Source organism: Actinomadura sp. NBRC 104412, assembly GCF_030269515.1.
In the GTDB taxonomy this organism is placed as follows: domain Bacteria; phylum Actinomycetota; class Actinomycetes; order Streptosporangiales; family Streptosporangiaceae; genus Spirillospora.
Window position 1 is genome coordinate 282,691 of sequence record NZ_BSTM01000002.1, and the last position, 112,677, is coordinate 395,367.

The 112,677-nt window shown below is 73.9% G+C and carries 104 protein-coding genes and 2 pseudogenes (2 of these 106 cut by a window edge); 55 read left to right on the plus strand and 51 right to left on the minus strand.

Features of this window, described 5'->3' with window-relative positions; all coding sequences use genetic code 11:
- The 3 genes from QSK21_RS03715 to QSK21_RS03725 form a co-directional block, all read left to right on the plus strand.
- A protein-coding gene (locus tag QSK21_RS03715) for a glycoside hydrolase family 10-like protein (protein ID WP_285693739.1) crosses the window boundary here: on the plus strand, window positions 1-685 show its 3' portion. 905 nt of this gene lie to the left of the window's left edge; 685 of the gene's 1,590 nt are visible here — the last part of the coding sequence; its start codon lies beyond the left edge, outside the window; the stop codon is at window positions 683-685.
- Between the two features lie 53 nt (window positions 686-738).
- Window positions 739-966, plus strand: a complete 228-nt coding sequence (locus tag QSK21_RS03720; protein WP_285693741.1) for a DUF3040 domain-containing protein — start codon at window positions 739-741, stop codon at window positions 964-966.
- Between the two features lie 665 nt (window positions 967-1,631).
- Window positions 1,632-2,189: an ATP-binding protein gene (locus QSK21_RS03725; protein ID WP_285693742.1), complete on the plus strand. Its 558-nt coding sequence runs from the start codon at window positions 1,632-1,634 to the stop codon at window positions 2,187-2,189.
- Between the two features lie 443 nt (window positions 2,190-2,632).
- Here QSK21_RS03725 and QSK21_RS03730 read toward each other — a convergent pair whose 3' ends face one another.
- Both QSK21_RS03730 and QSK21_RS03735 read right to left on the minus strand, forming a co-directional pair.
- Entirely contained in the window at window positions 2,633-3,757 is a 1,125-nt protein-coding gene (locus QSK21_RS03730) for a helix-turn-helix transcriptional regulator (protein WP_285693743.1), read from the minus strand.
- A gap of 120 nt (window positions 3,758-3,877) precedes the next feature.
- A complete protein-coding gene (locus QSK21_RS03735; RefSeq protein ID WP_285693744.1) occupies window positions 3,878-6,823 on the minus strand; it encodes a hypothetical protein in 2,946 nt (981 codons plus the stop codon).
- A gap of 151 nt (window positions 6,824-6,974) precedes the next feature.
- On the opposite strand from QSK21_RS03735, the gene QSK21_RS03740 reads away from it, so the two are divergent.
- From QSK21_RS03740 to QSK21_RS03765, 6 genes are all read left to right on the plus strand, one after another.
- Window positions 6,975-7,952, plus strand: coding sequence for an EamA family transporter (locus QSK21_RS03740; RefSeq protein WP_285693745.1), 978 nt, complete (start codon window positions 6,975-6,977; stop codon window positions 7,950-7,952).
- Between the two features lie 252 nt (window positions 7,953-8,204).
- Window positions 8,205-9,560 (plus strand): hypothetical protein, encoded by a 1,356-nt coding sequence (locus QSK21_RS03745; RefSeq protein WP_285693746.1) that lies wholly within the window; start codon window positions 8,205-8,207, stop codon window positions 9,558-9,560.
- Between the two features lie 96 nt (window positions 9,561-9,656).
- A complete protein-coding gene (locus QSK21_RS03750; RefSeq protein ID WP_285693747.1) occupies window positions 9,657-10,643 on the plus strand; it encodes an ARPP-1 family domain-containing protein in 987 nt (328 codons plus the stop codon).
- A 437-nt stretch (window positions 10,644-11,080) separates the two neighbouring features.
- The gene (locus QSK21_RS03755) at window positions 11,081-12,307 is read left to right on the plus strand and encodes a cytochrome P450 (RefSeq protein ID WP_285693900.1); all 1,227 of its coding nucleotides are present in this window, start codon (window positions 11,081-11,083) and stop codon (window positions 12,305-12,307) included.
- Window positions 12,308-12,398: 91 nt separating this feature from the next.
- Complete coding sequence (locus QSK21_RS03760) at window positions 12,399-12,947, plus strand: ATP-binding protein (protein ID WP_285693748.1); 549 nt, start codon at window positions 12,399-12,401, stop codon at window positions 12,945-12,947.
- A complete protein-coding gene (locus tag QSK21_RS03765) occupies window positions 12,928-13,686 on the plus strand; it encodes a tRNA(His) guanylyltransferase Thg1 family protein (protein WP_285693749.1) in 759 nt (252 codons plus the stop codon). The genes QSK21_RS03760 and QSK21_RS03765 overlap by 20 nt, the downstream gene beginning before the upstream one ends.
- Before the next feature lie 7 nt (window positions 13,687-13,693).
- On the opposite strand, the gene QSK21_RS03770 is transcribed toward QSK21_RS03765, so the two are convergent.
- Window positions 13,694-14,482, minus strand: a complete 789-nt coding sequence (locus QSK21_RS03770) for an SDR family oxidoreductase (protein ID WP_285693750.1) — start codon at window positions 14,480-14,482, stop codon at window positions 13,694-13,696.
- Between the two features lie 71 nt (window positions 14,483-14,553).
- Here QSK21_RS03770 and QSK21_RS03775 point away from each other — a divergent pair, with 71 nt between their 5' ends.
- Both QSK21_RS03775 and QSK21_RS03780 read left to right on the plus strand, forming a co-directional pair.
- Complete coding sequence (locus QSK21_RS03775; protein WP_285693751.1) at window positions 14,554-15,513, plus strand: alpha/beta hydrolase; 960 nt, start codon at window positions 14,554-14,556, stop codon at window positions 15,511-15,513.
- 115 nt (window positions 15,514-15,628) lie between these two features.
- Window positions 15,629-16,423, plus strand: a complete 795-nt coding sequence (locus QSK21_RS03780; protein WP_285693752.1) for an alpha/beta fold hydrolase — start codon at window positions 15,629-15,631, stop codon at window positions 16,421-16,423.
- A gap of 14 nt (window positions 16,424-16,437) precedes the next feature.
- On the opposite strand, the gene QSK21_RS03785 is transcribed toward QSK21_RS03780, so the two are convergent.
- The 9 genes and pseudogenes from QSK21_RS03785 to QSK21_RS03825 all read right to left on the minus strand — a co-directional run bounded on the left by QSK21_RS03785 (window position 16,438) and on the right by QSK21_RS03825 (window position 25,350).
- Complete coding sequence (locus QSK21_RS03785) at window positions 16,438-17,562, minus strand: AAA family ATPase (RefSeq protein WP_285693753.1); 1,125 nt, start codon at window positions 17,560-17,562, stop codon at window positions 16,438-16,440.
- Window positions 17,549-18,334, minus strand: a complete 786-nt coding sequence (locus QSK21_RS03790; RefSeq protein ID WP_285693754.1) for an RNA ligase family protein — start codon at window positions 18,332-18,334, stop codon at window positions 17,549-17,551. The genes QSK21_RS03785 and QSK21_RS03790 overlap by 14 nt, the downstream gene beginning before the upstream one ends.
- Window positions 18,335-18,478: 144 nt before the next feature.
- A pseudogene (locus QSK21_RS03795) lies at window positions 18,479-18,919 on the minus strand (LuxR C-terminal-related transcriptional regulator); the annotation flags it as partial.
- Between the two features lie 693 nt (window positions 18,920-19,612).
- Window positions 19,613-20,104 carry a pyridoxamine 5'-phosphate oxidase family protein gene (locus tag QSK21_RS03800; RefSeq protein ID WP_285693755.1) on the minus strand — a complete coding sequence of 164 codons (492 nt, stop codon included), beginning with the start codon at window positions 20,102-20,104 and terminating at the stop codon, window positions 19,613-19,615.
- A gap of 56 nt (window positions 20,105-20,160) precedes the next feature.
- Window positions 20,161-21,279 carry a tyrosine-type recombinase/integrase gene (locus tag QSK21_RS03805; protein ID WP_285693756.1) on the minus strand — a complete coding sequence of 373 codons (1,119 nt, stop codon included), beginning with the start codon at window positions 21,277-21,279 and terminating at the stop codon, window positions 20,161-20,163.
- A 5-nt stretch (window positions 21,280-21,284) separates the two neighbouring features.
- Window positions 21,285-21,713 (minus strand): MerR family transcriptional regulator, encoded by a 429-nt coding sequence (locus QSK21_RS03810; protein WP_285693757.1) that lies wholly within the window; start codon window positions 21,711-21,713, stop codon window positions 21,285-21,287.
- Window positions 21,714-21,769: 56 nt separating this feature from the next.
- Window positions 21,770-23,317: a glycoside hydrolase family 13 protein gene (locus QSK21_RS03815; protein ID WP_285693758.1), complete on the minus strand. Its 1,548-nt coding sequence runs from the start codon at window positions 23,315-23,317 to the stop codon at window positions 21,770-21,772.
- A gap of 73 nt (window positions 23,318-23,390) precedes the next feature.
- Window positions 23,391-23,624 (minus strand): ABC transporter permease family protein, encoded by a 234-nt coding sequence (locus tag QSK21_RS03820; RefSeq protein ID WP_285693759.1) that lies wholly within the window; start codon window positions 23,622-23,624, stop codon window positions 23,391-23,393.
- 691 nt (window positions 23,625-24,315) lie between these two features.
- The gene (locus QSK21_RS03825; RefSeq protein WP_285693760.1) at window positions 24,316-25,350 is read right to left on the minus strand and encodes a LacI family DNA-binding transcriptional regulator; all 1,035 of its coding nucleotides are present in this window, start codon (window positions 25,348-25,350) and stop codon (window positions 24,316-24,318) included.
- A 149-nt stretch (window positions 25,351-25,499) separates the two neighbouring features.
- On the opposite strand from QSK21_RS03825, the gene QSK21_RS03830 reads away from it, so the two are divergent.
- The 7 genes from QSK21_RS03830 to paaE all read left to right on the plus strand — a co-directional run bounded on the left by QSK21_RS03830 (window position 25,500) and on the right by paaE (window position 30,372).
- Window positions 25,500-25,940 carry a hypothetical protein gene (locus QSK21_RS03830; RefSeq protein WP_285693761.1) on the plus strand — a complete coding sequence of 147 codons (441 nt, stop codon included), beginning with the start codon at window positions 25,500-25,502 and terminating at the stop codon, window positions 25,938-25,940.
- 33 nt (window positions 25,941-25,973) lie between these two features.
- Window positions 25,974-26,501, plus strand: a complete 528-nt coding sequence (locus tag QSK21_RS03835) for an NADPH-dependent FMN reductase (protein WP_285693762.1) — start codon at window positions 25,974-25,976, stop codon at window positions 26,499-26,501.
- A gap of 96 nt (window positions 26,502-26,597) precedes the next feature.
- Entirely contained in the window at window positions 26,598-27,557 is a 960-nt protein-coding gene (paaA, locus tag QSK21_RS03840; RefSeq protein WP_285693763.1) for a 1,2-phenylacetyl-CoA epoxidase subunit PaaA, read from the plus strand.
- Window positions 27,554-27,847 (plus strand): 1,2-phenylacetyl-CoA epoxidase subunit PaaB, encoded by a 294-nt coding sequence (gene paaB / locus QSK21_RS03845; protein WP_285693764.1) that lies wholly within the window; start codon window positions 27,554-27,556, stop codon window positions 27,845-27,847. The genes paaA and paaB overlap by 4 nt, the downstream gene beginning before the upstream one ends.
- A gap of 17 nt (window positions 27,848-27,864) precedes the next feature.
- Entirely contained in the window at window positions 27,865-28,782 is a 918-nt protein-coding gene (paaC, locus tag QSK21_RS03850; protein ID WP_285693766.1) for a 1,2-phenylacetyl-CoA epoxidase subunit PaaC, read from the plus strand.
- Window positions 28,779-29,282 (plus strand): 1,2-phenylacetyl-CoA epoxidase subunit PaaD, encoded by a 504-nt coding sequence (gene paaD, locus QSK21_RS03855; protein ID WP_285693767.1) that lies wholly within the window; start codon window positions 28,779-28,781, stop codon window positions 29,280-29,282. Before paaC ends, paaD begins: the two co-directional genes overlap by 4 nt.
- Before the next feature lies 1 nt (window position 29,283).
- Entirely contained in the window at window positions 29,284-30,372 is a 1,089-nt protein-coding gene (gene paaE / locus QSK21_RS03860) for a 1,2-phenylacetyl-CoA epoxidase subunit PaaE (protein WP_285693768.1), read from the plus strand.
- On the opposite strand, the gene QSK21_RS03865 is transcribed toward paaE, so the two are convergent.
- The gene (locus QSK21_RS03865) at window positions 30,360-31,001 is read right to left on the minus strand and encodes a TetR/AcrR family transcriptional regulator (RefSeq protein WP_285693769.1); all 642 of its coding nucleotides are present in this window, start codon (window positions 30,999-31,001) and stop codon (window positions 30,360-30,362) included. The two genes, paaE and QSK21_RS03865, sit on opposite strands and share 13 nt — an antisense overlap.
- A gap of 167 nt (window positions 31,002-31,168) precedes the next feature.
- Here QSK21_RS03865 and QSK21_RS03870 point away from each other — a divergent pair, with 167 nt between their 5' ends.
- The gene (locus QSK21_RS03870; RefSeq protein WP_285693770.1) at window positions 31,169-31,735 is read left to right on the plus strand and encodes a dihydrofolate reductase family protein; all 567 of its coding nucleotides are present in this window, start codon (window positions 31,169-31,171) and stop codon (window positions 31,733-31,735) included.
- Window positions 31,736-31,756: 21 nt separating this feature from the next.
- On the opposite strand, the gene QSK21_RS03875 is transcribed toward QSK21_RS03870, so the two are convergent.
- The 3 genes from QSK21_RS03875 to QSK21_RS03885 are packed head-to-tail and all read right to left on the minus strand — an operon-like array spanning window position 31,757 to window position 36,786.
- Complete coding sequence (locus QSK21_RS03875) at window positions 31,757-34,951, minus strand: ATP-binding protein (RefSeq protein ID WP_285693771.1); 3,195 nt, start codon at window positions 34,949-34,951, stop codon at window positions 31,757-31,759.
- Between the two features lie 9 nt (window positions 34,952-34,960).
- Entirely contained in the window at window positions 34,961-35,620 is a 660-nt protein-coding gene (locus QSK21_RS03880) for a response regulator (protein ID WP_285693772.1), read from the minus strand.
- Window positions 35,617-36,786, minus strand: coding sequence for a sensor histidine kinase (locus QSK21_RS03885; RefSeq protein ID WP_285693773.1), 1,170 nt, complete (start codon window positions 36,784-36,786; stop codon window positions 35,617-35,619). Before QSK21_RS03885 ends, QSK21_RS03880 begins: the two co-directional genes overlap by 4 nt.
- A 166-nt stretch (window positions 36,787-36,952) precedes the next feature.
- Here QSK21_RS03885 and QSK21_RS03890 point away from each other — a divergent pair, with 166 nt between their 5' ends.
- From QSK21_RS03890 to QSK21_RS03900, 3 genes are read left to right on the plus strand one after another with little or no spacing between them, the layout of a single operon-like run.
- Window positions 36,953-38,392 (plus strand): DHA2 family efflux MFS transporter permease subunit, encoded by a 1,440-nt coding sequence (locus QSK21_RS03890; protein WP_285693774.1) that lies wholly within the window; start codon window positions 36,953-36,955, stop codon window positions 38,390-38,392.
- On the plus strand, window positions 38,389-40,188 hold the full coding sequence (locus QSK21_RS03895; protein WP_285693775.1) for an ABC transporter ATP-binding protein: 1,800 nt from the start codon (window positions 38,389-38,391) through the stop codon (window positions 40,186-40,188). Before QSK21_RS03890 ends, QSK21_RS03895 begins: the two co-directional genes overlap by 4 nt.
- Window positions 40,185-41,933 (plus strand): ABC transporter ATP-binding protein, encoded by a 1,749-nt coding sequence (locus tag QSK21_RS03900; RefSeq protein ID WP_285693776.1) that lies wholly within the window; start codon window positions 40,185-40,187, stop codon window positions 41,931-41,933. Before QSK21_RS03895 ends, QSK21_RS03900 begins: the two co-directional genes overlap by 4 nt.
- 50 nt (window positions 41,934-41,983) lie before the next feature.
- On the opposite strand, the gene QSK21_RS03905 is transcribed toward QSK21_RS03900, so the two are convergent.
- The 5 genes from QSK21_RS03905 to QSK21_RS03925 form a co-directional block, all read right to left on the minus strand.
- The gene (locus QSK21_RS03905) at window positions 41,984-43,489 is read right to left on the minus strand and encodes an MFS transporter (protein WP_285693777.1); all 1,506 of its coding nucleotides are present in this window, start codon (window positions 43,487-43,489) and stop codon (window positions 41,984-41,986) included.
- A gap of 171 nt (window positions 43,490-43,660) precedes the next feature.
- Window positions 43,661-44,119, minus strand: coding sequence for a GNAT family N-acetyltransferase (locus QSK21_RS03910; RefSeq protein ID WP_285693778.1), 459 nt, complete (start codon window positions 44,117-44,119; stop codon window positions 43,661-43,663).
- A 219-nt stretch (window positions 44,120-44,338) separates the two neighbouring features.
- Window positions 44,339-45,070, minus strand: coding sequence for a VOC family protein (locus QSK21_RS03915; RefSeq protein ID WP_285693779.1), 732 nt, complete (start codon window positions 45,068-45,070; stop codon window positions 44,339-44,341).
- 105 nt (window positions 45,071-45,175) lie between these two features.
- Entirely contained in the window at window positions 45,176-45,967 is a 792-nt protein-coding gene (locus tag QSK21_RS03920; protein WP_285693780.1) for an SDR family NAD(P)-dependent oxidoreductase, read from the minus strand.
- Window positions 45,964-47,400, minus strand: a complete 1,437-nt coding sequence (locus tag QSK21_RS03925; protein ID WP_285693781.1) for a DHA2 family efflux MFS transporter permease subunit — start codon at window positions 47,398-47,400, stop codon at window positions 45,964-45,966. The genes QSK21_RS03920 and QSK21_RS03925 overlap by 4 nt, the downstream gene beginning before the upstream one ends.
- Before the next feature lie 79 nt (window positions 47,401-47,479).
- Here QSK21_RS03925 and QSK21_RS03930 point away from each other — a divergent pair, with 79 nt between their 5' ends.
- On the plus strand, window positions 47,480-48,103 hold the full coding sequence (locus tag QSK21_RS03930; protein WP_285693782.1) for a TetR/AcrR family transcriptional regulator: 624 nt from the start codon (window positions 47,480-47,482) through the stop codon (window positions 48,101-48,103).
- Between the two features lie 608 nt (window positions 48,104-48,711).
- Window positions 48,712-49,866 carry a coiled-coil domain-containing protein gene (locus tag QSK21_RS03935; RefSeq protein WP_285693783.1) on the plus strand — a complete coding sequence of 385 codons (1,155 nt, stop codon included), beginning with the start codon at window positions 48,712-48,714 and terminating at the stop codon, window positions 49,864-49,866.
- 511 nt (window positions 49,867-50,377) lie between these two features.
- Here the strand turns inward: QSK21_RS03935 and QSK21_RS03940 are convergent.
- Complete coding sequence (locus QSK21_RS03940; RefSeq protein ID WP_285693784.1) at window positions 50,378-51,754, minus strand: MFS transporter; 1,377 nt, start codon at window positions 51,752-51,754, stop codon at window positions 50,378-50,380.
- Window positions 51,755-51,818: 64 nt separating this feature from the next.
- Between QSK21_RS03940 and QSK21_RS03945 the strand changes: the two genes are divergently transcribed.
- Both QSK21_RS03945 and QSK21_RS03950 read left to right on the plus strand, forming a co-directional pair.
- Entirely contained in the window at window positions 51,819-52,739 is a 921-nt protein-coding gene (locus QSK21_RS03945; protein ID WP_285693785.1) for a LysR family transcriptional regulator, read from the plus strand.
- 323 nt (window positions 52,740-53,062) lie between these two features.
- Window positions 53,063-55,444 (plus strand): ATP-binding cassette domain-containing protein, encoded by a 2,382-nt coding sequence (locus QSK21_RS03950; protein WP_285693786.1) that lies wholly within the window; start codon window positions 53,063-53,065, stop codon window positions 55,442-55,444.
- Between the two features lie 20 nt (window positions 55,445-55,464).
- Here QSK21_RS03950 and QSK21_RS03955 read toward each other — a convergent pair whose 3' ends face one another.
- Complete coding sequence (locus QSK21_RS03955; RefSeq protein WP_285693901.1) at window positions 55,465-56,415, minus strand: helix-turn-helix transcriptional regulator; 951 nt, start codon at window positions 56,413-56,415, stop codon at window positions 55,465-55,467.
- 102 nt (window positions 56,416-56,517) lie between these two features.
- Between QSK21_RS03955 and QSK21_RS03960 the strand changes: the two genes are divergently transcribed.
- Entirely contained in the window at window positions 56,518-57,873 is a 1,356-nt protein-coding gene (locus tag QSK21_RS03960; protein ID WP_285693787.1) for an FAD-binding oxidoreductase, read from the plus strand.
- 16 nt (window positions 57,874-57,889) lie between these two features.
- Here the strand turns inward: QSK21_RS03960 and QSK21_RS03965 are convergent, their stop codons facing one another.
- Genes QSK21_RS03965 through QSK21_RS03975 form a run of 3 tightly spaced genes read right to left on the minus strand, consistent with a single transcriptional unit; the run spans window position 57,890 to window position 62,065 of the window.
- The gene (locus tag QSK21_RS03965) at window positions 57,890-60,217 is read right to left on the minus strand and encodes an ATP-binding cassette domain-containing protein (RefSeq protein ID WP_285693788.1); all 2,328 of its coding nucleotides are present in this window, start codon (window positions 60,215-60,217) and stop codon (window positions 57,890-57,892) included.
- A gap of 28 nt (window positions 60,218-60,245) precedes the next feature.
- Window positions 60,246-61,097: an ABC transporter permease gene (locus QSK21_RS03970; RefSeq protein WP_285693789.1), complete on the minus strand. Its 852-nt coding sequence runs from the start codon at window positions 61,095-61,097 to the stop codon at window positions 60,246-60,248.
- Window positions 61,094-62,065 (minus strand): ABC transporter ATP-binding protein, encoded by a 972-nt coding sequence (locus QSK21_RS03975; RefSeq protein ID WP_285693790.1) that lies wholly within the window; start codon window positions 62,063-62,065, stop codon window positions 61,094-61,096. Before QSK21_RS03975 ends, QSK21_RS03970 begins: the two co-directional genes overlap by 4 nt.
- Window positions 62,066-62,184: 119 nt before the next feature.
- Here QSK21_RS03975 and QSK21_RS03980 point away from each other — a divergent pair, with 119 nt between their 5' ends.
- The 4 genes from QSK21_RS03980 (at window position 62,185) to QSK21_RS03995 (ending at window position 66,179) form a co-directional block, all read left to right on the plus strand.
- Window positions 62,185-62,919: a MerR family transcriptional regulator gene (locus tag QSK21_RS03980; RefSeq protein WP_285693791.1), complete on the plus strand. Its 735-nt coding sequence runs from the start codon at window positions 62,185-62,187 to the stop codon at window positions 62,917-62,919.
- A 69-nt stretch (window positions 62,920-62,988) separates the two neighbouring features.
- Window positions 62,989-63,990: an NAD(P)/FAD-dependent oxidoreductase gene (locus QSK21_RS03985; RefSeq protein ID WP_285693792.1), complete on the plus strand. Its 1,002-nt coding sequence runs from the start codon at window positions 62,989-62,991 to the stop codon at window positions 63,988-63,990.
- Window positions 63,987-64,670, plus strand: a complete 684-nt coding sequence (locus tag QSK21_RS03990; protein ID WP_285693793.1) for a class I SAM-dependent methyltransferase — start codon at window positions 63,987-63,989, stop codon at window positions 64,668-64,670. Before QSK21_RS03985 ends, QSK21_RS03990 begins: the two co-directional genes overlap by 4 nt.
- A gap of 105 nt (window positions 64,671-64,775) precedes the next feature.
- Window positions 64,776-66,179 (plus strand): alpha/beta hydrolase domain-containing protein, encoded by a 1,404-nt coding sequence (locus tag QSK21_RS03995; protein ID WP_285693794.1) that lies wholly within the window; start codon window positions 64,776-64,778, stop codon window positions 66,177-66,179.
- A gap of 126 nt (window positions 66,180-66,305) precedes the next feature.
- Here QSK21_RS03995 and QSK21_RS04000 read toward each other — a convergent pair whose 3' ends face one another.
- Window positions 66,306-67,082, minus strand: a complete 777-nt coding sequence (locus tag QSK21_RS04000; RefSeq protein WP_285693795.1) for a TetR/AcrR family transcriptional regulator — start codon at window positions 67,080-67,082, stop codon at window positions 66,306-66,308.
- Between the two features lie 98 nt (window positions 67,083-67,180).
- Here QSK21_RS04000 and QSK21_RS04005 point away from each other — a divergent pair, with 98 nt between their 5' ends.
- Window positions 67,181-68,197 (plus strand): ATP-binding cassette domain-containing protein, encoded by a 1,017-nt coding sequence (locus QSK21_RS04005; protein WP_285693797.1) that lies wholly within the window; start codon window positions 67,181-67,183, stop codon window positions 68,195-68,197.
- Window positions 68,197-69,030, plus strand: coding sequence for an ABC transporter permease (locus tag QSK21_RS04010; protein WP_285693798.1), 834 nt, complete (start codon window positions 68,197-68,199; stop codon window positions 69,028-69,030). The genes QSK21_RS04005 and QSK21_RS04010 overlap by 1 nt, the downstream gene beginning before the upstream one ends.
- Before the next feature lie 86 nt (window positions 69,031-69,116).
- Here QSK21_RS04010 and QSK21_RS04015 read toward each other — a convergent pair whose 3' ends face one another.
- Together QSK21_RS04015 and rsgA are read right to left on the minus strand one after the other, a co-directional pair.
- Window positions 69,117-69,638, minus strand: a complete 522-nt coding sequence (locus QSK21_RS04015; protein ID WP_285693799.1) for a GNAT family N-acetyltransferase — start codon at window positions 69,636-69,638, stop codon at window positions 69,117-69,119.
- Window positions 69,635-70,714, minus strand: coding sequence for a ribosome small subunit-dependent GTPase A (gene rsgA, locus QSK21_RS04020; RefSeq protein WP_285693800.1), 1,080 nt, complete (start codon window positions 70,712-70,714; stop codon window positions 69,635-69,637). The genes QSK21_RS04015 and rsgA overlap by 4 nt, the downstream gene beginning before the upstream one ends.
- A 289-nt stretch (window positions 70,715-71,003) precedes the next feature.
- Between rsgA and QSK21_RS04025 the strand changes: the two genes are divergently transcribed.
- The 3 genes and pseudogenes from QSK21_RS04025 to QSK21_RS04035 form a co-directional block, all read left to right on the plus strand.
- Entirely contained in the window at window positions 71,004-72,269 is a 1,266-nt protein-coding gene (locus tag QSK21_RS04025) for a hypothetical protein (protein ID WP_285693801.1), read from the plus strand.
- 66 nt (window positions 72,270-72,335) lie between these two features.
- Window positions 72,336-72,635 (plus strand): 4a-hydroxytetrahydrobiopterin dehydratase, encoded by a 300-nt coding sequence (locus tag QSK21_RS04030; RefSeq protein ID WP_285693802.1) that lies wholly within the window; start codon window positions 72,336-72,338, stop codon window positions 72,633-72,635.
- Window positions 72,636-72,661: 26 nt separating this feature from the next.
- Window positions 72,662-73,024, plus strand: a pseudogene (locus QSK21_RS04035) (TIGR00725 family protein); the annotation flags it as partial.
- A 137-nt stretch (window positions 73,025-73,161) separates the two neighbouring features.
- On the opposite strand, the gene QSK21_RS04040 reads toward QSK21_RS04035, so the two are convergent.
- Entirely contained in the window at window positions 73,162-73,914 is a 753-nt protein-coding gene (locus QSK21_RS04040; RefSeq protein WP_285693803.1) for an ABC transporter permease, read from the minus strand.
- Window positions 73,907-74,914: an ATP-binding cassette domain-containing protein gene (locus QSK21_RS04045; RefSeq protein WP_502871499.1), complete on the minus strand. Its 1,008-nt coding sequence runs from the start codon at window positions 74,912-74,914 to the stop codon at window positions 73,907-73,909. The genes QSK21_RS04040 and QSK21_RS04045 overlap by 8 nt, the downstream gene beginning before the upstream one ends.
- A 90-nt stretch (window positions 74,915-75,004) precedes the next feature.
- On the opposite strand from QSK21_RS04045, the gene QSK21_RS04050 reads away from it, so the two are divergent.
- Window positions 75,005-75,769 (plus strand): TetR/AcrR family transcriptional regulator, encoded by a 765-nt coding sequence (locus tag QSK21_RS04050; protein ID WP_285693804.1) that lies wholly within the window; start codon window positions 75,005-75,007, stop codon window positions 75,767-75,769.
- 28 nt (window positions 75,770-75,797) lie between these two features.
- Here the strand turns inward: QSK21_RS04050 and QSK21_RS04055 are convergent, their stop codons facing one another.
- Window positions 75,798-76,568: a hypothetical protein gene (locus QSK21_RS04055; protein WP_285693805.1), complete on the minus strand. Its 771-nt coding sequence runs from the start codon at window positions 76,566-76,568 to the stop codon at window positions 75,798-75,800.
- A 281-nt stretch (window positions 76,569-76,849) separates the two neighbouring features.
- Here QSK21_RS04055 and QSK21_RS04060 point away from each other — a divergent pair, with 281 nt between their 5' ends.
- Entirely contained in the window at window positions 76,850-78,226 is a 1,377-nt protein-coding gene (locus tag QSK21_RS04060) for an alkaline phosphatase PhoX (protein ID WP_285693806.1), read from the plus strand.
- Here QSK21_RS04060 and QSK21_RS04065 read toward each other — a convergent pair.
- Entirely contained in the window at window positions 78,201-79,184 is a 984-nt protein-coding gene (locus QSK21_RS04065; RefSeq protein WP_285693807.1) for a LysR family transcriptional regulator, read from the minus strand. The genes QSK21_RS04060 and QSK21_RS04065 overlap by 26 nt on opposite strands.
- An 85-nt stretch (window positions 79,185-79,269) precedes the next feature.
- Here QSK21_RS04065 and QSK21_RS04070 point away from each other — a divergent pair, with 85 nt between their 5' ends.
- The 5 genes from QSK21_RS04070 to QSK21_RS04090 all read left to right on the plus strand — a co-directional run bounded on the left by QSK21_RS04070 (window position 79,270) and on the right by QSK21_RS04090 (window position 85,142).
- On the plus strand, window positions 79,270-80,364 hold the full coding sequence (locus tag QSK21_RS04070) for an aminotransferase class V-fold PLP-dependent enzyme (RefSeq protein ID WP_285693808.1): 1,095 nt from the start codon (window positions 79,270-79,272) through the stop codon (window positions 80,362-80,364).
- 108 nt (window positions 80,365-80,472) lie between these two features.
- Entirely contained in the window at window positions 80,473-81,126 is a 654-nt protein-coding gene (locus tag QSK21_RS04075) for a LysE family translocator (RefSeq protein WP_285693809.1), read from the plus strand.
- 203 nt (window positions 81,127-81,329) lie between these two features.
- Window positions 81,330-82,391 (plus strand): ACP S-malonyltransferase, encoded by a 1,062-nt coding sequence (locus tag QSK21_RS04080; RefSeq protein ID WP_285693810.1) that lies wholly within the window; start codon window positions 81,330-81,332, stop codon window positions 82,389-82,391.
- A 60-nt stretch (window positions 82,392-82,451) separates the two neighbouring features.
- Complete coding sequence (locus QSK21_RS04085; RefSeq protein ID WP_285693811.1) at window positions 82,452-84,365, plus strand: acyl-CoA dehydrogenase family protein; 1,914 nt, start codon at window positions 82,452-82,454, stop codon at window positions 84,363-84,365.
- A 201-nt stretch (window positions 84,366-84,566) separates the two neighbouring features.
- Window positions 84,567-85,142, plus strand: coding sequence for a TerD family protein (locus tag QSK21_RS04090; RefSeq protein WP_285693812.1), 576 nt, complete (start codon window positions 84,567-84,569; stop codon window positions 85,140-85,142).
- Window positions 85,143-85,357: 215 nt separating this feature from the next.
- Here the strand turns inward: QSK21_RS04090 and QSK21_RS04095 are convergent, their stop codons facing one another.
- Window positions 85,358-85,783, minus strand: a complete 426-nt coding sequence (locus QSK21_RS04095; RefSeq protein WP_285693813.1) for a RidA family protein — start codon at window positions 85,781-85,783, stop codon at window positions 85,358-85,360.
- 67 nt (window positions 85,784-85,850) lie between these two features.
- The gene (locus QSK21_RS04100) at window positions 85,851-87,548 is read right to left on the minus strand and encodes a class I adenylate-forming enzyme family protein (RefSeq protein ID WP_285693814.1); all 1,698 of its coding nucleotides are present in this window, start codon (window positions 87,546-87,548) and stop codon (window positions 85,851-85,853) included.
- Between the two features lie 240 nt (window positions 87,549-87,788).
- Here QSK21_RS04100 and QSK21_RS04105 point away from each other — a divergent pair, with 240 nt between their 5' ends.
- The 4 genes from QSK21_RS04105 to QSK21_RS36345 all read left to right on the plus strand — a co-directional run bounded on the left by QSK21_RS04105 (window position 87,789) and on the right by QSK21_RS36345 (window position 91,662).
- Window positions 87,789-88,610, plus strand: a complete 822-nt coding sequence (locus tag QSK21_RS04105; protein ID WP_285693815.1) for an HAD-IIA family hydrolase — start codon at window positions 87,789-87,791, stop codon at window positions 88,608-88,610.
- Window positions 88,611-88,997: 387 nt separating this feature from the next.
- Window positions 88,998-89,822, plus strand: a complete 825-nt coding sequence (locus tag QSK21_RS04110; protein WP_285693816.1) for a DUF3152 domain-containing protein — start codon at window positions 88,998-89,000, stop codon at window positions 89,820-89,822.
- Between the two features lie 73 nt (window positions 89,823-89,895).
- The gene (locus QSK21_RS04115) at window positions 89,896-90,519 is read left to right on the plus strand and encodes a YigZ family protein (RefSeq protein ID WP_285693817.1); all 624 of its coding nucleotides are present in this window, start codon (window positions 89,896-89,898) and stop codon (window positions 90,517-90,519) included.
- A 99-nt stretch (window positions 90,520-90,618) separates the two neighbouring features.
- Window positions 90,619-91,662 carry a histidine kinase gene (locus QSK21_RS36345; protein WP_285693818.1) on the plus strand — a complete coding sequence of 348 codons (1,044 nt, stop codon included), beginning with the start codon at window positions 90,619-90,621 and terminating at the stop codon, window positions 91,660-91,662.
- A 1,503-nt stretch (window positions 91,663-93,165) separates the two neighbouring features.
- On the opposite strand, the gene QSK21_RS04125 is transcribed toward QSK21_RS36345, so the two are convergent.
- The 10 genes from QSK21_RS04125 to QSK21_RS04165 form a co-directional block, all read right to left on the minus strand.
- Entirely contained in the window at window positions 93,166-93,525 is a 360-nt protein-coding gene (locus QSK21_RS04125) for a gas vesicle protein K (RefSeq protein ID WP_285693819.1), read from the minus strand.
- Window positions 93,522-93,746, minus strand: coding sequence for a gas vesicle protein (locus tag QSK21_RS04130; protein ID WP_285693820.1), 225 nt, complete (start codon window positions 93,744-93,746; stop codon window positions 93,522-93,524). The genes QSK21_RS04125 and QSK21_RS04130 overlap by 4 nt, the downstream gene beginning before the upstream one ends.
- Entirely contained in the window at window positions 93,743-94,531 is a 789-nt protein-coding gene (locus tag QSK21_RS04135) for a GvpL/GvpF family gas vesicle protein (protein WP_285693821.1), read from the minus strand. The genes QSK21_RS04130 and QSK21_RS04135 overlap by 4 nt, the downstream gene beginning before the upstream one ends.
- Window positions 94,528-94,893 carry a gas vesicle protein gene (locus tag QSK21_RS04140; RefSeq protein WP_285693822.1) on the minus strand — a complete coding sequence of 122 codons (366 nt, stop codon included), beginning with the start codon at window positions 94,891-94,893 and terminating at the stop codon, window positions 94,528-94,530. Before QSK21_RS04140 ends, QSK21_RS04135 begins: the two co-directional genes overlap by 4 nt.
- Before the next feature lie 42 nt (window positions 94,894-94,935).
- The gene (gene gvpO, locus QSK21_RS04145) at window positions 94,936-95,229 is read right to left on the minus strand and encodes a gas vesicle protein GvpO (protein WP_285693823.1); all 294 of its coding nucleotides are present in this window, start codon (window positions 95,227-95,229) and stop codon (window positions 94,936-94,938) included.
- Window positions 95,230-95,266: 37 nt separating this feature from the next.
- The gene (locus tag QSK21_RS04150; protein WP_285693825.1) at window positions 95,267-95,494 is read right to left on the minus strand and encodes a gas vesicle protein GvpG; all 228 of its coding nucleotides are present in this window, start codon (window positions 95,492-95,494) and stop codon (window positions 95,267-95,269) included.
- 3 nt (window positions 95,495-95,497) lie between these two features.
- Window positions 95,498-96,265: a GvpL/GvpF family gas vesicle protein gene (locus tag QSK21_RS04155; protein WP_285693827.1), complete on the minus strand. Its 768-nt coding sequence runs from the start codon at window positions 96,263-96,265 to the stop codon at window positions 95,498-95,500.
- On the minus strand, window positions 96,262-96,453 hold the full coding sequence (locus QSK21_RS36055; protein ID WP_352231247.1) for a hypothetical protein: 192 nt from the start codon (window positions 96,451-96,453) through the stop codon (window positions 96,262-96,264). Before QSK21_RS36055 ends, QSK21_RS04155 begins: the two co-directional genes overlap by 4 nt.
- Window positions 96,438-96,593 carry a hypothetical protein gene (locus QSK21_RS36060; protein WP_502871500.1) on the minus strand — a complete coding sequence of 52 codons (156 nt, stop codon included), beginning with the start codon at window positions 96,591-96,593 and terminating at the stop codon, window positions 96,438-96,440. The genes QSK21_RS36055 and QSK21_RS36060 overlap by 16 nt, the downstream gene beginning before the upstream one ends.
- A gap of 280 nt (window positions 96,594-96,873) precedes the next feature.
- Window positions 96,874-97,221 carry a hypothetical protein gene (locus QSK21_RS04165; protein WP_285693828.1) on the minus strand — a complete coding sequence of 116 codons (348 nt, stop codon included), beginning with the start codon at window positions 97,219-97,221 and terminating at the stop codon, window positions 96,874-96,876.
- A 262-nt stretch (window positions 97,222-97,483) separates the two neighbouring features.
- Between QSK21_RS04165 and QSK21_RS04170 the strand changes: the two genes are divergently transcribed.
- Window positions 97,484-98,704 (plus strand): DUF5005 domain-containing protein, encoded by a 1,221-nt coding sequence (locus QSK21_RS04170; protein WP_285693829.1) that lies wholly within the window; start codon window positions 97,484-97,486, stop codon window positions 98,702-98,704.
- A gap of 88 nt (window positions 98,705-98,792) precedes the next feature.
- Here QSK21_RS04170 and QSK21_RS04175 read toward each other — a convergent pair whose 3' ends face one another.
- From QSK21_RS04175 to QSK21_RS04185, 3 genes are all read right to left on the minus strand, one after another.
- Window positions 98,793-100,490 (minus strand): glycerol-3-phosphate dehydrogenase/oxidase, encoded by a 1,698-nt coding sequence (locus QSK21_RS04175; RefSeq protein ID WP_285693830.1) that lies wholly within the window; start codon window positions 100,488-100,490, stop codon window positions 98,793-98,795.
- Between the two features lie 120 nt (window positions 100,491-100,610).
- On the minus strand, window positions 100,611-102,152 hold the full coding sequence (glpK, locus tag QSK21_RS04180; protein WP_285693832.1) for a glycerol kinase GlpK: 1,542 nt from the start codon (window positions 102,150-102,152) through the stop codon (window positions 100,611-100,613).
- Window positions 102,153-102,219: 67 nt separating this feature from the next.
- The gene (locus QSK21_RS04185) at window positions 102,220-103,089 is read right to left on the minus strand and encodes an MIP/aquaporin family protein (protein WP_285693833.1); all 870 of its coding nucleotides are present in this window, start codon (window positions 103,087-103,089) and stop codon (window positions 102,220-102,222) included.
- Between the two features lie 284 nt (window positions 103,090-103,373).
- On the opposite strand from QSK21_RS04185, the gene QSK21_RS04190 reads away from it, so the two are divergent.
- A complete protein-coding gene (locus tag QSK21_RS04190; protein ID WP_285693834.1) occupies window positions 103,374-104,177 on the plus strand; it encodes an IclR family transcriptional regulator in 804 nt (267 codons plus the stop codon).
- A gap of 27 nt (window positions 104,178-104,204) precedes the next feature.
- Window positions 104,205-105,740: a glycerol kinase GlpK gene (gene glpK / locus QSK21_RS04195; RefSeq protein WP_285693835.1), complete on the plus strand. Its 1,536-nt coding sequence runs from the start codon at window positions 104,205-104,207 to the stop codon at window positions 105,738-105,740.
- Between the two features lie 61 nt (window positions 105,741-105,801).
- Here the strand turns inward: glpK (QSK21_RS04195) and QSK21_RS04200 are convergent, their stop codons facing one another.
- The 3 genes from QSK21_RS04200 to QSK21_RS04210 form a co-directional block, all read right to left on the minus strand.
- Window positions 105,802-106,563 (minus strand): hypothetical protein, encoded by a 762-nt coding sequence (locus QSK21_RS04200; protein ID WP_285693836.1) that lies wholly within the window; start codon window positions 106,561-106,563, stop codon window positions 105,802-105,804.
- A gap of 44 nt (window positions 106,564-106,607) precedes the next feature.
- The gene (locus tag QSK21_RS04205; protein WP_285693837.1) at window positions 106,608-107,267 is read right to left on the minus strand and encodes a LysE family translocator; all 660 of its coding nucleotides are present in this window, start codon (window positions 107,265-107,267) and stop codon (window positions 106,608-106,610) included.
- Window positions 107,268-107,338: 71 nt separating this feature from the next.
- A complete protein-coding gene (locus QSK21_RS04210) occupies window positions 107,339-108,115 on the minus strand; it encodes a hypothetical protein (protein ID WP_285693838.1) in 777 nt (258 codons plus the stop codon).
- A gap of 305 nt (window positions 108,116-108,420) precedes the next feature.
- On the opposite strand from QSK21_RS04210, the gene QSK21_RS04215 reads away from it, so the two are divergent.
- The 5 genes from QSK21_RS04215 to QSK21_RS04235 form a co-directional block, all read left to right on the plus strand.
- Complete coding sequence (locus QSK21_RS04215; RefSeq protein WP_285693839.1) at window positions 108,421-109,431, plus strand: AAA family ATPase; 1,011 nt, start codon at window positions 108,421-108,423, stop codon at window positions 109,429-109,431.
- Window positions 109,428-110,510, plus strand: coding sequence for a DUF58 domain-containing protein (locus tag QSK21_RS04220; RefSeq protein ID WP_502871501.1), 1,083 nt, complete (start codon window positions 109,428-109,430; stop codon window positions 110,508-110,510). Before QSK21_RS04215 ends, QSK21_RS04220 begins: the two co-directional genes overlap by 4 nt.
- Before the next feature lie 88 nt (window positions 110,511-110,598).
- The gene (locus QSK21_RS04225) at window positions 110,599-111,546 is read left to right on the plus strand and encodes a VWA domain-containing protein (RefSeq protein ID WP_285693840.1); all 948 of its coding nucleotides are present in this window, start codon (window positions 110,599-110,601) and stop codon (window positions 111,544-111,546) included.
- A 20-nt stretch (window positions 111,547-111,566) separates the two neighbouring features.
- Window positions 111,567-112,244 carry a class I SAM-dependent methyltransferase gene (locus QSK21_RS04230; protein WP_285693841.1) on the plus strand — a complete coding sequence of 226 codons (678 nt, stop codon included), beginning with the start codon at window positions 111,567-111,569 and terminating at the stop codon, window positions 112,242-112,244.
- Window positions 112,241-112,677: the 5' portion of a TrmH family RNA methyltransferase gene (locus QSK21_RS04235; protein ID WP_285693842.1), read on the plus strand. It continues 118 nt past the right edge of the window; 437 of the gene's 555 nt are visible here — the first part of the coding sequence; the start codon lies at window positions 112,241-112,243; its stop codon lies off the right edge, out of view. The genes QSK21_RS04230 and QSK21_RS04235 overlap by 4 nt, the downstream gene beginning before the upstream one ends.

The window sequence follows — 112,677 nt, forward strand, 5'->3', positions numbered from 1 at the left end:
AAGCTACGACGACCAGTACGCCGACACCCGCAAATGGGTCAAGGAGGGCTGGGTCGACTACATCACCCCGCAGCTGTACTGGTCGATGAACGACCCCCGCGCCTCCTACACCACCCTGGTCAGGTGGTGGTCCGACCAGGTCGAGGACACCGGCGTGCAACTGACCATCGGCCAGGCCGCCTACCGCGTGGGCACCGACGCCGCCTGGCGCGACCCCGCCGAGCTGTCGCGGCACCTGACCTTCAACAAGCGGTACCCGCAGGTGCGCGGCGACGTCTACTTCAGCGCCTCCAGCCTGGCCGCCAACACCCGCGGCTTCGCCCAGAAGCTGCGCGACGACCACTACCGGCGCCCCGCGATCCCGCCCGTGGCCAAAGGCGCCGACGGCCGCGCGCCCACACCCGTGGGGGACGTCAGCGCCACCGCCGAGGGCGGCGGCAAGGGCGTGCGGGTGCAGTGGCGCCCATCCCAGGGCAGCACCGCCTACGCCGTCTACCGGGTCGCCGGGCGCAAACCCGCCTGCGCCCCGGTCGACGCCGGCGCGCTCATCGCCACCGTGCGCGGCGGCGGCGTCATCGACCCGGGCGCCAGGCGCGGGCAGACCTACACCTATTACGTCACCGCGCTCGACCGCACCCACCGCGAGAGCGCGCCCGCGCGCGGCGCGACCGTCACCGGGGGATAATGATCTTGGTCCGGGGGGAGGAACCAGGCAGGTGACCCCCCGGAGGTACGAGCATGGCGCTGTCGATGGAGGAGCGGCGGATCCTCGCACAGATCGAGATCCACCTGAGCGAGGACGACCCGCGGCTGGCCCATCGTCTGGAGAAGTTCGGCCGCACGGCGACCCGCGCGCGGGACGCGAGGCCCCGCCCCCGCCGCCGCGTAAAGATCATCGCGGCGGCCGTCGTGGTGACCGCCGCCGCGGCGGGCATCGCCACCGCCGTCCTGAGCGCCTTCTCCTAGCGCCACCGGCGGCAACCCGGCCGCTGCCGGCTTGACCGCGACCCGGGGGCATGCGCGTGCCGCACGTGCCCCCGGTGCCTGAACGTGCCCTGCCGCGCCCGCACGGCACAGCAGAAAGAACGCCGATGCCCCGGCCCGATTCATTGAATCGGGCCGGGGCATCGGCGTTCAGGCCGGTGTGGTGGTCGCCTCACGGCGAAAGGCACAACGAGGTTCCAGCCACGGGCCGCCAGGCCCGGCGGTATTCCTCGAAGGCAAAGGGTAGAGCCCGGGGGACACATGCCACACCGACACCGTCCACCATAACGGCAACCACCCACTGCTCATTCCCGATCTAGCCATGTGTCACCGATCACCTAGCCCCGGGGTGACGGCGACCTGAGCCGGTGCTCCCGCTTCCACGCGGATGCGTCCACATTGGTACAGGGACGCGGGGAAATGCCACGACCCCGTCCCGGATCTGCACGGACGGCGCCCGCAAGGCACCGTCCCGGGCCGCGGGGAGAGCCGGAACGGCGGGGTCTGATCACCCTCACCGCCACCGGCACGGGGAACTCCCGGTCCGGCCAGATCTGCGGATGGGGCCCTATCGCGCGACGCAGGCCGGGAAACATGGCTGTAGACGCGCTGACCTGCGGGAACAGTAGAGATGAGGAGACGGGGCATTGAGTGCGAATGGGCTTGGAGCCGAGGGACGGGGGCGGCGGGAGGAACGCGTCGCCCTCTGGGACCTGCCCGCCGAGACCGCCAGCGCCGCCACCGCGCGCGCCCTGACCTGCGCCGCGCTGCGCGAATGGCGCGTGCCCGACCAGGGGGACGTGGACGACATCGTGCTGATGGTCGACGAACTGGTCACCAACGCGATCCTGCACGGCAGCGGCCGGGTGCGCCTGCGGCTGCGGCTGCTGCCCGACGAGGCCAGGCTCACCGCCGAGGTCGGCGACGACAACCCGGTCGCGCCCGCACCCCCCGGCCGCGGCCCCGGCGTCCTGGACTGGGCCGAGGACGGCCGCGGCCTCCTCCTCGTCGGCGCCCTCGCCTCCGCCTTCGGCAGCCGCCCCGAAGGCCACGGCAAAACCGTGTGGTTCTCCCGGGCCCTCCGCTCGGTGAACGGCCACGACCCCGCCCCACCCGCATCCACAGCCCCACCCGCATCCACAACGCCCACCGCGGCCGGATCCACAGCGGCATCGACCACAGGCCCCCAGACCCTCACCCCGTGAACCGTCCCCCTGAACCGCACCGCCCGAGCCGCCACAGAACGCCCCCGCCGAAGCCGCCCCTCCTAGCCCCAGCCGGCCCCGAGCCTGTCCCCGAACCCGCGCACGCGCACACCGCCTCGAGCCCGTCCCGCACGGCACCCGCCCACGGCCCCCACCCGCGAGACGACCCCAGCGGGCCCGCGCCCCCCGTCTAGACCTGCGCCCCCGTCTAGGGCCTGTTTCAACGTTGGTCGCAGTCCTTCGTCGATGGCGGCGATGTGGACGGTGGCCTGGTGACGGACGTCGAGCTTGGCGGACGCGGTGGCGGGTGCCCGGTGGCGTTCGAGCCGGTTGATGCGGCACTCGATGGCGTGGGGGTCTTCTTGGCCGATGAACGCTCTACCGGAGACCTCGCTGCCTTCGGCGCACGACACGCCACCGCTCATCTCACTTCGGAACAGGGCCTAGACCTGGAGGGGGCAGCGGTCCGTCAGCCAGATCTCCTCGTCGTCACCGTCCAGGACGGCGGTCATCGGCGGCTCGTCGGTCAGCCGGTCCAGATGCCATTCGATGTGCGCCAGCGGGCTGCGCCAGCCCGCCAGCAGGTCGGCCAGCGGGCGCGGCGGGCCGGGCGGCCCCGACGGGGACGGCTCGGGGTAGGCGCCCTCCCACAGCGCGTCGTCGGATCCGGCGCACCAGTGCCCGGCGGCCTCCAGCACCTCCTGTAGGTCGCGGGCCAGCTCGCCCAGCGAGCGCAGCGCCATCGCGTCCTGGATCATCCGTTCCCTGGCGCCGTAGGACGCCTCGCCCTCGAATGCCGCCGGCAGCTCGGGGCGGCGCCCGTCGTACACCGGCGGGTCGCCGGTCGCCTCCGCCCGCACCGCCGCGATCTGCCAGCGCGTCCACTCCGCCAGATGCCCCAGCACGCCGCGCAGCGCCGCCGCGCCCCCGCGCCCCGCCCGCACCTCCGCGGCGGCGTCCCGCAGCCGTGCGCGGACGTACTCCAGCCGGTCCAGCGTCCACGCCCGCGCGCGGGCCGCGCCCGCCGGGCCGCGCGGGCCCGGCTCGGGCGGGGGCTTGGGCACCGGCACCCGCAGCGCCGCCAGCAGGTCGTCCAGATCGCGCATGCCCGTCGCCCGCCCCGACAGGTAGGCCGCGCCCACCCGGTCCAGGCGGAACAGGCGCGGCCCGTCCCGCATCCGGCACCACCCCACCAGGTATTCGGCGTAGGGCGCGATGACCAGGCCGTGCGCCTCCACGTCACGGAAGCTGCGGCCGCCGGACCGGTCGGTGTAGGCCAGGCGGACGACCCGCCGCGTGCGCACCGCCTCGGCCAGGGTCTCGCGCACCGGCCCGACCAGCGACGCCGCCTCCGACAGCGGGGCGGGCGGCGCGTCCGGCGGCAGGACGTACCCGCGGCCCCGCTCCGCCGACACCGGCAGCCCGCCATGGGTCAGCAGCTCCAGGTCGCGGCGCACCGTGCGGGCGCTCACCCGCAGCCGCTCGGCCAGCTCCTCGGCGGTGAGCGGCTCGGGGGAGGACGAGCGCAGCTCGGCGACCAGCGCCAGCAACCGGTCCACGCGATTCATGCTCCCATGGTCGCGCGGCCCACCGACATTCCGCGGGCAACGACACAACTCCTCACTCACCGTGACAACCGATGCGCCGCAGGAGAACGCGGCGTCACCACCGCGTCGCCCGGGGGCGGATCAGGTCAGCTCGGCGGCGACGCCCTCGAAGTCGCCGGCGGTCAGCGCCAGCGTCTCGGCCGCGCCGATCGCCTGGGTGGCCTCCGCGCGTCCCAGCCGGCGGGTCGCGGCGCGGTCGAGGTACGCCTCCACCAGCCGCGCGCCGGTCAGGCGGCCGATCGGGTGCAGCACCGCCAGGTCCCGGTCGGCGACCCTCCACGCGCCGGCGTCCAGCGTCAGCCGCCGCTCCTCGGCCAGCAGCGCCAGCAGCGCGTGCCGCAGCCGCGCGTCGCCCAGGTCGGGCAGCCGGACGGCGCGCAGGTCGGTCACCAGCTCCGGTGAGGCCGCCGACAGCTCGCCCACCCGCTCCGGCTCGCAGGTGCCCAGCAGCGCGGTGTCGCTGACGCCCTCCAGCCGCGCCCGGTACAGCGCGGACGCGAACGCCGCGCCCTGCGGGTGGTCCAGGATGAGCGTGTCCAGCCCTTGCAGCAGCAGCACGTGACCTGCGTGCTCGTCCAGCGCCGCGCGCAGCCCGTCGGGGCCCGAGTCGCGCAGGTCGTCGGCGTGCATGCCGTGCACCTCGCCGCTGGACACCTCCACCTCGGCCAGGGCGCGCGCCACCATCCGCGCCACCCTGCGCTGCCCGCTGGAGGGCGCGCCGATCAGCAGCAGCGCCGGGACCGATGCGCTGGACACCTCGTGGCCGCGCAGCCGCTTGGCCCACTTGCCGCGGCGCCGCACCTCGGTGACCACCCGCTCGATGTCGTCGGCCCCGCACAGGAAGCGGATCCCGTACGACTCGACGATCTGCGGGCTGGGACCGGGATCGGGCGGGGGCGGCATCGGCGGCGGGGGCTCGGGCACCGGCGCGGGCGGCGGCGGCAGCGACGGCCCGTCCACCGCGCCGGGACCGGGCGGCACCGGCGGGCCGGGCTGGGGACGGCCGTGCCTTCCCCCGCGCTCGACCCTCGTGGCGGGCGCGTCGTCGCTGAACGGGTCGACGTCGTCCAGCGGGTCGGGGTCCATGTGGGTGACCGAGGGGTCGGCGGGCCAGGGCGGTGCCGTGCCCGAGCCCACGCCCCAGCCCGCCTGCGGGTCCGGCCGCGCCCCGGCCTGCGGCCCCTCGGGCGCGTCCGCCGACCACGCCGGGGCCGGGGGCGGCGGGGGAGGGGGCGGGACCGCCGCGCCGGCCGCGGCCTGCCGTGGCGGCTGCGCGAACGCGTCCGGGGACGCGGCCGCCGCCCCTCCCGCCGCGCCCTCCGGCGCCGCGGGCAGGCCCTCGGGCACCGCGCCCGGCACGCCCTCGGGAACGGCGCCGGGGATGCCCTGCGGCGGCGGCGCGGGCGCGCCCTGCGGCGCCCCCGGAGGCGGACCGGACGGGGACGGCGGCAGCTGTGCCCACGGCTGCGCGGCGGCGCCCTGCGGCTCGCCGGGGCTTCCCGGGGCGTCGCCGGGCGGGGACGGCGGCGGGACCGGGGCCACCGGCTGGTCCGGGGCGGCGCCCGGCGGCGACGGCTGCGCGTCCCGTCCGGAGGCGTCCCGCTCGGAGGCCAGGTGCTCGCGGGCCGCCTTGATGATGTCCCAGGCGCTCAGCTCGTCCGTGGACGGCGGGGTGTGCATCGCCGGCCCGGTCAGTTCCGCGGCGATCGCCTGCGGCAGCGCGAACCCCGTCGCGGGCGGCTGGACCTGCGCCAGCCGGCACCAGGTCAGGCCGACGGTGTAGGTGGTGGCCAGCAGCGCCGCCAGGGCGTCGGCGTCGTCGGTGCGCAGCGGGTCGGGCAGCCGGCCCTCCCGCGGCCACAGGTCCCGCAGCGGATGCGCCGCGTCGGTCAGCACGGTGTGCAGGGTGCGGGCGCTGTCGGGGTCCAGCCAGCGTTGCAGCGCCGGCAGCGCGCCCGGCGCGGCCTGCAGGTCGGCGGCCAGCACCGCCACCCCGGCGCGGCGCACCTCGTCGTGCGGGCGGCCGCCGGTGACCGTGCGCACCCCCGTCAGCGCCGCCACCTGCTGCTGAAGGTCGTACAGCGCCAGGCGCAGGTACTCGCCGGGCGCGGCGTCGCGCACCATCGGGGTGGCGTACTCGGCGGGGCAGCGGCGCCGCCATTCCTGGAGCACCGCGGCCGGGCCGTAGCGCGCCGTGGCGATGTCCTGCTGGATCAGCCGCAGCGAGGCCGCCGTCACCGCGGCCAGCGCGTCGGCGCCGGGACGGAACCGCGCGTCGGCCTGCAACCCCGCCGCGACCTCGTACATGACGCGGGCGATGTGGGCCGCGCCGCCGCCGTCGCCGGCCAGCAGCCGGTTGATGTAGTACCCGGCCAGCGTGCCGAAGTCGGGCGGCATCATCCAGTGCAGCCGCTCGGCCGGGGTGGTCAGGAACGGGATGAACGACTCGATCAGCGGATGCTCGATCAGGACGACGGGGGAGCCCGCGCACCACAGCAGCGCGCCCCACGCCGCGGCGACCGTGCTGGGCGTGCCCGGCTGGAACATCGGGTCCTGCTGGGCGAACTGCGCCGGGTTCACCGCCCACGCGGTCGTCAGCGCCTGCTGGATGCGCGCCACCACGGCGGTCTCGGGCACCGGGCCGAGGAACCCCAGCGACGCGACCCGTCCCGCCGCCAGGTCCGGCCCGGTCGGGAACAGCTGCGGAGGCACCGGCGGCGTGCCCGCGCCGCGCGGAGCCGGGACGACCGCGGCGCGGTCGGCCGCGGTGGTCGGCGGGGGACAGGGGTGCCAGTTGCCGTCCAGCCCGCACCGGTACCAGCGGCCCCACGCCCCGTACAGCCACCACTCGCTGGAGCCCCACAGCATCCGCGCCGCGACCTGCTCGGCGCGCTGCTGCGGCGCCGCGGTCCGCCACCAGGCGGAGGACACCAGCTCGCGGACGTTGCCCTCCACGGCGGTGAAGAGGTCACCGCCGGCCCCGCTTCCGGTTCCGCCGAGTCCCGCCCCGGCCGCCTGCCAGTTCACTAGGCGAATGGTAGTCCTTCGCGGCGTTCGGCCAGGCATCGATGGGCGCAACGCCGCGCAAGCCCGCGGAACGGCCGATATCCCCTCCATCGGTAATGAGTGTTATGGCATGATGCTCCTTATCTCGGTCCGTGTGGGCAAAGGGGGCGGCATGAACGACGCGGCACGCGTGAGGGCGGCCGGGCTGACCTTCGCGGTCGTCTCCTCGATCGCCTTCGGCGCCTCCGGGCCGTTCGGCAAGGCCCTCATCAACGCGGGCATGAGCCCCCTGCAGGCGTCCTGGCTGCGGGTGACCGGCGCCGCCTTGGTGCTGGTGCCGCTGGTGCTGCTGCTGCGCGGGCCCGCCGCGGGCGCCGCCCGGTTCCGCGCCGCGCGCCCCCACCTGCCGCGCCTGGCCTTGCTCGGGCTCACCGGCGTGGCCGGCTGCCAGGCGTTCTACTTCATCGCCGCCTCGCGGCTGCCGGTGGGCATCGCGATCCTGCTGGAGTTCACCGGGCCCGTCCTGGTGCTGGCCTGGATCGGGCTGGTGCGCCGCGCCCCGGTGCACCGCACCGCCGCGGTCGGCGTCGCCGTCGCCGTGGCGGGCCTGGCGATGGTCGTGCAGGTGTGGTCCGGGCTGCGGCTGGACGCGCTGGGCCTGGCCGCCGGGCTGGGCGCCGCCGCCTGCCAGGCCGGCTACTTCCTCATCGTCGACCGGCTGTCGGGGGCGGTCGAGCCGCTCGCGGTGACCGCCGTGGGCCTGGTCGTCGCCGCCCTGGCCCTCAGCCTCGTCGCCGCGCCCTGGGCGCTGCCCTGGGACGTGCTGCCCCGCATGGTGGACGTCGGCTCGCACACCGCGCCCGGCTGGGCGCTGGCCGCCTGGATCATCCTGGTCAGCACCGTGCTGGCCTACCTCACCGGCGTGGCCGGGGTGCAGCGCCTGTCGGCCCAGGTCGCCGGGGCCATCTGCTACACCGAGGCGGTCGCCGCCACCCTCCTCGCCTGGGCCGCGCTCGGCGAGCGCCTCACCCTCGTCCAGACCGTCGGCGGCGCCGTCGTGCTGGCCGGCGCCTACATCGCCCAGCGCGCCGTCATCGAACGCCCCGCCCCCGCGCCCCAGGAGATCCCCGCCACCGCCCTGGCCCGCTGAGCGCACCCCGGCCCGGTACGGGGCCTCAGGCGTTGTCACACCCTCGGCGAGATGCGCGAGACCGTCCACGCCGCCGCCGCACGCGTCGACGACCTGCTGGAACGCGGGCTCGGGGGCTACGCGGCCACAGACGGGCGGGCCAGAAGGGGACGCGCCGGGCGATCGGGATGACACGGGCGCGCCGAGCGGAAAATAAGTGTCGGGACGCTCGCGCGGATTCCTACACTCCATGATTGCGGAGGCGAGACAATCATGGACACCCCCACGCTCCTCACCCACCTCGAGACGCACGCCCGGCCCCTGACCCTGCCGCGCGGCGGCGCCCTGTGCTGGGACGACGCCGACTTCCACGGCGCCGCCCACACCGACGACCCCGAGGGGTACGCGCTGCTCGGACTGGCCCCCGGCGTGACGCCCTGGCAGCGTGCCCGGGTGCTGCTGCAGGTCCTGGCCGCCTCCCAGGCCGGGCTGGGCGACCACACCCGCGCCACCCTGGCCAAGGTCGCCCGTGTGCTCACCCTCGCGCTGCCACCCTCGCACGTCATCACCGTCCTGCTGGCCCTGCGGCGGCTGCGCGCCAACCACAAGCACACCACCCGCACCGCGCTGCGGTTCGTCCTGGAACACCCCCACGCCGACGCGCTCATCGCCGCGCGCCGCCCCGCGCTGCTGGACTGCTTCGAGCACGCGCTCGGCAAGGCCACCGCCCGCGGCTGCGCCCGCCGCATCGCCGACGGCGACACCGGCTCGGACTACCTGCAGCGCCGCCTGCTGCGCTTCCTCACCGCGCCCGCCCTCGCCCTGCCCCGCGTCACCGCCCTGTACGGGGCCGCGCCGCCCGACCGGACCGGCGGCACCGGCCCGCAGGCAGGGTCGCAGGCAGGGGCGCACGCAGGGCCGGCGCTGTGCCTGGACGCCGCGCGGGAACGCCCGCAGACCGTCACGCCGACCAACCGCGGCGACATCGCCGCCACCCTCGTCCACCTGTACCGGGGCGGGCCCGCCGAGGACCTGTACGTCGCGCTGGGCGGCTACGTCGGCGAGGCCGCCGCGGTCTTCCCCCGCTTCGAGGGCACCGTGGCCATGGTCCTGGACGCCTCGGCGTCCATGCGCGGCTACGGCGACCGCGAATGGGCCGTCCTGTCGCAGGCCGCGGCGCTGCGCATGGTGCTGTCGCAGGTGTGCGACCGGCTGGAGGTCATCGAGGTCGGCGGCGACGAGCGCACCCCGCGCGGCGCCACCGACCTGGCCACCGGCGTCCTGGACGCCCTGGCCACCGAACCCGACCTGGTCGCCGTGGTCTCCGACGGGTACGAGAACCTCTACCCGGGCGACCTGGCCCGCGTCGTGGCCACCCTGCCGCGCGCCGGGATCACCACGCCCGTGGTGTTCTGCCACGCCATGTTCACCGGCGGCGACGACCTGTCCCTGCGCCGCCCCGCACCCGCACTGCCGCAGCGCGGCTTCTGGCACCAGGACGACTTCGCCGAACTGCTTCCCTGGATGTTCGGGCACTGCGCCGCGGGCGGACCCTGGCTGCGCGACGCCATGCGCACCCGCCTGGAACTGCTGGACCAGGAGGCCGCGCAGCTCGCGGCCGCCGCATGACCCCCTGACTCCCGCACGACCCCCGGGGGCCGCCACCGGCCCCGGGGCACCCACCACACGGCCGCCGAAGGGCACGAAGGGGAGGAGACACACCCCATGAGCGACCTCACCACGCTCGACACGCTGGTGCCCGGCCCGCTCAGCCTCGCCGGGCACCGCCTGGGCACCCCGCAGCGCGCCGGCGCCCTCACCATGGTGCCGATCTCCGGACCCGCCTACCCCGGCATCGTCCCGCCCCGCACCGGCGTCAAGCTCACCCGCGTCCCCGGCTACGGCCGCGTCGAGCTGCGCAACGGCGCCGACCGCGGCGTGGCGATCGTCCCCCTGCACATGGGCTACGTCCAGGACCAGGCGCAGAACCACGCGCTGTGCCGCTCGGCGTTCCTGGCCGCCGGGCAGACGCTGATGTTCGAGGACGCCTGCTGCGTCCAGCAGAGCCAGGGCGGCTACCTCAGCGAACGCGACCAGTGGTTCTTCGTCCTGCCCCTGGAACTGCGCGCCCGCGCCCTGGAGCTGCGCGGCCTCAACGCCTACTCCAAGCTGTGGGACGACATCGCCGACCTCAACCACCGCTACGGCCTGCCGCGCCGCGGCCACCTGGAACAGATCCTGTCGCGGCACCGCGCCGTCCTCACCCAGTTCCAGAGCCGCCTGGAACTACAGCCCGGGCAGCTCGGCGCGCTGTTCTTCCTCGACGGGCGCTTCGCCGGCCTGGAACTGGCACCCGACCCGCTGTACTTCGCCGAGGTCTGGACGCCGCTGGTCGCCTTCGCCTACGGCGTGGCCGCCTGGCACGCCGAGCCGCCCGCGCCCGAACGGGACGCCGAGCCCTACGACGCCGGAGACCTGGGCGAGCTGCGGGCGGCGCTCGCCCGCGACCGCGCCGACCGGATCGCCGAGGTCGCCGACTGGCTCGCCGCCGCCCCCACCGGGCCCGTCACGGCCGTCGAAGAGGACCGCTACCTCGGCCTGACCCTGTCCACCCTCACCGGGCCGCACCTGGCCGGGCAGATCGTCACCGACGGCGACCGCCCCGTGTACGCGAGCCTGTTCAGCAGCGCCCCGGGCACCAAGCCCCGCTGAGGCCGCGGGAGCCCAGGCCGGTAGGGCTCCCGGGCCCGGAAAAAGGCTTGCCATAGGGGGTGCCGGACCACTTCACTAGGAGACCTACCGGGAACTGTGCCGGGCCGTCAGGTGGTGTCTGATTCCACATCAGGAGTTCAGTGTTCCGTGCGGAACACCATTCCACGCCTGACCCCGCGCCGGCCGCCTGTCCCGCTCCCTCCCCCGCACCGGCACCGCCGGCCCTTCGCGGCCGAGCCGCCATCGCCCGTCCATCACCCGTCCTGGAGGCGGGTCGCTGTGCAGTGGGTCACAGAGCATTGACCGTAACCGCGCACTTATCCAAGCTGGGGCTGAATGCGACGGAAGGCGACACGGCGGTGACGATCCAGCGAACGGGCGCGAAGCCGAGGTACGCGCCAGACGACGACATCAGGCTCAGCGAGCTCACCTTCTGGATGCGGCCCCTGGACGAGCGCGCCGAGGCGTTCGCCCGGCTGCGCGCCGAGGGGACGCCGCGCCTGTATCCCGACCCCCAGATCCCCTTCGCCAAACCCGGCGACGGCTACTGGGCGCTGGTGCGGCACGCCGACGTCCTAGAGGCCAGCCGCAAGCCGCACATCTTCAGCAGCGAGCCCAACGCCACCACGGTCATCGACCCCCCTGCCTTCGTGCAGCGCTACGTCAACTCGATGATCAACATGGACGATCCGCGGCACGCCAAGATCCGCCGGATCGTGTCCCGCGCGTTCAGCCCCCGGATGCTCGCCAAGGCCGAGGACGACGTGCAGGCCCGCGCCACGCGGATCGTGGACGAGCTGATCGCCACCGGCCCCGGCGACTTCGTCGAGAAGGTCGCCGCGCGGCTGCCCGTCGAGATCATCTGCGACATGCTCGGCATCCCCGACACGCTCTACCCAAGGGTGCTGCGGCTCACCAACATCGTGCTGGGCAACGCCGACCCCGAGTACACCGGCATCACCCCCGAGATGGGACGCATCCGCACCGGCCTGGGCATGGCCAAGGTCGCCCTGGCCAGCCGCGAGCTGCACCGCCTGGCCGCCAGGCTCGGCCGCGAGCGCATCGGCCACGACACCGGCGACCTCACCTCCGCGCTGGTGAACGCCAACGTCGACGGGGAGAAGCTGACCGCCCGCGAGTTCGGCACGTTCTTCCTGCTGCTGGTCGTGGCCGGCAACGAGACCACCCGCACCGCCATCGCGCACGGCCTGAAACTGTTCACCGACAACCCCGAACAGCGCGAACTGCTGCTGGAGGACTTCGACGGGCGCATCGCCGGAGCCGTGGAAGAGATCGTCCGGGTGTCCACCCCCGTCATCACCTTCCGCCGCAACCTCACCCAGGACTACGAGATGAACGGCCACACCTACCGCAAGGGCGACAAGGTGATGCTGTTCTACAACTCGGCCAACCGCGACGAGAGCGTCTTCACCGACCCCGACACCTTCGACATCACCCGCTCGCCCAACCCGCACGTCGGGTTCGGCGGCCCGGGACCGCACTTCTGCCTGGGCGCCAACCTGGCCCGCCGCGAGATCACCGTGATGTTCAAGGAACTGTTCTCACGCCTGCCCGACATCCGCGCCGCCGGCGAGCCCGACCGGCTGGTGTCCAGCTTCATCAACGGTTACAAGCGGCTGCCCTGCACCTTCACCGTCCCCTAGTAGGCTCGATGCCGCACAGGCCCCGCCCGGATTGGACGCCGCGTTCCGTGACCTACCCAGCGACCCGCACCCGGACGGGCGGCGCCGAGCGGTGAGCGGGGACGGCGCCCCCGTGGAACTGGCCATCCTCATCGGGTTGCAGGGCTCGGGGAAGACCACCTTCTACCGCCGCCACCTGGCCTGCACCCACGCGCACGTGTCCAAGGACCTGTTCGGACGATCCGCGCGGCGCAAGCAGCAACGCCAGCTCCGGCAGATCGCCGAGCACCTGCGGGCGGGCCGCAGCGTGGCCGTCGACAACACCAACCCCTCGCCCGTCGAATGGACCCCGCTGATCGTGCTCGGCCGCGAGCACGGCGCGCGCATCACCGGGTACTGGTTCCCGCCCGACCTCCAGGCGTCGATGCGGCGCAACGCCGCGCGTCCCGGACGGGACCGGGTGCCCGACGTCGGTGTCCTGGCCACCCTCGAACGGCTGCGCGAGCCACGGTACTCCGACGGGTTCGACGAGCTGCGCGTCGTCCGCGCCGACGGAGCCGGCGGCTTCACCGTCACCGTCAAGGGCGAGGAAAGGGACAAGCAAAAGCACGAGGAAAAGCACGAGGAGGAGGACGCCGGAGATGCGCCCGCGCGACCTTGAGGCCCGGATGCGTGAGCGGGAGTGGTTCCACTCCCTGACCGTCCCGCCCGGCGCGTGGACGGTCGTCCGCGTGGACGGGCGCGGCTTCTCCCGCCTCACCGCGGAACGCTTCGACAAGCCCTTCGACGCCCGCTTCTCCGACCTCATGACCACGGCGGCGCGGACCCTGCTCACCGAGCTGGCGGGCCGGTACGCCTACACCGAGAGCGACGAGATCTCCGTCGTGCTCGACCCCGACCACGACATGTTCGGCCGCGAGGTGGAGAAGCTGGTGTCGCTGTCGGCCGCGATCGCCTCCGCCGCCTTCACCCACGCCGCCGGTGCGCCGGCCGCCTTCGACAGCCGCATCTGGCTGGGCACCCACGCCGACGACGTCGTCGACTACATGTCCTGGCGGCAGGCCGACGCCGCCCGCTGCTCCCTCAACGGATGGTGCTACTGGACGCTGCGCGGCGAAGGCCGCACCGCCCGCCAGGCCACCCGCGAACTGGAGCGCGCGAGCGTCCCGGACAAGAACGAGCTGCTGTACGCGCGCGGCATCAACTTCAACGACCTTCCTGCCTGGCAGCGCCGCGGCATCGGCCTGTGGTGGCGGACCTACGAGAAGACCGGGCACGACCCGGTCCGCGGCGTCGACGTCCAGGCCACGCGCCGCCGCGTCCACATCGAACGTGACCTGCCGATGAAGGACCGGTACCGCGACCTGGTCCGCGACCTGGTCACCCGCCGCGCGGCCTGACCGCCGCTCAGCCGCGCCCGACGTGCGAGGGCATCGTCGTGGCCAGCACCGTCAGCGACTGCACGTTGGCCTCCAGCGGCAGGCCCGCCATGTAGAGGACGGCGTCCACGACGGCGCTGACGTCCATGGTCGGCTCCGGCCTGACCGAGCCGTCCGCCTGCAGAGCCCCCCGCCCGAACCCGCTGGTCATGTCGGTGGCGGCGTTGCCGATGTCGATCTGCCCGCAGGCGATCCGGTACGGGCGTCCGTCCAGCGACAGCGACTTGGTCAGCCCCGTGACGGCGTGCTTGCTCGCGGTGTAGGCCGCCGACAGGGGACGCGGCGTGTGCGCGGCCAGCGAGCCGTTGTTGATGATCCGGCCGCCCTGCGGGTCCTGCGCCCGCATCATCGCGAACGCCTCCCGCGCGCACAGGAACGACCCGGTCAGATTGGTGTCGATCACCGTGCGCCACTGCTCGGGCGACAGCTCGTCCACCGGCGCGGCCGTACCGAACACCCCGGCGTTGTTGACCAGCAGGTCCAGCCGTCCCCAGGTGCCGCGCACCGCGCCGAACAGGGCGGCGACCGACTCCGGCGAGGTCACGTCCGCGGGCACCACCAGCGCCCGCCCTTCGGGCACCCCCGAACGGCCCGCCGCCTCGGCGGTCTCGCGCAGTGCGGCGGCGCGGCGCCCGGCCAGCGCGACGAGCCAGCCGTGCTCCAGCAGCCCCCGCGCCACCGCGGCGCCGATCCCCGACCCGGCACCGGTCACCACGGCCACCCGTCCCGGAACGCTCACCTCATCCGATGCGGTCACGCCCCGACCCTAGCGCCCCCGGCGATCGGCGTCCCCTGGTGGGCGGGACCGGCTCGGGGGACACTGCGCATATGACGACGATCATCGAGCACACCCTGTCCGGCGCCGACGTGGCGGACGAGACCCGCGCGTTCAACGCCGACCTGGCGGCCAGGCTCGCCACCGTCCCCATGGCCCACGAGGTCGACGACGCGCCCGCGATCCGCGCCGCCCGCGAGGAGGGCGGCGGCCCCTTCCCCGCACCCGTCCGGCTGCCCGAGGGCGCCGACCGCACCGTCCCCGGCCGGGACGGCGACATCCCCATACGGGTGCTCCGCCCCGAGGACCCGCGCGGGGTGTTCCTGCACCTGCACGGCGGCGGCTGGACGCTCGGCGCCGCCGACGCCCAGGACCCGCAGCTGTGGGAGCTCGCCACGGCCGCGCGGGTCGCCGTCGTCAGCGTCGGCTACCGGCTGGGGCCCGAGCACCCCTACCCGGCGGGACCCGACGACTGCGAGGACGCGGCCCGCTGGCTGATCGACAACGCCGCCGCCGAGTTCGGCACCGGCCGCCTGGTCATCGGCGGCGAGTCCGCCGGGGCCCACCTCGCCGCCGTCACGCTGCTGCGCCTGGGCGATCTGGCCCGCTCCTTCGCCGCCGCCCAGTTCACCTTCGGCCCGTTCGACCTGGGCCTGACTCCCAGCCAGCGGCACGGGGCCGACAAGCTCGTGCTCCCGCTGGCCACCCTCGAATGGTTCTACCGGCAGTTCCTGCCCGGCCTGGGCCCCGAGCAGCGCCGCGCCCCGGACATCTCCCCGCTGTACGCCGACCTGCCGGCCCTGCCGCCCGCCCGGTTCTCGGTCGGCACCCAGGACCCGCTCCTGGACGACTCGCTGTTCATGGCCGCCCGCTGGCGCGCCGCGGGCAACGAGGCCGAGCTGGAGGTCGTGGCCGAGGCCGTGCACGGGTTCCTCGCCTTCCCCATCACCGTCGCCGAACGCGAGATGGCCGCCCAGGCCCGCTTCATCGCCAACGCCGTGGCAGCGCCCTGACCCGCCGCCCGCGCGGCCGCCGATGAGTTCCGCGACGCCGGCCGGTCTACCGGTCCAGGGCGGCACAGCGGCTGAACGTCTCCCGGAACCGAGCCCGCCCGCGAAAGGAGATCCCATGCAGTCGGTACGGTCGGGCGACGGCACCCGCATCGCCTACGAGCGTTCGGGACAGGGACCGCCGGTCGTGCTGGTGGCGGGCGCCCTGTGCGACCGGCGGGCCGCGGCGCCGATCGCCGAGCTGCTGTCGGCGCACTGCACCGTCTACAACTACGACCGCAGGGGACGCGGCGACAGCACCGACGCCTGCACCGTGTTCGGCACGCCCGCCGACGCGCTGCGCCGGGAGATCGAGGATCTGGAGGCGGTGCTCGGGGCCGCCGGCGGGCCGGCGGGCGTGTGGGGATCGTCCTCGGGTGCCGTCCTGGCGGCCGAGGCCGTCGCCGCCGGCCTGCCCATCACCCGGCTGGCCATGTGGGAGCCGCCCTACGGCCTCACCGAGGAGGACTCCCGCGGCCACCTCGGCTACACCCGGCGACTGGAGGAGACCGTCGCCGAGGGCCGCCACGGCGACGCCGCCGCGCTGTTCCTCGGCCACATCGGCGTCCCCGAGGAGTTCATCGCGGGCATGCGCCGGTCCCCGGCCTGGCCCGCCATGGAGAAGATCGCCCCCACCCTCCGCTACGACGCCGCCGCCCTCGGCGACGGGCTGCTGCCCGCCGGCCGGCTCGCCGCCCTCACGATCCCCGTCCTGGTCCTGGACGGCGGCGCCAGCATGGACGTCCTGCGCTCCGCCGCCCGCGCCGTGGCCGGCACCATCCCCGACGCGCTGCACCGCACCCTGGAGGGCCAGGAGCACAACGTCGCCGCCGAGGCGATCGTGCCGGCACTGGCGGAGTTCTTCGCTCGCTGAGGGGCACGGCGAGGTCAGGCCGTGGCGAGCCAACGGAGGGTGTGGGCTTCGGTTGGGTCGGGAGCCTCCCAACGGCGGACCAGCCGGTCGATGACGGCGTCCGGGACGGGATGCGGACGTTCCCGGTTGCGGCGCAGCAGGACATCTCTGGGGGCCTCCAGGGACACCAGGTCGACACGGCCCCGGTAGTCGGCGATCAGCCCGGTGCACTGCTCACGCAGCGTCCGCGAGACGTTGGTGGCGTTCCACACGAACGGCCGTCCGGCACGCAGATGCTCACGGGCCCGCTCGTAGGCGGCCGACACCACCGCGCTCTGGTCCCCGGCGGGGGGAACGCCCATGTCCCTGCGGATCGCGTCCAGGCTCACCACCGGAACGCCGGGACGGTTCTCGGCGATCCAGTGGTCCTTGCCCACGCCGGGCAGCCCCGACAGCACCGTGACGGTGCAACGCGTGTCGTCGTAGGCCGCGTAGTCGGGGTCGCGGCCCGGCTTGCGGAAGTACCAGAACCGCGCATGGTCGGAGGGGAAGCGGCGCGGCGCGTCCAGGCACCGCTGCTCGGCGCAGTACTCCCCGTACAGCCCCACGTTCTCCAGCACCTCGGCGGTGTCGGCGGTGATCCGGCCCAGGATGTCGGCGGTGGCCAGCAGCACCAGGTCGTCGTTGCGGGCCAGCAGGCTCACCCGGAACGCGATCCGCTGGAGGTCGTCGCGTTCCAGCGCCCAGAACGGCACCTGGTGGTGCCGCACCAGCGCGGCCACGTGCTCGCGCCAGCCGATGGGCGCGCCCAGCTCCCACAGGATGCGGCGCACCATCAGGTCGCCGCGCCGCGAATGCCCCTTCGCGGTGATCCGGCCGCCCTCCTCGATCCGCGTGCAGTACGGCTTGGCGACGTCGTGCATCAGCACGGTGGTGAACAACAGCACCCGTTCCTCGGCCGGGCGCGCCCGCCACTCCGGCAGCTCGGCCAGGGCCTCGCACGCCATCCGGGTGTGCACCTCGACGTCGCCCTCCCTGTGGTGCAGGGCGTCCTGCGGGACACCGGCCAGCGACCGCACCCACGCGAAGGTCCCGCGGATCTCCGGCCACGGCACCCGCCAGTGCGGCGGCGCCGGGCACAGCTCCTCAAACACCCGCATACAGCACCTCCGGATCGGCCAGACCGTTGGCGATCACGGGCCGGTTCAGCCAGTGCGAGCCCGAGTCGAGGATCGCGTTGAGGAAGCTCGGCCGCACCCACTTGAGACGGCCGACCGTCTTCCCGTCCTCCTCGACCTTGATGTAGAGGCCCTCCATGGCGTCGTCGGCGTCGGTCTCGGCGGCGACCTGCGCGGGGTCGGCGCCGCCGCGGACGGCCGCATCGCGCAGCGCGTCCCGCCACCGCTCGGTACGGCACGTGGAGGGCCCCACGAACGCGGTGAGCGACTCCAGGCCGTCCAGCGTCCCCTCGTACAGGACGGGGACGTGCACCACCGGCGTCCCCTCCAGCAGCTCCCGGCGCCGCTCGGTCGACAGGAACGTGCCGTCCTCCAGGTCCAGCACGTCGAACTCACAGAAGTAGTGGGGGAGCGCGTCATAGAACATCGTGTGCTTGGCGTACAGCCACTCCCCGTACATCACGTACCGGTCGCGCAGCCGTGGCCACAGGACGTGCTGGACGGTCGACGCCCACGCCTTGAGCGGGGCGAAGTGCCGTTCGCGGGGACCGCCGGTCAGGTAGTGGCCGCGGCTCTGCAACCGCAGCTCACCACCGGAGGTGAAGCTGATGCCGCTGTTGGCGCCGTCCAGCTTCTCCTCCACCACCAGGTACCGCCCGGCGATCTCGTCGAAGGGCACCGCGGCCAAATCGTGATCCCCGGCCTGGAGCCGGGAGCCCTCGACATGCCGGGTCCGGGGGTACTTGCGCAACACGCGAACCGTTTTACGGGTCCGCCCGCAACAAGGACAACCCAATATCACCGAGCCGGCCCAACCGAGCGCCGGCAGGCCAGCCGACGGCGGTCGGCCGTGCGTCCCGTTCCCGACATCGCCGGCACGGCCCATCCCAGGAAACCCCTACCCAGGGCGCCACGGCCGTCCGGGATCGGTGCGGGGAACGAGCAGGCCCGACTCGTACGCGGCGACCACGGCCTGGGCCCGGTCGCGCAACCCCAGCTTCCGCAGGACCCGGCCCACATGCGTCTTGACCGTCTCGTTCCCGACCACCAGGCGCTCGGCGATCTCGGCGTTGGACAGGCCCTCGGCGATCAGCCGCAGCACATCGGTCTCGCGCGGGGTCAGCGCGTCCAGCAGGGGAGCGGGCGGCCGGGGCCGCAACCGGGCGAACTCGCCGATCAGGCGGCGGGTGACGCTGGGCGCCAGCAGTGCCTCCCCGGCCTCCACGACCCGGACCGCGTCGAACAGCCGCTCGGCCGTCACGTCCTTGAGCAGGAACCCGCTGGCGCCCGCGGCCAGCGCGTCGTACACGTGCTCGTCGAGGTCGAAGGGGACGGCCACGCCGCCGGGAAGGGCCGCCGCGGAACCGTCATCGTCGCCGCGCCTGGCGCGGACGTGGCGGCAGGCTGCCCAGCAGCCGCGTCCTGGCCGCAGACTTGCGGGTCTCCAGGGGGGTGGTGACCGCGGCGCCGGCGCTTCGCCGACCGGTGACCTGTTCGGCGGTGCGCCGCGTTCGACGCGACGCGCGCCGCCCCGGCCTGCATCGACCTGTCACTCGGCCTGCTCGATCTGGCCGCGTTCCCGCGCACGGCATGGTTGCGCGCCGAACGCTAGGTGCTCGGTGAGCTGGCGGCGCCCGGCCTCGGCTACGGGGATCCGCGCGGCGTCCCGGAGCTGCGCGCGGCCGTCGCCGACCCGGATGACGTGCTCATCGTCGCCAGGCGCTCGGCCTGTTCGCGCAGGTCTTCCGGGACGCAGGCGTGCACGAGATCGCCGTCGAGGGCCCGGGGTCGCTCGGCGCCCGCCGGCACCTGCGGCACCTGCGGACGCCGCCCGTCCCGTCGACCAGGCCGGTGTTCGCGTCGACGACCTGAAGGCTTCGGGCGCGCCCGCCGTCCTGCTCACACCGGCCTATCAGGTCCCGACCGGCGTGATGCTCGGCGGTGGACGGCGCTGGGAGCTGATGCGGGGGGCCGTGATCGCTGCGATCAAGGCGCACCTGCCGGGCGCGGTCGTGCGCGGCGCTCGGCGAGATCAGGTCCTCTCGAAGTGGCGCAGCTTCTGGCCGGGGCGCCACAGGTCGATCTCCAGGTGGTCGCCGACCACGCGGGTGAGCACCACCTCGCGGAGGTCGGCCCTGAACATGTGCGAGCCGGCGAAGTCCGCGGGGTCGAGCCCGTGCGCCCGCAGGACCTTGTCCGCCTCGTCGCGGTCGTCCAGCTCCACCGCCAGGCCCGCGACCTTGGCGTCGCCCGGCCAACTGGACGGATCGTCCTCGTCGGCCATGACCGAGGCGCTGTGCAGGGCGAACCTCGGGTCGCGCCGCAGGTCACGGGCCTTGAGCGCCTGCGGCATCGATCCGAACCACATCTCGCCGTCATGGAGCTGGATCTCGATGCCGCTGATGCGCGGCGATCCGTCCTTGCGGAGGGTGGCGATGGTCTTGTGCTTGTGCGCGTCCAGGATCTCGCGTACCCGGCGGGCGAAATCCGGCTCGGTGTCGACGACCTCCTGCCAGGTGGCCATTCCTCGCTCCTCTCTGGTAGGCGAACCAGCCTCCCACCGGGGTCCGACAGAATCGGTCACGGCGTGGCCACGTGGTCGAAAAGAGAGATCGCCTGGTCGACGTGGGCGGCCGAGCGCCGCGCCTGGTCCCGGCGCTCCCAGTAGCCGATCGTGGTGGCGGGGTTGGCGTGGTCGGCGAACGCCTGGACCTCGGCCAGGGGGATCTGCGCGTCCAGCATGTGCGTGATGCGGGACGCCCGCCACACATGCGGCGTCAGGTCCCGGCCGGGCGGCACGCCCGCCGCGCGGCCGAGCCGGGTGCTGATCCGGTCCACGTCGTGCCGGTCGAGCCGGCGCCCCGCGGCGTCCAGCAGGAGCGGCCCGCTGGTGCGGTCGCCGATGACACGGCGCAGCAGCCGGGCGCAGCGGTCGGGCAGGGGCAGCGCGCGCTGCTTGCCGCCCTTGCGGGTGAGGTGCAGGACGGTCCGGTCGCCTTGGCGCTCCAGGTCGGTGACGTCGGCGGCGCAGATCTCGGTGACGCGGCCGGCCAGCGTGTACAGCAGCATCACGATCAGCAGGTCCAGGTCGCCGCGGGCGCATGCCGCGACCGCCTGGACCTGTTCGGGCTCCAGCACCGGGGTGGAGGTGGGGTTGTTCCCTGACGGGATGCGGGGACGGTCGTCCTCGGTGACGGGGTTGCGCGGCGGCGGGTCCAGCCGTCCGGCCGCGTAGGTGTGCAGGGACGACAGCGCGGCCACGTACCGGGCGATGCTGCGTTTGGCGACCCCGGCGCGTTCCTGGCGGAGCCGCCACATCCGTACGTGCTCGGGCGTCAGGCAGCCGACGCTGAAGGCGTCGTGGCCAAGCTCGCGGGCCAGGGGCGCCCAGACGCGGCGCAGGTCGTCGACGTAGTTGCGCTTGGTGGCGACCGAGCCGCGCCGGGTGCTGCTGAGCCAGTCGAGCACCAGCGCGAAGGTCTCGGGCGTGCACGCCTCGGCGAGCAGCTCGATTCTGCGCCGGTAGATCCTGCGGGACCCGAACCGAGCGACCTGCACCTGTCCCAGGTCGCCGTCCAGTTTGGCCAGCGCGTCCGACGCCAGCGACGCCCCCGGCCGGGGGACGGCGGGCGGCGCCGCGTCCGGACCGCCGGGCAGCAGCGCGCCTTGCAGCGGAGGCTCCGGATCCGATGCCGTCATGACGCTCAGTGCGGGTGGGCTTCGGACAGCGGGCGCCCGGCCAGCCGGGCGGCGACCAGGCCGGCGAAGTTCGGGCAGTCGACGAAGTTCTCGTGAGGGCAGCGCAGGGAGTGCTCGATGGCCTCGCGGGCGGCGCGCGCCTTGGCGATCTGCTCGTCCAGTTCGTCCAGCTTCCGGCGGGACAGCTCCCGCCGTTCCTCCGGCGCGGCGCCGTGCGAGGCCATGAGCTTCTTCTGCTCGGCGAGTGAGAATCCCACGTCCCGCAGCAGGAGGATGATGCCGACCAGCGTGGTCGCCGACTCGGGGTAGCGGCGCTGGCCCGAGACCCTGGACGGCGCGGGCAGCAGGCCGAGTTCCTCCCAGTAGCGCAGGGCCGACGTGGCGACGCCCGTCCGGCGCGCGAGTTCCCCGATGGTCAGCAATCGTTCCGGCATAGAGTTCAAGCGTACTTGAAGGCCGTGCCTCCGGCAGTGAAGGGGCGGGCCGGTTCTCAGCGCAGCCAGACCGCCGTGTCGGGGGGCAGGTGACCGCCGTGCAGGGCACCGCTGGACAGCAGGATCTCGCCGGTGACCGGCACGGTGCGGGTGCCGAGGTTCACCACGCAGGTCAGGCCGGAATCACGGGTGAAGGCGAGCACGTCTTCGCCCATCGGCAGCCAGCGCAGGGTGCCGTCGCCGAGCTCGGCGGCGCGGATGCGCAGGGCCGCGCGGTAGAGGGCCAGCATGGAGGACGGGTCGGCCTGCTGCGCCTCCACGGTCAAATCCTTCCAGTCGGCGGGCTGGGGGAGCCAGGGCGTTCCGGTGCTGAACCCGTACGGTGGTTCGACCCCGGACCAGGGGAGCGGCACGCGGCACCCGTCCCGTCCCGGGTCGGTGTGGCCCGAGCGGCGCCAGATCGGGTCCTGCCGCAGGTCGTCGGGCAGGTCCTCGACCTCGGGCAGGCCGAGCTCCTCGCCCTGGTAGATGTAGACGCTGCCGGGCAGAGCCAGCGTCAGCAGGGCGGCGGCGCGTGCGCGGCGCAGGCCGAGGGCCGGGTCGGTGGGGACGCCGTGCTTGCGGTCGGCGTGGTCGAAGGAGGTGTCGGCGCGGCCGTAGCGGGTGACGGTACGGGTCACGTCGTGGTTGGACAGCACCCAGGTCGCCGGGGCCCCGACCGGTGTGAGCGTGGCGAAGGTGTCGTCGATGACGGTGCGCAGCGTGGCGGCGTCCCACGGCGCGCCCAGGAACGGGAAGTTGAAGACGGTGTGCATCTCGTCGGCGCGCAGGTACCGGGCCAGCCGCTCGTGGTCGGGCAGCCACACCTCGCCGACCAGCATCCGGCCGGGGTAGGCGTCGGCCAGCCGGCGCCACTCCCGGTAGATCTCGTGGACGCCGTCCCTGTCGGTGTACGGGTCGAGCCCGTCGGGTTCGGCGTCGGGGTCCTTCACCAGCAGCGCGGCCGAGTCGACGCGGAAGCCGTCCACCCCGCGGTCGAACCAGAACCGCAGCACGTCCAGGAACTCGGCGCGCACGTCGGGATGCGTCCAGTTGAAGTCGGGCTGCTCGGGGGCGAACAGGTGCAGGTACCACTCGCCGTCGGGCACACGCGTCCACGCCGGACCGCCGAAGATCGACCGCCAGTCGTTGGGCGGTGCGTCCCCGACGCCGCGCCGGAACCAGAACCGGGCGCGCTCGGGCGAGCCCGGCCCCGCGGCCAGGGCCTGCCGGAACCACGCGCTCTGATCGGAGGCGTGGTTGGGCACCACGTCGAGGATGACGCGGAGGCCCAGGTCGTGGGCCTCGGCAAGGAACGCCTCGGCCTCGGCGAGGGTGCCGAAGACGGGCTCGATGCCGCGGTAGTCGGCGACGTCGTAGCCGCCGTCCGCCATCGGGGACGGGTACCACGGGTTGAGCCAGAGGGCGTCGGCCCCCAGCTCGGCCAGGTAGGGCAGGCGGGAGCGCAGCCCCGCCAGGTCGCCCACGCCGTCGCCGTCGCCGTCGGCGAAACTGCGCAGGTAGACCTGGTAGATCACGGCTCCCCGCCACCACGGTTCGGGCATGCTCACGCGCTCCTCCGGACTGTGCACTACGGGACAAGGGGATGGTCGGGAACGGGAACTGGGGACGGGCGGGTCAGCCCTTCAGGCCGCCAGCGGTCAGGCCGGCCATGATGTGCCGCTGGAACAGGAAGAACACGACGATGGTGGGGACGCTCGCGATGACCAGCGCCGCGGTCATCGTGGTCTGCGGCATGTTGGCGCGCAGCGAGGCGATGCCCACGCTGATCGTCATCCGCTCCGGATCCTGTAGGACCAGCAGCGGCCAGGCGAAGTCGCGCCACACGTTCACCACCGTGAAGATCGACACGACACCGAGGATCGGGCGGGACACCGGCAGCACGACAGCCTGCGGTTGTAGACCAGTCCGATGGTGTAGCCCTTGCGCGGCACCCCGTAGATGCGGCCCTTGCCGTCCTTGAGCGCCTGGAGGAACTGGGGTTGACATCCTTGAGCAGCTTGAGCGCGCCGACGTAGGGGGTGATGTCGGCGGCCTGCCGGTTCTGGATGATCTTCTGCGCGTCGGTGTAGTAGACGTAGTAGACGTCCTCCATCTGCCCGCCCGCCAGCTTGGCCTGGAAGGTCTCGGGGACGATGCAGGGGAAGGCGTCCTTGCTGACGATGGTGATGTTCGGGTACCGGGCCTGGAACGCCTTGACGTCGGCGTCCCACGCGGCCCGGTCGGACTTGGCGGTCTTCGGCGGCTGGCAGCCGACCGAGATCGTAACCTTGGTGCCGGGATCCAGCGGCCCCGCCGTCGCGGCGGCTCCGCGGTCGTCCTGCCTGCTGGACTTGGCACCACAGGCGGTGCCGGTGACGGCGAGCGCCGCGGTCAGCAGCACCGCCACGGGACGGAGTCTCATGGTGAGTTCCTCCTCGGGGGGAATTGGGAGGAAGATATAGAGACTCTGCAGGAAGTCGCAAGGGTTGAATTTTCTCACGCAAATAGCCGACAACTTTGCGACAGAAACTTGCGGAGATGACGGCGTGAGGTGCGGCGGTCAACCGGTGCGGGCGGTTCGCGGCGGCGGTGCGGTGGACCCGCGTACCACCAGCTCGGGCTCGTAGAGCAGCTCCCCGGCCGGGGCCGAGCCGCGTTCCATCTGGTTGACCAGCATGGTGACCGCCGCCCGTCCCATGGCCTCGATCGGCTGGCGGACCGTGGTGAGCGGCGGGTGCGTGCAGTTGATGAACGCCGAGTCGTCGAACCCGACCACCGACAGGTCCTCGGGCGCCGACAGGCCGGCCCGGCGCACCGCCCGGATCGCGCCCAGCGCCAGCACGTCGCTCGCGCAGATCACGGCGGTGAACCCGGCCGCGATGAGCCGGGTGGCCACCGAGTGGCCGCCCTCGATGGAGAACATGGCGTGCGCCACGGCCCCGTCCTGGACCTCGCCGGCCACCGCGCGGAAGGCGGCCAGTTTGCGCTGCGAGGGGATGTGGTCCTCGGGCCCCAGCAGCAGCGCGATGCGCTCGTGGCCCAGGGAGGTCAGGTGCGTGTGCGCCTGCTCGACGGCGACCGCGTCGTCGGTGGAGACCCGCGGGAAGGCCAGTTCGGGCACGCCCGCGTTCACCAGCACCACCGGGAGTCCCAGGTCCATCAGCCGGAAGTAGTGCTCGTGCGGGGAGTCCAGCTCGGCGTAGTGCCCCCCGGCGAACACCACACCGGACACGTGCTGGCCGACCAGCATGTTCACGTAGTCGGCCTCCGACAGCCCGCCGGCCGTCCGGGTGCACAGCACCGGCGTGAACCCGCGCTGGGCCAGCGCGCCCCCGATCACCTCGGCCAGCGCCGGGAAGATCGGGTTGCCCAGCTCCGGCAGGACCAGCCCCACCAGCCGGGCGCGCTCCCCGCGCAACTGGGTGGGGCGCTCGTACCCCAGCACGTCGAGCGCGGTCAGCACCGCCGCCCGCGTCGCCTCCGACACTCCCGGGCGCCCGTTCAGCACCCGGCTGACCGTCGCCTCGCTGACGCCGACCTTCTTGGCGACCTCGGCGAGCCGCCGAGCCCGCGTGGACTCTCCGTACTGCGCCATGACGCAAGCTTACGACGCTGTCACGCAAGCGAGTGCCACATTTTGCGCAATCAACGCAAGCGGCATGCGTACAGTCACGTGCGGGACGGGGCGGGCCGCCTTCTCAGGTCGCCTTGTGGTGGCGGGGGATCCGCCGGTATAGGCGTTGCATGGTCGTCGTCCTCATCCACCTGGCGATCTCGGCCGTCTGGCTGGGCTCCATGGTCTACAGCCTGGCGGTCGTCCAGCCCAGGGTGGAGCACTTCTTCCCCGATCTTGAGCGTCGCGAGGAGTTCTTGCTGGCGCTGGCCGACGGGAATCGCCGGCCGGTGCTGGCGCTGGTCGGCGCCCTGCTGCTCACCGATCTCGCCGTGCTGGTCCTCCGGCCGGACATGCGGCTCGGTTACGGCCTCGCGCTGCTGCCGTACGGCCTCGCCACGGCGGTGTTCGCGCATGTGACCTGGCGGCATTGGCCCGCACGGGTGTTCGCGCTACCCGGGGAACTGCCCGGATACCAGCGCCGCCTGCGCGGGCTGGCCTGGACGATGCTCGCACTGGTCGGTGCCGCCTTCCTGGCGACGTTGAGTGTAAGCCTCATGTCTAGTAAATAGGTAGGCTAAATGTGGATTAGAGGAGGCGGTTCGGTGGCCAAGAGCATCGTCGCGCTGGTGGGGAACCCCCGCGCGCAGTCACGTACGCACACGGTGGCGCTCCAGGCCGCCCAGGCCGTCGCCGACCGCATCGGGGACGCCGCGCCCGTCGAGATCGTCGACCTGTCCGCCCTGGCGCCCCACCTCCTCTCCGCCACCCCGTCCGCCTCGGTGGAGCTGTCGCTCGACCTGGTACGCGGCGCGGACGTCCTGGTGGTGGCCAGCCCGACGTACAAGGGGACCTACACGGGGCTGCTGAAATCCTTCCTCGACCGCGTGCCCACCGGAGCCCTGGCCTCCACGGTCGCGCTGCCCCTGCTGGTGATGGGGGACGCCCGGCACGCCCTGGCCGTGGAGGTGCACCTGCGTCCGCTCCTCGTGGAACTGGGCGCGCACGTCCCCACCCCCGGCATCGCCCTGATCGAATCGCAACTCCCCGACGCGGAGACCCTCCTCGCCGAGTGGGCGGAACGCGTCACACCCCAGATGACGGGGATCCTGAACGAACGCCTCCCCGGCTGAACGCCCCCGCCGGAGCGGGGTGGACATCGCGGGCCGGCCGTGCGACCTTATTACTGACCGAACGATAAGTAATTAAGGCCGGCGCCCGGAGAGACGATGACCACCACCCCGGCGGAACCGGACCAGGAGGAACGGCTGCGGGCCGCGTTCGACGCGACGCTCGAGCGCAACGACCGCATCGAGCCTCGCGACTGGATGCCGGACGCCTACCGGAGGACGCTCGTGCGCCAGATCGCGCAGCACGCGCACTCCGAGATCATCGGCATGCAGCCCGAAGGCGGCTGGATCGGCCGCGCCCCGTCTCTGCGGCGCAAGGCGATCCTGCTGGCCAAGGTGCAGGACGAGGCGGGGCACGGCCTGTACCTGTACTCGGCGTGCGAGACCCTGGGGGTCTCCCGCGCCGAGCTGACCGACCTGCTCCTGGCCGGGAAGCAGAAGTACTCCTCGATCTTCAACTACCCGGCGCTGTCGTACGCCGACGTCGGCACGATCGGCTGGCTGGTCGACGGTGCCGCCATCTGTAACCAGGTGCCGCTGTGCCGCACCTCCTACGGCCCGTACGGGCGCGCGATGATCCGCATCTGCAAGGAGGAGTCCTTCCACCAGCGGCAGGGCTACGAGCTGCTGATGACGATGATGCGCGGCACCGACGCCCAGCGCGCCATGGTCCAGGAGTCGGTCGACCGGTTCTGGTGGCCGGTGCTGATGATGTTCGGGCCACCGGACGACAGGTCGCCCAACAGCGAGCGGTCGATGGCGTGGGGCATCAAGCGCAACTCCAACGACGAGCTGCGGCAGCGGTTCGTCGACATGACCGTCCCGCAGGCCGAGGCGCTCGGCGTGACGCTGCCCGACCCCGATCTGCGCTGGAACGAGGAGCGCGGGCACTACGACTTCGGCGAGCCGGACTGGGACGAGTTCGCCGCCGTCATCCGCGGGAACGGCCCGTGCAACGCGCAGCGGCTCGCCCACCGCCGCGCCGCGCACGAGGACGGCGCCTGGGTACGGGAGGCGGCGTCGGCGTTCGCGGAACGGAACCAGGAGGCGTCCCGATGAGCGCCGAACGACGCGAATGGCCACTGTACGAGGTGTTCGTCCGGGGCAAGCGCGGGCTCAACCACGTGCATGTCGGGTCGCTGCACGCGCCCGACGACGCGATGGCTCTGCGGCACGCGCGGGACGTGTACACGCGGCGCAACGAGGGCGTGAGCATCTGGGTCGTGCGCGCGGACGCGATCACGGCGTCCAGCCCGGACGAGAAGGACCCGCTGTTCGCCCCCAGCGGCGACAAGGTCTACCGGCACCCCACGTTCTACGACATCCCCGGCGACGTCCCCCACATCTGACCAGCGGAGGGACCATCTTGAGCGACGACCACGGCAGCGTCTTCGACGGGCTGATCGGCGGCGACTCCTCCCAGTGGGCGTTCGGCACCGACTTCGAGGACCCGCTGGCCGGAGTCGACACCACCGTCCCCGACGGCGTCGATCACGCCGCCCTCGCCACGTACTGCCTCATGCTGGGCGACGACGCGCTGATCATGTCGCAGCGCCTGTCGGAGTGGTGCTCCCGCGCACCCGACCTCGAGGAGGACATCGCGCTGGCGAACATGGCGCTCGACCTCCTCGGGCAGGCGCGCCTGCTGCTGGCCCGCGCCGCGGCGGCCGACCCGGGCGTCGTCCCCGCCCTGCCCGAGGGCTCGCCGGTGCCCGCGGAGGACGCGCTCGCCTTCTTCCGCGACGCCGGCCGGTTCCGCAACGTGCGTCTCGCCGAGGTGCCGAACGGCGACTTCGCGCATGTGGTGGTGCGCCTGCTGCTGTTCTCGGCGGCCCGGCTCGCGCTGCTGGAACGGCTCCGCGCCAGCACCGACAACGTCCTGGCGGCGGTGGCCGCCAAGGGCGTCAAGGAGATCACCTACCACCGCGACTGGTCCGGCCGCTGGTTCCTCACCCTGGCACGTGGCACGGAGGAGTCGCGCCGCAGGCTCCTCGCCGCCCTGGACGCCCTGTGGCCGTTCCAGCCCGAACTCGTCTCGGCGCACCCCCTGGAGGTGTCGCTGGCGCAGGCCGGTGTCGGCGTCGATCCCGCGTCCACCCGAGATGAGGTGGACGCCGTCCTGGACCAGGTACTGGCCGTGAGCGGCGTCGACCGCCCGGACCGGCCGCCGGTGGCCGGCGTCGGCGGGCGGACCGGACGCGACGGCCTGCACACCGAGGCCATGGGCCCGCTGCTCGCCGAAATGCAGGTGGTCGCCCGCGCCCACCCGAGCGGGCGCTGGTGAGCGCCCGCGAGCGCGCCGCCGGCGTGGCCGCGGAGGTGCGCGACCCCGAACTGCCGATGCTCACCCTCGCCGACCTCGGCGTGCTGCGCGGCGTCGACGTCCGGGAGGACGAGGACGCGGTGATCGTGTCCATCACGCCGACCTACAGCGGCTGCCCGGCCATGGCCACCATGCGCGACGATCTCGTGCGCCGGCTGTACGACGCCGGGTTCTCGCGCGTGGAGGTCCGCGTCGTGCTCGACCCGCCCTGGTCCAGCGACTGGATCTCCGAGCGCGGCCGGCGGGCGCTGCGCGAGGCCGGCCTGTCGCCGCCCGGCCCGGCGCCCCGCCGGAACGGGCCGGTGCCGCTCACGCTCGGACCTCCCCGGCCCGCGCCGCCCTGCCCGCGCTGCGGCTCGGCCGCCACCCGGGCCACCTCCGAGTTCGGTTCCACCGCCTGCAAGGCCCTCTACCGCTGCACCGCCTGCCTCGAACCGTTCGAGCACGTCAAGGAGATCTGAGATGACCGCGCCCGCGCCCGGCGCCGCCCCGGCCCGGCGGGCCGCCGCCTTCCACACGCTGACCGTGGCGGCGGTGGACCGCCTGTGCGACGACGCCACGGCGATCACCTTCGACGTGCCGGACGAGCTGCGCGAGGCGTACGCGTTCCGGGCCGGGCAGTCCCTCACCCTGCGCCGCGTCCTGGACGGGCGGGAACACCGCCGCACCTACTCGATCTGCGCGCCCGCCGGTGCCCCGCCCCGCATCGGCGTCCGCGAAATCCCCGGCGGGCTCGTCTCGCCCTGGCTGGTCCGCGAGGTGGTGCCGGGGACGCGCATCGAGGTCCAGACGCCGACCGGCTCCTGGCGGGCCGACCCGGCGACCGGCGAGCGGCACCTGTGCGTCGCCGCCGGATCGGGGATCACCCCTCTGCTGTCGGTCGCGTCCACCGTCCTGACCCATCCGCGGGCGCGGGTGTCGCTGCTGTACGGCAACCGCACCAGCCGCACCGTGATGTTCGCCGAGGAGCTCGGCGACCTGAAGAACCGCTACGGTCCCCGCCTCCAGATGGTCCACGTGCTGTCCCGTGAGCCGCGCGACGTCGAGCTGTTCTCCGGACGCCTCGACCGCGACCGGCTCCGCCGCCTGCTCACCGACCTCGTCCCCGTGGAGGTGTTCGACCACGTCTGGCTCTGCGGGCCGCTGCGGATGGTCGAGGACGCCCGTGCCGTCCTGGTCGAACTCGGCGCCCCCGCCCGCGTCCACGTCGAGCTGTTCTACGTGGACGCGCCGCCGCCGCGGCCACGGCGGGTCTCCGCACCCCTGCGCGGAGCCACGACCGAGCTGACCACCGTCCTGGACGGCCTGCGCACGACCTCGACCGTCTCCCGGGAGACGACCCTTCTGGACGGCGCCCAGGCGACCCGCTCCGACCTGCCGTTCGCGTGCAAGGGCGGCGTCTGCGGCACCTGCCGTGCCGTCGTCCGCGAGGGCGAGACCGACATGCGCCGCAACTACGCCCTCGAACCCTCCGAGGTCGCCAACGGGTTCGTCCTCACCTGCCAGACCTTCCCCGCCGGGGAACGCGTGACCATTGACTACGACGCCTGATCCGGGGCGTCGCGCCGGGTCAGGCCGTCGAAGGCGATGGTGGTGATCGCGTCGGCCACCGTGGACGGATCGTAGGCGCCGTCCGCGCGGTACCACTCGACCAGCGAGTTCACCATGCCGAACAGCAGCCGGCTCACCAGCGGCGGCGGCACGTCGGCACGCAGGCGTCCCTCCGCGACCGCGTCCGCGACCAGCGAGGCCAGCCGCTCGTCCAGCCAGCGCCGCCGCCGCAGAGCGGCCAGCTCGACATCGCTGTTGCCCCGCACCCGCAGGAGCAGTGTCACCGACGGCTGGTGCGCCACGAGCACTTCGACGCTGCGCCTGACCACCTCGCGCAGCCGCCCGTACGCCGACGTCCCGGCACCCTCGTTCACCGCCTCGGTCACGACGGCCGTGAGCTCGTCGAGCGCGTCGTCCAGGGCCTGGCTGAGCAGGTGCTCCTTGCCGGTGACATGGTGGTAGATCGCCGGCTTGGTCAGCCCCAGCTCCCTGGCCAGGTCGCCCATGCTGGTGGCGTCATAGCCCTTGCGGTTGAACAGCTCCACCGCCGCCCGCAGAATCGCCGCCTGATCGTAGCCGGGCCGGCCCCGCCGCCGCGGCGCCGGCCCGGCGGCCCCACTCGTCGTCACCGGTGCAGCATCTCACGCCCCTCGCGACCCGTTCTCCGCGCGCCGGGTCCGGGCGCACGGCGGCGGCCTGAAGGAGACCTGAAGGAAACCGTAAGGGCCGACCGGCAGGCTTTGGAGCATCAAGCCGGGGCGAGAGGCCGCGGCGGGAATCACGGGAGAGCGGAACAATGCGCAAGCTCATCGAGTCGACCTTCGTGTCCCTGGACGGCATCATCGACGACACCCGGCCGTCGACCGCGTCCCGGGCGGAACCGCAGCATTGGGGGCAGCCGTACTGGGACGCGGACCACGACGGCTACGCCGCGAAGGTGGTCAACTCGGCGGACACCCTGCTGCTGGGACGTGTGACCTACGAGGGGATGGCGGAGGCGTGGATGTCGCGCGCCGGGGACCCGTTCGCCGACCATGTCAACGCCATGCCGAAGTACGTGGCCTCGCGGACGCTGACCGAGGCCACCTGGAACGCCACCGTCATCAAGGACGTGCCCGAGGAGGTCGCCAGGCTCAAGGAGCAGCCGGGCGAGAACATCCTGAAGTGGGGGACCGGTGAGCTCGACCGCACGCTGGTGGAGCACGGCCTGGTCGACGAGTTCCACCTCTGGTACTTCCCGGTCATCGTCGGCGCGGGCAAGCACCTGTTCGAGGGCGCCGGGTTCGACACCACGCACCTGAAGCTGGCGGACGTGAACCGCTTCGACTCGGGGATCGTCGTCCACGTCTACGTGCCGAAGTGAACCCGGAAGGCACATGCCCGGTCACGGCCCGGTCCCCGCCGCCAGGGACCGGGCCTGCCCGGGTGCGAGCTCGGCGCCGCTCGCGAAGAGCGCGTCGAAGCCGGGCTCGGCGGCCCGGACGTCGGCGGTGACCCGGGCCAGCTCGTCGCGTTCCGACGGTGAGATGGGCAGGCCGGTCGTGCGTCGCGCGGCGTCGGCCGCACCCAGCAGCCGGGCGGCCAGGCCGGGCCGCCCGTCCAGGACGAGCGCGGCGGCCATGCCCACCAGCGCCCACGCCTTGCCCCGGTCGGAGCGCTGCTCGTGGCAGAGGTCGAAGCCCTCGCCGAGCAGTTTCAAAGCGCGGGCGGGATCTCCTTGCCGCTCGGCGAGAAAGCCCAGCTCGATCAGGACCATCGACAGGTACGGCGGGTGGCCCTCGCCGGTCTGGTGCCGCCGCGCCGACTCCAGCAGCCGGCGCAGGCCCTCCTCGGCCAGATCGAGCCTGCCCTCCCGGCGGGCCGCGAACGCCATGGAGATGGTGGCGAACGCCATCCCGGCGTGATCGCCGTGTTCGGCGCCCAGCCGCCTGGCCTGCTCGGCGTACTCGCGGGCGCGCGCGTACTGCCCGGTCTGGACCGAGGTCCAGGCGAGCCAGCCGAGCCGCCCGGCCACGTCGGGCCACAGCCCCAGGTCCTCGGCGATGCGCAGTCCGTCATGGGTGAGCCGTTCGGCCTCGGCGTGGTCGCCGGCGAGGTCGGCCAGGGCGATCAGCCAGTCCGTGGCCTGAAGGACGCCCCAGTCGTCGCCCAGTTCGCCGAACAGCCGTGCGCCGCGCCTGGCGTCGTCCTCCAGCGCGGTCATGTCCTCCCGGATGTGGGCGAGCATGGCCCGTGTGCTGAGCGCCGCCGCCTCGCCCCACCGGTCCCCGGCCTCCCGCGAGGTGTCCAGGGCCGACTCCAGCAGCTCCGCGGTGGCCTTCTCGTCCCCGGTATTGATGATCGCCGTGGCCAGGAACCATTCGGCGCGGACGATCTCGGCCGGGTCCATCGCCGGACGGTGGTCGCGCAGGGACGGCGTGGACCGCTCCGGTACGGCCTGCCCCTGCCGCATCGACAGCCCCGCCCGCCAGACCTCCGCCCTGGCCCGCAGCGCGGCCGGTGCCCGCCCCGGGACGGCCAGCGCCGCGTCCAGTGCCCGGCGCGCCTCGGTGATCCGGCCGCGCAGGAACCAGTACCAGACCAGCGACACGGCCAGCCGCAGCGCCGGTTCCGCCGCGCCCTCGCGGTGGAAGGTGTCCAGGGCGGCCCGCAGGTTCGCGGCCTCGGCGTCGAGCCTGCGCAGCCACTCGCGCTGCTCGGGGCCGCGCAGCAGCGGATCGGCCTGCTCGGCGAGGGCCAGGTAGTGGTCGGCGTGGCGGAGCCGCAGCGCGTCCTCCTCCCCGGCCTCGCGCAGCCGGTCGAGGCAGTACGCCGACACCGACTCCAGCAGCCGGAACCGTGCCCCGTCGGCGCGTACCACCAGGGACCGGTCCACCAGCCCGGCCAGCAGGTCCAGCACCTCGCCCGGCCCGACCCCGTCCCCCGCGCACAGCGCCTCGGCCGCGGCGAGCGTGCAACCGCCCTGGTGGACGGCCAGCCGGCGCAGCACGGCGCGTTCCGGCCCGGTCAGCAGCCGCCAGCTCCAGTCGATCACCGCCGTCAGGGTGCGCTGCCGGGCGGGCGCGTCCCTCGGCCCGGTGCCCAGCAGCCCGAACCGGTCGCGGGCCACGCTCAGCCGCGCCGCCAGCTCCGGCACGCCCAGCGCCGGGACCCGGGTGGCGGCCAGTTCCAGGGCCAGCGGGATGCCGTCCAGCCTGCGGCACACCTCCGCCACACCCGGCACGGTCTCCGGGGTGCCGTCCAGCCCCGCCCGTTCCAGGAACAGGCGCACGGCGGGGGAGCGGGCCAGACGGTCCGCGTCGTCGGTGTCGGGGATGTCCAGCGGCGACACCTCCCAGCGGGCCTCGCCGCGCAGCCGCAGCGGCTCCCGTCCGGTGGCCAGCACGCGCAGGCCGGGGGCCGCCGCCAGCAGCGCGCCGACCAGGCCCGCCACGGGCTCGACGACGTGCTCGCAGTTGTCGAGCACCAGCAGCGTCCGCCGGTCCCTGAGGGCCGTGGCCAGGCGCCCGGCCGCCGGTTCCGGACCGCCCGGGGCGTCCGGGATGGACAGCGCCGACAGCACGATCTCGGCGGGGTCGCCCTTCCCGTCCCAGGTGGTCAGGTCGACCAGCCAGACGCCGTCCGGGTACGCCTCCCCGGCCAGGGCGCGGGCGACCGCGAGGGCCACGCTGGTCTTGCCCACCCCGCCCGGCCCGGTGAGCGTCACCAGCCGCCCGGCCGCCAGCAGCTCCCGCACCCGCCGGACGGCGTGGTCGCGTCCGATCAGCTCGGTCACCGGGGCGGGCAGGTTGGTGGAGGGCTTCACCGGTCGCGGGGCCGGCTCGGGCGCGTCCTCGGACGGGTCACCGGACAGGATGGCCTGGTGCAGCCGGACGAGCCCGGGGCCCGGGTCCAGCCCCAGCTCGTCGGCGAGCCGGCGGCGCAGTTCGTGGAAGGCGTCCAGCGCCTCGCTGGTGCGGCCGGCCCGGTGGAGGGCGCGCATGTGGGCCGCGCGCAGCCGCTCCCGGTACGGGTGGCGGCCCACGTGCTCGCCGAGCTCACCGGCCAACTCGCGATGCTCGCCCAGTTCCAGCCGGGCTTCGGCGTACGCCTCCAGCGCGGCGAGCCGCCGCTCCTCCCAGCGGGTCACCGCCGGCCGGGCGAACTCCTCATCGGCGAAGTCGGCCAGGGCGGGGCCCCGCCACAAGGACAGCGCCTCGGCCAGAAGCCCTGCCCGGATCCGCGGGTCGTCCGCTGCCTGCGCCTGCTCTGCCAGGGCGGCGAACCGTGCCGCGTCCACCGCGTCCGGCCCGGCCCGCAGCGCGTACCCGGGGGCCTGGGACGCGACCAGGTCCCTGCCGCCCTCCTCGGCGATGGCCAGGGCCCGGCGTAACTGCGACACCCGTACGTGCAGCGCGGCGGTGGGATCGGCAGGGGCCGCCGCGCCCCACAGGTCGTCGACCAGCCGGTCGGCGGACACCGGACGCCCTTCGTGGACGAGCAGGTCGGCCAGCAGCGCCCGCACCTTGCGCCCGGGTATCGTGACCGCCCGGCCGTCGTCGGCCCAGACGGCCAGCGGCCCCAGTACGCCGAATCTCACCCGTCCAGGCTATGACCGGCGCGGAGTGACCAGGCCCGACTCGTAGGCCAGGACCACGAGCTGCGCGCGGTCCCTGGCGCCCAGCTTGGTCATGGCCCTGCTGACATGCGTCTTCGCGGTGGTCACACTGATCACCATCTGGGCGGCGATCTCGTCGTTGGACAACCCGCGGGCCACCAGCGCCATGACCTCGCGCTCCCGGTTGGTCAGCACGTCCAGCCCCACGGGCGCGGGCTCGGGACGGCGGGTCACGTACTCGCTGATCAGGCGCCGGGTGATCGCGGGAGACAGCAGCGCGTCGCCGCGGGCCGCGACCCGCACGCCCTGGAGCAGGTCGGCGGGCTCGGTGTCCTTGACCATGAAGCCGCAGGCGCCGGCGCGCAGCGCGTTGAAGACGTACTCGTCGAGGCCGAAGTTGGTGAGGATGACGACGTGCACCCCGCTCAGCCGCTCGTCGGCGACGATCAGCCGGGTCGCCTCGATGCCGTCCATCACCGGCATCTGGATGTCGACCAGGGCGACGTCGGGGCGGTGCTCGCGGGCGAGCGCGACGGCCTGCTCCCCGTTGGCGGCCTCGGCCACGACCTCGATGTCGTCCTCGATCTCCAGCAGGGCCCGGAACCCGCCGCGGATGAGCGCCTGGTCGTCGGCGAGCAGGACGCGGATCATGCCGGTTCCTGCTCGCGGACGGCCGGGAGCGCCTCAAGGGGCAGTTCGGCGCGGACGGTGAAGCCGCCTTCGGGACGGGGCTCCGCCCGCAGCCTCCCGCCGAGCTCCGCGACGCGCTCGCGCATGCCGAGCAGGCCGGTCCCGGGCACGGGCGGCGCGTCGGGGTCGGCCGTGCCGTCGTCGTCGACCTGCACGATCAGATCCCGGTCCGCGTAGTCGATGCGGACCGCGGCGGCCGCCCCACCGGCGTGCCTGGAGACGTTGGTGAGCGACTCCTGGACGATCCGGTAGGCCGCCCGGTCCACCTCGGCGGGCAGCGGCCGCCGCATGCCGCGGATCGTCACCTCGACCGGCAGCCCGGCCGAGCGGGCCCGCTCCACCAGGTCGTCCAGCCGGTCCAGCCCGCTGGCCGCCGCCTCGGCGTCGGGACGGCCGGCGTCGCGCAGCACCTCCAGGGTGGCGCGCAGCTCGCGGGTGGCGTCGCCGCTGGCCTCCTGGATGGCCAGGAGCGCGGGCGGCACCTCCTCGCCCCGCTTGCGCGCCAGGTGGACGGCCACCCCGGCCTGGACCTTGATGACCGAGATGCTGTGGGTCAGCGAGTCGTGCAGTTCCCTGGCGATGCGCAGCCGCTCCTCGCTGGCACGGCGGCGGGACGCCTCCTCACGGGTGCGTTCGGCCTCGGCGGCCCGCCGCTCGGCCTCCTCCAGGTACGCCTGCCGGTGCCGGGTCACCGTCCCCGCCACGCCGGCCGCCACGAACCAGCCGATGAGCAGGGTGGTGTCCTGGAGATCCCGCACGGACCCGTCGATGTCGGGCAGGTTCAGCGCCAGGTCCGTACCCAGGTAGACCGCGCTCGCCAGCGCCGCGGCGACCCGGTGGCCGGCCCTGGCGGCGGCGAACACCGACACCATCACGGGATAGGCGGCCGCCGGACCCGGCTCGACGCGCACCGCGAGCACCAGCATGCAGGCCGTGCTGACGGCCAGCGCCACCAGGGGGCCACGCCGCCAGGCCGCGAGCGCGAGCGAGCCGGCGAGGACCGCCGCGTAGTCCGGCACCCCGGCGTCCCGGGTGCCGATCGACACGATGAACGACAGCAGGACGGCCATCGCCACGGCGAGGAGGCCATCCTCGGCGAGCGGCCGCCACCGGTCCCTGAAGCTCATCCATGCAGGGTAGAAGGTCAACGCGCCACAAGCCTCTACGGAGGGTCGTAAATCTCGGCTACTCCCCGCGTAGTACGCGGGCCGCCCCGTACTCCCAGCCTGATAGGCCAAGGAGTCTTCCCGGGCATGACGACCGCGGACCCGGCCGGCCACCACCATGTCCGGCATGAACGCGATCAGAGTGGAGTCGAGTGGCGGAGGCTCGGTCCGCGCGGGAGCGGCCCGTGAGCCGCGTGCCAGGCCGGGGCTGACCCTCGCCGCGGTGGCCGTCGTGCAGTTCATGGTGTCCCTGGACCTGTCGGTGGTGAACGTCGGGCTCCCGCGGATCGCCGCCGGCCTCGGCTTCGGCGCCGTGGGCCTGACCTGGGTGATCCACGCCTACGCCCTCACCTTCGGCGGGCTGCTCCTGCTGGGCGGCAAGGCCGCCGACCGGTACGGCCGCAAGCGGGTGCTGCTGTCCGGGCTCCTGCTGTTCGGCCTCGCCTCCCTGGCGGGCGGCTTCGCCCAGGAACCCGGCCACCTGGTCGCCGCCCGCGCCGCGCAGGGCATCGGGGCGGCCGCGCTGGCTCCGGCCGCGCTGGCGTTGCTCGCCACCACGTTCCCCGAAGGCAAAGCCCGTGTCCGCGCGTTCGGGGTGTGGAGCGCGATGAACGCCGCCGGGGGCGCCCTGGGCGTCCTGATCGGCGGCGTGCTCACCGAGTACGCGGGCTGGCGCTGGGTGATGTTCGTGAACGTGCCGATGGCCGCCGGGGCGCTGCTCATGGCCTGGCGCGGCGTCGCCGCCGCCCCGCCCCCGGCGCGCGGCGGCCGTCCGGACGTGGTCGGCGCCGTGCTGGCCACGGCGGGCATGACCCTGCTGGTGTTCGGCATCGTCCGGACCGACCAGTACGGGTGGTCCTCGCCGGTCACGCTGGTGACCCTGGCGGTCGCCGCCGCGCTGCTGGCCGCGTTCGTGCACGTCGAGCGGACCACCGCTCGTGAGCCGCTGGTCCGGCTCGGCCTGTTCGCCAACCGCTCGGTCACCGGCGCCAACGCCTACAACCTGCTGCTCGGCGCCGCGATGGCGTCGTCCTTCTACTTCATGTCCCTCTACCTGCAACGCGTGCTCGGGACCGGGCCGGCCATGACCGGGCTCATGTTCCTGCCCCTCGCCCTCGCGGTCGTCGTGGGCTCCGTGCTCGCCATCCGGCTCGGCTACCGTCTCGCGCCCAGGACCCTCCTGGCCGCGGGCGGGTCCCTGACCGCGGCCGCGTTCGCCTGGTTCGGGCTGATCAGCACCGACGGCGACTATGCCACCGACGTCCTCATCCCCTCGATCGTCCTGGGCGTCGGCTTCGGCCTGTGCCTGGGTCCGCTGGTCAACACCGCCACCAGCGGCGTCGCGGCCCACGAGAGCGGCACCGCCTCAGGTCTGCTCAACAGCTCGCGCCAGATCGGCGCCTCGCTGGGGCTCGCCGCCCTGGGCACCGCCGCCCAGCACCGCACCGGCCCCACCGTCACCCTTGAAAGCCTCAACGACGGCTACGCGTTCGGCCTGGCCCTGGGCGCCGTGCTCCTGGCCGCCGCCGTCCTTGTCGCCCTCACCGTCCTGAGGGCAGAGCGATGAGCGTCGCCGCCAGTGGTTCTCAGTCGGGGCAGGACATGGCGGGCCTGCTGCGCCCTCACCTCCATACGTTCACCGCCGTGGTGGTCCTCCAGATCATCGGCGCCGTCGCGGGCCTGGCGCCGCTGCTGGCCGTCGTCGAGCTCGGCCGCACGCTGCTGGCGCCCGGCCCGGTCGACGAGGGCCGTGTCTGGCTCACCGTGATCGCCGGAGCGGCCGGGCTGTTCGCCCGGCTGCTGTTCACGTCCGCGTCGTCCGGGATCGGGCATCTGCTCGACGACCGGGTGCAGCTGTCGTTCCGCCGGCGGCTGGCCGAGCGGCTGGGACGCGTCCCGCTCGGCTGGCTCTCCCGGCGCCGCACGGGTGAGCTGGCCAAGGTCGTCGGGGAGGACGTGAGCGCCGTGCACCCGTTCATCGCCCACACGCCCTCCGAGCTCATCTCCGCCTTCGTGGTGCCGCTGGTGTCGCTGGTCTACCTGTTCACCGTCGACTGGCGGCTCACGTTGATCACGCTGATCCCGGTGGCGCTGGCGGTCGCGCTGGTCCCCTTGATGATGACCCCGGCCCGGCTGCGCGAGCAGAAGGAGTTCGACGCGGGCATGGAACGGATCGCCAGCGCGGCCGTGGAGTTCGTCCAGGGCATCGCGGTGGTCAAGGCGTTCGGCGGCGGCGAGCGCGCGCACCGCCGGTTCCGCCAGGCCGTGGACTCCTTCGTCACCAGCTTCTACCGGATGGTGCGCGGCCTCGCCGGGATCGCCGCCGGGATGCAGGTGGTGCTGTCACCGCCGTTCGTGCTGCTGGTCGTCCTGATCGGCGGCGCCGTCCTGATCACCGAGGGCGGCCTGCCCGCGGCCGACCTGCTGCCGTTCCTGCTGCTGGGACTGGGCCTGACCGCGCCGGTGGAGGCCCTCGGCCACGGGTTCGACGACATGCAGGCGGCGCGGCGCGCGGTCGGCCGGATCCGCGACGTGCTCGACGTGCGCCCGCTGCCCGAGCCCGCACGCCCGCTCACCCCACAGGGCCACCGGGTGGAGCTGCGCGGCGTCCGGTTCGGCTACCAGGCCGATCAGGAGGTGCTGCGCGGCATCGACCTGGTGCTCGAACCGGGGACGGTCACCGCGGTCGTCGGCCCGTCGGGAAGCGGGAAGTCCACGCTGGTCCAGCTCCTGCCCCGCTTCTTCGACCCGACCTGCGGCTCGGTCACCCTCGGCGGCGTCGACCTGCGCGAACTCGACAGCGCCGCGCTCTACCGCACGGTCTCCTTCGTCTTCCAGGACGTCCGCCTGCTGCGCGCGTCCGTCGCGGACAACATCGCCCTGGCGGTACCGCGGGCCGGCCTCGACGAGGTGGTACGCGCCGCCAAGCTGGCCAACGTCCACGAGCGGATCCTGGAACTGCCGCGCGGCTACGACACGGTGATCGGCGACGAGGCCGGGCTGTCGGGCGGCGAGGCGCAGCGGATCGCGATCGCACGCGCGCTGCTCGCCGACACGCCCGTCCTCGTCCTGGACGAGGCGACCGCGTTCGCCGACCCGCTCACCGAGCAGGCGGTGCGCCGCGCCCTCACCTCGCTGGGCGGCGACCGGACGGTCCTGGTCATCGCCCACCGCCTGGAGACCATCGCCGACGCCGACACCGTCGTGGTGCTGGAGGACGGGGCGATCGCCGAGCGCGGCACGCCCGCCGAACTGCTGGCACGCAACGGCAAGTTCGCCGAGTTCTGGCGGACCCACCGGACGGCGATCGGCGCCGAGGCCGAGACCCGCGGTGGCGTACTGGGAGGAGACCCGTACCGATGATCCCCATGCTGCTGCGCGTACTGGGCCACCGGTACGCACCGCCCGTGCGCCGCACCGTGGCCCTGATGACGGTGACCGCGGTGGCGGAGGGCCTGTCGTACGCGCTGCTGGTCCCCGTGCTGCGGGCGCTGTTCGGCGGCACGCCGCAGGACGCCTGGCCGTGGCTGATCGCGTTCGGCGCCGCCGTCGCGGTCTACGGGATGCTGCGCTATGTCGCCGACCTGTCCGGTTTCCGCGCCGGGACCACGCTGCTGGACGGCATGTACCACCGGCTGGGCGACCACCTGGCCCGGCTGCCCGTCGGCTGGTACGGCGCGGGCCGTGTGGGGGAGGTGTCCGTCCTGGCCGGCAGGGGCGTGCTGGAGGCGATGAGCGTGATCGCGCACCTGCTGGGCCCGCTCATCTCCGCGTCCGTGACGCCGCTGACGATCGTCGCCGTGATGCTCGCGTTCAACTGGCAGATGGGCCTGGCCGCGCTGGCCGCGGCCCCGGCCGTGGCGGTGATCCAGGTCTGGACGGGACGGGCGATGGCCGCCGCCGACGTCGACCGCGCGGCGCGTGACCACGAGGCCACCGGGCGGGTCATCGAGTACCTGCAAGCCCAGCCCGTGCTGCGCGCCGGCGGCCGGACCGGCGAACGTTTCCGGCTGCTCGACGACTCGCTGAGCGAACTGCGGCGCGCGTCCCGCCGTACCACGCTGTCGGCCCTTCCCGGCGTGCTGGGCCTGACGCTGACCGTGCAGGCGATGTTCACCGTGCTGCTGGTCTTGGGCGCGTACCTCGCGCTCGGCGGGGGCATCGGCGCGGCGGAGGTCCTGTCGATCCTGGTGCTGGCCGCCCGCTGCGCCGATCCGCTGCTGTCCCTGGCCGAGCTCGGCGGCAGGGTCCGCGCCGCGCGCAACGAGCTGACCAGGCTCGAGGCGGTGCTGAACACCGAGCCGTTGCCGGAGCCCGCCGCACCCGTCCGGCCGGCCGGGCATGACCTGGAGTTCGACTCGGTCACCTTCCGGCACGGCGACCGCACCGTGGTCGGCGGCCTGTCGATCTCGGTGCCGCAGGGGCAGCGGCTCGCCGTGGTCGGGCCGTCCGGCGCGGGCAAGACCACCTTGCTGCAACTCCTCGCCCGGTTCTACGACGTGGACGCGGGTGCGGTGCGCGTGGGCGGCGTGGACGTACGCGACATCAGCACCGAGGTGCTGATGGACCGGATCGCCATCGTCTTCCAGGACGTCTACCTCTTCGACGGGACCCTTGAGGAGAACGTGCGCCTGGGCCGTCCCGGCGCGACCGAGGCCGAGGTGCGGGCGGCGGCGACCGCGGCGCGGCTGGACGAGGTGATCGAACGGCTGCCCGGCGGATGGGCGGCCCACGTCGGGGAGGGCGGCGCGCTGCTGTCGGGCGGTGAGCGCCAGCGCGTCTCCATCGCGCGGGCGCTGCTGAAGGACGCGCCCATCGTGCTGCTCGACGAGGTGACCTCCGCCCTGGACCCGGTGAACGAGGCCGCCGTCCACGAGGGCATCGACCGGCTGATGGCGGGCCGGACGGTGGTGATGGTCGCGCACCGGATGCGCACCGTCCAGCGCGCCGACCGCGTCGCCTTCCTGGACGCCGGCCGGATCCTGGAGGAGGGCACCCACGATGAGCTGCTGCGCCGCGGCGGCCGCTACGCCGCCTTCTGGGAGGCGGGCGGCGCGCCTTCCCGGCCTTCACCACCGCCGGCCGGTGCCTCGTCGGCGACACGATGACCTCCCTGCGGCGACGCCTCACGCAGCGACGTCATCGGTGCGTCCGGCGGTCAGGGGGATGCGAGCAGGGGCTCGGAGTCCCCGGCGGTGCCGTCCTCCTCGACGGGCCGGTGCCCGGGGCTCGGCGTGTTCATCAGGACGGCGATGATCAGCGCGCCGGCCAAAATGATCCCCGCGGCCCAGGCGCCGGCCGTCGCGAACCCCTCCACCACCGCCTGCCTGGCGACGGCCGGGTCCTGGCCGGAGGAGGCGTGCGAGGCCAGGTAGTCCACGGTCGCGCTGGTGGCGATGGTGTTGAGCAGCGCGGTGCCGATCGAGCCGCCGATCTGCTGCGCGGTGTTGACGCCGGCCGAGGCCACGCCCGCGTCGCCCTGGTCGACGCCGTGGGTGGCGTAGTTGAGGCTCACCGGCATGATCAGGCCCGCGCCGAAGCCGATCATGAGCTGCGTGACCAGCACGCCCCCGGCGTACGAGGTGTCCGCCTCCAGCGTGGCCATCCACAGCATGCCGCAGGAGCCGATGAGCAGGCCGGGCACGATCAGGGCCCGCGGCGGCACCCTGGGCAGCAGCCGGGCGCTGAGCCCGCCGGCCGAGACCAGGACCGCCGCGGCCATCGGGAGGAAGGCCACACCCGCCTTGACCGGCGAGTATCCCTTGACGACCTGCATGTAGTACGTCATGAACAGGAACGCCCCGAACATCCCGACGACGGCCACGCCCACGGACAGGTAGGCACCGCCGCGGGTGCGGTCGGCGACCACGCGCAGCGGCAGCAGCGGCTGCCGCGTCCGGCTTTCGACCAGGGCGAACGCGGCGAGCAGCACGCCGCCGGCGGCCAGCAGCCCGATGACCGTCGCCGAGCCCCAGCCGTCGGACTCGGCCCTGCTGGTGGCGTACACGATCGCGACCAGCCCGCCGGTCACCAGCACCACCCCGGGGACGTCGAACCGCGCCTTGCCCGGACGCCGCGACTCGTCCAGCAGCGCGTACCCGCCGAACGCCGCGACCAAGGCGATCGGGATGTTGATGTACAGGCACCAGCGCCAGTCCAGGTAGTCGGTCAGCGCCCCGCTGACCAGCAGGCCGATCGCGCCGCCCGCGGCGGCGATGCCGCCCCAGATCCCGAACGCCTTGGCGCGCTCCCCGGGCTGGGTGAACGTCACGGTCAGCAGCGACAGCGCGGACGGCCCCAGCAGCGCGCCGAACGCACCCTGGAGGGCACGGGCGGCCAGCAGCATCCCGGGGCCGGACGCCGCGCCGCCGAGCGCCGACGCCGCGGCGAAGCCCACCAGCGCGATCAGGAAGGTCCGCTTGCGGCCGGTGTGGTCGGCGATCCGGCCGCCGAGCAGCAGCAGGCCGCCGAAGGCCAGCGTGTACGCGGTGATGATCCACTGCCGGTCGCCGTCGGAGATCCCCAGGTCCCGCTGGAGGGACGGCAGCGCGATGTTCACGACGGTGGCGTCCAGGATGATCATGAGCTGCGCCAGCCCGATGAAGAACAGCGCGGCCCAGCGGCGCGAAGAGGTCTCCGGAGCCCGCGCCTTGGTGGTTGCCATGGCTTCGTCCTCGCTCGTGGTGTGGCACGCCGCGCGGATCGAGCGCGCGGCGTCCTGACACACACAAGACGCGGCCGTTCCGGGCCGTGTGACGGGACGGCCGTGTGACAAGACCCACCGCCCGCCGATGTCATGAAGCACCCGCGACCGGCGTCCCGTCCTGAAGGCCGGTCACCCGGTGGACGCCGAACCGCGCATCCTGATCTTGATTTGGCCCTCGCCGTGGCGCGCGACCTCCCGCAGGCCGAGCCGCCGGTAGAGGGCGTACGCGCGGTGGTTGACCGCCAGCACGTCCAGGACCAGGTCCTGGCCTTGCCGGCCCGCCTGACGCAGCAGCTCGGTGATGAGGCGGGTGCCGATGCCGCGCCCCTGGTGGTCGGGGTGGATCTCGATCCGCCCGAGGTAGATCTCGGCCGGGCGGTGCTCGACGCTGAGCATCCCGGCGTCGGCCCCGTCGACGGTGATGATCTGCCAGTTGCCGGGCTCGAAGGCGCGCGAGTGGTAGCCGCGCTGGTCCTGCTCGTTCCACCCCCAGACCGCGGCGACGTAGTCGCCCATGGCCGCCTTGTGCAACTGGAAGCAGAACTCGCTGTCAGCGGGTGTGGCGGGACGTAGCCCGACGACGCTCACGCGACCTCCTCGACATTGCGGCGAACGCGACCCCCATCACACCAAGCCGCGCCTCACCGACGGTGGCCGACCTGGACGGGCAGTCCACGCACCGCAACGACAGCAGAGGCGGCCTGGTCCGGCGGAGGATCCAGGGCAGCACCATATGAGGTTGTGAGGACATGGGCTCTCAAGACCTGACACGAGGCCGATTGCGCGTGGCGGAGCGGTCTTTCCGCGTCAGCCCCGTCCGAGGACGCAGAACTCGTTGCCCTCCGGGTCCGCGAGGACCGTCCAGGGCACGTCGCCCTGGCCGATGTCGGCGTCGGTGGCACCGAGATCCCGCAGCCGGGCCACCTCCGCCTGGTGATCGTCGCCGGGGTACGGCAGCACGTCGAGATGGCCACGCGTCCACACGGTCGGCGCCGTACGGAAGAACTCCAGGTACGGCCCGACCCCCTGGGACGAGCGCAGCACCGCGTGATCGTCGGTCGCCTCGTACGGCTTCCAGCCGATCGCCTCGCCCCAGAACCGCGCCATGGCCCGCGGATCCGCGCAGCCGACCACGACCCTGGCGATCGGTCCGGTGTCCCGGTAGATCTCCCGGGGCTCCAACACGCAGAACACGTTGCCCTCGGGGTCGGCCAGGACCGTCCATGGGACGTCGCCCTGGCCCACATCGGCGGGCGTCGCACCGAGTTCCTTCAGGCGCGCGACCAGCTCCGCCTGATGGGCCGTGGAGGTGGTGGCGAGATCGAGGTGCACGCGGTACCTCACCGTCTCCGGATCCGGGACGGTGACGACGTCGACACAGACGGCGGTGGGGTCCGGCCAGGTGAAACCCACGGGCTCGATGTTGGTCACACCGGGTCCCTCACTGGAGACGCCCCAGCCGAGCGCCTCCGCCCAGAACCGGCCGAGCGCTGCGTCATCGCGCGCCTTGAAGTTCACCTGAACGAGTCGCAGTCCCACGCCGCCCAACCTTACGTCCGCGCGCCAGTGCGGTCGCCGCGACCACGGACGTGCACGATCTGGTCGTCGGGTCGGAAGGCGGCGGTCCATGTGCCGGTCATGGGTTCATTGCTCCTGGGCGCGCAGCAGGCGGCGGGTGAGGTCGTCAAGGCGGGCGGCGTCGCCGGGGGCGAACGACGGGTTGTCCAGGCTTATCCGGTCGGTCAGGAGGAAGGCGCTGAGCGGTTCGGCGGGTGGGGCGTCGATGCGGGCGGTGATCGGTTTGATGCCGTCCTCGACGGGGGTGCCGTGCCTCTTGAGCGCCGCGACGTGGGCCGCGGTGGCCGCGTCGTACTCGCCGGCGAAGCTGGTCGAGACGGGACCGGGGTTGATCAGTACGTAGCGGGTGGGGCCGGCGGCGTGCTGGGCGGCGAAGGCGACGCCCAGCAGGTTGTTGGCACGGCCTGCCTGCATCTGGGCGGCGACGCCGTCGTAGCCGCGTTCGAGCATGAGGTCGTTCCAGTGGATGCGGCCGACGGGGGCGCCGGGCACGGGCCCGGACACGTTGACGATGACCCGCGGGCGATCCAGGCCGTGGCTGAGCAGGAACCGGCTGAGGTATTCCAGCGCGAAGGTGCCTTCCAAGCCTTCGGCTGTGACGAACCGGGTGGAGCGGAAATACCGGGCGCACAGCACCAGCGCGTGCACGGCGGGGTAGCGGTCGTTGATCTCCTCGATGACGCGCCGGTTCTCGGCGACCAGGCTCAGGTCGGCCCGGATGAAGTGGGCTTCGGGAAGGGTGGCGGCCTTGGCGGGGTCACGGCCGACGATGACGACGGTGGCGCCGCGGTCGAGGTAGCCGCGGGCCAGGGCGCGGCCCATCCCGTCGGTGCCTCCGGTGATCACGATCGTGGTCATGACGATGCCTTTCCGGACAGGGCGGGTTCTTCGCGGGCGGCCGGGGCTACGGGGCGGCCGGGCAGCAGCGGGATGGCGGCCAGCACGATGGTCAGCATCGCGACGACAAGCCAGAACACGCCGTGGAAGCCGGAGGTCGGGTCGCCGGAGGTCTGCAGGATGAGGGTGACCAGGGCGATGCCGAGGGCCGCGCCGAGCTGGTTGAGGACGTAGAGCACCGAGCTGCCCTGCGCCACCATGGGGGCGGGCAGTGTGCGGTACAGCGAGCCCATGGTGGGCGCGCTGAAGCAGCCCATTCCCAGACCGATGGTCAGGGCCGCAAGGACCGGCACCGCCTCGGGGGTGTCGGCTCCGACGAAGGTGAAGGCCAACGCGCTCAGCAAGGCCGACATCGCGCCGCCGCAGGCCAGGCCGCGTGTGCCGACTCGGTCCGACAGCCGTCCGGCCAGCGGCATGGCGATGGCGCCGCCGAGGCCGGCGGGGGCCATCAGGAGCCCGGCGGCGAGCACGCCGTGTCCGTGGGCTTGCTGGTAGTACAGCGGGAGCACGAACAGGGTGGCGAAGTTGGCCAGACCGCCCAGGCCCATGATGGTGACGCTGGCGGTGAAGCCGCGGCTGGCGAACAGCCGCAGATCGATCAGGGGCGGGACGCGCCGGGGGCGGCGGGCATGGACGCAATAGGCGATCAGCAGCACGACGCCCGCGGCCAGCGGGGACAACGCCTGCCAGGCGGTGAACGCGGCGTGCTCGGCCGCCTGCGACAGGGCCAGGACCAGCGCGGCGGAACCGGGGCCGAGCAGGGCCAGGCCGAGGACGTCGAGGCGCTGCCGGTGCGTTCGCGGGTCGGCCGGGGGATCGCCCGGGATCATGCGCAGCGCGAGCACATACGCGAGGGCACCCAGGGGCACGCTGAGCAGGAACATCCAGCGCCATGACATGGCGTTCAAGACGGCGCCGCCGGCCATCGGGCCGAGGACGGGGCCAAGGGACAGTACGACACCCATCAGGCCCATGACGCGTCCGGCGCGTCGGGGACCGGCCGCGCGGGCCAGCAGGATCAGCACGAGCGGGTCGAGGATCCCGGCGCCGACGCCCTGGAGGCTGCGGAAGGCGATGAGGCTTCCGACGTTCCAGGCCAACCCTGCGGCGAGCGCGCCCCCTGTGAACACCGTCAGGCCGATCAGCCACAGCCGTTTGCCGCCGTACCGGTCAACGGCCCAGGTGGTGAACGGGATGGTGGTGGTGACGGCGAGGAGGAACCCGGTGGAGGCCCACCCGACGGTGCTCAGGGAAGTGTGGAAGGCGGCGGCCAGCGTGTCGGTGGCGACCGCGGCCATCGAGCTGTTGAGGATGCCCAGCAACCCGCCGAGCAGCACCACGCCGATCGTCGCCAGCAGCCGGGGGTCAAGGCGGTCATCTGGAGTTGAACCCATGGGTTCAAATTATTGGCCTTCTAAGACCGTCCGCAAGACGCCGGTTCACCGAACTGGACCCGCCAGTACAATCGAGTCCGTGACCATCACGCGCGGGCAGGCCGATCGGCGGAGGGCGATCCTGGAGGGCGCGTTCACCGTGTTCGCTCGCCGCGGCTACGCCCAGGCGTGTGTCAAGGAGGTCGCCGCCGAGGCCGGGGTGGCCAAGCCCACCGTCTACAACCACCTCAACGACAAGGCGACGCTGTTTCGGCAGGCCGTGCAGGCCGCGGCCCAAACCGTGCTGGACGAGCGGCTCGCCGCGCTCGAACCGCTCAAAGAACCCGGCGACCTGCACGCCACCCTGGACGACGTCGGCCACCGACTGCTGGAACTGCACGCCGACGACCGCTCATGCGCGCTGCGGCGGCTGCTCTACGCGGAGATCACCCAGTTCCCCGACCTCATCGACATCGTCCTTGAGTACGGCCCGCACCGTCTCACCCAGGCTCTCGCCGACCGGCTGGCGCGCCTCACCCTTGCCGGCCGCCTGAGCGCCAACGACCCCGACCGGGCGGCCGAACAGTTCATCGCCCTGCTCACCGGGCCCCTGGAGGCACGCTCCCGGATGGGCACCCGCCAGATCGACGACGCCGAGTTGCGCGAGATCGCCCGCAGCGCCGTCCGCACCTTCCTGGCGACCTTCGGCACCGCCGACGGCTAGACACCGCCGATCAGACCCTTCGCCACGCAGATCGGGCATAGCCACTCACCTGACGACGTCCTCAACGCCGACCGGCTGACCCGGAACCCGAGCCGGGGGACGATCGCGGCACCAGCAAGCCCGGACCCGGCCAAAGCCGAACACACGGCCGAGCGGTCAGGCCCACAGCAGACCCGCCCACCCGGCCGGCGGTCCGGGCGGACCGAAGCCACATGATCAACCACGCTCTCCGTCTTCTGGCCATCCCCCCGACCGCACGCGAAGCCTTCCTCGAACGCGTCCTCACACCCGTCGCCAGCCCGCCCTGAGCTGGCGACGACGACCCCGGACTCGCGGAAGCGCCGATCCAGCGGACGGAAACCCGCCAAGTACCCCTGTGGCCGGCAGCCCTGCTCTCACAGCGCCCTGGGAGTGGAGCGGGATGTCGTACCGGACCACCGGGTGAGGGCGAGCGGAAGGTGACGGCCGGGCCGGGTCCGCAGGCTCGACCGGGCATCGCGCCGCAGCCAGCGTATAACCACGATTATGCGCTAGCCCTCATTCCCTTCCCAAGAAATCTGATCACCGGATTACATTCCTTGAAACAAGAATCATGAGAGCATGAGGTCATGATCGACGCGGTGGAAGGCGCACAGGAGTCCAGCGGAGGGCGGCGGGTGCCGCCCGGGGCGGATCCGGCGGCACCGTGGGGACGGTGTAAGTACTGCGACACGCCGCTACCACGGCCGCCCAAGACGCGTGGCCGGCGGCCGGAGTACTGCCCGCCCGAGCTGGACGACCAGCAGCGGGTGATCAAGGACTGCCAAGCCGAGGCGCATGCCGCCAACCGCAGCCCGGCCGCCGCCGCGGTGGCCGAGCCGCTGGCCGCGCTGCGCTCGGTGCTGACCGGGATGGCCGCCGCCGCCCGCGACCGCGCCGCCCGCGAGAGCGAGGCGGCCGACCGCCTTCAGGAGATCATCGACACGGTCGTCGAGCGCAACGGCGTGCTGGAACGGCAGGCCGCCGAGGCGACGGCGCGGGCACGGGAGGCCGAGGCGGCGCGGCGCACCGCCGAGCAGGGCGAGGACGCCGCCCGTGCCGCCGCCGACGCCGCCGACCGGGCACGTGCCCAGGCCGAAGAACGAGCCCTGGCCGCCGAGGAGATCGCCCGCGCCGCCCAGGCCGCCGCCGACGCCGCACGCCAGACCGCCCGCGCCGAGGCCGAGGCCCGCCAGGCCGCCGAGTCCGCCGCGCAGACCGCCACCGCTGCAGCGCAGCACACCCAGGAACAACTGGACCGGACCGACCAACGGCTGCGCGCCTGCGAACAGGACCTCCAACGCACCCGGCAGGACCTGGCCCAAGCCCGGGACGCGCACGCGGCCACCCGCTCCCAACTCGACCAGCAGACCGGCGAGGCCGCCGCCCTACGCGCGCGCCTGGACGACCTGGCGGCACAACTGACCGGCGCCCGGGACGAGATGACCACCCTGCGCGCGGCACTGACCGAAGCCGAGCACACCGCCCGTGCCGCCACCGAACGTGCCGAGCAGGCCGAAGCACAGGCCAAGCGTGACCGCGACGCCGCCGCCGCAATCCGCCGGGAACGCGACGCCGCCCGCGAAGCCCACCTCACCGAGACCGCCACGCTGAACGCCCGGCTCTCCGCACTCACCGCCGAACGCGACGCCGCCCGCGAGTCCGCCGCGGCCCACCTGGAACGCGCCGTCCGAGCCGAAACCCTCGCCACCGCGACCAACAGTGATCAGCCCACGCAAACCTGAAGCCGCCGTGCGCCGCCACGCCCGATCGTGATGGACGGTCGCGGCGGCCCATCAGGCACGGCCCGGCCCCGGCTCCGGTTCGGGGAAGGCGGTCGACGTGCGGCAGGGGGAGTGCGCCAGCCCGGCCGATGGCTGTGCGCGGGCCGAGCAGGCTCAGCAGGCTCCCCAGGACGCCCTAAAGGGCGATCACAAGCGCGGTGGCGGCCTTGGTGGTCACCGTCCAGGCGGTCAGCGTGCGGCGTCGGCACGACGCTCCGGCTATGGAAGGTGCGCTGAGCGACTCCAACCACCGCACGTGAAGATGGCCACGCCTGCCTCCTGGTCCCGGTCCATCGGCCGACCGGGTCACCCGCTGGCCAGGATTTCGCCGTCGAGGCCGAACGCCACTCCGTAGGCCGTTTTGAAAGTCTCGTCTTCCTCGAGTGTGGCGGTCGCACGTCCGGTGGCCACGTCCCAGAGCCTGATGTCGTCACCCCAGTCGCTGGCGCCGGTGGGCGCCGTGCCGGGGGGATCAGGGGTGGCGGGGCGTGGCGAGCGCGAACCACGTCCCGGCCGCCGTGCACACAAGCGCTGCCAGCAGCAGTGCGGTCGCCGGGCCGGTCACCGCGCCCAGGCTGACGACGGCGCCCATGGAGGCGACTCCGAGGGTGGCGCCGGCCTGGCGGACGGCGTTGAGCAGACCTGCGCCCGCGCCCGCGGCCCCGGCCGGTGCGGCGCTGATGAGCGCCGAGACCAGGGCGGGCAGCACGAACGACACGCCCAGACCGCAGGCGAGCAGCCCGCAGGCCAGCCAGGCGTATCCGGCGCGCGCCCAGATCATCGCGCCGAGCGCGGCTCCGCCGGCGGCCAGCAGTGCCATCCCGGTCAGGATGGGGGGCCTTGAGCCGAACCGGGCGGTGAGGCGACCGACCAGCGGCGGGTTGAGGACGAACGGCAGGGTCAGCGGCAGGAACGCCAGTCCGGTGGCGGCGGCGCCCAGGTGGCGGTCGGTCCGCAGCAGCAGCGGCAGCACGAACAGGCTGCCGTTGAGGGCGAAGTTCACCGCGGCGCCGGCCGCGAGCGCGGCCCGTACACCACGGGTGCGCAGCAGCGCGGGCTCCAGGACGGGAGCCGCGCTTCGCCGCTCCAAGGCCACGAACACCGAGGCCATCAGCGCCATGATCGCGGCGGAGGCGGCGGTGTGCGTCCAGGCCCGTGTGCCGGCCGCGACCAGGGTGTCGGTCAGCAGGGCCAGCGTCGCGCAGGCGGCCAGTTGCGCGGCCCAGTCGATCCGGCGATCACCGCGCGGGCATGTCACCGCCGCCCCCGCGGTCAACGCCAGGACCAGCACCGCGATCGGCACGTTGATCAGGAAGACGGCGCGCCACCCGGCCGCGTCGACCAGCGCGCCACCGGCGAGAGGGCCGACCGCGACCGCCGCGCCGCCGATGGCGGCCCAGGCCGCCACGGCACGGCTGCGCTCGGCCGGCCTCGGGTAGAGCCGCGCGATCATCGCCATCGACGCCGGGACGCAGGCCGCCCCGGCCGCGCCGAGCATCGCCCTCAGCGCGATGAGCAGTCCCAGCGTCGGGGCCAGCGCCGACAACGACCCGGCTCCGAAGACCAGCACGCCGACGCGGAAGACGCGGTGCGCGCCGTACCGGTCGGCGACCGCCCCGGCCGACAGCAGCAGCGCGCCGAACACCACCGTGTAGCCCGTGGTCGCCCACTGCAACCCGGCGGTGGAGGCGTGCAGCGAGAGCGCCAGGTCCGGCTCGGCCACCGAGAGCACGGTCATGTCCAGCAGCACCATGAAGTAGCCCAGCGCGATCCCCACCAGCGCCGGCGTCCGGCGGCCGGACGGCGCCAGGGCATGCTCCCGCGAGGGCGACGATTGTGCGAGTGTCATGCGCCCCACTTTCGGCGAGGCGGTTCCAGCCGCTCCACCGGCGGTTCCGCATGAACCATTCGGAATGTCCGAATGCCTCGGCCGGTTGGCACCGTACGTGGAACTACACCAGTTGCGGATCTTCGAGGCGGTCGTCGGCCATCGGACGGTGACCGACGCCGCCGTCGCGCTGGAGATGGCGCCTTCCAGCGTCTCGGCGCAGATCCGCGCCCTGGAGAGGTCACTGGGCGTGCCGCTGTTCGAGCGGACGGCCAAGGGCATGCGCCTGACCGACCAGGGCGAACGGCTGCGCGGCTGGTCGCGCCGCCTGCTGGACCAGGCCGAGCAGGCGCGCCGCGAGATCACCGGCCAGGCACAGCGGTTGCGGCTGGGCGCGCTGGAGACCCTCGCCGCCGTCCACGTCCCGCAGGTCCTGGCCCGGCTCTCCGGACGCCGGCCCGGCATCGAGGTCCAGGTGCTGCCCACCACGCGGCGCGACGACCTGCTCGCCGACGTGGCCGCCGGACGGCTGGAGGCCGCGCTGCTGCTGGACACCGGCGACGCCCTGGGCGAGCTGGGCTTCCCGGCCCCGCCCGAGCCGCTGACCTTCGCCGACATCGACACCGTCCCGCTCGCACTGGTCGCCGCCCCCGGCCACCGGCTGTGTGAGCGCCCGCACCTGTCTCCCGACGACCTGTCCGGTGAACGGCTGCTGGTCAACGGCCCCGGCTGCTCGTTCCATCTCGCGGCCGACAAGATCTTCGGCCCGGATGTGACGAGGGTCCCGGCCGGCGGTGTCCAGGTGATGCGGGCCTGGGCCGAGCAGGGTTTGGGGATCGCGCTGCTACCGCAGTTCGCGGTCTCGTCCGCGCTGCGCACCGCCGCCCTGGCCAAGCTCGACCTGGACGTGCCCGCGCTGAGTCTGCGGCTGGTCTGGCACGCCGACCGCGAAACCCTGCCAGGGCTCCGCGACCTCCTCTACGCCACCGCTGCGACGCCCGCGTGACGGCTCCCGGGAGCCACAGCGCCGACAGAAGGTGGCCGCCCTTTCACGTCTGGCGTTCCGGCCTGTCGAGGAGGGGGTTCGGATCGGTCAGGAATCGAGAAGCGGGGGTCGTGGAGGCGTGGCTAGCGTGACGGTCATGGCCGGCCGGACGGGGTGGCGGCATCGGTGACAACTCCGGCTACCCTGACGGGCAGCCCACGGGCGGCCGGACGAACCCGGCCGTCACCAGGGACGTTGGGCCGGATGCCGTTCCGCGCCACGGGCGGGGCGGAGGCTGGTCTGAGGCCGGTTCTGCGTGAACAGCGTGACTGGATGGAGAGATGATGAGCAGGGACACCGGAGCGGAGGAGTTGCCGGCGGCGCCGCACGCCGCCGACAGCCACGACTGGATCCGCGTGCACGGCGCCCGTGAGAACAACCTCAAGGACGTCAGCGTCGAGATCCCCAAGCGCCGGCTGACGGTGTTCACGGGCGTGTCGGGCTCGGGCAAGAGCTCCCTGGTCTTCGACACGATCGCGGCGGAGTCGCAGCGGCTGATCAACGAGACCTACAGCGCGTTCGTGCAGGGGTTCATGCCGACGCTGGCGCGGCCCGAGGTGGACGTGCTGGAGGGGCTGACCACCGCGATCATCGTGGACCAGGAGCGGATGGGGTCCGACCCGCGCTCCACGGTCGGCACCGCCACCGACGCCAACGCGATGCTGCGCATCTTGTTCAGCCGCCTGGGTGAGCCGCATATCGGCCCGCCGAGCGCGTACTCCTTCAACGTCCCCTCGGTACGGGCCAGCGGCGCGATCACCGTGGAGCGCGGGGCCAGCAAGACCGTGCGGGCGACCTTCAACCGTACCGGCGGGATGTGCCCGCGCTGCGAGGGCAGGGGCACGGTCACCGACTTCGACCTGACCCGGCTTTACGACGACTCCAAGTCGCTGGCCGAGGGCGCGCTGACCATTCCCGGGTACGGGGAGAAGGGCTGGAACGTCCGGCTGATCACCGAGTCGGGGTTCTTCGACCCCAAGAAGCCGATCCGCGACTACACCGAGGCCGAGCTGCACGACTTCCTCTACAAGGAGCCGACCAAGGTGAAGGTGGCGGGTGCCAACCTCACCTACGAGGGGCTGATCCCGCGGTTGCGCAAGTCGTTCCTGTCCAAGGACCGGGAGGCGATGCAGGCGCACATCCGGGCGTTCGTGGACAAGGCGGTGACCTTCACCGCCTGCCCCGACTGCGGCGGCACCCGGCTCAGCGAGGGCGCCCGCTCGTCGAAGATCAAGGGGATCAGCATCGCCGACGCGTGCGCGATGCAGATCAGCGACCTGGCCGAGTGGGTGCGGGGCCTGGACGAGCCGTCGGTCGCGCCGCTGCTGGCGGCGCTTCAGCACAGCCTGGACTCGTTCGTGGAGATCGGCCTGGGCTACCTGTCGCTGGAGCGGCCGTCGGGGACGCTGTCGGGCGGTGAGGCGCAGCGCGTCAAGATGGTCCGCCAGCTCGGCTCCTCGCTCACCGACGTCACCTACGTGTTCGACGAGCCGACCATCGGCCTGCATCCGCACGACATCCAGCGGATGAACGAGCTGCTGTTGCGGCTGCGGGACAAGGGCAACACGGTGCTGGTCGTGGAGCACAAGCCGGAGACGATCGCGATCGCCGACCATGTCGTCGACCTCGGCCCCGGCGCCGGCACGGCCGGTGGCTCGGTGTGCTTCGAGGGCACCCTGGAGGGCCTGCGGGCCAGCGGCACCCTGACCGGCCGCCATCTGGACGACCGGGCCTCCCTCAAGGAGACGGTGCGCACCCCCACCGGCGCGCTGCAGATCCGCGGCGCGAACACGCACAACCTCCAGGACGTGGACGTGGACATCCCGCTGGGGACGCTGGTCGTGGTCACCGGTGTGGCGGGCTCGGGGAAGAGCTCGCTGATGGCGTCGCTCCCGCCGGACGCGGGCGTGGTGTCGATCGACCAGGGCGCGATCCGGGGGTCCAGGCGCAGCAACCCGGCCACCTACACCGGGCTGCTGGAGCCGATCCGCAAGGCGTTCGCCAAGGCCAACGGGGTGAAGCCGGCGCTGTTCAGCGCCAACTCCGAGGGGGCCTGCCCCAACTGCAACGGCGCCGGGGTGATCTACACCGACCTGGCGATGATGGCGGGGGTCGCCTCCACCTGCGAGGAGTGCGAGGGCAGGCGGTTCCAGGCGTCGGTGCTGGAGTACCACCTGGGCGGGCGTGACATCAGCGAGGTGCTGGCGATGTCGGTGGCCGAGGCGGAGGAGTTCTTCGGCTCCGGCGAGGCCCGTACCCCGGCGGCGCACACCATCCTGAAGAGGCTCGACGATGTGGGGCTGGGCTATCTGAGCCTCGGGCAGCCGCTGACCACGCTGTCGGGCGGTGAGCGGCAGCGCCTGAAGCTGGCCACCCACATGGGCGCCAAGGGCGGGGTCTACGTCCTGGACGAGCCGACCACGGGCCTGCACCTGGCCGACATCCGGCAGTTGCTGGGGCTGCTCGACAAGCTCGTCGACTCCGGCAAGTCGGTGATCGTCATCGAGCACCACCAGGCGGTGATGGCGCACGCCGACTGGATCATCGATCTGGGTCCGGGGGCCGGTCACGACGGCGGGCGGATCGTCTTCGAGGGCACCCCGGCCGATCTGGTGGCGGCCCGTTCCACCCTGACCGGCCGGCATCTGGCCGAGTACGTCGCCTGACATCGCGGCGGGACGGGTTCTCACCGGGCCAGCCGGCGGGCGAGGCCGCGCAGCCGCTCGGTGATCTCCGCGGGGGCGTCGAGGGCGCAGGGGACGTCCAGGGCGGCGATCGCGGCGATGTACTGGGTGACCAGTTCCGCGGAGTCCGCGCTGATCCGGACGGCGCACTCGTCGGGGCCGATGTCCTGGACGTCCCCGGGCAGGTGCGCGAACAGGCGGCCGCGCAGGTCGTCGGCGGTCAGCCCGACGGTCATCCGCGCCGTGTACCGGTAGGACGCCTCGGCGAACGACCTGCGGAGGAACGTGGCGGGGTCCGGTGCGGGCAGGTCGCGGGGGGCGAAGCCGCGGCCGCTCGGCACCGGGCGTTCGATCCGGTCCACGCGGAAGGTGCGCCAGCCGGCGCGGTCGGGGTCATAGGCGACCAGGTACCAGTGTCCTTGCAGGCTGACCAGGTGGTGCGGCTCGACGCGGCGCGGGCTCGTGGCGCCCGCCCGGTCGTGGTAGTCGAAGGACAGGAGGCGCTGGTCGCGTCCGGCCGAGGCCAGCACGGCGAGCACGGCCGGGTCGATGCGGGGCGCGCCCCGGTAGGGGACGGACGCGGTGAGGTCTCCCAGCGCCGCGAGCCGGGGCCGCAGCCGTGCCGGCAGGACGCGTTCCAGCTTGGCCAGGGCGCGCCTGGAGCTGTCCTCGATGCCGCTGACGCTGCCGCCGGCCGCGGTGACCAGCCCGGCGGCGACGGCGATCGCCTCCTCGTCGTCCAGCAGCAGCGGCGGCAGGTCGCGGCCGGAGGTCAGCCGGTAGCCGCCGGTGGTGCCGGTGGTGCTCTCCACCGGGTAGTCCAGCGCGCGCAGCCGGTCGATGTCGCGGCGCACCGTCCGCACGGTGACGCCGAGGCGTTCGGCCAGCTCGGCGCCTCGCCAGTCGCGCCTGCTCTGGAGGAGGGACAGCAGGCGCAGCAGCCGTCCCGGCATGTCCTTGCGCGTCGAGGTCCCGGTCGATATCTCGGTCACGAATCCCACAGTGCCCTTCCTTGAGGACAAGCTACGTCCTCAACGGCACCTAGCGTGGGCGGCATGAGCGTGAAGCACGAACTCGCCGGCCGTACGGAGGGACCCGTGTACGTGCCGGGCGATGACGGATACGACGAGGAACGGACCGGCTTCCAACTGCTGGGCCCGCACCGCCCCGAGGTGATCGTCGGGGCGGCCGGCGTGGCGGACGTGCGCGCCGCCGTCGAGTACGCGGCCGCGCGCCGCGTGCCCCTCGCGGTGCAGGCCGGCGGGCACGGTGTCGGCGTCCCCACACGGGGCGTGCTGGTCGGCACCCGCCGCATGAACCGGGTCAGCGTCGACCCCGGCGCGCGGACGGCGTGGGTCGAGGCCGGGGCGACCTGGGCGGAGGTGGTCGCGGTGACCGCGCCGCACGGGCTCGCGCCGCTGTCGGGCAGCTTTCCCGGCGTGGGCGCGGTCCCCTACACGCTGGGCGGCGGCAGCGGGCTGCTGGCCCGGCTGTACGGGTTCGCCGCCGACCATGTCCGCCGCTTCGAGGTGGTGACCATGGACGGGCGCCTGCGCCGGGCCGACGAGACCTCCGAGCCCGAGCTGTTCTGGGCGTTGCGCGGCGGTGGCGGCGACTTCGGCGTGGTCACCGGCATGGAGATCGACCTGATGCCGGTCGAGGGCCTGTTCGGCGGCAGCCTGTTCTTCGACGTCGCGCGGGTCCCCGGCGTCCTGGACGCCTGGCGGCGGTGGACGCGCACCGTCCCGGAGGAGGTGACGTCGGCGGTCAGCGTGCTCGTGTACCCGGACGCGCCGCCGTTCCCCGAGGCGATGCGGGGACGGCAGGTCGCGCAACTCCAGATCGCCTTCGCCGGCCCGGAAGGGAAGGGGCGGTCGCTGGTGGAGCCGCTCCAGGCCGTGGGGCCGGTGCTGCGTGACACCCTGCGGGAACTGCCGTACACCGAGTCCGGCGAGGTCTTCCAGGAGCCCGCGCAGCCGCACCCCTACCGTTCGCGGTGCCTGCTGCTGAGCGACGTGGACGGGCGGGCGCTGGCCGCGCTCACCAAGACGACCGGCCCGGACGCGGCGGTGCCGACCGTCGTCGGGCTGCGGCACCTCGGCGGCGCCCTGGCCCGCCCGCCGCGCGTCCCCAACGCCGTCGACCACCGGGACGCCGCGTACTCGGTGATGGTGCTGTCCGTGCCGCAACCCGGGCAGGAGAAGACGGTGAAGGCGCTCCACCGGGAGGCGCTCGCGCCGTTCGCCTCCCGCACTGTCGCCCCCTGGCTCACCTTCACCTACGGACCGTTGGGCGTGGACGAGGTCCGCGCGGCCTTCGAGCCCGCCACCTACCGGCGTCTCGCCCAGGTCAAGGCCCGGTACGACCCGCACGGCCTCGTCCACGGCAACCACCCGATCGCCGCGGCCTGACCGGGCGGCCGGCCGTTCAGGCGACGTAGTCGGCCAGATGCCGCCCGGTCAGGGTGGAACGGGACGCCACCAGGTCGGCCGGGGTGCCCTCGAAGACGACCCTGCCGCCCTCGTGCCCGGCGCCGGGACCCAGGTCGATGATCCAGTCGGCGTGCGCCATCACGGCCTGGTGGTGCTCGATGACGATCACGGTGTTGCCGTCGTCCACCAGCCGGTCGAGCAGGGCGAGCAGGTGGTCGACGTCGGCCAGGTGCAGGCCGGTGGTGGGTTCGTCCAGGACGTAGGTGGTGCCGTTCTTGGCCATGTGGATGGCGAGCTTGAGGCGTTGCCGCTCGCCGCCCGACAGGGTGGTGAGCGGCTGCCCCAGGCCGAGGTAGCCGAGGCCGACCGCTTCCAGGCGGTCCAGGACGGCGCCGGCCTGGCCGCGGGGGAAGAACCCGCGGGCCTCGGCCACCGTCATGTCCAGGACCTCGCTGATGTTCTTGCCGTTCAGCGTGTAGGCGAGCACGTCGGGGGTGAAGCGCTTGCCCTCGCACGCCTCGCACACCGAGGCGACCCCGGCCATCATCGCCAGGTCGGTGTAGATGAGGCCGATCCCCTTGCAGTGCGGGCAGGCGCCCTCGGAGTTGGCGCTGAACAGGCTCGGTTTGACGCCGTTGGCCTTGGCGAAGGCGGCGCGGATGGGGTCGAGCAGGCCGGTGTAGGTGGCGGGGTTGCTGCGCCGGGAGCCGCGGATCGCCGACTGGTCGGCGATGATGACGCCGTCCCGCTGGGGCAGGGATCCGTGGATGAGGGAGCTCTTGCCCGACCCGGCGACGCCGGTGACGACGGTGAGGACGCCCAGGGGGATGTCGACGCTGACGTTGCGCAGGTTGTTGAGCGTGGCGTTCTCGATGCGCAGATGCCCGGTGGGTTTGCGCGGCTCGTCGCGGAGGCGGGCGCGGTGGTCGAAGTAGCGGCCGGTGAGGGTGCCGGAGGAGCGCAGCCCGTCCAGGTCGCCCTCGTAGCACAGCCGCCCGCCGTGCTTGCCCGCGCCGGGTCCGAGCTCGACGACATGGTCGGCGATCGCGATGACCTCCGGCTTGTGCTCGACGACCAGGACGGTGTTGCCCTTGTCGCGCAGGCGCAGCAGCAGGTCGTTCATCCGCTGGATGTCGTGCGGGTGCAGCCCGACGGTCGGCTCGTCGAAGACGTAGGTGACGTCGGTGAGGCCGGACCCCAGGTGCCGCACCATCCGGACGCGCTGCGCCTCGCCGCCCGACAGCGTGGCCGACTCGCGGTTCAGGCTCAGATAGCCCAGGCCGATCTCGACCATCGAGTCCAGGGTCTCGCGCAGCGTCTCCAGCATCGGGCCCACCGAGCGGTCCTGGATGCCGCGGACGAACTCGGCCAGATCGCTGATCTGCATGGACGTGCAGTCGGTGATGGTGCGGCCGGCGACCCGGCAGGACCGCGCGGCCTCGTTGAGCCGGGTGCCGCCGCAGGACGGGCACTCGACCAGCCTGACCGCACGGTCGGCGAACGCGCGCAGGTGCGGGCGCATCGACTCGCGGTCCTTGGACAGGTACAGCCGCCGGACCTTCACCACCAGGCCCTCGTAGGTGAAGCTGTTACGGCCCACCTTGACCTTCTCCGAGGACCGGTGGAGGAAGCGGTCCCATTCGTCGGGGGTGAAGTCCTTCAGCTTCTTGTCGGGGTCGAACAGGCCGGTGTCGCCGAACAGCTGCCAGTAGAAGGTGCCGACGCCGAAGCCCGGCACCAGGATCGCGCCCTCGTTCAGCGACCGTTCCCGGTCGACCAGCTCGCCGACGTCGATGTCGGAGACCTTGCCCAGCCCCTCGCACTCGGGGCACATGCCTTCGGCCTCGTTGAAGCTGAACGCCGTGGCCGGCCCGACGTAGGGGACGCCGATCCGGCTGAACATGATCCGCAGCATGGTGTAGGCGTCGGTGGCGGTGCCGACGGTGGAGCGGGCGTTGGCGCCCATCCGCTCCTGGTCCACGATGATCGCCGTGGTCAGGTTGCGCAGCGCGTCCACGTCGGGGCGTGGCTGGGTGGGCATGAAGCCCTGCACGAACGCGCTGTAGGTCTCGTTGATCAGCCGCCGGGACTCGGCCGCGATCGTGTCGAAGACCAGCGAGGACTTGCCCGACCCCGAGATCCCGGTGAAGACGGTGAGCCGGCGCTTGGGGATGTCCAGGGAGACGCCCGTGAGGTTGTTCTCGCGGGCGCCGCGGACCTGGATCAGATCATGGTGGTCGGCGGGATGGCCGGCGGGGTGATCGGAGGCGGGGCGCGTGCCCGCCTCCCGTTCGGGTGCCGCCTGGGCGGGTGTGAAGACCATGGGTGCCCTTCCGTTCGGTGGACGAAGCCTACACCGTACGCTGTACGGCTTTTTGGCGGCGCGCGGCCACGCTCGACCCGGACTCGCGCCGCGCCATCCGCCGCAGCACCGCCGGCGCCAGCGCCAGCCCGAGAACGGCCCACGTCCCCAGGACGCCGGCCGTCTCCAGGTGCCGCCAGGAGTCGCCGATCTCGGCGGCGGCCATCGCGTCGGGCAGCAGCGCCGAGCGCAACCCCAGACCGAGCCAGTAGAGGGGGAAGACCTGCGCGATCCACTGCACCGGCTCGGGCAGCGCGGTGACGGGATAGAACACGCCCGAGATCGTCAGCAGCGCCATCATCGGCAGCATGGCCACGCCCACCCCCTGGGCGTTGTCGAACAGCGAGCCGAGGATCGCGCCCACGGGAAGGGCCGCGAGCAGGCCGAGTGCCAGCACCCAGGCCAGCGTGATCCACGACGAGGCGCGACCCGTCTCCAGGCCGTCGAACAGCCAGGCCGCCGCGGCCAGCGGGACGAGCACGCCCGCCACCGTCAGCGCGGACCGGCTGGCCACCTTCCCCACCAGGTAGCCGGTCGTCCCGTTCGGGGTGGCCCTGGCGCGCAGCAGCGTCCCGTCCTCGCGGTCCATGGCCAGCGACAGGCCCACCGCCATCAGCCCGTTGAGCATCACGTTCATCCCCAGGACGCCGGGGATCGCGTGGGAGCCCAGGGAGAAGCCCGTGCCGGGGACGTGGGATCCGCGCAGGAGGAACATCACGACCATCGCGAGGGCCGGGAAGAACATGACGCCCCACACGTCCTGCGGGCTGGTCATGCTCTGCCGGAACTCGATCCATCCGCGCCGCGCGCCCGCGCGTACCGCGACCGCCTCGGGGTTCACGCGGCCACCTCCCCGGCCCGCGGCGCACCGGGAACGACGGGCGCGCCGGACCGTCCCGACTCGGCTTCGCGGACCATCGCCATGTAGACCTCCTCCAGGCTTGTGCGGCGCACCTCGAGGTCGGCGACGTCCTCGCCGTGCTCGCCGAACAGGCGCCGCACGAACGCGGTGGCGTCCTCCACCGACCGGACGTGCCGCCGGCCGTGCAGGGTGTAGCGGACCTCGGTTTCGCGGGCGACGCGCCGGCCGAGCTCCTCGGGGGTGCCGTCGGCCACGATCCGCCCGTCCACCAGGATCAGCACCCGGCCCGCCAGCCGCTCGGCCTCGTCCAGGTCGTGGGTGGCCAGCAGGATCGTGGTGTCGCCCGCCTCGGCCAGCCGCCGCACCAGGGCGTGGAAGTCCTGCCTGGCGCGCGGGTCGAAGCCGGTGGTGGGCTCGTCCAGGAACAGCAGGTCGGGCCGTCCCACCAGGCCCACGGCCACGTCCAGGCGGCGCCGCTGCCCGCCCGACAGCTTGGCGATGAGGCTGTTCGCCTGTCCTTCCAGGCCCACGAGCGACAGCAGCTCGTCCACGTCGTGCGGCCTGGGACGGCCGGGCGTCCCGTAGGGGGCGTAGTAGGAACCGAGGTGGCCGAGCAGCTCGCGGACCCGCCACCTGCCGTGGTCGCGCCAGGATTGCAGCACGATGCCCAGCCGGGCCCGCCATGCCTCGCCGCCGTGCTCGGGGTCGGTGCCCAGGACGCGCACCTCGCCGGCCGAGCGCCGCCGGAAGCCTTCCAGGATCTCGATGGTGGTCGACTTGCCCGCGCCGTTCGGCCCGAGCAGCGCCACCACCTCACCGCGCCCGATCCGCAGGTCGAGTCCGCGCAGCACGTCGGCCTGGCCGTACCGCATCCGCAGGCCGCGTGCCTCGACGGCGGGTTGGGCGGGCGCCGTCGGTGGTACGCCTTCGATGCCGGGGGATTCCATGCCTTCAAGTGTCTCATTGAAGTTCCTGTTGGGACTTTTCCGCGCTCCCGGCCCGACGATCCAGGGCTTTCCGGCCGCTAACCTTCAACCGACGGGAGAAACCCTGGGAGGAGGCGGCGATGGGCGGGAAGGGGGAGGGCGGGGCCGAGGGAAGGCTGCGCCCGGTCGATCTGGCGCGCGCGGGCGGGATCTCGACCCAGCAGGTCCGCAACTACGCCGACGCGGGCGTGCTGCCCCCGGCGCCGCGCACGCCGTCCGGGTACCGGGTCTTCACCGCCGAGCACCGCCGCGCCCTGCTCACCTACCAGGCCCTGGCCAGGGGCTACGGGGCGGCGACCGCCCGATCGATCATGGAGGCGGTGCACGCGGGCGACGTGCCGCGTGCGCTCATGCTGGTGGACGCCGCGCACGCGCGGATCCACGAGCAGCGCGCCTCGCTGCGGGAGGTGGGGGAGGCGCTGGAGGCCGTGGCGCGCCAGGCCCCCGGGCATTCCGAGCTGCCGCGCTCGCGGATGCGCATCGGCGAGGTCGCGGCCTACGTCGGTGTCCGTACCTCGGCGTTGCGGGTGTGGGAGGCGGCGGGGCTGCTGGCGCCCGAGCGCGAGAAGGGCACGGGATACCGCCGGTACGGCCCGGCCGAGGTCCGCGACGCCCGCATGATCGGCATGCTGCGGGAGGGCCGCTACCCGCTGCACCAGATCCGGGTGATCCTGGACGGCCTGCGCCGTACGGGGAGCGGCGAGGCGCTGCGCGCGGCGATCGCCGAGCGGCAGGAGGCGCTGATCCGGCGGTCGACCGCGATGCTGGAGGGCTCCGGGCGCCTGCACGACTACCTGGCGGCCCGTTCCGGCTGAGTTGCCGGAACGGCAACGGATTTTGCCACCTTCGCCGGGCATCGCCGAGTATCGCGGTGGAGGTGCTCAATGACCGACAACAACGAGACCTACGACTATGACGTGGTGGTCGTCGGCGGCGGCGCGGCGGGCCTGAGCGGCGCGCTGGTGCTGTCGCGGGCACGCCGCACGGTGCTGGTGGTCGACGCGGGCGAGCCGCGCAACGCCCCGGCCGCGCACGCGCACAACTATCTGGGACGCGAGGGGGTTCCGCCGCTGGAGCTGCTGGCCGACGGGCGCGCGGAGGTCGCCGGCTACGGCGGCGAGGTCGTGACCGGGACGGTCGCCTCCGCCCGCCGCCTGGACGGTCCCGCCGGGGGTTTCCAGGTGGAGCTCGCCGACGGGACGACCTACCGGGCGCGGCGGCTGCTGGTGACCACCGGCCTGGCGGACGAGCTGCCGGACGTGCCGGGCCTGGCCGAACGCTGGGGACGCGACGTGCTGCACTGCCCGTACTGCCACGGCTGGGAGGTGCGCGACCAGCCGATCGGCGTGCTGGCAACGGGTCCGTTGGCGGTGCATCAGGCGCTGATGTGGCGGCAGCTCAGCCAGGATGTGGCCCTGTTCCTGCACACCGCGCCCGAGCCCACCGGCGAGGAGTACGAGCAGCTCGCGGCCCGCGGCATCACCGTGGTCGACGGCGAGGTGGAGGGCCTGCGAATCGAGGACGACCGGCTCACCGGGGTGCGCCTGAAGGGCGGCGCCGTGATCGAGCGCCGTGCGCTGGTGGCGGCGGGGCGCATGGTGGCCCGTTCGGGCGTGCTGGACGCGCTGGGCTTGGAGACGAGCGAGCTCATGATGGGCGGGCATTCGGTGGGGACTCACGTACCGTCCGAACCCGGCGGTGCCACCTCGGTCCCGGGAGTGTTCGTGGCCGGCAACGTGACGGACCCGATGGCGACGCTGATCGGATCCGCCGACGCGGGCGTGCGGGCGGCCGCGGCGATCAACGCCGATCTGATCGGCGAGGACACCCGCCGTGCCGTCGAGGCCCGCCGCGCCCGCGAGGAGACGGGGAAGGGCGCCCGATGACCGGGGGCCGGGCGGAGCGCACGCCCGAGCGGTTCTGGGACGAGTTCTACGGCAGGAGCGAGCGGGTGTGGAGCGGCAGGCCCAATCCGACCCTGGTGCGCGAGGCCGCGCACCTTGAGCCGGGGACGGCCCTGGACGTGGGCTGCGGGGAGGGCGCCGACGCGATCTGGCTGGCCGGGCGCGGATGGCGGGTCACCGGCGTGGACATCTCGGCCGTGGCGCTGCGGCGGGCGGCCGGGCACGCCGCTGAGGCCGGGGTCGGCGACCGGGTCGCATGGCGGCGGCACGATCTGTCCCGCTCGTTCCCGCCCGGGTCGTTCGACCTGGTCACCGTCCATTTCCTGCACTCGCCCGCCGACCTGCCGGTGGGGAGGGTCCTGCGTTCGGCGGCCGCGGCCGTGGCGCCCGGCGGCACGCTGCTGGTCGCCGGGCACGCGGCGTTCATCGCCTGGGACAGTGGGCAGGACGGCGAACAGGACGGCGGTCGGGACGGCGATGGAGGCCACCACCACGAGGTGAGCTTCCCGACGCCCGAGGAGATGCTGAGGTCCTTCGAGCTGGAGGAGGGCCGCTGGCGGGTGGAGGTGAACGAGACGGTGCATCACGAGACGACCACGCCGGACGGGCGGCACGGCACCCGCGCCGACCATGTCCTCAGGCTCCGCCGTCTCGCGGCGTGACCGTGTGAGAACGGTGATTTCGCCGTTGTCCCGTCCCGGGACCGGGTAGATCATCGCGGTTGCGCCGGCGGGTGCCGGTGCGGCATCGCGAGGGAGTGACACGCCATGATCTCGTCCCGAACGTCCCGGATCCTGCTCTGCGGCGCCCTCGCCGTGGGCGTCGCCGCGGCCCCGCCCGCGGCGGCCACCACGCCGGGCGCCCCGGGGCCGGGGCCGGGGCCGGCGCCCGGGAGGGTCGGCACGCCCGTCGTGCAGGGGCCGATCCCCGGCACCGTCCCCGGCGACCCCAAGGCATCCGACGTCCGGGACACCTACCCGTGGATGTCGACCAACGTGGACCTGGCCTCCGCCGGTTACGTGGAGCAGGAGTTCTACGTCTCCGGGAAGGCCGACGGCTACAGCGTCACAGGGGAGCGGGTCGCCTCCGGCGTCCCCTACAAGACGCGCGTCATCGTCCGCAGGCCCGCGCACCCGGCCAGGTTCAACGGCACGGTGCTGGCCGAATGGCAGAACGTGACCGCGGGCTATGACCTGGACGCCCTGTGGAGCGCCGAGCAGATCATCCGCGGCGGCTACGCCTGGGTGGGGGTGTCCGCGCAGCGGGTCGGGGTGGACCAGCTACGCGGCTGGAGTCCCGCCCGCTACGGCGGCCTGGACGTCACCGGCGGTGGCCGGTTCACCGCCGACGAGCTGTCCTATGACGTGTACGCGCAGGTCGCCAAGGCGCTGCGCGCCGAGAAGGGCGTCAGGCCGCTGGGCGGGTTGAAGGCCAGGACGGTTCTGGCGGTGGGGGCCTCGCAGTCCGCGGGGCGGATGACGGTGTACTACGACAACATCCTGCCCAGGACCGAGGCGGTCTTCGACGGGTTCGCCACCATCGTGGGCAGCGCGCCGTCCCGCAAGGGCGCCGAGCCGGTGTTCCAGGTGCTGTCGGAGACCGATGTGCGCAGCCCCGCGCGGCGCGGCGACGACGAGAGGTTCCGCCGCTGGGAGGTCGCCGGCACGGCCCACTCCGGCTGGAACGGCCAGGAGTACCGCAGGCCCATCCTGCGGCGCGACCTGGGCGAGGCGCCGTCCTACGACTGCGAGCAGCCGCCGTGGAGCCGCGTCCCGCTGCACCACGTGGTCGCCGCGTCCTACGCACACCTGACCCGGTGGATCGAGCGCGGCATCAGGCCCCCGTCGGCTCCGCCGCTGGAGCTGAACGCCGACGGCACCAAGCCGCGTGACGAGCTGGGGCTCGCTCTGGGCGGTATCCGGCTGTCCCAGGTGGAGGTGCCGACCGCCCTGAACACCGGTGACAACTCCGGTGAGACGTTCTGCCGGCTGTTCGGCACGCACGTCCCGTTCGGGCGGGCGCAGCTCGACCGGCTGTACCCCTCGCACGGCCGGTATGTCGCGGCCGTCGCCAAGGCCGACAGGCGCAACGTCCGCGCCGGTTACCTGCTGCCCGGAGACGCCCTGCAGAACCTGCGGGACGCGGCCGCCTCGGACGTCGGCAGGTCCTGAGCGTCCCGGCCACGCCGCCGTCCACCGGCGCCACTCGGCCGCGGCCTGTCCGGCCTGGTCGACTCGGCGCCGGAACCGGCCATCCTGATCGGGCGGGCCGGCGGCCGGACCGGTGACGGGCCGGGCCTAGTCCGGGACGTCGGGCAGGGCGGCCTCGATGCAGTCCAGCACGCGTTCCAGGCCGTAGCGGAACGCCGCGTCGAAGCCCATGTGGGGCTGGCGGGCGTCCTTGACGATGCGGGTGAACATGGGGTGCTCCCCGCTCTCGACGAGCCGGCGGACGTAGGGGCTGGTGCGGAACATCCACTTCTCCCTGCTCATGCCGCTGCGCCGCTGCTCGTCCCGCCAGCCCAGCTCCTGGCGGACGCTGTTGTCCACGTAGCCGTTCACCAGGCCGACCAGGACGAGGATGTCGTCGATCGGGATCCCCACGTCCAGCGCGCCCGCCGAGAACTCCACCGTCCGCAGCGCGTTGGGGCCGAAGGAGGGGTGGGCGCGGTCGGCCTCGGAGAACCAGGGGTGGCGCAGCCGCATGGCGCGGTTGCGCTCGGCGAGCAGGGTGAGGTCGGCGCGCCAGTCGCCCGAGGGCCGCTCCGGCAGGTCCAGCTCGCCGAGCACGTGGTCGATCATGAGCTCGATCAGGTCGTCGCGGCTGGGCACGTACCGGTACAGCGACATAGCGCCTGTGCCGATCTCGGCGGCGATCCGGCGCATGGACGCGGCGTCCAGGCCCTCGGCGTCGGCGATGCGCACCGCGGCCTGGGTGATCTGCCCCCGGCTGTAGGCCGGGCGCGGCCCCCTGGCGGGCCTCTCGGGCAGCATCCAGATGCTCACGTGCTCGTCCGCGCCGCCGTCCCGATCCGCGGTCTCGTGGCTGTTCTCGGGGCCGCTCTCGTCGCTCACTCCCGTCACCTCCTCACCGCATCCTAGTTGCGTACATCGTACCCAGTTGCTTAGGCTGTCGGCACTGACCGCGTACAACGTACTCAGTTGGAGGGGTGATGGGGGAGAGCGCGGAGCCGATCGTGGTGGCCGAGGGCCTCCACAAGAGCTTCGGTGAGACCCGCGCGCTGCGCGGGGTGGACCTGGCGGTGCCCGCGGGCACGGTGTGCGGGGTGCTGGGTCCCAACGGCGCCGGGAAGACGACGCTGATCCGGATCCTGGCGACGCTGTCCGACCCGGACGCCGGAACCGCCAGGATCGCCGGGCACGACGTCGTGCGCGAGGCGGGGCGGGTGCGGGAGCTGATCGGCCTGGCCGGGCAGTACGCGGCCGTGGACGAGAAGCTGACCGGGCGCGACAACCTGCGCATGTTCGGGCGGCTGTACCACCTGCCGCGGGCCGGGGCGCGGCGCCGCGCCGACGAGCTGCTGGAGCGGTTCGGGCTGATGGAGGCGGCCGACCGGCAGGTGGCCGGGTACTCCGGCGGCATGCGGCGGCGGCTCGATCTGATCACCAGCCTGATCCTGCGTCCCCGGGTGCTGTTCCTGGACGAGCCCACCACGGGGCTCGACCCGCGCAGCCGCAGCGAGATCTGGGAGGCGATCAGGGAGCTGGTCGCCGACGGCACCACCGTCCTGCTGACCACGCAGTACCTGGACGAGGCCGATCAGCTGGCCGGCGCGATCGTGGTGGTCGACCACGGCCGGGTCATCGCGGAGGGCACGCCCGACGCGCTCAAGGCGGGCATCGGCGACCGGCTGGACGTGGCGCTGGAGGACGACGCGCAGGTGCCGCTGGCGGCGCGCGTGCTGGGCGGCCTGACCGGCGGGGAGCCGGAGGCCGGCGGCGAGCCGGGCCGCCTCAGCGTCGCGCTGCGGCGCGACGGGGTGCGGCTGGCCGATGTGGTGCGGGAACTGGACGGGGCGGGGGTCGCCGCCGCCGACGTCGGGCTGCGCCGCCCCACCTTGGACGAGGTGTTCCTGCATCTGACCGGTCATCGCGCCACCGCCGTCCCCGGGAGGAACGGCGGGGCGGCGGGCGAGCGGGCAGGCGAGAAGGTCAAGGAGGGTGTGTGATGGCCGCGACGCAGGCGGTGGGCGGCCTGTCCGCGCTGGGGCGGATGCGCTGGACGCTGGCCGACGGGTTCACCCTGGTCGGCCGTGAGCTGAGCCGGCTGCGGCGCGAGCCCGGCCAGCTGATCGCGTCGCTGATCTTCCCGGCGGTGATGGTCGTGCTGTTCGGGTACGTGTTCGGCAGCGCGATCGCGGTGCCCGGCGGCGGGAACTACCGCGAGTACCTGATGCCGGGCCTGTTCGCGATGGTGACCTTCTCCTCGGTCATGGCGATGACGATGAAGGTGGCCACCGACGCCTCCAAGGGCGTGATGGACCGGTTCCGGTCGATGCCGATGGCGCGGTCGGCGGTGCCGTTCGGGCAGACCGGCGCCGACATCCTGACCGGTCTCCTCGGCCTGGGGCTCATGGCGGTGGCGGGCCTGCTGGTCGGGTGGCGGGCGCACCGTGGCGTGCTGCCGACGGTGGAGGCGTTCGCGCTGTTGTGCCTGATGCGGTACGCGGTGAGCTGGGTGGGCTGCTACCTGGGCCTGGTGGTGAAGGACGAGCAGACCGCCGACCAGATGGTCCCGCTGCTCCTGCCGTTCACCATGCTGTCGAACTCGTTCGTGCCGACCGACGGGATGCCGGGCTGGCTGCGGTTGGTCGCCGACTGGAATCCGGTGAGCGCCATGACGGCGGCGGCGCGGCGGCTGTTCGGCAACCCGAACGTGGCGTCGGGGGACGTGCCCTGGCCCGTCGCGCATCCCGTGGCCGGTGTGCTGCTGTGGTCGGCGGTGCTGCTGGTGGTGTTCGTGCCGTTGTCGATCCGCACGTACCGGCGCAAGGGACGCTGACGGGCGTGCCGCCCCGGGCGGGCGGGAAGGGCGCGGCCGTCCCCGCGCCGCCCGGGGCCGGTGCCGGTGCCGGGCCGGTACCGGTGTCAGACGCCGAAGGGCGCCGCGTACCGGATCGTCCCGGACGGCACATCGCCCGCGCCGCCCGGGTCGTCGAGGGTGAGGGCCATCAGTGCCTCGTCGGGCGCCTCGAACGGCGCCCGGATCCCCAGCCGGGATGCCGGGGCGAAACCGAACCTGGGGTAGTAGCCCGGATGCCCGAGAACGACCACCAGCCGCTCGCCCCGTTCACCGGCGGCCCGCAGCGCGGCGCGCGTGACGGCGCCGCCCGCGCCCTGTCCCTGGTACGCGGGCCGTACCGCCACCGGGGCCAGGGCGAGCGCGGGCTCGCCGCCGACCGTGCAGCGGGTCAGCAGCGCGTACGCGGCGATGCGGCCGGTGGGGGCCTGGGCCACCCAGGACAGGCCGGGCAGCCAGGCGGCGTCGCGGCGCAGGGCGTCGACCAGGTCGGCCTCTTCGGCGGTGGGGAAGGCGGCCAGCAGGACCCAGCGCACCGCGGGGGCGTCCGCCGGGGTCTCCGGGCGGGTCCGCCAGGAGGGCGGCGTCACCGCCTCTTCCCCTTGATCTGGTAGCTCTGCCGCAGCGAGCGGGTGATCTCCCGGCGGCGGCGGGACCGTTCGGCGCGCAGCCGCGCGTCGCCGCGGGAGGCGGCCCATGCGTTCTCGCGCAGCAGTTTGCGGTAGGCGTCCAGCCTGCGCGCGGGCAGGGCGCCGTCCTCGATGGCCGCCAGCACCGCGCATCCGGGCTCGGTGGCGTGGGCGCAGTCGGCGAAGCGGCATCGCCCGGCCAGTTCCTCCACGTCGGCGAAGACCTGCCGGATGCCCTCGCCGGCGTCGAACAGGCCGATGCCGCGCAGGCCGGGGGTGTCGATCAGCACGCCGCCGCCGGGCAGCGGCAGCAGTTCGCGGCGGACGGTGGTGTGCCGTCCCCGGCCGTCGGTCTCGCGCACGGCGCCGGTGGCAAGGTGGTCGGCGCCGAGCAGGGCGTTGCCGAGGGTGGACTTGCCCGCGCCGGACGGGCCGATCAGCGCGATGGTGCCGGTGAGCGCCGCGGTGACCGCGTCCATGCCGGTTCCGGTGGAGGCGCTGCAGGGCACCACGTCCACGCCGGGTGCGGCCGCGGCGGTCTGGGCGGTCAGCGCGGCCTCGGCGGCGGGATCGGCCAGCAGGTCGGACTTGGTCAGGACGATCACGGGCCGGGCGCCGCTCTCCCAGGCCAGGGCGAGCAGCCGTTCGACGCGTCCGGCGGCGAAGCGGGCGGTCAGCGACAGCGTGACCGCGACGGTGTCGATGTTGGCGGCCAGCACCTGGCCGTGCGAGTCGCGGGAGGCGGTGGCCCGCACCAGGGCGGTGCGGCGGGGCAGCAGCGCGGTGATCGCGGGCCGTTCCCCGGCGCTCAGGGCCGCCCAGTCCCCCGTGCAGGGACCCTGCGTCGGGTCGGGCGAGGCCACGGGCGCGGTGTCGGCCCGTACGGGGCCGGTCTCGGTGATCGCGTCGCACCGGCCGCGGTCGACGGCGGCGACGCGGGCGGGTATCAGCCCCGTCGCGCGGTACGGGGCGAAGGCGTGTTCGAGGTCCCCGTTCCAGCCATAGGCGGACAGGGTGTGCGAAGGAGAAGAGGTCAACGTGGGAACCCTTGCGTGAAGGGGCCCGCCGACCGCGCTCTGGGGTCAGCCGCGGGCCCGGGAGAAGAGGATGGCCGGAGTGCTGCGCGCAGCAGCCATCACCGCGACGGCCATGCGTCTCACCTCCCCTGGGTCGAGCTTCCCGGTTCAAGGGCCTGTTCCGGTTCACCCTACGGCAGGCCCGGGCCGTCCGCCACCGCGATGTCGCGGGGCCTCGGCCGGAAACTCTTCGGGCGCCTCGGCGGTTATGGTGATTGAGAACTATCTCGACCGTCGTGGGGGCGAGGCCGTGGACGAGCCAGAGCAGCAGTCAGCCCAGCAGCCGGACCGGCGCCTGGACGAGCGGCCGGACGGGCGGCGGGACGGGCGGGGCGTGGTCGTTCCGCTGGAGCCGCGGGTCCCCGGGCCGGGCGGTCCGCTGGCGGCCAGGCTGGACCGGGCCGCGGCCGAGCGGATGGAGGAGCTGTGGGCCGAGCTCGCCCCGGCGGCCGCCGAGGCCGCGCGGCTGGCCGGGACGATGTCGGAGCCGGTGCGCCGGGCGGCCTCCGACGCGGCCGGGCGCGCCGCCGCCACGATCGTGGAGCAGATCTCCGGCACGCCGGTGATGCGGGCGGTGGAGCAGGCCGCGCGTGAGGCGGCGGTGCGCGTCGCCACCGGCGCGGCGGAGAGGGCGGTGCTGGAGGCGCGCACGGCGGCCGAGTCCAGCGCGGTGGCGGGTGCCGCCCTGGAGGCCACGACCACCGCCATGACGATCGCGGGGCAGGCCGCCTCGCACCCGATGGCGGTCGCCGCCGCGCGCCTGGCCGCGCGGCATCCGCTGACGCGTGCGGCCACCGCGACCGCGCTGGAGGTGGCGGGCCGTACGGTGACCGCCCCGCTGGTGCGGGAGGCGACCAGGATCGTGGCGGACTCGGTGATCGACACGGTGGCGGGGGTGGCCGCGGACGTGGCGATGGACGTGGGGCGCGAGGTGGTGTTCCGCGTCGTCCGCGACACGGCGCGTGACACGGCGCGGGAGCTGGCCGCCACCGCGGGGGCGCGGGCCCGGGAGGCCGCCGCGGTGTCGCCGGTCACCGCCGCGGCGGCCGCGGCCGCGGCGGGGCTGGCCACCGAGATCGCCGCGAGCGAGGGCTTGCGCGGCACCGTCCGTTCGGCCGGTGGGCTGCTGTCGGCCGTGGCGGGCAGCGCCGTCGCCCGTACGGCCCGTGACCTGGCGGGGCGGGCCGCCGCGACCGCGATCGAGGCGGTGCTGGCCGAGCTGATCCGCGAGGCGCTGCGGCTGGCGATGAAGGACGCGCTGCGCGAGCTGGTCGTGGACGCGGCCCGCGAGGTGGTCGTCGATGTCACCAAGAGCACCTGGACGGCGGCGACGGCCCGCCCGGTGCCGCGTCCCGCCGAGACCGAGGTGGCCGAGGCCGGTGAGGCGATCACGTCGTTGACCGGGCTGCTCGGCCGGGCCGCCCGCGCCACCGCGGGGCTGGTGGAGTCGGGGCCGGACCGCGATGACCCGTGGGCGTCGGCGATCCGCGACGACGCACCCTCCGGCGGTGCGTGACACTGGTGACGAGGGGGCCGGAAGGCCAGGGCTCACGGTGAGAACCAGCACGGAAGGGGCGGGCGCATGGCCGAGCTGCTCGATGACGCCGCGATCACCGGCCGGCTCGAGGGGCTGCCGGGCTGGACGCGGGACGGCGGGGTGATCCGGCGGCGGGTGACGGCGCCTTCGTTCATGGCGGGGATCGAGCTGGTGCGGGAGGTGGCGCGGGCGGCCGAGGACGCCGATCACCATCCCGACATCGACATCCGCTGGCGGACGGTGACCTTCGCGTTGTCCACGCACAGCGCGGGCGGGCTGACGGGCAAGGACTTCGACCTGGCCGGGCGGATCGATGAGATCGCCTCCCGGCACGGCGCCGAGTAGGCCGGGCCGGCGGCCGGGGACCCGCGATGGCGGTGCAGGTCGCGGTGTGCGGTCCGGGTGAGTGCACCGCGGACGAGCGGGCCGCCGCGCATGAGACGGGCAGGTTGCTGGCCGGGCGCGGCGCCGTGGTGGTGTGCGGCGGCTACGGCGGTGTGATGGCGGCGGTGGCGGCCGGGGCGCGGTCGGCGGGCGGCGTGGTGGTGGGGGTGCTGTCGGGCGCCGACCGTAGCGGCGCGGCGCCCGACCTGACCGTGGCGCTGCCGACCGGGCTGGGCCAGGCCCGCAACGCGGTGATCGTCAACTCGGCGGACGCGGTGATCGTGGTGGGCGGGTCGTGGGGGACGCTGTCGGAGCTGGCGCTGGCGATGCGGCGCGGCGGCGTCCCGGTGGTGGGGCTGGGCGGGTGGCGGGTGCTGGACGCCTCCGGCCGCCCGCCGCCCGGCGTCCGGTACGCCGCCGACCCGGCGGAGGCGGTCGCGCTGACCGGCCTGTGGGTGGGGACCGGCCGTGGCGGTGGCGGGCGGGGTCAGCGGGTGCGGCGCCGGAACAGGGGGCCTGAGAACGCGGCGGCGGCCAGCAGCAGCCCGGCGCACCAGGCGAGCGCGACGGCGGGGCGGGTGCCGACGGGCTGGTCGAGCAGGAGCCCGCGGACGCTCTCGATGATCGGGGTGGCGGGCTGGTTGCGGGCGAAGCCGTGCAGCCAGCCCGGCATGGTGTGGATGGGGACGAACGCGCTGCTGGGGTAGGGCAGGAACAGCACGAAGAAGGTGAACCCGCCGGCGGCCTCGGCGGTGCGGGCCAGCAGCCCGACCATGGCCGACACCGCCGACATGGCGACGATGAACGCGGTGATCAGGCCGAGAGCGGCGGCCCATCGCAGCGCCCCGGCGCCGGGGCGGAAGCCGATGGCGAAGGCGACGGCGAAGACGATGGCGACCGAGCCGAGGTTGCGCAGGGTGCCGGCGGTGATGTGGCCGGACAGCAGGAGCCTGCCGCCGATGTCCATGGAGCGGAACCGGTCGACGATGCCCTCGTTGAGGTCGGCGGCGACGGCCACGGCGGTCATGGACGCGCCGTAGGCGGCGCACAGCATCAGCACGCCGGGCACGGCGTAGGTGACGTAGTCGGTGCCGGTGTCGATGGCGCCGCCGAACAGGTAGACGAACAGCAGCAGCACCATGACGGGCAGCAGCAGCGCGGTGAGCAGCGAGTCGACGTTGCGGAAGGTCATGCGCAGGCTGCGGCCGGTCAGGACGGGCCAGGCGGCGAGTTCAGGCAACGGGGGTCTCCTGGGTCCGGGGGCGGGTGCCGGCGGCGGCCGGGGCGCGGCCGGTGAGGGCGAGGAACACCTCGTCGAGGGTGGTGTCGTGGACGGAGAAGCGGGCGACGGCGGTGCGGGCGGGGTCGATCTCGTCGAGGAGGGAGCGCACGTGGGAGGAGGTGCCGTCGGTGGCGGCGCCGAGGGTGAGGGCGGAGGGGTCGAGCCGGACGGCGCGCCCGCCCAGGGCGCGGGCCAGTTCCCGGTAGGCGTCGGGCCCGGTGGCGGTCAGGTCGAGGCGTTGCCCGGCGACGCGGCTCTTGAGCTGGGCGGCGGTGCCCTCGGCGACGACGCGCCCGGCGTCCAGCAGGGCGATGCGGTCGGCGAGCTGGTCGGCCTCCTCCAGGTACTGGGTGGTGAGGAGGACGGCGACGCCTGAGGCGGTGAGGTCGCCGACCACCTCCCACAGGGCGCGCCTGCTGCGCGGGTCGAGGCCGGTGGTGGGCTCGTCCAGGAACAGGACGGCGGGGTCGGTGAGCAGCCCGGCCGCCAGGTCGAGGCGGCGGCGCATGCCGCCGGAGTAGGTGGCGACGCGGCGGCCGCGCGCCTCGGTGAGCTCGAAGCGTTCGAGCAGCTCGGCGGCGCGGCGGCGGGCGCGGGCGCGGGACAGGCCGCGCAGCCGTCCCATCATCCGCAGGTTCTCCTCGCCGGTCTGCAGCTCGTCGACGGCGGCGTACTGGCCGGTGAGGCTGATGGCGCGGCGGACCTGCCGGCGCTGGGCGAGCACGTCGAACCCGGCGACGCGGGCGGTGCCGGCGTCGGGCTCGGTGAGGGTGGACAGGATGCGGACGGTGGTGGTCTTGCCCGCGCCGTTGGGCCCGAGCAGGGCGAACACGCTGCCGCGGGCGACCTGGAGGTCGAGGCCGTCCAGGACGGTGACGCGCCCGTAGGACTTGGTCAGCCCGGCCGCGTGGACGGCGGTCTGGGCCGGTGCGGGACTCGCCGCGCTCACGGAACTCACTGCGTACCCCTTACGCGTTACTGTTTATGGCCTACGCTGTACTGCGTAGGCTATACACATGGGGGGAGGCGGGGTCAACCCGGAGAGGTGATGGGGACGAGCGAGAGCGACGGCGCGGGCCTGCCGGAGGGCATCGAGCTCGCGTGGGGGCTGCGTGAGCGGCCCGGCAAGGGGCCCAAGCGCGCGCTGACGCTGCGGGGGGTCGTCCAGGCGGCGGTGCGGGTCGGGTCGGCCGAGGGCCTGGAGGCGGTGTCGATGGGCCGGGTCGCCTCCGAGCTGGGCGTGTCGCCGATGGCCCTGTACCGGTACGTCCCGTCCAAGAACGACCTGCTGACGCTGATGGTGGACGAGGTGTTCGGCCCGCCCCCGCCGCTGCCGGACGCCGCCGAGCACGGGTGGCGGGCGGCGCTGGGGGCCTGGATGTCGGCGATGCGCGCGGCGCTGGCGCAGCACCCGTGGATCCTGCGCGTTCCCATCACCGGGCCGCCGACCATGCCCAACAACGTGCGGTGGATGGAGGCGGGCCTGCGCGCGATGCGCGGCATGGGCCTGTCGGGGGGCGAGCGCCTGGCGGCGCTGATGCTGCTGAGCACCTACGTCCGCTCGGATGTCACGCTGCAGCACGACCTGCAGACCGCGTGGCGGGCCGCCTCGACCTCCGAGGCGGAGGTGCTGCGCGGCTACGGGGCGCTGCTCGCCACGCTCACCGACGCCGGGCGCTTCCCCGAGCTGCACGCCCTGCTGGACGAGGGTGTGTTCGACGGGGCCGTGGAGGACCCCGACGCCGATTTCGCCTTCGGCAGGGAACGGCTGCTGGACGGCATGGAGGCGCTGGTGGCGCGCCGCTCGGGCTGAACGGCCCGCCGCCGGCGCCGGAGACCGCCTATCCGGGCCGCCGCGCGGTGTCCTCCCCCTGCCTTTCCTGGTGCCTGTGCCGCTGCTTGTCCCGCTGTCTCTTGCGCCGCTCGTACTCGCGGAGGGCGATGACCACGGCGGCCAGGATCGGGCCCCAGTACTTGGCCGACCGCACGACCGCCTGGACCCAGCCGGGCAGGGTGATGTCGGGAAGCCAGGACAGGTCGATGTCCGGCCAGGGGATGCGGGGCCGCCGCAGGCGCGGCGGGTCGAGGTCCGGCAGGTCGAGCGCGGGCAGGTCGATGTCGGGCATGGGGATCCGGATGAGCCCGGCGAGGCCCAGCAGCGGCAGCAGCACCTTGGCGACGGCGGCGGCGACGTGCCGCGCCGCGAACAGGCGGGGGTGGCGGCGCGCGAAGCGTTCGCGGCGTTCGGCGCGGCTGCCCGGCGGCGGGGTGAACCAGATCTCCCCGCCCCCGGTGACCAGCTCCTTGAGGCCCGCCAGATCGAGGTCTCTGACGTCCTTGATGTCGTTGACGTCCTTGAGGGCCGCGGCGTCGCCGGGGGCGGGCAGGAGGGCGACCACGGCGAGGTGCCCGAGGCGGTCCCACTCGGCGCGGACGGTGGTGTCCCCGTGGGTGATCCTGGTGGTCTTGTTGCCGGTGACCTTCTGCTCGGCGACCTGCTCGCCGTCGACGAACAGCCGGAGGTGCCGGGTGGTGCGCGACCGCGGGCCTTCCACCTCCAGGCGGTGCCCGTCGTGTTCCAGCACCCAGCGTTCCTGGGCGGTGTCGGCCATCGAACTCCCCCGGTGGCGTGGACGGATATGCGCCCTGTGGTGGCGCGCGGTCCACGATGCCCGCCGTGCGGGCGCCGGGCATCGGCCCATGTGCCACACCGGATAGACCAAAGTCGACGATCGCCCCGCCCCTGGATGGGGTGGACGGCCGCCGGCGCGGTTGCGGCGCAGGTGAGCGGCCCGCCCGCACATCATGATCAAAAAATGCGGTTCCGATGGTTCCCAAGGGGAACGGCCCGGGTGCACACTTGGCTGTCACATCTCCTGCGCAAGGAGGGGTCATGTCTGTCACACGACGTCAGGTCCTCGCGAGCGGGGGCGCCACGGTCGGGGCGGGAATCGCGTTCGCCGGTGCCGTGGACCAGGTGTTCGCCGGCAGCGGCGCCGCCGCCGCGGTGGGCGGCTCGGCCGGGTACGGCCCGCTGGTGCCCGATCCGCGCGGCGTCCTGGACCTGCCTCGGGGGTTCCGGTACCGGATCCTGTCGCGGGAGGGCGAGCCGCTGAGATCGGGGCAGGGGCCGGTGCCCAGCCACGCCGACGGCATGGCGGCCTTCCCCGGCGGCCACGGCCGGGTGTGGCTGGTGCGCAACCACGAGAACCGTCCCGACGCCGTGCACCGCGTCCCGGCGATCGACGGGTTGACCTATGACCCGCAGGCCCTGGGCGGCTGCACGGCCCTGGAGGTCGGCGCGGACGGGCGGGTGCACACCGAGCGGGTGGCCATCGCCGGGACCGCGATCAACTGCGCGGGCGGCCCCACCCCGTGGAACACCTGGCTGACGTGCGAGGAGGCCGAGGACAAGGCGGGCACCAACGGCTACACCAAGGACCACGGGTTCGTGTTCGAGGTGGACCCCTACCGGCCGGGGCGGACCGAGCCGGTGCCGCTGACGGCGATGGGGCGGTTCCAGCACGAGGCGGTGGCGATCGACCCGCGCGACGGCGTGGTGTACGAGACCGAGGACGCCTTCGAGCGGCCGTTCGGGCTGTTCTACCGGTTCCTGCCGCGCCGGCCCAGGGGCGGGTTCGGCAGCCTGCGCGCCGGCGGGCGGCTGGAGGCGATGCGGGTGCCGGGGGTGCCGGACCTGTCGGTGGTGCGGGAGCCCGGCACGGTGTTCGACCGGGTGCAGTGGGTGCGGGTGCCCGATCCGCTGGCCGTGCGGACCCCGATCCGGTTCCAGGACTTCGGGCGGTCCGGCATCACCCACGCGCAGAAGCTGGAGGGCTGCTACTGGGGCGGCGACCGGGTCTACTTCGTCAGCAGTTTCGCGCGCACCGGCGAGGGGTCGGGCGCCGACCATTTCGGGCAGGTGTGGTCCTATGAGCCGCGCGGCGGCCGGCTCACGCTGGTGATCGTGTTCGGGCCGGGCACCGGCACGGACACGGTGGGGGAGTCGCCCGACAACATCGCGCTGGCCCCGCAGGGCGGTCTGATGGTGTGCGAGGACGGCGGCGGCGCGCAGTTCGTGTTCGGTGTGACGCGGGGCCGCAAGGTGTACCCGATGGCCCGCAACCGGCAGAACATCGGCACCGAGCAGGAGCCGGAGTGGGGCGAGTTCGCGGGGGTGACGTTCTCCCCGGACGGCCGGACCATGTTCCTCAACGTCTACGAGCCGGCCACCACCTTCGCCGTCACGGGGCCGTGGCGGCGCCTGTGACCGTCCCCCCGGTGATCTCCCCGGTGGTTGTTGCGGTCTGATCCCTGTCGCCGCCGGCCCGCGGAGGGCCGGCGGCGACGGCGATGATCTCGTCCAGGAGCGCGGCGGTGGCGGGCGGTGTCGGCCCGTCGGGGACCAGCGCGCTGATGCGGCGGCCGCCCAGGTCCGGGCAGGGCGGCAGCGCGACGCCGGGTTCGTGGTGCAGGTCGAAGGCCAGCGCGGGCAGGGCGGTGACGGCCAGGCCGCGGGAGACCAGCCGCTGAACGGCGATGTGGTCGTCGGTGGAGTAGGCGATGCGCGGGCTGAACCCGGCCTGCGCGCAGGTGCGCAGCAGGTGCCCGCGGCACCGCTCGCATCCCGACGCCCAGGTCTCCCCGGCCAGGGCGGGCAGCGTGACCGGGCCGGGGGACCGGGCGAGGGCGTGGCCGGCGGGCACCGCCAGGCGCACGGGGTCCTCGCGCAGCGGGATGCGGCGCAGCCCCGCGTCGGCGTCGGCGGGGGCGTGCGGGTAGGTGAACACGACGGCCAGGTCGGCGTCGCCCTCGCGCAGGGTCCGCAGCGCCTGGCCGGGTTCGGCCTCGGTGAGGGAGACCACCACGCCGGGTGCGCGGGTGCGCAGCGCGTCCAGCGCGTCGGGCAGGAACGCGGCGGCGGCGGTGGGGAACATCGCGACGCGGACCCGGCCGGCGCGCAGCCCGGCGATGGCGGCGACGCGCTCGCGGGCCTCCTCCATGAGCGCGATGACCTCCCCGGCCTGGTCGGCCAGGATCCGTCCCGCCTCGGTGAGGCGGACGCCCCGTCCGTGCCGGACCACCAGGGGCGTGCCGGCCTCGGCCTCCAGCCGGGCGATGTGGTGGGAGATGGCGGGCTGGGTGTAGGACAGGGCCCGCGCGGCGGCGGTCATGGAGCCCAGCCGCCCGACCTCGCGCAGGATCCGTGCCCGGTTCAGGTCGAACACGCCCCCAAGCTATCAAGGATGTTTGGGTCCGATCCAGAAGACAGTACTTTGCCTTATGGGTGCGGTGTCGCCGATGATCGGGGCTATGACGGTCCACACCGCCGCCGGGGAGCGGCTTGCGATCGAGGAGGCGCGGGCCCGGTTCCGCGCCGGCGTCGCCTATCTCGACACCCCCACCTACGGGCTGCCGCCGCGCGCCGCGCACGAGGCGGTGCTGGCCTCCGAGCGGGGCCGCGTGACCGGGCGGCTGCGCACGGCCGACGCCGATGAGGCGGTGGAGCGGTCGCGGGCGGCGTTCGGGCGGCTGATCGGGGTGCCGCCCGAACGGGTCGCGATCGGGTCGCAGGTGTCCTACTTCGTGGGCCTGGTGGCGGCGTCGCTGCGGCCGGGCTCGAGGGTGCTGGTGGCCGACGGGGACTTCACCTCGCTGCTGTTCCCGTTCCTGGAGCGCGCCGAGCGGGCCGGTGACCTGGTGGTGCGGTCGGTTCCGCTGGAGCGGATCGCCGAGCGGGTGGAGCCGGGCGTGGACCTGGTGGCGGTGTCGGCGGTGCAGTCGGCCGACGGGCGGATCGCGCCGATGCAGGAGCTGATCGGCGCGGCGCGGGCGCACGGGGCGCGGATCCTGCTGGACGCGACGCAGGCCGCCGGGTGGCTGCCGCTGCCGGCCGACCGGGTCGACCTGCTGGTGTGCGGCGCCTACAAGTGGCTGCTGAGCCCGCGCGGCACCTGTTTCCTGGCCGGCTCGCGCGAGGCGCTGGAGGCGCTGCCGGCGATCGGCGCGGGCTGGTACGCGGGCGAGCGGGTGTGGGAGTCGGTGTACGGGGCGCCGCTGCGGCTGGCCGCCGACGCGCGGCGCCTGGACCTGTCCCCGGCCTGGCAGAGCTGGGTGGGCCTGGCCCCGGCGCTGGAGCTGCTGGAGCGGGTGGGCGTCCCGGAGATCCACCGGCACAACGTGGCGATGGCGGGCCGGTTCCGCGCGGGCCTGGGCCTGCCGCCGGGGGACTCGGCGATCGTGTCGGTGCCGGTGACCGGGGGGACGGCCGAGGCGCTGGCCGAGGCCGGGGTGGCGGCGTCGATGCGGGACGGGCGGCTGCGCTGCGGCTTCCACCTCTACACCACCGAGGAGGAGGTGGACCGTGCGGTGGAGCTGCTGTCGGGCCGCGTCACCGCCCGCCCCTGACCCGGATCGCCCGTTCCCCGGTGTACCGCCCGTTCTCCGGTGAACCGCCCGTTCCCCGATAGTCTGGGCGCCACGGGACGTGCACCGGGGTCTGGAGGAGGCGCTGCGGTGGGAACGGAGCAGCTGGCGGCGTTCGCGGTGACGATGTGCCTGGGCGCGATGTCCCCCGGGCCGGACTTCGCGCTCGTGGTGCGGCACGCGGCCGTGGGCGGGCGGCGCGGCGGGACGGCGACCGCGCTGGGCATCGCCGCCGGGGTGCTGATGTGGGCGGTGACCGCCGCGCTGGGCGTGGCGGCGCTGCTGGCCGCCTCGGCCACCGCGTTCACCCTCGTCAAGATCGTCGGCGCGGTGTACCTGCTCTTCCTGGGGGTGCGGTCGCTGCGGGCGGCGGCCAGGGGCACCGGCGGCGGCGCTCCCGGCGAGACCGGCGGGACCGGCGGCTCCGGCGGCGGGGGCGCGTCGCCCTGGCCGTGGACGGCATTCCGGCAGGGGCTGCTGTGCAACGCGCTGAACCCGAAGGCGGCGGTGTTCTTCGTCGCGCTGATGCCCCAGTTCCTGGGCGAGCATCCGGCGGTCACCGACACGCTGCTGCTGTCGGTGGTGGCCGCGGCCGTGGCGGGCGTGTGGTTCCTGGTGGTCGCCAACGTGGTGGGCGCGCTGCGCCGGGTGATGGCGCGTGAGCGGGTCCGCCGCGCCATCGACGGGCTGACGGGCACGGCGATGATCGGGCTGGGCCTGCGCCTGGCCGCCTCCCGCGCCTGACCCTGGCGCGTCTGATCCTGCGCGTCTGATCCTGCTGTGCTCGGCCCTCCCGCGCCAGCCGGCCGTGTTCGCCGAGGTCGCTGACGGTTGTCAGGCCGATCCGATGCGTGAATAATCCGGATCGGAGAAACTTTCACTTATTCGGAGTAAGGCGCACATTAACTCCGCGGAAGGTCCTTTCGCCTTCAGGTAAGGAGAATCCGGTGTCCCTTTCCTCCGCCTGGCGGGAGCACGCCGGTCCCGGTGTCGGCGTCGCCTTCCTTTTTCCTGGCACCGGCTCGTCGGGCGTCCCGGACCTGCGGGCGCTGGCGGGCGCGCACCCGTCCGCTCCGGCGCTGGTGGAGGAGGTGGTGGACGCCGTCGAGGAGGCCCTTCAGGACGCCGCCCGGGACACCGTTCCCGGACCGGGCGGGCAGGGGGCGCCGCCGCGAGGGCGGTGGCCGTCGATGCGGCGGGTCCTGCTGGAGGAGCCGGAGGAGTTCCGCGTGGTCGCCGGCGTGCCGGGCGTTCCGCAGATGGCCTCCTACGTCGTGTCGGTGGCGGTGGAGCGGGTGCTGCGGGCCGCGGGGGTCGAGCCCGGTTTCGCGGTGGGGCAGAGTTTCGGTGAGCTTCCGGCGCTGGTGTGCGCGGGGGTGTTCACCGTGGGGGAGGGCGCGGCGATGGCCGCGAGCCTGGTGCGGGTGCTGGCCCGGTACGGCGCCGGTGGCGGGATGGGCCTGGTGGCGGCCGACGAGGGCGGGGCCGAGGAGCTGATCGCGGCGGCGGGCGCGGCGGGGCGGGTGGTGGTGGCCTGCCGTAACGCCCCGTCGGTGACGGTGGTCAGCGGCCCGTCGGACCCGTTGGAGCGGGTGCTGGAGGCCGGCCGGCGGGCGGGGGTGCGGGCGGTGCGGCTGGCGGTGCCCTACCTGTCGCACCATCCGGCGATGGCGGGCGCCGACCGCGAGTGGTACGGGCTGATCCGGCGGTTCCCGCAGCGGCCGCTGCGGGTGGTGGTGCATTCCCCGGTGCGGGGCCGCGCCTACGAGGACGGGGACGATCTGCATCGCGCGCTGGCCGAGTGCATCGTGGCGCCGGTGTCGCTGCCGGAGACGCTGCGGGCGGTGCACGAGGCCGGCGCGTCGGTGTTCGCGGAGGCGGGCGCGGGCGACGCGCTGTGCCAGTGCGCGCGGCTGTGCGTGCCGGGAGCGCGGACGCTGGTGCCGCTGCCGCCGCGTCCCCGCCGTGCGGCGGCGGCCGGGGGCCGCCCCGCCGGCGCCGGTGCCTGACCCGTCCCGCCGGTCCGGCGGGGAAAGCGGCCGCGAGAGGACGCGGAGGGAGACGTGGAGATGGACGTTCCCGGTTCGGCCGCAGGCCCGGATCTGCTGCGGTTCGTCCGCGGCCCGGCCCCGGACGGCGGCCCGGACGGCGGGCCGGACGGCGGGCCGGAGGGTGGGGTGGGGGCGATGGCGGCGCGGGCGGTGCCCGGCGCGTTCTTCGCCTATCCGGACGGGCTGGCTCCGCGTGACCGCCAGGCGCTGACCTACCGGCGGCTGCGCGAGGCGGGCAGGAGCGCGCCGCCGGCGGCCGAGCTGCTGGCCGACCCGCCCGCGCTGTGCGCGCTGCTGGAACGCGCGGCGGTCGCCGATCCCGCCCTGTTCCATGTGATGCTGCTGCACTACACGCTGGCGCTGGGACCGATCCTGCGGCTGGGCGCGCCGGGCGCGGGCCCTGGGCGTGAACGCGCGGACCTGGAGTCGATGGCCTCGTTCGGGACGCTGCTGATGACCGAGCTGGGCCGCAGCAACAGCCATCTGTCGCCGCGCACGCTGGCCCGCTACGACGCGGCGGCGGGGGAGTTCGTGCTGGACACCCCGGACGCGCGGGCGGTGAAGTTCCCGACCAACACCGCGCATCCGCTGGTGCCCAAGACCGCCGCCGTGTACGCGACGCTGGTGCATCAGGGCGCCGAGCGGGGGGTGTTCGTGTTCGTGGTGCCGCTGCGCGGCGCGGACGGGACGCCGCCCCCGGGCGTGCGGATCCTGCCCGCGCCCGACACCACGGGGTTGCCGGTGGACTATGCGGCGGTGCGGCTGGAGGGGGTGCGGGTGCCGCGGGAGGCGTGGCTGAGCGACGGCGCGTCGCTGGGCCCGGACGGGTCCTTCCACGATCCGGCGGGGGACGCGGCGCGGCGGCTGACGCGGTCGATGGGGATCGCGCCCGCGGTGTGGCGGGCGGTGATCTCGGCGATGGCGGCGGTCACGCGGGCCTCGGCGGCCACGCTGCTGGCGCATTCGGCGGGCCGTGTCACGCTGGGGCGGCTGGCCCCGCTGCGTCCCCTCACCGACTACGGCAACCAGCGCGAGGCGGTGCTGTCGGCGCTGGCCTCGGCGTACGCGCTGACGGCGGTGGCCTGGCACGTCAAGGGCTCGCGCACCGCCGCGGACCCGCACCCGCACCCGGCCCAGGCGCCGGAGGGCGGCGCGGGGCCGGCCACGGCGTGGGCGCCGTGGTCGGCGGTGGACCGGGACCTGGCGTTGCTGAAGGCGGCGGCGACGGTGGAGGCGGACGCCACGGTGTCGCTGTGCCGGACGCATTGCGGCGCGCCGGGGTTCACCGGCACCGACCGGCTCAACGCCTACCGGGGCCTGACGCACGCGTATCTGAACGCGGGCGGCGACAACGACCTGATCCTGTTCGACACCGCGCGGGCCATGGCCGGCCTGGACGGCTACCGGCCGCCGCGGTGGCAGGCCCCGCCGCCGGACGGCGGGGACCTGCTGTCGCCGCGGGTGTGGCTGGGGGCGGCCGGCGCGTGCGAGGAGCGGATGCGGGCGCGCCTGGCGGGCCGGGTGGAGGCCGCGCGGCAGGCGGGGCTGGACGGGTTCGCCGCCTGGAACGCCAACCTGACCCTGGCCGCCCGTACCGCCGAGGCGTGCGCGGACCGTCTCGTCCTGGAGATCCTCACCGGTGCCGCGGCGGGCGGCGGTGTCCCGGGCGCGCCGGTCGATGCGCCGGAGGGGGTGCTGGGTGATGTGCTGCGCCTGTACGCGCTGGGGTGGATGGACCGGCGCGGCGGGCGGCTGCTGAACGAGCGGGTGGTGACGCCCGGGACGCTGGACCGGGTGTGGGAGCTGCGGGGCCGGGTGGCCGATGCGCTGGCGCCGCACGCGGGGCGGCTGGCCGCCGCGTTCGAGCTGCCCGGGGAGATCACCGCGCCGGGCGCGTTCGTCCCCGGTGCGCGGGAGGCCGGGGGCGGGTGATTCGGGGGGCCTATGAGGCGTGGTTCGGCCGTGCGCGGCGCGGTTTTCCCCTACGGTGTGCGGAGGCGGATGCGGCACGCCGACCGGCGGCGTGGGCGGTGGGAACCGGCACCGGTTGACTACCGTTCTCGTTACAGGTTCTCGTGACAGACCGTACGGGTGGACAGGCGTCCGCGCGGACGCGATACGGAGGTAGACACAGTGGGAGTCAGTCTGAGCAAGGGCGGCAACGTCTCGTTGACGAAGGAGGCTCCCGGACTGACCGCGGTCGTGGTGGGTCTGGGCTGGGACGTGCGGACCACGACCGGAAGCGACTTCGACCTGGACGCCAGCGCCCTGCTGTGCTCGGCGGAGAACAAGGTCCTGTCGGACAAGCACTTCGTGTTCTTCAACAACCTCAAGAGCCCGGACGGGACGGTGGAGCACACCGGTGACAACCTGACCGGCGAGGGCGAGGGCGACGACGAGCAGATCAAGGTGAACCTGGCGGCGGTGCCCGCCGAGGTCGCCAAGATCGTGTTCCCGGTGTCGATCTATGACGCCGACAACCGGCAGCAGAGCTTCGGCCAGGTCCGCAACGCCTTCATCCGGATCGTCAACCAGGCCGACAACAGCGAGATCGCCCGGTACGACCTGAGCGAGGACGCCTCGACCGAGACCGCGATGGTGTTCGGCGAGCTGTACCGGCACGGCGCGGAGTGGAAGTTCCGCGCGGTCGGACAGGGTTACGCCTCCGGCCTGGCCGGTATCGCCTCCGATTTCGGCGTGAACGTCTGAGCACGCACGTCCGGGCACGCACGTCCGGGCACGCACGTCCGGGCACGCACGTCCGGGCACGCACGTCCGGGCACGCACGTCCGGGCAGGCGACGGCGGGCGCCGCGCCGGGACTTGCCGGGACATGCCAGGGCCCCGGGGAGAAGACTCCTCCCCCGGGGCCCTTCGCGTTTCCGCCCTCCGCTGCCCGCCTCGGGCGGGACCTTCGGCGGTGGTTCAGGCGGGGACGGCGGCGAGCGCCTCGATCTCGATGAGCAGGTCGTCGCGGAACAGCGCGGACACCTCGACCAGGGTGCTGGCGGGGCGGACGCCGTCGGGCAGGAACTCGTCCCGTACGGCGCGGACGAGGGGGACCTGGGTGACGTCGCGGACGAAGTAGCTCAGTTTGAGCACGTGCTCCCAGCCGGCGCCGGCGGTGGTGAGGGCGTGCCGCAGGTTGGTGAACACCTGCCGGGTCTGGGCGGCCAGGTCGCCGGGGCCGACGAGCTCTCCGGAGGAGTCCAGCGCGATCTGGCCGCTGATGACGACCAGGCGGTGGGGCGGGTCGGCGGTGACGACATGGCTGTAGCCGGGGCCGGGCGCAAGCCCGGGCGGCGCGATCTGCCCGATGGTGGTTCCGGGACGGGTTTGGTTGTCGCTCACCCGCCCCAGCTTAGCGGCGTGATCGAGAGCCTGCGCCGCGGCGGGCGGGGCGCGGCCGGGGTGCCGTTCAGGGGAGCAGTTCGGCGCGCAGCTGCGTTTTCAGGAGCTTGCCGCCGGGGTTGCGGGGCAGGTCCTCCTCGCGGAACCACACGTGCGCGGGCACCTTGTAGGCGGCGATGCGTTCGCTGAGGAAGGCGCGCAGTTCGCCGGCGGTGGCGGTGGCGCCGGGGCGCAGCCGCACGACGGCGCCGACCTCTTCGCCGAGCACGTCGTGGGGGACGCCGATGACGCCGCAGTCGGCGACGGCGGGGTGCTCGTACAGGGCGGCCTCGACCTCGGCGCAGTAGATGTTCTCGCCGCCGCGGATGAGCATGTCCTTGGCGCGGTCGACGATGTAGACGAAGCCGTCGTCGTCGAGGCGGGCCAGGTCGCCGCTGTGGAACCAGCCGCCGGTGAAGGCGCGGGCGGTGTCCTCGGGCCGCCCCCAGTACCCCTTGATGACGTTGGGGCCTTTGATGAGCAGCTCGCCGACCTGCCCGGCGGGCAGGTCCCGGCCGGTGGCGGGGTCGACGACGCGCACGTCGCAGACCGCGACGGGCGGGCCGACGCTGTCGGGGCGTTCGATGTAGCCGGCGCCGGCGTTGTAGGTGGTGACCGAGGAGGTCTCGGTGAGGCCGTAGCCGTTGCCGGGGGTGCGGGCGGGCAGCCGTTCTGTGATCGTGTCGACGAGGGTGGGGGGTGCGGGGGCGCCGCCGAAGCTGACGCCGGTGAGGCTGGAGGTGTCGTACTTGGCGAAGTCGGGGGAGGTGAGGACCTGCCAGGCCATGGCGGGCACGCCGCCGAACCCGGTGACGCCCTCGCGTTCGATGAGCCGCAGCGCCTGCTCGACGTCCCACTTGTACATCAGCACCACGGTGCCGCCTTGCAGGGCGCTGGTGACCAGCACCGAGTGGCAGCCGGTGACGTGGAAGAACGGCACCGACAGCAGCGTGACGCGGCGCTGGGGCGTGAGCACGTCGGTGATGTCGCGGCCGCCGCGGACCTCGGCGGAGACGATGCCGTAGGCGAGGCTGACGGGGTTGCCGGCGATGTTGCGGTGGGTGCCCAGGGCGCCTTTGGGACGGCCGGTGGTGCCGGAGGTGTAGAAGATGGTGGCGTCGTCCTCGGGGTCGAGGGGCACCTGCGGCGGGGTGGTGGCGGGGTCGACGTCGCCGAGCACGTCCTGCCAGGCGCGGGCGCCGGGCGGCAGGGCCTGCGCGCCGCCGGTGCCGGGGCGGGCGACGATGGCGGGCACGCCCAGGCGGGGCAGGGCCTCGGCGAGCCGTTCGGCGCGCTGGGCGTCGGCGACCAGCACCTTGGCGCCGCTGTCGGTGAGGCCGTACTCCAGTTCGTGGGCGGTCCACCAGGCGTTGAGGGGGACGACGACGGCGCCGGCGATGGCGGCGCCGAAGAACGCCACCGACCATTCGGGGAAGTTGCGCATGGCGATGGCGACGCGGTCGCCCTTGGCGACGCCGTAGTGGTCGATGAGGCGGTGGGCGAAGGCGGCGGCGTGGGCGTAGTGCTCGGCGAAGGTGAGCCGGTCGTCCTCGTAGACCAGGTAGTCGGTCTCGCCGTGGCCGCGGGACAGCTCCAGGATGTCGCGCAGGCTGGTGGGGGCGTGCTTCCAGACGCGGGTGCGCACGCCGCGGATGTCGATCTCGTCGATCTCGAACGGCTGCCCGGGGGCGGTCAGGGCCTTGCGTACCTCGGCGACGCTCTTCACACGCGACCTCCCTGCCGTCCGCCCCGCCGGGACCCCGGTGGTCCCGAACACGGTTCGGCCGGTCTCGTGGGGAATGTATGGCGGCGGCGGCCGTCAGGTCAACGCGGTGTTCCCCGCGCGGGTACGGGTGGTGAACGCGGGGCGGACCCGCCCAGGTCCGTTGCGAGACCGGCCGGGGCCGGCCGGGACCGGCGCCGAGGCGGGGCGGGGGCGGGTCGTGGTGCTGCGAGAATGGGGGGTATGACCGAGCGCAAGCCGATCGAGTACTGGCTGTCGGACATGGACGGGGTCCTGGTGCACGAGGGCCATCCGATTCCGGGGGCCGAGGAGTTCATCACCCGGCTGTCGCGGTCGGGCACCCCCTTCCTCGTCCTGACCAACAACTCGATCTACACGCCGCGGGACCTGTCGGCCCGGCTGGCCTCGATGGGCCTGGCCGTGCCGGCCGCGTCGATCTGGACCTCCGCGCTGGCGACCGCGCAGTTCCTGTCCGACCAGCGCCCCGAGGGGTCGGCGTACGTGATCGGTGAGGCGGGGCTGACCACGGCGCTGCACGAGGCCGGGTACATCCTGACCGACATCGATCCCGACTACGTGGTGCTGGGGGAGACCCGCACCTATTCGTTCTCGCAGATCACCCGGGCGGTGCGGCTGATCGAGGGCGGCGCCCGGTTCATCGCGACCAATCCCGACCCGATCGGCCCGTCCACGGAGGGGTCGCTGCCGGCGTGCGGCGCGGTCGCCGCGATGATCACCCGTGCGACGGGGGTGGACCCGTACTTCGTCGGCAAGCCGAACCCGCTGATGATGCGGACGGCGCTGAACCGGGTGGGCGGCCATTCGGAGTGCACCGCGATGATCGGGGACCGGATGGACACCGACGTCGTCGCGGGCGTGGAGGCCGGGCTGGAGACGATCCTGGTGCTGAGCGGGGTGACGTCGAAGGAGGAGATCGACCGGTTCCCGTTCCGTCCCTCGCATGTGGTGCCGTCCATCGCCGACGTGCTGCCGATGCTCGGTGAACGCTCCGGCGCCCCCGCGGCCGTCGACCCGCCCGCCTGACCTGCAAGCCCGACCTGCCCTCTGACCTGCCCTCTGACCTGCGAGCCCGATCCTGCGCGCCCGGCCGGTTGCCCGGCGTGGCCGTCCGATCCGGCCGCCCTGCCCCCGCTTCCCCCAACATTGTCACGTTGGGCGATCGTACGGATACAATGCGTGATGATACGTGGGTGATCTTCGCGATGCGCCGGTCGGAGGGGTGTCGCGGCCGGGGGACGGGGAGCAATGCAGCGACTCAGGGGGCCCGGGCGGGTTCCGGCACCAGCGCGGCCCGCGGGACGCCGCCGGCACCGTCGGCGCCGCAGGGCGTGGGCGGCGGTGTGGTTGGCGGCGTGGACGCGTCCGCACCGGCACGGCCGGACGGGATATCGCGGCTCACGGGCGGTCCGCGTGCGCAGGCTGCCGGGGGGCGCGGTGACCGTCGTGGTGGCCGCGGTGACGGTGGTCGCGGGCGCGGGCCTGGTGATGTGGGGTCAGACGGGCACCGCGGGTGACGCCGTGGCCAGGGGCGGCGCGCGCACCCACGCCCATCTGGCCCACCCGGGCGGCGCGTCCGCGGGCTCCGGCGCGGGGGACGTGCGCTCCGGTCAGGACGCGGATGCGGCCGCTCGGGCGGGCGCGCGGGCGGGCGCGGCGCGGGCGGGGGTGGTCAACGGCAGGCGGCAGCCGCCGCGGGTACCGGTGCCGTGGTCGGCGTCGGGCCGTTACCTGGTGGTGCCCGGCTCGGCCCAGGCGCCGCCGGGCCCGGGACGGGTGGTGCGGTACGCGGTGGAGGTGGAGCGGGGCCTGCCGTTCGCGGCCGCGGCGTTCGCGGCGCAGGTGCACCGGGTGCTGAACGATCCGCGCGGCTGGGGGCGGGGCGGCGCGATGCGGTTCACGCGGGTCTCGCGGGGGCCGGTGCGGTTCCGGGTGGCGCTGTCGAGCCCGGCGATGACCGAACGGATGTGCCTGCCGCTGCGCACCGACGGGCTGCTGTCGTGCCACAGCCACGGCCGTTCGGTGATCAACGCGCGGCGGTGGGGTCAGGGCGCCCGCCCGTACGGCGCCGACCTGGCCGCCTACCGGGAGTACCTGATCAATCACGAGGTGGGGCACGCGCTGGGGCACGGTCACCGGTACTGCCCGGGGCGGGGCAGGCGCGCGCCGGTGATGGTGCAGCAGACCAAGTCGCTGTACGGGTGCCGCCCCAACCCGTGGCCGTTCCCGCACCCCTGACCCCCGTTCCCTGACCCCCGGTCCCCGGGCGGCCCGCCCGCGGGGCGGCCGGGCGTTAGACTCGGGCGCCATCATGCGGCTGATCAGGAACGCGGGATCGCACGAGCTGGAGATCCGCAAGTCCCGGTTCGTGTGCACGCTGGCGCGGGCGGCCTCGGAGGACGAGGCGGTGCGGTTCATCGCCGCGCACCGCCGCGCGCACCGCGACGCCACCCACAACTGCACCGCCTACGTGGTGGGGGAGCTGGGGGAGATCACCAAGTCCGGTGACGACGGGGAGCCGGCGGGCACGGCGGGGGTGCCGATGCTGGAGGTGCTGGTCCGGCGGGGCCTGACCGATGTGGTGGCGGTGGTGACGCGGTATTTCGGCGGGGTGAAGCTGGGCGCGGGCGGGCTGGCGCGCGCCTACGGGCGGGCGGTGTCGGAGGCGGTGGACGCGGTCGGGGTGGTGGAGCGGGTGCCGGTGGTGACGGTGACGGTGCGGGTGGAGCACGCGCTGGCGGGCCGGTTCCTGGGTGATCTGCACGGTTCGGGGCGGGTGCCGGGTGATGTGCGGTACGGGGACGCGGTCGAGGCGGACGTGGCGGTCGCGGTGCCGGAGGTGGAGGGGTTCGAGGCGTGGGCGGCGGAGGTCACCGGCGGCCGTGCCCGTACCCGCCGTGGCGCGCCGGGTTTCGTGGAGGTCCCCGTCCCCTGACGTCCCCGGTGACGTCCCCGGTGACGCCTCCGGGGACGGCGGCGCGGGGTTGACTTTCGTCGGTATCGGCCGGGCCGTCCCGCTTGTAGCCTGGCGTGCGTGAGCGGGGCGAACGGCGGGAGCAGCCCGCCCGGCGCCCGCCGGCGCCGGGCGGGCGTGCCACGACGCTGGTCACCGGCCCGTCCCCGCCGCACCACCGCACCCCTCCCCGCCGGATCGGCGGAGACGGCCCGTACGCGCCCGGACCGCCCGGACCGCCCGGGCCGTCCGGTGGCGCGTGTGGTGTGCGCGAACGCGGCGCTGTACGTGGCCCTGGCGTTCCCGGTGGCGCTGGGGATGCTGGGGCCACGGCCGGGGGACCCGGCGTGGTGGGTGCAGGGCGCGGGGCTGGCGTTGCTGGCGGTGGCGGTCGCGGCAGGCCGGGCCAGGCCGCTGCTGTCGCTGCTGATCGTGGCGGGCTTGTGCGCGGTGCACGGCAACTTCGTGTTCGGGTTCCCGGTCATGGCCTATCTGACCGGGCGGCGCCTGGCCGGCGCCCGGCAGGTGCTGTGGGCGTTCACCGGCATCTGCGTGGCCGGCGCGGCGTTCAACATCGCCCGTGGCGTCGAGGTCACCGAGTGGTTCCCGGTCACCATCTACCTGGTGCTGCTGGGGGTGCTGCCGTGGCTGGCGGGCCGGGCCTGGCGGCAGTACCAGGAACTGGTGTACGCGGGCTGGGAGCGGGCCGAGTGGCTGGAGCACCAGCAGCGCATCACCGCCGAGCGGGAGCGGCTGCGCGAGCGCGCCCGTATCGCGCGGGACATGCACGACTCGCTGGGGCACGAGCTGGCGCTGAGAGCCCGGCTCGGGCACGCTGTACTCACTCCTTACTCACTCCCTGTCTCCTCGCCGATCGTCGGCCCCGTCGCCCTCGTATGCGATGAAGCCCAGCTCGTTGAGCGCGGCCGGGATGCGGTGCGCGCTGGCCTTGGGCACGCCCGAGTCGGCGGCGATGTCGGCCAGCCGCCGCGGCCTCCAGGACGTTCAGTGCCTTGCTCACCGCGTTGCCCGCCGAGGACGAGCGTCCGCCCCGCCGCTGCTCACCGGCATCGGAACCCGGGCGGTCATCGACCCGAGCCGCGTAGCGGCGCGGCCACCGCCTGAGCCCTGACCGGTGCCGGCGCGGGGCTTTGTACCCGGATGGTTGCGGCTGTTTCGTTGGGGCGGCCAGGCGAAGGCCCCGGCGACGAAACCTGGGGCGCGTGCGCCCACTTCAAGGGGGCACTTCAAGGGGGCATGGACACTCGCCCGAACCACACGACACCGGCCATCGGCCGCGCCAGGCCATCACGTTCACCCTGACATGCCGGCGGGCTCGGCGCTGGAACGTCGGCCCGGCAGGGTCCCGGTCGTGGTGCCGTCCTTTGGAGAAAGCGCAGGGTTCGCGCCGCGCCGCTGAGGAATCTGCATCGGGGCCGAGCCATCTCGTCGAAGATCCCGTTCCTGATGGCTCTGGTGGCACGCCGGTGCGGGATCCAGCGGGCACCGTACCGGCGGTCGCAGGTGGGCCGTGCCGCCGTGTCGCGGCGTCGCGCGTCCGCCGCCTGAGGCCGGGCGCCACGCCGGCGCGATGAATCGCGATGAATGTGGTCCGCTCGCCGGTGCCCGGTAAGGCCGCCTATGGGTCCTTCCGGACCCCTCCTGCCTTTGGTTGATAATGAACATTATGTCAAGTAGCGCTTGCGCTCGGCTCCGAAGGAGATCCCTCAGCGGCGCGGCGCGAACCTGCGCTTTACTCCAGCGGCAAGCCCCCGCGAACCACACGACACCGGCCATCGGCCGCGCCAGGCCACTACGTTCAGTCTGGGCGGCGTTCGACGCGCGCTCCGCCGCGCCACAGCCGGTCTGACCCGCGCCCGCAAGGCCCGTCCCGGGACGGAATTCGCCCCGGGACGGGCCTTGCGGGCGGTGGCGAGCGGGGCCCAGCCCCGAGGCGCTGACCGCGCCGACGACCAGCAGGCCGCGCCCGCCCTCTGACATGCCGGCGGCGAACCGGGCCGATCGGCAGGGTCCCGGTCGTGGTGCTGTCCTTGTCGAACATGGGATGCGTCCGGCTCGGTGTCCCGGCCATCGTGCCGCTCGCACACAGAGCTGACGGGCACGGCGATGGTCGGCCTGCGCCTGGCCTCCCCTCGTCCCATCCAGCGGTCGCATGTGAGCGGCGCTGCCGCGTTCGGTCATCGTGACCGGTGTCGGAAGCCACTGGCCCAAGGTTGTAGTGCACGCGACTGCGGTTCGCGTGCACGCGTCCGCCCGCTGCGGCCCTTGCCGACCGTGACGGCCAGCAGGCGCCCGACGCGTCCACCGGTGGCGGCAGGTCGCCCGGATGCGAGTGCTTCATCGCCACCAGGGCCGCGTCGGTGGCATGCCATGGATGTCGGCCTCGGCGAAGGCGAACGCCGACGCCGCCCGGGACTGCCACCGGACCATCCACGCATGCGCCCCGACCCGGCGTTCCTCACACACGCCCTTCGCCTTGATACTCGCGCGGCCGTGTCCGAGTGCCCTCTGTCGTCGGCCGGGTGCGCGAGACTGCACGGGCTGGGTGGCGGTCCTGACCAGGACGGCCAAGGTGTCGAGGCGCTCTGACCGCGGGACGGTAGCGGCTCAGAGGAGGGGGCCGAGGGGGCCTAGGTCGAGGTTGAGGTCGTTGTCGGTGAGGCCGAAGTGGTTCTTGAGGCGGGTCATGGCCTCCTCGAGGCGCATCAGGGCCAGGCCGAGCCGTTCGATCTGCTCGTCGGTGAGGTCGCCGTCTTCGGCGCGGCGTAGTGCCTGGCGTTCCATGAGCTGGCGGACGAGTTCGACCAGGGTGAGCACGAGTTTGACCAGGTCGCGTTCCACGGTTTCGGGTTCGGACCGCAACCGCTGCATCACGGGACCGGTGGCGGGTGCGGGCCGTGCCGGGCCTGGGCGCGTCCAGGGTGCCGCGTCATGGGTGTGGCCGTTCCTGCGGGCGGGTTCGCTCATGGGGTCTGCTCTCCGGCCGTCCGCGGCAGGATGTCCTGGCTGATGGTGGTGATCAGGGCGCGCAGCGACACCCGCACCAGGTCGACCTCGGCGATGGAGATGACCAGGTCGCCGCTGATGACCACGCCGCCGGCCAGGAGCCGGTCCAGCAGGTCGACCAGCGCGATGCGTTCCATCGGGGGGCCGGTGCCCGGGTGGTCGGCGTACACGGGCACGGTCATGCGCCGTCCTCCGTGCCGTCGTGTGCGGTGATGAAGGAGTAGGGCGGCCAGGGCCCGGTGACCTCCACCTCGATGCCCTCCAGGTGGTCCGCCGCGGTGCGGGCCGATTCCACGAACCGGTGGGCGTGGTCGTCGTCGACCAGGTAGGCGGCGTTGAGGACGAGGGTGCCCTGCCGTCCTGACAGGCGGGGGTCCTGCGGCGGGTGGTGGCGGGCGGCCACGGCACGGCCGGCGAGCTCGGCGTGCAGTCCTTCGGCCAGGCCGGCGAGGTGCCGGGCGGCGCGCTCGCGGCGGCGCCGCTGGTCCTGGCGGCGCCTGAGGTAGGCGGTGCCCGCTCCCCCGCCACCGGGACCGCGCTCGGGTTCCTGTGTGGCTTGTGGGGGGTGGGCGTAGGCTTTCACGCCCCATTCGGTACGGCCGGTGATGCCGTCCAGGACGCGTGTGAAATGCGCCCGCTGCCGGGTGAGGACCTGGCGGACGCGGTCGTCGTCGCGGTAGAGGGTGGCGATGCGCACCGGGGCGGTGGGGGCGTTGCGGGCGGCCAGGCCGACCACGTCGTGGTGGGCGCGCGCGGTGTCCTCCAGGAACCGCAGGTCCTCGAGGTTGGCGCGCAGGGCCTGCTCCCCGTACCGGTCCAGGCGCGCGGTGCTGACCAGCGCGGTCAGCCCCGCGGCGGTGACGGCGCGGACGGGCGCGGCGTCGACGCCGGTGACGCCGTCCAGCGCGGCGGGGTCCAGGTCGCGTGTCACCCCGTACAGGTACACCGCGGTGCCGTCGCCGCTCACCGCCGGGCCTCCTCTTCCAGGGCTTGGAGGCGTGCACGCAGCCGGTGGTTCTCCTCCATCAGCTCATCGGGCGCTGCGACTTCGTGGCGGGCGCGTGAGGACAGCGACGGGTCGTGTTCCCACCAGTCGATGCCCATCTCCTTGGCTCGGTCGACCGAGGCGACCAGCAGCCGCAGCCTGATGGTGAGCAGCTCGATGTCCAGCAGGTTCACCCGGATGTCCCCGACGATCACGATGCCCTTGTCGAGGATGCGCTCCAGCAGGTCGGCGAGGTTGGCGGGCCCGGCGCCGGGCGGCGGGCCGGGCCGGGCGGCCGCGGCGCCGCGCGCGCCGCGCGCGCCGCTCCAGGGGATCTCGCTCACGTGACTTCGGTGTCCTTTCCATGGCGGACGGTGTGCCCCGGGTCAGTCGGTGCCGGTGCGGCCCCGCGGGTAGCGGCGCAGGCGCCGGTAGGAGACCAGGTCGCCGTCGTCGTCGACCTCGGCCTGATAGGCGGCCAGGATGTCGGCGGAGTCGGGGATGCGGTGGGTCTCGACGACCTCGACGGTCACGCGCCAACCCCCGCCGCTCCCCCGCTCCCCCTCGCCCGAGTGGTGGCCGCCGGCGCGTTCGATCCCGATGACGCACTCGGCGGCGCGGCCGGTCATCGTGGTGACATGGTGGACGGCGCGTTCGGCGGCGTCACAGGCGGACAGCATGCTCACCCCTTCCCTTCGGCCCGCCGCGCCCGGCGCCTCAGGCGCGGCCGGTCAGCCTGCGGACCAGTTCCTCTTCACGCCCGGCCGCCTCCTGCTCGCTCATCTGCCCGGCCGCGACCGCGTCGGCGATGTCCCGCATCTCCGCCGCGACACGCCCCGCGTCGTACAGCTGCGCCTCCGCCTGCTCCTGCAGCACCTCGGCGAGCCACACCACGCCCCGCACGGGCGCCAGCGGCAACGTCAGCAGGCCGGTGACCATGCCCATCGCTCACGCCTCCGGGACGAAGTCGTACGGCGGCAGCGGCCCGATCAGCCGCAGCGTGATGCGGTCGGCATGCCGCGCCCCCAGGTCACGCACGGCCCCCTCGAAACGGTCCCGGCGGTCACGCGAGACCAGGAACGCCGCGTCCACCACGTCCTCCTGCCGCGCCGGCGGCTTGCGCACCAGCGCCTCGGCGGCCGGTGCCAGCGCCTCCAGCAGCGCCTGCCCGTCACGGTCACGGCGCCGCTCCAGCGACTGCGCGATCATCTCCCCCAGCCGCACCCGGTCGTAGTGGGCGGCCTCGGCGGCATCGTCGGGGACCTGCCTGATCCGGGCGTTGAGATCGGCGATCTCCGGCTCCTCGGCCATGGCTTCCCGCAGCACCGCCTCCTGCACGTAGGTGCCGCGCACCCGCAGCTCCACACGCCCGTCCAGATGGTCCAGCACCTCGGCGAGCCGTTCGGCGTTGGCGGCCAGCAGCTCCTCACGCACCGCGCCGGGCCCGGCCAGCACCGCGCCGAACCGGAACGGCGCCACCACCCCGCCGCCCTCCAGGAACGCCTCCAGCACCCGCTGATGCGCGACCAGATCGCCGCGCTCCCCCAAAGGCCGCTGAACGGGCAGATCACCGGCCACGGCCGCGCACCGCTCATGCTCGATCAGCCGGACCGGCTGGTCCTCGACACCCGTCAGCCCATCGGGCACCGCGACGCCGGGACGGGTGACGCCGTACACGTACTGCGGGACCTGCTGCTCCGAGGCCGCGGTGGTCATTCCTGGTCCTCCTTGCGGGACGAGCGGCGCCGCGCAGGCTGCCGCTCCTTGCCCTGCCCACCGTCCTTCTCACCGGAGCTCTCCTCGGACTCGGATCCGCCGAAGGTCTCCTTGAGCTTCTCCTGCGCGCCCTGCAGCGCGCCCTTGGTCTTGCGTCCGGCACCCGACTCGGTCAGGCCCCCCACCATCTCCGGCAGCCCCTGGGCGTATTACCGGTGCTCGCCAGGTCCAGACGGTTGCACGCCTCGGCGAAACGCAGGTAGGTGTCCACACTGGCCACCACGATCCGCACGTCCACGGTCAGGATCTCGATACCGACCAGCGCCACCCGCGCGTACAGGTCGATGACCAGGCCCTTTGGTAGGTGGTGCCGGAGGTCTGCTGGGCGATCGGCCCGCTCATCTCATCCACTCCTTCTCGGCCCTTGCCGGCGTCGTTCGCAGGCCGGTCTCGTACCCGAGCACAACGGACTAAACGGGCACCCAGGAAACGGTCATCACCACACCAAAACCCCCGCCCCTCCCCCGCCTTCCCGCACGCGTGCACGCCAAGGACCGGACCGGAGATCCCACCCCGGCCCGGTCCCGGGCCACCGGCCCGCGCCGCCGTCAGCGCCTGCGCGCCAGCCGGCGCGCCACCACCACGGCCGCACCCGCGGCCGCCACAGCGGGCGCCGCACGCAGCAACCGCCGCACGGTCATCAGCCTGCCGAGCCTGACGACCTGACCGGGCAGCGCGACCGCCGTCCCGGCCACCCGGCCGGCACCCTGCCGCACACCCTCACCGGCCCGCCGCGCCGTGCCACCGGCATGAGACGCCGCCTTCGACGCGGTCCTCGTAGCGGTCTTCGAGGCGGTCTTGGACGCCGCACCGGACGCGCGCGAGGCGTTCCTGGCGGCCTTCGAACCGGTCTTGACCCTGCCGTCCTTGCCGCCGTCCGCGGCGTCCTGCTTCACACGGTGAACGCCACCATCAGGCGTCGAGGGGGTTCCCACTGTCACGTTCCTTCCATTCCGGGGGCAGCCCGCGGCAGGCCGGACGCGACCGCGCCCCCTCCCGCAGGCCCTAGCCGCACTACCCCGCCTGCCCGCGGTAAACCCGCCCCCACGAACGGGCACGTCCGGATGGTCGGATCCGGCCCCACCGTTCCGCGCTATCGTTTCCACCCGGACCGCCCCCGCCGCCGGGCCGGCACCGGCAGCGCACCAGGAGGACCCCATGGCGCGACGGCCACCCCGCGCCCGCACCACCATCCTCATCGCCGCCGCGCTCGCCACCCTCACCACTCCCCTGCTCGGCCCCTCCACCGCGCCACCCCCACCCGACGCCGCACCACCCGCACGCGTCCTGTCCCGGTACGAAACCTCCGCACCCGGCAACCACATCGACCGCGACTGCGGCTACTCCGCCCCCCAGCCTGGAACGCGCCGCCAAGCCCTCTGGCTGTTCTGCGACTCGGCATGGACGGGCACCGACCGCGGACTCTGGTTCGGCGCCACCGCCGCCACCGGCCCCTACCGCCCCGGCCGCGTTCCCACCAGCCTCACCGAACTCCCCCCACCACCCGCACCACCCTCCGACACCCCCGCACCGCACCCACCACGGGGCATGCTTCACACGCCCCCCGGCATCGTCCTGCCCACCACCAGCCACCAGCCCACCCCGCAGCAGACGCCACAGAACACCCCGCAGCCCGCCACCATCCCGTGCCGCATTCCCGGCAACGCCTACAGCGCATCCTGGATCTCAGGCGTCACCGCCATCCCCGGCACCGACACCCTTCTCATCACCTACATCGACGTGTGCGTCCACGGCACCACCATCTCCAACCAAGCCTTCGGCCTGGTCCAGTACCGCCCCGCCACCAACGCCCTCGGCCCCCAGTCCCGCGTGTTCACCACCCCCACCGGGCTGCCCTTCCAGCACGCCCTCGGCTCCCCCGTCATCACCGGCGGCCACCTCTACCTGTACGGGTCCACCTGCGACACCCAAGCCTTCGGCGCCTGCGCCACCGGCCGCGTCACCCTCGCACGCGTCCCCGCCCGCCCCCACGCCTGGACCGACCCCGCCGCCTACCGCTGGCGCACCGCCCACGGCTGGACCCCCGACCCCGCCCAAGCCGCCACCCTCCTCCCAGGCGCCGCACCCATTGCCGTCCACGCCGCCGACTACACCACCACCGGCAACGGCTACGCCCTCATCGAGCAGCGCACCCTGGGCGGCGACTTCCAGATCTGGCGCGCACCCCACCCCACCGGCCCGTGGAAACCCCTCCGCCGGGGACGCATGCCCTGCGGCGGCCAATCCGGCGTCAACCTCTGCCGCGCCTACATCGGCCACCCCGAGCTCAGCACCCGGCGCGACCTGCTCGTCTCCTACTACAACCCTGCCGACGGCCACATCAGCGTCCGCGCTGTCCCCTGGCGAGAAGGCCCCTGACGTCGGCGGGGTTGTGTTCGGGGGGGGTGAGTTGAGGGGTGGGATTGGGTCAACCACCCTCGGTCTTTACGTTGTAAGGTTCAGGTGGTTATGCGGGTGCGGGGCAGGCCGCCTGTTCTCCGGGCAGCGGGCCCTCCTCCCCTCGTTCGGCCCGGACCTGCCGCACGTAGGCGTCGACCTCGGCGGGCACCTGCGCGGCGTCCCACCCCAGCACCGGTGCCATCAGCTCGGCCACGTGGTAGGCGGCCGCCACTCCCCCGTCCTGTTCCTCGATGGTGATGCGGGTGCGGCGCGACAGCACGTCCTCCAGGTGCAGGGCGCCCTCATGGGTGACGGCGTACACGACCTCGGCGCGCAGGTAGTCGGGGGCGCCGGGGACGGGCTCGCCCAGCCCGGCGTCCCGCGCGATCAGGGACAGCAGGTCGGTCGCGCACGCCCCGTACCGCTGGAGGAGGTGTTCCACGCGCGCCACGTGCAGGCCGGATCCGGAGGCCAGGCGGTGCCGTTCGTTCCACAGCACCTCGGAGCCGACCGCGCCCAGGATCGGCAGGCGCGCGGTGACCGAGGCGGGGACGGCGGTGTCCAGGCCGGCGGCGGCCGCGTCGATGGCGTCCTGTGCCATGACCCGGTAGGTGGTGAACTTCCCGCCGGTCACCACCACCAGGCCGGGGACGGGTTCGGCGACGGTGTGCTCGCGTGACAGCCGGGTGGTGTCGCCGCCGTCGCCCGACAGCAGCGGCCGCAGCCCGGCGTAGACGCCAACCACCTCCTGGCGCTCCAGGGGGACGCGCAGCAGCGCGTTGACCTGGTCCAGCAGGTAGTCGACGTCGGCGGAGTCGGCGGCGGCCTCGTCGGGTCCGTGGTCCCAGGGGGTGTCGGTGGTGCCGATGATCCAGTGCCGGCCCCAGGGGATGACGAACAGGACGCTCTTGTCGGTGCGGGTGATCAGCCCGGTGTGCAGGGGGATGCGGTCGCGGCGCACCAGCAGGTGCACGCCTTTGGACGCGCGGACGCTGAAGGGCGTGCGGGTCTGCGCCATCCGCCCGGCGCCGTCGGTCCACACCCCGGTCGCGTTGACGACGCGGCGGGCGCGCACGGCGATCTCCACGCCGGATTCGGCGTCCAGCACGGCGGCGCCGGTGACCCGTTCGCCTTCCCGCAGGAACCCGGTGGCCTCGGCGCGGGTGAGCGCGCACGCGCCGTAGTGCGCGGCGGTGCGGGCGACCATCATGGTGTAGCGGGCGTCGTCGACCTGCGCGTCGTAGTACTGGATGGCGCCGACCAGGGCGTCGGCGCGCAGTCCCGGCGCCTCGCGCAGCGCGCCGCCGCGGGTGAGCTGCCGGTGCCGGGGCATCACCCGGCCGCCGCCCAGTGCCCCGCCCGGGGTCGCTCCCAGCGTGTCGTACAGGGTGACGCCGGCGGCGACGTAGCAGCGTTCCCACAGCCGGTGCCGCAGCGGGTACAGGAACCGCACGGGGCGTACCAGGTGCGGGGCCAGGCGGGTCAGCAGCAGGGACCGTTCCCGCAGCGCCTCGCGGACCAGGCCGAAGTCGCGCTGTTCCAGGTAGCGCAGCCCGCCGTGGATCAGCTTGCTGGAGCGGGAGGAGGTGCCGGCGGCCCAGTCGCGTGCCTCCACCAGCGCGACCGACAGGCCGCGGGAGACCGCGTCCAGCGCGGCGCCGGCGCCGACGATGCCGCCGCCGACCACCAGCACGTCGAACTCGGTGTCGGCCAGGCGCCGCAGGGCGTCGCGGCGGTACTGCGGTCCCAGGGGTACCGATGTCACTGCAGGCTCCTCAGGCGTCAAAAGGGCGTCGGAAGGGCGTGGGTAGGGCGTGGGAAGGGCGTCGGATGGGGAGGGGCGGGCGGGGCCGGGTGCCGGTGCCCGGGCCCCGCCCACGTCGGTTCAGCCGGCCGCGCCCTCGCCCGGCGTGTCCAGGTCGACCCAGTCCAGGGTGCGCTGGACGGCCTTCTTCCAGCCGGCGTAGCCGCGTTCGCGGCGCTGCCCGTCCCAGGTCGGCTCCCAGCGGCGCGCCTGGTTCCAGTTCTGCCGCAGCTCGTCGGTGGACTTCCAGAACCCGGTGGCCAGCCCGGCCGCGTACGCGGCGCCCAGCGCGGTGGTCTCGGCCACCACCGGCCGTGACACCGGCACGCCCAGCACGTCCGCCTGGATCTGCATGCACAGCTCGTTGGCGGTGACGCCGCCGTCGACCTTGAGCACGTCCAGGGCCACGCCGGAGTCCTCCCGCATCGCCTCCACCACGTCGCGGGTCTGGTAGCAGATCGCCTCCAGCGTCGCGCGCGCCACGTGCGCGTTGGTGTTGAAGCGGGACAGCCCGACGATGGCGCCGCGCGCGTCCGAACGCCAGTAGGGGGCGAACAGCCCGGAGAAGGCCGGGACGAAGTAGACGCCGCCGTTGTCCTCCACCTGCCGGGCCAGCGACTCGCTCTGCGCGGCGCCGGAGATGATGCCGAGCTGGTCGCGCAGCCACTGCACCGCCGACCCGGTCACCGCGATCGACCCTTCCAGCGCGTAGACGGGGGCGTCCTGCCCGAGCTGGTAGCACACGGTGGTCAGCAGGCCGTTGGCCGACCGCACCGGCTGGGTGCCGGTGTTGAGCAGCAGGAAGTTGCCGGTGCCGTAGGTGTTCTTGGCCTGGCCCGGTTCGAAGCAGACCTGGCCGACGGTGGCGGCCTGCTGGTCGCCGAGCGCGGCGGTCAGCGGGACCTGCCCGCCCAGCGGCCCGTCGTCGCGGGTGGTGCCGTAGCCGCGGGGGTCGGAGGAGGGGCGGATGCGCGGGAGCATGGCGCGGGGGATGCCGAAGAAGCCCAGCAGCTCGTCGTCCCAGTCCAGGGTCTCCAGGTCCATCAGCATCGTGCGGCTGGCGTTGGTGACGTCGGTGACGTGCACGCCGCCGTCGATGCCTCCGGTCAGGTTCCACAGCAGCCAGGTGTCGGTGGTGCCGAACAGGGCGTCACCGGCCTCGGCGGCCTCGCGGACGCCGTCGACGTTCTCCAGGATCCACTGGACCTTCCCGGCGGAGAAGTAGGTCGCGGGGGGCAGGCCCGCCTTGCGGCGGATCACCTCGCCGCGGCCGTCGCGTTCCAGCGCCGCGGCGATCCGGTCGGTGCGGGTGTCCTGCCACACGATCGCGTTGTAGTACGGGCGGCCGGTGCGGCGGTCCCACACCACGGCGGTCTCGCGCTGGTTGGTGATGCCGAGGGCGGCCAGGTCGCCGGGGCCCAGGTTCGCGGTGGTCAGCGTGGTCTGGATGACGGCGCGGGTGCGTTCCCAGATCTCGGTGGGGTTGTGCTCCACCCAGCCGGCGCGGGGCAGGATCTGCTCGTGTTCCAGCTGGTGGCGGGCGATCTCGTTGCCGCCATGGTCGAAGATCATGAACCGGGTGCTGGTGGTGCCCTGGTCGACCGCTCCGACGAACTCGCTCATCGATGACTCTCCTGGTGGGGGCGGGCGCGGCCCGCGCGGGCCGCGCCCCCGGGGGCGTGGTGGGGGGTCAGGCGGCCTCGGCCGGCACCTTGGTGGGCGCGGGCTGGGGCTCGGGCGCGGACGGGCCCGGCAGGAACCGCCCGATCAGGGCCTTGTAGAGGCCGGCGCCGAGCACGCCGCCCACCAGCGGGCCGACGATGGGGACCCAGAAGTACAGGTCGCCGTACTGGTCGCGCCACGCCCCGCCGTACCCGGTCAGGAACGAGGCCAGGCGCGGCCCGAAGTCGCGGGCGGGGTTGATCGCGTACCCGGCGTCGGTGCCCCACGCCATCCCGATGGCGACGACGGCCAGGCCGATGACGAACGGCGCGAGGTTGGCCAGCGGGCCGTCGTTGCGGGCGTCGGTGATCGCCAGCACCAGGAACAGCAGGATCGCGGTGCCGATGATCTGGTCGCGCAGCGCGCCCAGCGACGACACCGGCAGCGTGCCGTTGCCGGGCAGGGTGGAGAACACGCCCTGGGTCTTGATGGTGTGGCCGGGGTCGACGGCGCCGAGCACCTCGGTGTAGTTCCACCGCACGATCAGCGCCGCCACGAACGCGCCCGCGGTCTGCGCCAGCGCGTAGGGCGCGACGCGGCGCCAGGGGAACTCGCGGAACACCGCCAGCGCGACGGTCACCGCGGGGTTGAGGTGCGCGCCGCTGGCCCGCGCCGCCACGTAGACGCCGAGCGTGACGCCCAGCCCCCAGGCCCAGGCGATGCTGTCGTGGTCGCCGATCTGCGCGCCGGCGACCTGCGCGACGACGCCGACGCCGAACAGGATCAGGATCATCGTCCCGGCGAACTCGGCCAGCACGGCGCCCAGCGCCCCGCCGGGGATCGCGGCCGCCTCCGGCGGTGCGCCGCCGGCCCCGTCCATGCTGCTCTTCTCGGTCACAACCTTGCCTCCCTTGGCAAAGGGGGGGGTGGGAGGGCGCCCGCGGAACCCGTCGCGGCGGGACGAGACGGCCCTTCGGCTGCCGAGGACGCTAAGCCGGGACATATCACCGGTCAACGGACATCTGCCGACAATGTCGAACACTTTCGCTGCGGCGGCGCGCACATTACCCTCCCGGATATGCCGCAGATCACAGGGAACGGGCTGGCCCGCCCGGTTCCCCCGGCAATGACGGCGGGCGCCGACATTGTCGGCACCCTTCCGGGAAACATAGGATCGGGCCCATGCCGGGACCGGTGCAGTCGATCGAGCGGGCCGCGGCCATCCTCCGGCTGCTGGCGGCCAGCTCCGGCCGTCTGGGCGTCGGCGAGCTGGCCGCCTCCCTGGGACTGGCGCGCGGCACCGTCCACGGCATCCTGCGCACCCTGGTACGCGTCGGATTCGTCGAACAGGACGAGGCCAGCGGCAAATACCAGCTCGGCGCCGCCCTGCTGCACCTGGGCACCAGCTACCTGGACGTCAACGAGCTGCGCTCACGCGCCATCAACTGGGCCGACGCGCTGGCCGCCCGCAGCGGCGAGGCGGTGCGCATCGGCACCCTGCTGGACGGCAAGGTCCTGGTCGTCCACCACGTGTTCCGCCCCGACGACTCGCTGCAGGCCATGGACATCGGCACGCTCCTGCCCCTGCACGCCAGCGCCCTGGGCAAGGCCCTGCTCGCCCACGACGTCAACGCCGCCGCCGGCATCCGCGGCACCGACCTGGAGGCGTACTGCCGCCGCACCATCACCGACCACCGCGCCCTGGCGCGTTCCCTTACCCGCGTCCGCGAACAGGGCTGGGCCGCCGAGATCGAGGAGATGGTGCTGGGCGAGGCGTCCATCGCCGCGCCCATCCGCGGCCACGGCGGCCTGGTCGTCGGCGCCATCGGCGTGTCCGGCGCCGTCGAGCGCATCTGCCGCACCGACCCCTCCGCCGGCCCCTCCGCCGGCGGCGCCGCCCGCCGCGTCCCCGACCCCGGCCTGGTCGCCTACGTCCGAGACGCCTCCCGCGCCGTCTCCCGCGATCTGGGCGCCTCCCGCTGGTGACACCCCTCCCACCCGGGCGGGGGCGGCATGACCGAGCGGTACGTGATGTCGATCGACCAGGGCACCACCTCCACCCGGTGCATCCTGTTCGACCACAGCGGCCGGCTGGTGTCGGTCGCCCAGCGCGAGCACCGCCAGCACTTCCCCAAACCCGGCTGGGTCGAGCACGACGCCCTGGAGATCTGGCGCAACCTGGAACGCATCGCCCCCGAGGCCCTCGCCCAGGCCGGCGTCACCCCCGGTCAGGTCGCCGCCGCCGGCATCGCCAACCAGCGCGAGACCACCGTCCTGTGGGACCGCGTCACCGGCCTGCCCGCCGGCCGCGCCGTGGTGTGGCAGGACACCCGCACCGACGCCCTCGTCGAGGAACTCGGCCGCGCCCCCGGCGCCGCCCTGGTCGCCGAACGCACCGGCCTGCCCCTGGCCACCTACTTCTCCGCGCCCCGCATCGCCTGGATGCTCGACCACACCCCCGGCCTGCGCGAACGCGCCGAACGCGGCGAAGTGCTGTTCGGCACCATGGAAAGCTGGCTGATCTGGAACCTGACCGGCGGCACCGACGGCGGCGTGCACGTCACCGACGTCACCAACGCCGGCCGCACCCTCCTGATGGACCTGGCCACCCTGTCCTGGGACGACGACCTGCTGGCCTTCTTCGGCGTCCCCCGCGCCATGCTCCCGGAGATCCGCTCCTCCACCGAGATCTACGGCACCGCCCGCCGCGTCTTCCCCGGCGTGCGGATCGGCGCCGCCCTCGGCGACCAGCAGGCCGCCCTGTTCGGCCAGACCTGCTACAGCCCCGGCGAGACCAAATGCACCTACGGCACCGGCGGGTTCCTGCTCATGAACACCGGCAAGGAACCGATCCGCTCGGCCAACGGCCTGCTCACCACCGTCGGCTACAAGATCGGCAACGAGCCCGCCGTGTACGCGCTGGAAGGGTCCATCGCCATCACCGGCGCGCTGGTGCAGTGGTTCCGCGACGGCCTCGGCCTGATCACCACCGCCCCCGAGATCGAGACACTGGCCCGCACCGTCGACGACAACGGCGGCTGCTACATCGTCCCCGCCTTCTCCGGCCTGTTCGCCCCTCACTGGCGCGCCGAGGCCCGCGGCGTCATCGTCGGCCTGACCTCCTACATCACCAAAGGGCACCTGGCCCGCGCCGTCCTGGAGGCCACCGCCTGGCAGACCCGCGAGGTCGTGGACGCGATGAACCGCGACTCCGGCCTGGCCCTGCGGGAACTCAAATCCGACGGCGGCATGACCGCCGACAACCTCCTCATGCAATGCGTCGCCGACGTCCTCAACGTCCCCGTCGTCCGCCCCATGGTGGTGGAGACGGTGTCGCTGGGCGCCGCCTACGCCGCCGGGCTGGCCGTCGGATACTGGGCCGACCTGGAAGGGCTCCGCCGCAACTGGCACCGCGCCGCCCGCTGGGTCCCCGCCATGGACCCCGCCCGCCGCGCCGCCGAGTACCACAACTGGAAACGCGCCGTCGAACGCTCCTTCGACTGGACCCGGACCGGGCCCGTCCCCGCCGAAGACCACGGCCCCACCTGACCCAGGCCCGCCCGGCCCGTCAGGTACCGCCGCGCCCCCGCGCCGCCGCCGGCGGTACGGCTCAGCGCGGGCAGACCGGGATGTCCCGGCCCGCGTTGTCCCTGGCCTCGTCGTTGCCCCAATGCGTCAGGTACAGCGCGGGCACCCACGCGCGCGACGCGCCCCCGCTCGCGTACACCTCGTCCAGATCGGTCAGCAGCCACCAGTGGTTGAAGTCCTCACCGCCGTTGCGCTCCATCCGCTGCCCCCACCGCTTGCAGAACACATAGTGCCTGCCCCTGCGCAGCTCACCAACCGGGGCACCGGACGCCGCGGGCCGCTCGTACCCCTCGGCCGCGGCGAAGGTGTCCACGAAGAACCGCTCCCGGCCCACCTCCGGCCCCACGTCCGGCCCCGTGTCCGGGGCGGCCGGCGACGCCTGACCCGCCGTCTGCGCCGGCCCCTGCGGCGAGGTCTGCCGCTGCGGGGTGCTCCCGCCGGTGGAGCCGCCCTGCCGGGCACGGTCGGAGGGCCACAGCACGATCAGGACCGCGGCCAGCGCCAGCGCGAACGCCCCCGCCACCAGCCAGCCCGCGTACGCCGCCGGCCCCCGCCCGCCCGGCCGCCCCTGCCGTCCTTGGACGGCGGGCACGGCGAAGGTCTCCTCCGCGGGCGGGATGTCGGCGAACCGCGTCTCCACCAGCGTCGCGTCGTCCCCCGGCTCCCGCTCCGGCCCCACCGCGGACGGGCCGGCAGGGGACGGGTCGGCGGGCGGGGCGGCGCCGCAGCGCGGGCACGCCTGCGCGTCCGTCCCGGTGTCGCCACCGCACTGCGGGCACCGCATCACCCTCACCTCCGCCGCTCGCCCCCAGCGTCCCCCCTACGCGGTCAGCGGGTCTCGGCGGCCAGCCGCACACCCAGCCCGACCAGGACCACCCCCGACACCTGCTCCAGGCGGCGCCGCACCCCCGGACGGGCGAACGTGCGCCGCGCCGCGTCCACGACCCACACCACCACCAGGTACCAGACCAGGTCGATCAGCGACCACAGCACCGACAAGGCCACCAGCACCGGCAGGACGGGCGCGCCCTCGGGCACGAACTGCGGCAGGAACGACACCGCGAACACCCCCGCCTTCGGGTTCGCGACATTGGTGATCAGCCCGAGCCGGTAGCAGCGGCCCAAAGGCACCCCGGCAGGCGCCCCGCCGCCCTCCACCCCGGCACCGCTGCCCACGTCCCCGGCGTCGCCCGGGAACGCGCCGCGGCGGGCCTGCCACAGCGCCCTGGCACCGAACCACACCAGCACCACCGCGCCGGCGATCCGCATCCCGTCATAGGCCACCCGCGACGCCGCCAGCAGCGCCGACAGGCCCAGCGCCGCCGACACCCCCCACAGCACCACCCCGGTCTCGTTCCCCAGGACGGTGGCCAGCCCCGCGCGGCGGCCCGACCGCATCGACGACCGCAGGATCACCACCGTGCTCGGCCCCGGCACCAGCGCGATCACAACCGCGGCCCCGGCGAAGGCGACCAGATTCTCCAGCACCCGGCCATCCTCCCAGAGCCGGCGCCGCCCGTCTCCCCACTTTTCCGGCCACGGCCGCCCCCGCGCCCGCGTTATCGGGCCGGGCGGTTCACCGGGTCCGGCTCGCCCGGCTCCTCACCACCGGTCGGCCGCGGCCCCGGCGGACCCGTCGGCGCCTCCGTCGGCGACGGCCGCGGCGGCGGCGACGGCTCCCCGGCCGAGGGCGTCGGCGCCGGAGACGGCGACTGCGACGGCGGATCGGGCGGCTGCGGCGGCGGCTGGCTCACCTTCGGCTGGCACGCGAACAGCAACAGCATCAGCAACACCAGCAGCGCCAGGATCGCCGCCAGCGTCAGCAGCGCCCCCACCAGGCCCCGCTCGGCACGCTCCGGCGGCGCCGCGACCGGCGCCGGAACCGGCGGCCGCTCCAGCGCGGGCTCACCCGACCCCAGCCAGTACGGCTGGAACCGCGGCCCGCGCCACACCGCCCACCGCCGGCCACCGACCCCGCCCTCCAGCATCACCGGCGCCAGGAACCGTTCCGCCCCCGCCCGGCCCGACCGCTCACTGTCATACGACGTCGCCACCCACGGCGCCGGGCCCTCCGGCTGCGCCGCCACCACCGGAGCCGCGTCCCCGTCCCCCGCCGGCCGCCCCGGACCCGGCAGCGACGAGGTGATCGCCGCGCGGAACCGGTCCCGCGCCGCCGCGTCCCCGGCCGCGCCCCGGTTCAGCACCGCCACGCTCGCGCGCCGCCCCGCCTCGTCCACCCCCAGGTACACGATCCCCGCCTGGGTCTCCGACAGCCGCGCCTCCAGCCGGTACGGCCCCAGCTGTACGGGATCACCCGGAGGCAACGGCCTGGACATGGCCGCCAGACTACAACCGCCCACCAGAGGTAAAACCCTGCCACCGCCCCTTTTACAGCGTTCTTACAGCCACCGATGGCAGGCTGACCCCCGGCACGCCCACAGCCCATGCCACACCGGCCACCAGCGCCGATCCCCGCCACCCTCCCCGGCGGCGGGCACGGCACGGACCACGCCGCCCACCCCGCACCCCCGGTGGGAGCCATCCGCCGCCAATGGGTACATGTGATCGCGTAAGGTCGGAATGCGCCCGCCGGCACCCGCACGGACAGCGCAGAACGGTGAGAACAGTGAAGGACGGGGAGATGACCGTCGCAGCGCAGGACATCGACCAGGCCGCCGCGCTCCTGCAGCACACGGTCGCCGAGGTCAAAAAGGTCATCGTCGGCCAGGAGCACATGGTCGAGCGGATGGTCGTCGCGCTGCTCGCCCGCGGCCACTGCCTCATCGAAGGCGTCCCCGGCGTCGCCAAGACCCTCGCCGTGGGCACCCTCGCCCAGGTCGTCGGCGGCACCTTCGCCCGCCTGCAGTTCACCCCCGACCTGGTGCCCTCCGACATCGTCGGCACCCGCATCTACCACCCCTCCACCGAACAGTTCGACGTCGAACTCGGCCCCATCTTCGTCAACTTCGTCCTCGCCGACGAGATCAACCGCGCCCCCGCCAAGGTCCAGTCCGCCCTCCTGGAGGTCATGGCCGAACGCCAGGTCTCCCTCGGCGGCAACACCTACCCCGTCCCCAACCCCTTCATCGTCCTGGCCACCCAGAACCCCATCGAATCCGAAGGCGTCTACCCCCTCCCCGAGGCCCAGCGCGACCGCTTCCTGATGAAGATCGACGTCCGCTACCCCGGCGCCCACGAGGAACTCCAGATCCTCCAGCGCATGAGCGTCGACCCACCCGAAGCCGACCGCATCCTCGACCCCGAACGCCTCATCGGCCTCCAGCGCGCCGCCGAAGAGGTCTCCGTCCACGAACTGATCGCCGACTACATCGTCCGGCTCGTCATGGCCACCCGCGAACCCGACCAGTACCGCCTGCCCGACCTGCGCCAGGTCATCGAGATCGGCGCCAGCCCCCGCGCCACCCTCGGCCTGGTCGCCTGCGCCCGCGCCCTGGCCCTGGTCAACGGCCGCGACTACGTCCTGCCCGACGACGTACGCGCCGTCGCCCGCGACGTCATGTCGCACCGCATCGTCCTCACCTTCGACGCCCTCGCCGACGGCGTCGAGACCGCCGACGTCGTCGCCCAGATCCTGGCCGCCGTCCCCCCGCCCCGCGTCGTCTGGAACCACGGCACGGTGACCGCCCAGTGACCACCGGCGCTCCCCGGCCGCACCACCACGCCACCGGTGCCCCCGGCGGCGGGACGCTAAGCGCACGCCGCGCCCGCACCGCCGCCCTCGCCCCCGAACGCACCCTGCGCCGCCTGGAACTGGCCGTCACCCGCAAACTCGAAGGACTCCTCAACGGCGAGCACCTCGGCCTGCTCCCCGGCCCCGGCACCGAACTCGCCGAAGCCCGCCTCTACCAGCCCGGCGAGGACGACGTCCGCCACATGGACTGGGCCGTCACCGCCCGCACCACCACCCCCCACGTCCGCGACCTCATCGCCGACCACGAGCTGGAGGCATGGGCCCTCATGGACCTCACCCCCAGCATGGACTTCGGCACCGGCACCGTGATCAAACGGGACCTGGCCGCCGCCGCCCTCGCCGCCGTCGGTTTCCTCACCGTCCGCCTCGGCGACCGCGTCGGCGCCTACCTCCTGCACCCCACCGGCCTGGGCCGCTGGCCCGCCCGCACCGGCAAGGCCGCCCTGTACGCCCTGCTCGAAGCCGTCCTGGACACCACCCCCGGCAACGACGACCCCCACCCCCGCCGCACCCGCACCCCCGCCACCCCCGGCGCCAGGCCCGTCCCCGACCTCGCCGCCGCCATCACCTCGCTCGACCGCGGCCAGACCCGCCGCGGCCTGCGCGTCGTCATCTCCGACTTCCTCCCACCCGCCGACGACCCCCACACCGCCGACACCCCACACGGCCCCCCGCCCTGGGAGAAACCCCTGCGCCGCCTGGCCGCCCGCCACCAGGTCCTCGCCGTCGAGATCATCGACCCCCGCGAACTCGACCTCCCCGACATCGGCCTGGTCGAGATGACCGACCCCGAAACCGGCACCGTCCACGAGATCGTCCTGTCCCGCCGCGTCCGCGAACGCTACGCCGCGGCCGCCGCCGCCCAACGCGACCGCACCCGCGCCGCCCTGCGCCGCTGCGGCGCCCACCACCTCGTCCTGCGCACCGACCGCGACTGGGTCGCCGACGTCGCCCGCTTCACCCTCCGCCAGCGCCGCGCCGCCGGACGCGCCCTCGGCAGAACCGGAGCACGCCCATGAGCGCCCGCCCAAGCGCCCCGGCACAGCACACCCCGGAACAACACCACCCGGCACAGCACACCCCGGGGCCGCGCCCGAGGAGGAGCCCATGACGTTCCTGTCACCCGAACGGCTCTGGCTGCTCGCCCTCCTGCCACTGATCATCGGCGCCTACACCCTGCTGCAGATGCGCCGCCGCAACTACGCCGTGCGCTTCACCAACCTCGCCCTGCTCTCCCAGGTCGCCCCCCGGCGACCCGGCTGGCGCCGGCACGTGGCCGCCGGACTGTTCCTGGCCATGCTCCTCATCCTCATGATCGGCTTCGCCCGGCCCGCCACCAGCGTCAAAGTTCCCCGCGACCGCGCCACCATCATCGTCGCCGTCGACGTCTCCCTGTCCATGATGGCCAAGGACGTCCCACCCGACCGCTTCCAAGCCGCCAAGGACGCCGCCAAGAAGTTCATCCGCGACCTGCCCGCCCGCTTCAACGTCGGCGTCGTCGCCTTCGCCGGCTCCGCCAACCTCGTCGCCTCGCCCACCACCGACCGCCAGTCCGCCATCGCCTCCATCGACCAGCTCGTCCTCGCCAAACGCACCGCCATCGGCGAAGCCGTCTTCACCTCCCTGCAAGCCGTCCGCTCCTTCGACGCACAGGCATCCCAGGACCCGCCACCCGCCCACATCGTCCTGCTCTCCGACGGGGACAACACCACCGGCCGCTCGGTCCCCGAAGCCATCGACGCCAGCCGCGCCGCCCAGGTCCCGGTCTCCACCATCGCCTTCGGCACCCCCTACGGCACCGTCGACATCGAAGGCGAGACCACCAGCGTCTCGGTCAACAAGGAAACCCTGCGCGGCCTCGCCCAAGGCGCCGGCGGCAAAGCCTACGAGGCCGCCGACGGCAGCGAACTGTCGGAGGTCTACGACAGCATCGGCACCTCACTGGGCTTCAGGACCGAACACCGCGACGTCGCCGCCCGCTTCACCGGCATCGCCCTGCTGCTCGCCCTCGCCGCCGGCGGCACCTCCCTGTTCTGGTTCGCCCGCCTGCCCTAGCCGCGATACCGTCGGCCAACGTGGGGGAACACTACTTCACCGGACGGCCCACGGCCGCCGGGCGCCGCCGCACCGTCGACCTGGTCCTGCCCGACCTGCACCTGCGCCTGGACACCGACGCCGGCATGTTCTCCCCCGACCGCGTCGACCCCGGCACCCGCATCCTCCTGGAGACCGTCCCCCCTCCCCCGCCTACCGGCGACCTCCTCGACCTCGGCTGCGGATACGGCCCGGTCGCGCTCACCATGGCGCGACGCTCGCCGCAGGCGAGCGTGTACGGGGTGGATGTCAACGAACGTGCCCTCGGCCTGGCCAGGAGCAACGCCACAATCGCCGGCCTTGACAATGTAAGGTTCAGCCTGCCGGACCAGATCGACCCCGGCCTGCGCTTCGCCGCGATCTGGTCCAACCCGCCCATCCGCATCGGCAAGACCGCCCTGCACGACCTGCTGCTGGCCTGGCTCCCCCGCCTCACCCCCGGCGGCACCGCCCACCTGGTCGTCCAGAAACACCTGGGCTCGGACTCCCTGCACCGCTGGCTCAACGACCAGGGCCTGCCCACCACCCGCCTGGCCTCCCGCTCGGCCTACCGCGTCCTGACCGTCACCGCACCCGCCACCCCGCCCGACCAATCCCGGCCCGGCCAGCCCCCACCCGACCAGCCCCGGCCCGACAGACACGGAACCGCGACCCCATGACCGGCACCCCCAAAGAGCAGCAGGCGCGCAGGCAACTGCGCCCCACCGACGTCAAACGCCTCAACCGCGACTGGCGCAGGCGCACCGAGGCACGCCTGGGACTGCTGGTGGAATCGGTCACCCAGCCCTTCAACATGGGCTCGATCATCCGCACCGCCGCCGTCTTCGGCGTCGAACACCTCTGGCTGGCCGGCAACGCCGTCGAACCCACCCACCGCAACGCCGCCAAGACCGCCCTCGGCACCGAACGCCTCGTCCCCTGGGAACACGCCGGCACCCCCGCCAAGGCCGCCGCCGCGATCCGCGCCGAAGGGCTGCGGCTGGTGGCCGTCGAGCTCACCGGCGACGCCGTCCCCCTGCACCAGGCGCCACTGGACGGCGACGTGTGCCTGGCCGTCGGCGGCGAGGACCACGGCTGCTCCCCCGCCCTGCT

Excerpts from the sequence above, each read along its gene's own strand:
- QSK21_RS03720 (WP_285693741.1), top strand. The coding sequence starts at position 739 with ATGGCGCTGTCGATGGAGGAGCGGCGGATCCTCGCACAGATCGAGATC.
- QSK21_RS03730 (WP_285693743.1), bottom strand. The coding sequence starts at position 3,757 with ATGAATCGCGTGGACCGGTTGCTGGCGCTGGTCGCCGAGCTGCGCTCG.
- QSK21_RS03740 (WP_285693745.1), top strand. The coding sequence starts at position 6,975 with ATGAACGACGCGGCACGCGTGAGGGCGGCCGGGCTGACCTTCGCGGTC.
- QSK21_RS03745 (WP_285693746.1), top strand. The coding sequence starts at position 8,205 with ATGGACACCCCCACGCTCCTCACCCACCTCGAGACGCACGCCCGGCCC.
- QSK21_RS03750 (WP_285693747.1), top strand. The coding sequence starts at position 9,657 with ATGAGCGACCTCACCACGCTCGACACGCTGGTGCCCGGCCCGCTCAGC.
- QSK21_RS03755 (WP_285693900.1), top strand. The coding sequence starts at position 11,081 with ATGCGGCCCCTGGACGAGCGCGCCGAGGCGTTCGCCCGGCTGCGCGCC.
- QSK21_RS03765 (WP_285693749.1), top strand. The coding sequence starts at position 12,928 with ATGCGCCCGCGCGACCTTGAGGCCCGGATGCGTGAGCGGGAGTGGTTC.
- QSK21_RS03775 (WP_285693751.1), top strand. The coding sequence starts at position 14,554 with ATGACGACGATCATCGAGCACACCCTGTCCGGCGCCGACGTGGCGGAC.
- QSK21_RS03780 (WP_285693752.1), top strand. The coding sequence starts at position 15,629 with ATGCAGTCGGTACGGTCGGGCGACGGCACCCGCATCGCCTACGAGCGT.
- QSK21_RS03785 (WP_285693753.1), bottom strand. The coding sequence starts at position 17,562 with ATGCGGGTGTTTGAGGAGCTGTGCCCGGCGCCGCCGCACTGGCGGGTG.
- QSK21_RS03800 (WP_285693755.1), bottom strand. The coding sequence starts at position 20,104 with ATGGCCACCTGGCAGGAGGTCGTCGACACCGAGCCGGATTTCGCCCGC.
- QSK21_RS03805 (WP_285693756.1), bottom strand. The coding sequence starts at position 21,279 with ATGACGGCATCGGATCCGGAGCCTCCGCTGCAAGGCGCGCTGCTGCCC.
- QSK21_RS03810 (WP_285693757.1), bottom strand. The coding sequence starts at position 21,713 with ATGCCGGAACGATTGCTGACCATCGGGGAACTCGCGCGCCGGACGGGC.
- QSK21_RS03815 (WP_285693758.1), bottom strand. The coding sequence starts at position 23,317 with ATGCCCGAACCGTGGTGGCGGGGAGCCGTGATCTACCAGGTCTACCTG.
- QSK21_RS03825 (WP_285693760.1), bottom strand. The coding sequence starts at position 25,350 with ATGGCGCAGTACGGAGAGTCCACGCGGGCTCGGCGGCTCGCCGAGGTC.
- QSK21_RS03830 (WP_285693761.1), top strand. The coding sequence starts at position 25,500 with ATGGTCGTCGTCCTCATCCACCTGGCGATCTCGGCCGTCTGGCTGGGC.
- paaA (WP_285693763.1), top strand. The coding sequence starts at position 26,598 with ATGACCACCACCCCGGCGGAACCGGACCAGGAGGAACGGCTGCGGGCC.
- paaB (WP_285693764.1), top strand. The coding sequence starts at position 27,554 with ATGAGCGCCGAACGACGCGAATGGCCACTGTACGAGGTGTTCGTCCGG.
- paaE (WP_285693768.1), top strand. The coding sequence starts at position 29,284 with ATGACCGCGCCCGCGCCCGGCGCCGCCCCGGCCCGGCGGGCCGCCGCC.
- QSK21_RS03870 (WP_285693770.1), top strand. The coding sequence starts at position 31,169 with ATGCGCAAGCTCATCGAGTCGACCTTCGTGTCCCTGGACGGCATCATC.
- QSK21_RS03880 (WP_285693772.1), bottom strand. The coding sequence starts at position 35,620 with ATGATCCGCGTCCTGCTCGCCGACGACCAGGCGCTCATCCGCGGCGGG.
- QSK21_RS03885 (WP_285693773.1), bottom strand. The coding sequence starts at position 36,786 with ATGAGCTTCAGGGACCGGTGGCGGCCGCTCGCCGAGGATGGCCTCCTC.
- QSK21_RS03890 (WP_285693774.1), top strand. The coding sequence starts at position 36,953 with ATGAACGCGATCAGAGTGGAGTCGAGTGGCGGAGGCTCGGTCCGCGCG.
- QSK21_RS03895 (WP_285693775.1), top strand. The coding sequence starts at position 38,389 with ATGAGCGTCGCCGCCAGTGGTTCTCAGTCGGGGCAGGACATGGCGGGC.
- QSK21_RS03900 (WP_285693776.1), top strand. The coding sequence starts at position 40,185 with ATGATCCCCATGCTGCTGCGCGTACTGGGCCACCGGTACGCACCGCCC.
- QSK21_RS03905 (WP_285693777.1), bottom strand. The coding sequence starts at position 43,489 with ATGGCAACCACCAAGGCGCGGGCTCCGGAGACCTCTTCGCGCCGCTGG.
- QSK21_RS03920 (WP_285693780.1), bottom strand. The coding sequence starts at position 45,967 with ATGACCACGATCGTGATCACCGGAGGCACCGACGGGATGGGCCGCGCC.
- QSK21_RS03925 (WP_285693781.1), bottom strand. The coding sequence starts at position 47,400 with ATGGGTTCAACTCCAGATGACCGCCTTGACCCCCGGCTGCTGGCGACG.
- QSK21_RS03935 (WP_285693783.1), top strand. The coding sequence starts at position 48,712 with ATGATCGACGCGGTGGAAGGCGCACAGGAGTCCAGCGGAGGGCGGCGG.
- QSK21_RS03940 (WP_285693784.1), bottom strand. The coding sequence starts at position 51,754 with ATGACACTCGCACAATCGTCGCCCTCGCGGGAGCATGCCCTGGCGCCG.
- QSK21_RS03945 (WP_285693785.1), top strand. The coding sequence starts at position 51,819 with ATGTCCGAATGCCTCGGCCGGTTGGCACCGTACGTGGAACTACACCAG.
- QSK21_RS03950 (WP_285693786.1), top strand. The coding sequence starts at position 53,063 with ATGAGCAGGGACACCGGAGCGGAGGAGTTGCCGGCGGCGCCGCACGCC.
- QSK21_RS03955 (WP_285693901.1), bottom strand. The coding sequence starts at position 56,415 with ATGCCGGGACGGCTGCTGCGCCTGCTGTCCCTCCTCCAGAGCAGGCGC.
- QSK21_RS03960 (WP_285693787.1), top strand. The coding sequence starts at position 56,518 with ATGAGCGTGAAGCACGAACTCGCCGGCCGTACGGAGGGACCCGTGTAC.
- QSK21_RS03965 (WP_285693788.1), bottom strand. The coding sequence starts at position 60,217 with ATGGTCTTCACACCCGCCCAGGCGGCACCCGAACGGGAGGCGGGCACG.
- QSK21_RS03975 (WP_285693790.1), bottom strand. The coding sequence starts at position 62,065 with ATGGAATCCCCCGGCATCGAAGGCGTACCACCGACGGCGCCCGCCCAA.
- QSK21_RS03980 (WP_285693791.1), top strand. The coding sequence starts at position 62,185 with ATGGGCGGGAAGGGGGAGGGCGGGGCCGAGGGAAGGCTGCGCCCGGTC.
- QSK21_RS03985 (WP_285693792.1), top strand. The coding sequence starts at position 62,989 with ATGACCGACAACAACGAGACCTACGACTATGACGTGGTGGTCGTCGGC.
- QSK21_RS03990 (WP_285693793.1), top strand. The coding sequence starts at position 63,987 with ATGACCGGGGGCCGGGCGGAGCGCACGCCCGAGCGGTTCTGGGACGAG.
- QSK21_RS03995 (WP_285693794.1), top strand. The coding sequence starts at position 64,776 with ATGATCTCGTCCCGAACGTCCCGGATCCTGCTCTGCGGCGCCCTCGCC.
- QSK21_RS04005 (WP_285693797.1), top strand. The coding sequence starts at position 67,181 with ATGGGGGAGAGCGCGGAGCCGATCGTGGTGGCCGAGGGCCTCCACAAG.
- QSK21_RS04010 (WP_285693798.1), top strand. The coding sequence starts at position 68,197 with ATGGCCGCGACGCAGGCGGTGGGCGGCCTGTCCGCGCTGGGGCGGATG.
- QSK21_RS04030 (WP_285693802.1), top strand. The coding sequence starts at position 72,336 with ATGGCCGAGCTGCTCGATGACGCCGCGATCACCGGCCGGCTCGAGGGG.
- QSK21_RS04050 (WP_285693804.1), top strand. The coding sequence starts at position 75,005 with ATGGGGACGAGCGAGAGCGACGGCGCGGGCCTGCCGGAGGGCATCGAG.
- QSK21_RS04055 (WP_285693805.1), bottom strand. The coding sequence starts at position 76,568 with ATGGCCGACACCGCCCAGGAACGCTGGGTGCTGGAACACGACGGGCAC.
- QSK21_RS04060 (WP_285693806.1), top strand. The coding sequence starts at position 76,850 with ATGTCTGTCACACGACGTCAGGTCCTCGCGAGCGGGGGCGCCACGGTC.
- QSK21_RS04070 (WP_285693808.1), top strand. The coding sequence starts at position 79,270 with ATGACGGTCCACACCGCCGCCGGGGAGCGGCTTGCGATCGAGGAGGCG.
- QSK21_RS04085 (WP_285693811.1), top strand. The coding sequence starts at position 82,452 with ATGGACGTTCCCGGTTCGGCCGCAGGCCCGGATCTGCTGCGGTTCGTC.
- QSK21_RS04105 (WP_285693815.1), top strand. The coding sequence starts at position 87,789 with ATGACCGAGCGCAAGCCGATCGAGTACTGGCTGTCGGACATGGACGGG.
- QSK21_RS04115 (WP_285693817.1), top strand. The coding sequence starts at position 89,896 with ATGCGGCTGATCAGGAACGCGGGATCGCACGAGCTGGAGATCCGCAAG.
- QSK21_RS04125 (WP_285693819.1), bottom strand. The coding sequence starts at position 93,525 with ATGAGCGAACCCGCCCGCAGGAACGGCCACACCCATGACGCGGCACCC.
- QSK21_RS04130 (WP_285693820.1), bottom strand. The coding sequence starts at position 93,746 with ATGACCGTGCCCGTGTACGCCGACCACCCGGGCACCGGCCCCCCGATG.
- gvpO (WP_285693823.1), bottom strand. The coding sequence starts at position 95,229 with ATGCTGTCCGCCTGTGACGCCGCCGAACGCGCCGTCCACCATGTCACC.
- QSK21_RS04150 (WP_285693825.1), bottom strand. The coding sequence starts at position 95,494 with ATGGGCATGGTCACCGGCCTGCTGACGTTGCCGCTGGCGCCCGTGCGG.
- QSK21_RS04155 (WP_285693827.1), bottom strand. The coding sequence starts at position 96,265 with ATGACCACCGCGGCCTCGGAGCAGCAGGTCCCGCAGTACGTGTACGGC.
- QSK21_RS36055 (WP_352231247.1), bottom strand. The coding sequence starts at position 96,453 with ATGGTGGGGGGCCTGACCGAGTCGGGTGCCGGACGCAAGACCAAGGGC.
- QSK21_RS04170 (WP_285693829.1), top strand. The coding sequence starts at position 97,484 with ATGGCGCGACGGCCACCCCGCGCCCGCACCACCATCCTCATCGCCGCC.
- glpK (WP_285693832.1), bottom strand. The coding sequence starts at position 102,152 with ATGAGCGAGTTCGTCGGAGCGGTCGACCAGGGCACCACCAGCACCCGG.
- QSK21_RS04190 (WP_285693834.1), top strand. The coding sequence starts at position 103,374 with ATGCCGGGACCGGTGCAGTCGATCGAGCGGGCCGCGGCCATCCTCCGG.
- glpK (WP_285693835.1), top strand. The coding sequence starts at position 104,205 with ATGACCGAGCGGTACGTGATGTCGATCGACCAGGGCACCACCTCCACC.
- QSK21_RS04200 (WP_285693836.1), bottom strand. The coding sequence starts at position 106,563 with ATGCGGTGCCCGCAGTGCGGTGGCGACACCGGGACGGACGCGCAGGCG.
- QSK21_RS04210 (WP_285693838.1), bottom strand. The coding sequence starts at position 108,115 with ATGTCCAGGCCGTTGCCTCCGGGTGATCCCGTACAGCTGGGGCCGTAC.
- QSK21_RS04215 (WP_285693839.1), top strand. The coding sequence starts at position 108,421 with ATGACCGTCGCAGCGCAGGACATCGACCAGGCCGCCGCGCTCCTGCAG.
- QSK21_RS04225 (WP_285693840.1), top strand. The coding sequence starts at position 110,599 with ATGACGTTCCTGTCACCCGAACGGCTCTGGCTGCTCGCCCTCCTGCCA.